Origin of the sequence: Anaeromassilibacillus sp. SJQ-1, assembly GCF_046693725.1 — a bacterium.
Lineage (GTDB): Bacteria > Bacillota > Clostridia > Oscillospirales > Acutalibacteraceae > Anaeromassilibacillus.
In genome coordinates, this window is sequence record NZ_JBKEIV010000044.1 from 171,832 (window position 1) to 256,811 (window position 84,980).

At 47.4% G+C, this 84,980-nt stretch carries 83 protein-coding genes, 3 tRNA genes, 10 pseudogenes and 1 riboswitch (1 of these 97 running past the window's edge); of the genes and pseudogenes, 52 read left to right on the forward strand and 44 right to left on the reverse strand.

Annotated features, from left to right (window positions below; all coding sequences use genetic code 11):
- Positions 1-701: the 3' portion of a hypothetical protein gene (locus tag ACGCCZ_RS12435; protein WP_411656181.1), read on the forward strand. The gene continues 25 nt to the left of window position 1, outside the view; 701 of the gene's 726 nt are visible here — the last part of the coding sequence; the start codon falls outside the window, past its left edge; it ends in the stop codon at positions 699-701.
- Between the two features lie 79 nt (positions 702-780).
- Entirely contained in the window at positions 781-1,278 is a 498-nt protein-coding gene (locus ACGCCZ_RS12440; RefSeq protein WP_411656182.1) for a DUF4253 domain-containing protein, read from the forward strand.
- Between the two features lie 178 nt (positions 1,279-1,456).
- Here ACGCCZ_RS12440 and ACGCCZ_RS12445 read toward each other — a convergent pair whose 3' ends face one another.
- The 3 genes and pseudogenes from ACGCCZ_RS12445 to ACGCCZ_RS12455 all read right to left on the reverse strand — a co-directional run bounded on the left by ACGCCZ_RS12445 (position 1,457) and on the right by ACGCCZ_RS12455 (position 3,332).
- A complete protein-coding gene (locus ACGCCZ_RS12445) occupies positions 1,457-2,038 on the reverse strand; it encodes an ABC-2 transporter permease (protein ID WP_411656184.1) in 582 nt (193 codons plus the stop codon).
- 32 nt (positions 2,039-2,070) lie between these two features.
- A pseudogene (locus ACGCCZ_RS12450) lies at positions 2,071-2,948 on the reverse strand (ABC transporter ATP-binding protein).
- A gap of 9 nt (positions 2,949-2,957) precedes the next feature.
- A complete protein-coding gene (locus ACGCCZ_RS12455) occupies positions 2,958-3,332 on the reverse strand; it encodes a GntR family transcriptional regulator (protein WP_054324298.1) in 375 nt (124 codons plus the stop codon).
- Between the two features lie 188 nt (positions 3,333-3,520).
- On the opposite strand from ACGCCZ_RS12455, the gene pyrE reads away from it, so the two are divergent.
- From pyrE to ACGCCZ_RS12490, 7 genes and pseudogenes are all read left to right on the forward strand, one after another.
- Entirely contained in the window at positions 3,521-4,102 is a 582-nt protein-coding gene (pyrE, locus tag ACGCCZ_RS12460) for an orotate phosphoribosyltransferase (protein WP_054324299.1), read from the forward strand.
- Positions 4,103-4,268: 166 nt separating this feature from the next.
- Positions 4,269-5,075, forward strand: coding sequence for a JAB domain-containing protein (locus ACGCCZ_RS12465; protein ID WP_411656187.1), 807 nt, complete (start codon positions 4,269-4,271; stop codon positions 5,073-5,075).
- 10 nt (positions 5,076-5,085) lie between these two features.
- The gene (gene uvrB, locus ACGCCZ_RS12470; RefSeq protein WP_085533086.1) at positions 5,086-7,047 is read left to right on the forward strand and encodes an excinuclease ABC subunit UvrB; all 1,962 of its coding nucleotides are present in this window, start codon (positions 5,086-5,088) and stop codon (positions 7,045-7,047) included.
- A 21-nt stretch (positions 7,048-7,068) separates the two neighbouring features.
- Positions 7,069-9,902, forward strand: a pseudogene (uvrA, locus tag ACGCCZ_RS12475) (excinuclease ABC subunit UvrA).
- Positions 9,903-10,060: 158 nt separating this feature from the next.
- Positions 10,061-10,615 carry an RNA polymerase sigma factor gene (locus ACGCCZ_RS12480; protein WP_054324302.1) on the forward strand — a complete coding sequence of 185 codons (555 nt, stop codon included), beginning with the start codon at positions 10,061-10,063 and terminating at the stop codon, positions 10,613-10,615.
- Positions 10,612-11,316 carry a DUF4367 domain-containing protein gene (locus ACGCCZ_RS12485; RefSeq protein ID WP_054324303.1) on the forward strand — a complete coding sequence of 235 codons (705 nt, stop codon included), beginning with the start codon at positions 10,612-10,614 and terminating at the stop codon, positions 11,314-11,316. Before ACGCCZ_RS12480 ends, ACGCCZ_RS12485 begins: the two co-directional genes overlap by 4 nt.
- 295 nt (positions 11,317-11,611) lie before the next feature.
- A complete protein-coding gene (locus ACGCCZ_RS12490; protein ID WP_054324304.1) occupies positions 11,612-12,457 on the forward strand; it encodes a 4Fe-4S binding protein in 846 nt (281 codons plus the stop codon).
- Here ACGCCZ_RS12490 and ACGCCZ_RS12495 read toward each other — a convergent pair.
- The gene (locus ACGCCZ_RS12495) at positions 12,452-12,880 is read right to left on the reverse strand and encodes a DUF3795 domain-containing protein (RefSeq protein WP_082402224.1); all 429 of its coding nucleotides are present in this window, start codon (positions 12,878-12,880) and stop codon (positions 12,452-12,454) included. The two genes, ACGCCZ_RS12490 and ACGCCZ_RS12495, sit on opposite strands and share 6 nt — an antisense overlap.
- Positions 12,881-12,967: 87 nt before the next feature.
- Positions 12,968-13,342, reverse strand: a complete 375-nt coding sequence (locus ACGCCZ_RS12500) for a hypothetical protein (protein ID WP_054324305.1) — start codon at positions 13,340-13,342, stop codon at positions 12,968-12,970.
- A gap of 208 nt (positions 13,343-13,550) precedes the next feature.
- On the opposite strand from ACGCCZ_RS12500, the gene ACGCCZ_RS12505 reads away from it, so the two are divergent.
- The 10 genes and pseudogenes from ACGCCZ_RS12505 to ACGCCZ_RS12550 all read left to right on the forward strand — a co-directional run bounded on the left by ACGCCZ_RS12505 (position 13,551) and on the right by ACGCCZ_RS12550 (position 25,606).
- Positions 13,551-14,975: a spore germination protein gene (locus ACGCCZ_RS12505; protein ID WP_054324306.1), complete on the forward strand. Its 1,425-nt coding sequence runs from the start codon at positions 13,551-13,553 to the stop codon at positions 14,973-14,975.
- A 596-nt stretch (positions 14,976-15,571) separates the two neighbouring features.
- Positions 15,572-15,763, forward strand: coding sequence for a hypothetical protein (locus ACGCCZ_RS12510; RefSeq protein WP_054324307.1), 192 nt, complete (start codon positions 15,572-15,574; stop codon positions 15,761-15,763).
- Between the two features lie 609 nt (positions 15,764-16,372).
- Positions 16,373-19,072 carry a DUF4118 domain-containing protein gene (locus ACGCCZ_RS12515; protein ID WP_411656189.1) on the forward strand — a complete coding sequence of 900 codons (2,700 nt, stop codon included), beginning with the start codon at positions 16,373-16,375 and terminating at the stop codon, positions 19,070-19,072.
- A pseudogene (locus ACGCCZ_RS12520) lies at positions 19,065-19,764 on the forward strand (response regulator). The gene ACGCCZ_RS12515 and the pseudogene ACGCCZ_RS12520 overlap by 8 nt, the downstream one beginning before the upstream one ends.
- 274 nt (positions 19,765-20,038) lie before the next feature.
- A complete protein-coding gene (gene kdpF / locus ACGCCZ_RS12525) occupies positions 20,039-20,116 on the forward strand; it encodes a K(+)-transporting ATPase subunit F (RefSeq protein WP_082402225.1) in 78 nt (25 codons plus the stop codon).
- Positions 20,117-20,137: 21 nt separating this feature from the next.
- On the forward strand, positions 20,138-21,598 hold the full coding sequence (locus ACGCCZ_RS12530; protein WP_411656190.1) for a potassium-transporting ATPase subunit KdpA: 1,461 nt from the start codon (positions 20,138-20,140) through the stop codon (positions 21,596-21,598).
- Positions 21,588-21,905: pseudogene (locus tag ACGCCZ_RS12535) on the forward strand (potassium-transporting ATPase subunit KdpA). Before ACGCCZ_RS12530 ends, ACGCCZ_RS12535 begins: the two are co-directional and overlap by 11 nt.
- 15 nt (positions 21,906-21,920) lie before the next feature.
- A pseudogene (gene kdpB / locus ACGCCZ_RS12540) lies at positions 21,921-23,976 on the forward strand (potassium-transporting ATPase subunit KdpB).
- A 15-nt stretch (positions 23,977-23,991) separates the two neighbouring features.
- Positions 23,992-24,660 (forward strand): potassium-transporting ATPase subunit KdpC, encoded by a 669-nt coding sequence (gene kdpC, locus ACGCCZ_RS12545; RefSeq protein WP_054324311.1) that lies wholly within the window; start codon positions 23,992-23,994, stop codon positions 24,658-24,660.
- 127 nt (positions 24,661-24,787) lie between these two features.
- Positions 24,788-25,606, forward strand: a complete 819-nt coding sequence (locus ACGCCZ_RS12550; protein ID WP_411656191.1) for a hypothetical protein — start codon at positions 24,788-24,790, stop codon at positions 25,604-25,606.
- Between the two features lie 474 nt (positions 25,607-26,080).
- Here the strand turns inward: ACGCCZ_RS12550 and ACGCCZ_RS12555 are convergent, their stop codons facing one another.
- The 7 genes from ACGCCZ_RS12555 to ACGCCZ_RS12585 form a co-directional block, all read right to left on the reverse strand.
- Positions 26,081-26,467 (reverse strand): BclA C-terminal domain-containing protein, encoded by a 387-nt coding sequence (locus ACGCCZ_RS12555; protein ID WP_143255279.1) that lies wholly within the window; start codon positions 26,465-26,467, stop codon positions 26,081-26,083.
- A 129-nt stretch (positions 26,468-26,596) separates the two neighbouring features.
- Complete coding sequence (locus tag ACGCCZ_RS12560) at positions 26,597-28,279, reverse strand: recombinase family protein (RefSeq protein WP_411656194.1); 1,683 nt, start codon at positions 28,277-28,279, stop codon at positions 26,597-26,599.
- 95 nt (positions 28,280-28,374) lie between these two features.
- The gene (locus ACGCCZ_RS12565; protein ID WP_205123935.1) at positions 28,375-29,061 is read right to left on the reverse strand and encodes a DUF6870 family protein; all 687 of its coding nucleotides are present in this window, start codon (positions 29,059-29,061) and stop codon (positions 28,375-28,377) included.
- 47 nt (positions 29,062-29,108) lie between these two features.
- Positions 29,109-29,351, reverse strand: coding sequence for a helix-turn-helix domain-containing protein (locus ACGCCZ_RS12570; protein ID WP_002604473.1), 243 nt, complete (start codon positions 29,349-29,351; stop codon positions 29,109-29,111).
- Positions 29,335-29,772, reverse strand: a complete 438-nt coding sequence (locus tag ACGCCZ_RS12575; RefSeq protein WP_002604474.1) for a sigma-70 family RNA polymerase sigma factor — start codon at positions 29,770-29,772, stop codon at positions 29,335-29,337. Before ACGCCZ_RS12575 ends, ACGCCZ_RS12570 begins: the two co-directional genes overlap by 17 nt.
- Before the next feature lie 473 nt (positions 29,773-30,245).
- Positions 30,246-31,229 (reverse strand): 23S rRNA (adenine(2503)-C(2))-methyltransferase RlmN, encoded by a 984-nt coding sequence (gene rlmN / locus ACGCCZ_RS12580; protein WP_002584956.1) that lies wholly within the window; start codon positions 31,227-31,229, stop codon positions 30,246-30,248.
- A gap of 16 nt (positions 31,230-31,245) precedes the next feature.
- Positions 31,246-31,431, reverse strand: coding sequence for a cysteine-rich KTR domain-containing protein (locus ACGCCZ_RS12585; RefSeq protein ID WP_003431289.1), 186 nt, complete (start codon positions 31,429-31,431; stop codon positions 31,246-31,248).
- Between the two features lie 398 nt (positions 31,432-31,829).
- Here ACGCCZ_RS12585 and ACGCCZ_RS12590 point away from each other — a divergent pair, with 398 nt between their 5' ends.
- The 3 genes from ACGCCZ_RS12590 to ACGCCZ_RS12600 all read left to right on the forward strand — a co-directional run bounded on the left by ACGCCZ_RS12590 (position 31,830) and on the right by ACGCCZ_RS12600 (position 34,012).
- Entirely contained in the window at positions 31,830-32,186 is a 357-nt protein-coding gene (locus tag ACGCCZ_RS12590) for a helix-turn-helix transcriptional regulator (RefSeq protein WP_002584957.1), read from the forward strand.
- Positions 32,187-32,387: 201 nt separating this feature from the next.
- On the forward strand, positions 32,388-32,717 hold the full coding sequence (locus ACGCCZ_RS12595) for a plasmid mobilization protein (RefSeq protein WP_002584958.1): 330 nt from the start codon (positions 32,388-32,390) through the stop codon (positions 32,715-32,717).
- A complete protein-coding gene (locus ACGCCZ_RS12600) occupies positions 32,678-34,012 on the forward strand; it encodes a relaxase/mobilization nuclease domain-containing protein (protein WP_007860193.1) in 1,335 nt (444 codons plus the stop codon). Before ACGCCZ_RS12595 ends, ACGCCZ_RS12600 begins: the two co-directional genes overlap by 40 nt.
- A gap of 70 nt (positions 34,013-34,082) precedes the next feature.
- Here the strand turns inward: ACGCCZ_RS12600 and ACGCCZ_RS12605 are convergent, their stop codons facing one another.
- The 16 genes and pseudogenes from ACGCCZ_RS12605 to ACGCCZ_RS12680 all read right to left on the reverse strand — a co-directional run bounded on the left by ACGCCZ_RS12605 (position 34,083) and on the right by ACGCCZ_RS12680 (position 50,209).
- A complete protein-coding gene (locus ACGCCZ_RS12605; protein WP_044962452.1) occupies positions 34,083-34,817 on the reverse strand; it encodes a hypothetical protein in 735 nt (244 codons plus the stop codon).
- A 392-nt stretch (positions 34,818-35,209) separates the two neighbouring features.
- Entirely contained in the window at positions 35,210-35,419 is a 210-nt protein-coding gene (locus tag ACGCCZ_RS12610; RefSeq protein WP_007860197.1) for a transposon-transfer assisting family protein, read from the reverse strand.
- A gap of 4 nt (positions 35,420-35,423) precedes the next feature.
- Complete coding sequence (locus ACGCCZ_RS12615; protein WP_007860198.1) at positions 35,424-38,453, reverse strand: antirestriction protein ArdA; 3,030 nt, start codon at positions 38,451-38,453, stop codon at positions 35,424-35,426.
- Between the two features lie 190 nt (positions 38,454-38,643).
- A pseudogene (locus ACGCCZ_RS12620) lies at positions 38,644-39,228 on the reverse strand (type IV secretory system conjugative DNA transfer family protein); the annotation flags it as partial.
- A 32-nt stretch (positions 39,229-39,260) separates the two neighbouring features.
- Positions 39,261-39,419, reverse strand: coding sequence for a transposon-encoded TnpW family protein (locus tag ACGCCZ_RS12625; RefSeq protein WP_006428300.1), 159 nt, complete (start codon positions 39,417-39,419; stop codon positions 39,261-39,263).
- 142 nt (positions 39,420-39,561) lie between these two features.
- Positions 39,562-41,435: pseudogene (locus ACGCCZ_RS12630) on the reverse strand (AAA family ATPase).
- Between the two features lie 11 nt (positions 41,436-41,446).
- Positions 41,447-41,749 (reverse strand): hypothetical protein, encoded by a 303-nt coding sequence (locus tag ACGCCZ_RS12635; RefSeq protein WP_024729653.1) that lies wholly within the window; start codon positions 41,747-41,749, stop codon positions 41,447-41,449.
- The gene (gene mobQ / locus ACGCCZ_RS12640) at positions 41,746-43,242 is read right to left on the reverse strand and encodes a MobQ family relaxase (protein WP_215684634.1); all 1,497 of its coding nucleotides are present in this window, start codon (positions 43,240-43,242) and stop codon (positions 41,746-41,748) included. Before mobQ ends, ACGCCZ_RS12635 begins: the two co-directional genes overlap by 4 nt.
- The gene (locus tag ACGCCZ_RS12645; protein WP_055191773.1) at positions 43,208-43,567 is read right to left on the reverse strand and encodes a DUF3847 domain-containing protein; all 360 of its coding nucleotides are present in this window, start codon (positions 43,565-43,567) and stop codon (positions 43,208-43,210) included. The genes mobQ and ACGCCZ_RS12645 overlap by 35 nt, the downstream gene beginning before the upstream one ends.
- Before the next feature lie 127 nt (positions 43,568-43,694).
- Positions 43,695-44,219 carry a hypothetical protein gene (locus ACGCCZ_RS12650; protein WP_015516227.1) on the reverse strand — a complete coding sequence of 175 codons (525 nt, stop codon included), beginning with the start codon at positions 44,217-44,219 and terminating at the stop codon, positions 43,695-43,697.
- Positions 44,220-44,519: 300 nt separating this feature from the next.
- Entirely contained in the window at positions 44,520-45,350 is an 831-nt protein-coding gene (locus ACGCCZ_RS12655; RefSeq protein ID WP_025483373.1) for a TraX family protein, read from the reverse strand.
- A 136-nt stretch (positions 45,351-45,486) separates the two neighbouring features.
- A complete protein-coding gene (locus ACGCCZ_RS12660; RefSeq protein WP_033119194.1) occupies positions 45,487-45,831 on the reverse strand; it encodes a TnpV protein in 345 nt (114 codons plus the stop codon).
- Positions 45,828-47,714, reverse strand: a complete 1,887-nt coding sequence (locus ACGCCZ_RS12665) for a recombinase family protein (protein ID WP_330378750.1) — start codon at positions 47,712-47,714, stop codon at positions 45,828-45,830. The genes ACGCCZ_RS12660 and ACGCCZ_RS12665 overlap by 4 nt, the downstream gene beginning before the upstream one ends.
- 60 nt (positions 47,715-47,774) lie before the next feature.
- Positions 47,775-48,758, reverse strand: a pseudogene (locus ACGCCZ_RS12670) (type IV secretory system conjugative DNA transfer family protein); the annotation flags it as partial.
- The gene (locus ACGCCZ_RS12675; RefSeq protein WP_007860263.1) at positions 48,755-49,228 is read right to left on the reverse strand and encodes a PcfB family protein; all 474 of its coding nucleotides are present in this window, start codon (positions 49,226-49,228) and stop codon (positions 48,755-48,757) included. The pseudogene ACGCCZ_RS12670 and the gene ACGCCZ_RS12675, both read right to left, overlap by 4 nt.
- Before the next feature lie 36 nt (positions 49,229-49,264).
- A complete protein-coding gene (locus tag ACGCCZ_RS12680; protein ID WP_007860264.1) occupies positions 49,265-50,209 on the reverse strand; it encodes a DUF6017 domain-containing protein in 945 nt (314 codons plus the stop codon).
- 290 nt (positions 50,210-50,499) lie between these two features.
- Between ACGCCZ_RS12680 and ACGCCZ_RS12685 the strand changes: the two genes are divergently transcribed.
- On the forward strand, positions 50,500-51,270 hold the full coding sequence (locus tag ACGCCZ_RS12685) for a collagen-like protein (protein ID WP_411656203.1): 771 nt from the start codon (positions 50,500-50,502) through the stop codon (positions 51,268-51,270).
- A gap of 43 nt (positions 51,271-51,313) precedes the next feature.
- Here ACGCCZ_RS12685 and ACGCCZ_RS12690 read toward each other — a convergent pair whose 3' ends face one another.
- Both ACGCCZ_RS12690 and ACGCCZ_RS12695 read right to left on the reverse strand, forming a co-directional pair.
- Positions 51,314-51,586 carry a hypothetical protein gene (locus ACGCCZ_RS12690; protein WP_411656204.1) on the reverse strand — a complete coding sequence of 91 codons (273 nt, stop codon included), beginning with the start codon at positions 51,584-51,586 and terminating at the stop codon, positions 51,314-51,316.
- 227 nt (positions 51,587-51,813) lie between these two features.
- Complete coding sequence (locus tag ACGCCZ_RS12695; protein ID WP_161803683.1) at positions 51,814-52,107, reverse strand: hypothetical protein; 294 nt, start codon at positions 52,105-52,107, stop codon at positions 51,814-51,816.
- Positions 52,108-52,150: 43 nt separating this feature from the next.
- On the opposite strand from ACGCCZ_RS12695, the gene ACGCCZ_RS12700 reads away from it, so the two are divergent.
- The 5 genes from ACGCCZ_RS12700 to ACGCCZ_RS12720 all read left to right on the forward strand — a co-directional run bounded on the left by ACGCCZ_RS12700 (position 52,151) and on the right by ACGCCZ_RS12720 (position 55,565).
- On the forward strand, positions 52,151-52,465 hold the full coding sequence (locus ACGCCZ_RS12700; protein WP_153802347.1) for a hypothetical protein: 315 nt from the start codon (positions 52,151-52,153) through the stop codon (positions 52,463-52,465).
- 319 nt (positions 52,466-52,784) lie between these two features.
- Positions 52,785-53,315, forward strand: a complete 531-nt coding sequence (locus tag ACGCCZ_RS12705) for an HD family phosphohydrolase (protein ID WP_198945607.1) — start codon at positions 52,785-52,787, stop codon at positions 53,313-53,315.
- A gap of 66 nt (positions 53,316-53,381) precedes the next feature.
- The gene (locus ACGCCZ_RS12710) at positions 53,382-53,582 is read left to right on the forward strand and encodes a hypothetical protein (protein ID WP_054324154.1); all 201 of its coding nucleotides are present in this window, start codon (positions 53,382-53,384) and stop codon (positions 53,580-53,582) included.
- 425 nt (positions 53,583-54,007) lie between these two features.
- The gene (locus ACGCCZ_RS12715) at positions 54,008-54,325 is read left to right on the forward strand and encodes a hypothetical protein (protein WP_054324156.1); all 318 of its coding nucleotides are present in this window, start codon (positions 54,008-54,010) and stop codon (positions 54,323-54,325) included.
- Between the two features lie 139 nt (positions 54,326-54,464).
- Positions 54,465-55,565, forward strand: coding sequence for a DUF362 domain-containing protein (locus tag ACGCCZ_RS12720; RefSeq protein ID WP_054324157.1), 1,101 nt, complete (start codon positions 54,465-54,467; stop codon positions 55,563-55,565).
- An 82-nt stretch (positions 55,566-55,647) separates the two neighbouring features.
- On the opposite strand, the gene ACGCCZ_RS12725 is transcribed toward ACGCCZ_RS12720, so the two are convergent.
- The 4 genes from ACGCCZ_RS12725 to ACGCCZ_RS12740 form a co-directional block, all read right to left on the reverse strand.
- Positions 55,648-55,827, reverse strand: a complete 180-nt coding sequence (locus ACGCCZ_RS12725; protein ID WP_054324158.1) for a hypothetical protein — start codon at positions 55,825-55,827, stop codon at positions 55,648-55,650.
- A 154-nt stretch (positions 55,828-55,981) separates the two neighbouring features.
- Positions 55,982-56,215 (reverse strand): hypothetical protein, encoded by a 234-nt coding sequence (locus ACGCCZ_RS12730; RefSeq protein ID WP_054324159.1) that lies wholly within the window; start codon positions 56,213-56,215, stop codon positions 55,982-55,984.
- A 68-nt stretch (positions 56,216-56,283) separates the two neighbouring features.
- Complete coding sequence (locus ACGCCZ_RS12735) at positions 56,284-56,865, reverse strand: glycosyltransferase (protein ID WP_411656205.1); 582 nt, start codon at positions 56,863-56,865, stop codon at positions 56,284-56,286.
- On the reverse strand, positions 56,844-57,455 hold the full coding sequence (locus ACGCCZ_RS12740) for a glycosyltransferase family 4 protein (RefSeq protein WP_411656206.1): 612 nt from the start codon (positions 57,453-57,455) through the stop codon (positions 56,844-56,846). The genes ACGCCZ_RS12735 and ACGCCZ_RS12740 overlap by 22 nt, the downstream gene beginning before the upstream one ends.
- A 286-nt stretch (positions 57,456-57,741) precedes the next feature.
- Between ACGCCZ_RS12740 and hprK the strand changes: the two genes are divergently transcribed.
- The 10 genes from hprK (at position 57,742) to ACGCCZ_RS12790 (ending at position 67,494) form a co-directional block, all read left to right on the forward strand.
- Entirely contained in the window at positions 57,742-58,713 is a 972-nt protein-coding gene (hprK, locus tag ACGCCZ_RS12745) for an HPr(Ser) kinase/phosphatase (protein WP_411656208.1), read from the forward strand.
- A gap of 147 nt (positions 58,714-58,860) precedes the next feature.
- A complete protein-coding gene (locus ACGCCZ_RS12750; protein WP_158088990.1) occupies positions 58,861-59,613 on the forward strand; it encodes a phosphatase in 753 nt (250 codons plus the stop codon).
- Between the two features lie 26 nt (positions 59,614-59,639).
- Positions 59,640-60,548, forward strand: a complete 909-nt coding sequence (gene murB, locus ACGCCZ_RS12755; protein WP_054324164.1) for a UDP-N-acetylmuramate dehydrogenase — start codon at positions 59,640-59,642, stop codon at positions 60,546-60,548.
- A 40-nt stretch (positions 60,549-60,588) separates the two neighbouring features.
- On the forward strand, positions 60,589-61,446 hold the full coding sequence (gene rapZ, locus ACGCCZ_RS12760; protein ID WP_054324165.1) for an RNase adapter RapZ: 858 nt from the start codon (positions 60,589-60,591) through the stop codon (positions 61,444-61,446).
- Between the two features lie 91 nt (positions 61,447-61,537).
- Positions 61,538-62,434: a DNA-binding protein WhiA gene (gene whiA, locus ACGCCZ_RS12765; protein WP_242967362.1), complete on the forward strand. Its 897-nt coding sequence runs from the start codon at positions 61,538-61,540 to the stop codon at positions 62,432-62,434.
- Positions 62,435-62,469: 35 nt separating this feature from the next.
- Complete coding sequence (locus tag ACGCCZ_RS12770) at positions 62,470-65,949, forward strand: DNA polymerase III subunit alpha (RefSeq protein WP_411656210.1); 3,480 nt, start codon at positions 62,470-62,472, stop codon at positions 65,947-65,949.
- A 162-nt stretch (positions 65,950-66,111) separates the two neighbouring features.
- Complete coding sequence (gene pfkA, locus ACGCCZ_RS12775; protein WP_085533058.1) at positions 66,112-67,080, forward strand: 6-phosphofructokinase; 969 nt, start codon at positions 66,112-66,114, stop codon at positions 67,078-67,080.
- 178 nt (positions 67,081-67,258) lie between these two features.
- A tRNA-Trp gene (locus ACGCCZ_RS12780) sits at positions 67,259-67,334 on the forward strand.
- Positions 67,335-67,337: 3 nt separating this feature from the next.
- Positions 67,338-67,414, forward strand: a tRNA-Asp gene (locus tag ACGCCZ_RS12785).
- Between the two features lie 4 nt (positions 67,415-67,418).
- A tRNA-Thr gene (locus ACGCCZ_RS12790) sits at positions 67,419-67,494 on the forward strand.
- 236 nt (positions 67,495-67,730) lie between these two features.
- On the opposite strand, the gene ACGCCZ_RS12795 is transcribed toward ACGCCZ_RS12790, so the two are convergent.
- Positions 67,731-68,123 carry a cytidine deaminase family protein gene (locus tag ACGCCZ_RS12795; protein ID WP_054324166.1) on the reverse strand — a complete coding sequence of 131 codons (393 nt, stop codon included), beginning with the start codon at positions 68,121-68,123 and terminating at the stop codon, positions 67,731-67,733.
- Positions 68,124-68,342: 219 nt separating this feature from the next.
- Between ACGCCZ_RS12795 and ACGCCZ_RS12800 the strand changes: the two genes are divergently transcribed.
- The 3 genes from ACGCCZ_RS12800 to ACGCCZ_RS12810 all read left to right on the forward strand — a co-directional run bounded on the left by ACGCCZ_RS12800 (position 68,343) and on the right by ACGCCZ_RS12810 (position 70,560).
- The gene (locus ACGCCZ_RS12800; protein ID WP_085533056.1) at positions 68,343-69,266 is read left to right on the forward strand and encodes an SIR2 family protein; all 924 of its coding nucleotides are present in this window, start codon (positions 68,343-68,345) and stop codon (positions 69,264-69,266) included.
- Between the two features lie 318 nt (positions 69,267-69,584).
- On the forward strand, positions 69,585-69,866 hold the full coding sequence (locus ACGCCZ_RS12805) for a hypothetical protein (protein WP_411656211.1): 282 nt from the start codon (positions 69,585-69,587) through the stop codon (positions 69,864-69,866).
- A gap of 439 nt (positions 69,867-70,305) precedes the next feature.
- Positions 70,306-70,560 (forward strand): hypothetical protein, encoded by a 255-nt coding sequence (locus ACGCCZ_RS12810; RefSeq protein WP_054324171.1) that lies wholly within the window; start codon positions 70,306-70,308, stop codon positions 70,558-70,560.
- A 7-nt stretch (positions 70,561-70,567) separates the two neighbouring features.
- Here the strand turns inward: ACGCCZ_RS12810 and ACGCCZ_RS12815 are convergent, their stop codons facing one another.
- On the reverse strand, positions 70,568-70,783 hold the full coding sequence (locus ACGCCZ_RS12815; RefSeq protein ID WP_054324172.1) for a hypothetical protein: 216 nt from the start codon (positions 70,781-70,783) through the stop codon (positions 70,568-70,570).
- A gap of 130 nt (positions 70,784-70,913) precedes the next feature.
- Here ACGCCZ_RS12815 and ACGCCZ_RS12820 point away from each other — a divergent pair, with 130 nt between their 5' ends.
- Together ACGCCZ_RS12820 and ACGCCZ_RS12825 are read left to right on the forward strand one after the other, a co-directional pair.
- Complete coding sequence (locus ACGCCZ_RS12820; RefSeq protein WP_411656212.1) at positions 70,914-71,306, forward strand: rhomboid family intramembrane serine protease; 393 nt, start codon at positions 70,914-70,916, stop codon at positions 71,304-71,306.
- A gap of 355 nt (positions 71,307-71,661) precedes the next feature.
- Positions 71,662-72,048, forward strand: a complete 387-nt coding sequence (locus tag ACGCCZ_RS12825) for an SH3 domain-containing protein (RefSeq protein ID WP_054324174.1) — start codon at positions 71,662-71,664, stop codon at positions 72,046-72,048.
- 39 nt (positions 72,049-72,087) lie between these two features.
- On the opposite strand, the gene ACGCCZ_RS12830 is transcribed toward ACGCCZ_RS12825, so the two are convergent.
- Positions 72,088-73,338 (reverse strand): glycosyltransferase, encoded by a 1,251-nt coding sequence (locus tag ACGCCZ_RS12830; protein WP_054324175.1) that lies wholly within the window; start codon positions 73,336-73,338, stop codon positions 72,088-72,090.
- Between the two features lie 176 nt (positions 73,339-73,514).
- On the opposite strand from ACGCCZ_RS12830, the gene ACGCCZ_RS12835 reads away from it, so the two are divergent.
- The 8 genes from ACGCCZ_RS12835 to ACGCCZ_RS12870 all read left to right on the forward strand — a co-directional run bounded on the left by ACGCCZ_RS12835 (position 73,515) and on the right by ACGCCZ_RS12870 (position 80,910).
- Complete coding sequence (locus ACGCCZ_RS12835) at positions 73,515-74,669, forward strand: glycosyltransferase (protein WP_411656213.1); 1,155 nt, start codon at positions 73,515-73,517, stop codon at positions 74,667-74,669.
- 24 nt (positions 74,670-74,693) lie between these two features.
- On the forward strand, positions 74,694-75,758 hold the full coding sequence (locus tag ACGCCZ_RS12840; RefSeq protein WP_411656214.1) for a glycosyltransferase family 2 protein: 1,065 nt from the start codon (positions 74,694-74,696) through the stop codon (positions 75,756-75,758).
- A gap of 17 nt (positions 75,759-75,775) precedes the next feature.
- On the forward strand, positions 75,776-76,972 hold the full coding sequence (locus ACGCCZ_RS12845) for a glycosyltransferase (protein ID WP_054324179.1): 1,197 nt from the start codon (positions 75,776-75,778) through the stop codon (positions 76,970-76,972).
- 70 nt (positions 76,973-77,042) lie between these two features.
- Positions 77,043-77,666, forward strand: coding sequence for a Mur ligase family protein (locus ACGCCZ_RS12850; RefSeq protein WP_411656215.1), 624 nt, complete (start codon positions 77,043-77,045; stop codon positions 77,664-77,666).
- Entirely contained in the window at positions 77,626-78,174 is a 549-nt protein-coding gene (locus ACGCCZ_RS12855) for a Mur ligase family protein (protein ID WP_411656217.1), read from the forward strand. Before ACGCCZ_RS12850 ends, ACGCCZ_RS12855 begins: the two co-directional genes overlap by 41 nt.
- The gene (locus ACGCCZ_RS12860; protein ID WP_411656218.1) at positions 78,113-78,505 is read left to right on the forward strand and encodes a glutamate ligase domain-containing protein; all 393 of its coding nucleotides are present in this window, start codon (positions 78,113-78,115) and stop codon (positions 78,503-78,505) included. The genes ACGCCZ_RS12855 and ACGCCZ_RS12860 overlap by 62 nt, the downstream gene beginning before the upstream one ends.
- A 195-nt stretch (positions 78,506-78,700) precedes the next feature.
- Positions 78,701-79,930, forward strand: coding sequence for a UDP-N-acetylmuramoyl-tripeptide--D-alanyl-D-alanine ligase (locus ACGCCZ_RS12865; protein ID WP_411656220.1), 1,230 nt, complete (start codon positions 78,701-78,703; stop codon positions 79,928-79,930).
- 302 nt (positions 79,931-80,232) lie between these two features.
- Positions 80,233-80,910 carry a hypothetical protein gene (locus ACGCCZ_RS12870; RefSeq protein ID WP_054324181.1) on the forward strand — a complete coding sequence of 226 codons (678 nt, stop codon included), beginning with the start codon at positions 80,233-80,235 and terminating at the stop codon, positions 80,908-80,910.
- 523 nt (positions 80,911-81,433) lie between these two features.
- Here ACGCCZ_RS12870 and ACGCCZ_RS12875 read toward each other — a convergent pair.
- The 5 genes and pseudogenes from ACGCCZ_RS12875 to ACGCCZ_RS12895 all read right to left on the reverse strand — a co-directional run bounded on the left by ACGCCZ_RS12875 (position 81,434) and on the right by ACGCCZ_RS12895 (position 82,782).
- A complete protein-coding gene (locus ACGCCZ_RS12875; protein ID WP_411656232.1) occupies positions 81,434-81,709 on the reverse strand; it encodes a winged helix-turn-helix domain-containing protein in 276 nt (91 codons plus the stop codon).
- A gap of 48 nt (positions 81,710-81,757) precedes the next feature.
- Positions 81,758-81,871: pseudogene (locus ACGCCZ_RS12880) on the reverse strand (riboflavin kinase); the annotation flags it as partial.
- Position 81,872: 1 nt separating this feature from the next.
- Positions 81,873-82,136, reverse strand: a pseudogene (locus ACGCCZ_RS12885) (riboflavin kinase); the annotation flags it as partial.
- A gap of 2 nt (positions 82,137-82,138) precedes the next feature.
- On the reverse strand, positions 82,139-82,441 hold the full coding sequence (locus tag ACGCCZ_RS12890; protein WP_411656222.1) for a hypothetical protein: 303 nt from the start codon (positions 82,439-82,441) through the stop codon (positions 82,139-82,141).
- 17 nt (positions 82,442-82,458) lie between these two features.
- Positions 82,459-82,782 carry an ECF transporter S component gene (locus ACGCCZ_RS12895; RefSeq protein WP_411656223.1) on the reverse strand — a complete coding sequence of 108 codons (324 nt, stop codon included), beginning with the start codon at positions 82,780-82,782 and terminating at the stop codon, positions 82,459-82,461.
- A 103-nt stretch (positions 82,783-82,885) separates the two neighbouring features.
- Positions 82,886-83,001: riboswitch (FMN riboswitch) on the reverse strand.
- Between the two features lie 375 nt (positions 83,002-83,376).
- Between ACGCCZ_RS12895 and ACGCCZ_RS12900 the strand changes: the two genes are divergently transcribed.
- Complete coding sequence (locus tag ACGCCZ_RS12900; RefSeq protein WP_054324184.1) at positions 83,377-83,796, forward strand: hypothetical protein; 420 nt, start codon at positions 83,377-83,379, stop codon at positions 83,794-83,796.
- A 300-nt stretch (positions 83,797-84,096) separates the two neighbouring features.
- Here ACGCCZ_RS12900 and ACGCCZ_RS12905 read toward each other — a convergent pair whose 3' ends face one another.
- Positions 84,097-84,333 (reverse strand): hypothetical protein, encoded by a 237-nt coding sequence (locus ACGCCZ_RS12905; RefSeq protein WP_054324185.1) that lies wholly within the window; start codon positions 84,331-84,333, stop codon positions 84,097-84,099.
- A 106-nt stretch (positions 84,334-84,439) separates the two neighbouring features.
- The gene (locus tag ACGCCZ_RS12910) at positions 84,440-84,706 is read right to left on the reverse strand and encodes a hypothetical protein (RefSeq protein WP_054324186.1); all 267 of its coding nucleotides are present in this window, start codon (positions 84,704-84,706) and stop codon (positions 84,440-84,442) included.
- Positions 84,707-84,980: the final 274 nt, after the last annotated feature.

The window sequence follows — 84,980 nt, forward strand, 5'->3', positions numbered from 1 at the left end:
TTCTGGAACAAATGATGGATGATGCAGCTTGGCACTTGGAAAGTATTCGGGAGAAGCAATTACAGGTGGATGAACGAACATCCTATAACCATTTGGCAATTTATCTGCGTTGGTGTATCGAACACAGCCGAATGAGCAAGGAATTTTTGCACCGGTATTCTGCTGTAGTGGAGAAAATCCAAAAGAGTCCCTGGGACGTAGATTTGCGAGAATTTGTGCGTGATGAGCTCCACGGCCTGTTGCTGTACCCCTACTTTGATGAGATAGGCTGTGCGTTTACACGGCATTATTATGGCGATGGCAGTAAACCGTATTTCCCATCGGATATTGATTCTTATGCGATGGAATATTTTGGAGAGAAGCGTTATCCTTCGAACGGATTTCAGGATGAGGCTTATCTGTTTGTCCCTTTTAACGAGGACTATTACCAGGCAATTTCCAAAGTCATCGAGCATCGCTGGGAAGAATGGCAGTTGGAATCCGCTAAAACAAGGAAAAGGGAATCGACCCTTCCGTCTCTTGCGGAAGGGATGATGGATTATTTGCATTGTCCTTGTTTGTATTTACCGCCCATGAAGAGTGACACCTCCATCGAACTTGCATATCAGGATGCTTGTAAGCGTGGCCAGCAAGAAGGTTTTGTGCCCATGTTGGTGGCCGTAGATCGACACCCTGTGGGAGTGTTTACTCCTAAATTCTGAGGGGTATTGTGATGGAGCAGATGATGTTTTTGATAAGGAAGAGGAGGCAAAGTACCGACAGACCGCACTTACAGACTCGATGTTGGATGGAAAGGCCGTACTGGAGCGCAAAGAAGAGGCGCAGGACGATGACTTGGACTGGAGCGGAGAGATTCTCGGGGAAATGGCGAACGGAGAGGCAAATGATGAATTTTTAGGCTATTGGGACTATCCTACAGAACGGACATTGCCGCTGCTTTTGGTTGAAATCCCGGTAAAGAATCCGTGGGAAGTATTTGCTTACCTTCCCTTTGGTGGATGGAATGAGTGTCCAGATACGCCGGAATTGATGGCAGTTACAAAATATTGGTTTGAACAGTATGGAGCAAGACCAGCAGTGATTACACACGATGCCTTGGAACTTACCGTTCCAGCTCCGGTTCCGAAAGAACGGGTCATGGAGTTGGCGCAGGAACAGTATGCCTTTTGTCCAGATGTGGTAGATCAAGGACCGCCGGATACAACCGTCGGAATGTTGGCGGGGACAGCTTACGTCAGTCTCGCGCTTGGTACTTTTGGTGGGATTGAGGACGATTGATTCTGTGACAGTATGCTTGGGGCCTTTAAAAAAGCAAGGGCTTATGGGGAATTTTGAATAGAAACAGGCTAGGAAAAATAGGTACAAAGCGAACAACCGGTAAGGTTACGATTGACACGAGTAACCTTACGATCGTTCTCGTTTTAAAACCATTTATGCTGGAATAGAGTCCATAATTTTAGAATTCTTTACGCATGTAGATTGCCTTGGAAATAAAATAGGATGGAAAGAAAAGTAGGATTCCCAGGATGGAGAGATTTACAAAGATAAGGCCGGCCTCTGTGTCGCTCATCGAAACAGTAGGGAATTGTTCTTTCATGAGAGCTGCAAAGCAGATTGGTACAAAAATTAAAATCATCAAAACGACACGGGCCCGTTCCGCGCCGAATCGATATGCCAAAGGCAATAGGAAGGCATTCATACAACAAGCAGCTCCAACCGAGGCCAACAAGGTAAAGGTAACCTCCAGGGACCAAACGTTCCCCCGTAACATCAGCGCAATTCCAGCGACAATGACTGAGAAGGTGGCCCCCATCAGGATTAAAACCATAGAGGTGCAATACTTTGATAGCACCATTCGCCGCTTGGCCATGGGAGTGCTCAAAGCGAAGGCGTCCCGTTTTGCAGAGTCATCTAGGATAAAGGTGCTGAGGATCATCATCGCAAATACAATGGGAATCATTGCCATGCCGGCGGCAATCCCCATCATGGTGCTGAAGAGAACCACAAGAAAGGCTAAGATTAAAATGGTTGAACCCATACTTCTTTTAATAAGGACCAAGTCCTTGCAGATCAACCCAGTAATTTTTCTTCTCCCTTCACATAGAATAACATGATTTCTTCCAGGGTGGCGTTGTCGATCAAGAGTTCCGGATATAACCGGCGAATCATTGCTTTGTTGTTGACCAATGCTTCACAACCAAAGGGCCCTACACGCCGCTTGACGATCCACTTGGGATCAATATGTTGAAGATCCTTAGAAGTACATTTTACGATTCCATGGCGGTCCAAAAGATCGTCCTTAATTCCGCTAAATATCAGGGTTCCCCTGTGTAAAAAGGTGATATAGTCCGCGATTTTTTCCAAATCGCCTGTTATGTGGGAAGACATGAGAATGGTGTGTTCTTCATCTTGGATGAAATCAAAAAAATGGATAGAATTTCGTCGCGCACAATGGGGTCAAGACCGCTGGTCGGCTCATCTAATAGGAGCAGTTTGGGATGGTGGGCCAGTGCCGCAGCGATCGACAGCTTGACTTTCATTCCACGGGAATAGGTTTTGACCGGTTTGTTTACAGGCAGCTGGAACTGTCTGAGATACTGCTGAAACAGATTGTCGTCCCATTTCTGATAGAGATTTCGCATGATTTTTGCAATATCCGTTGGAGTAAAAATCTCATGAAAATGATTTTCATCAAAGACCACGCCAATTTGTTGCTTTATGGCTTCCTCATCACGAATGTTATCCAGGTCAAAAAGCTTTACACTTCCCTCATCCCGGCGGATCAAATTGAGGATTAACTTGATTGCTGTTGTTTTTCCAGCTCCATTTTCTCCGATTAACCCCATGACACTTCCATATGGAAGTTGAAGATTTAAATGGTCCAGACAAAACGAGCTGTTGTCGTAACGCTTTGTCAGATTTTGAATCTCTAAACATACTTTTTCCATAGATCCGGTTCAGTCCTCTCCATATAAGATCGAAAGCGATTCTTGTAGCTCTTCCAAGGTAATACCATATGCTTTGGCGGATTCGACAGCTTTCCCGAGGGAATCCTCCACAATACGGCGCTGCTGCTCTCGGAGGAGTTCCGCATTTTTAACAGCGACAAAACTTCCTTTCCCTACCACCGTGTACAGAAATCCCTCACGTTCCAGCTCTTCGTAAGCACGCTTGGTTGTAATTACACTGATACGCAGCTCCTTTGCAAGCAGGCGCATGGAGGGAAGAGCTTCTCCATCCTGCAATACACCGTTCAAAATTAAATTTTTGATCTGTGTGACCAGTTGTTCGTAGATGGGAATGCCGCTGGAATTGCTGATATGGATGTCCACCCAATCCCTTCTTCCGTGTTATATTGTATATGTACTATATATACAATATAACACAGAACCAGCTTTGTCAATAGATTTGTGTGATTTCTCTTTTTTCCAACAGGAATGGATAAAATACTTCCCAAAATCGGTTTTTTGGTATATAATAAGAACATAATTTCTATTCATCAGGAAAAGGAGAAGTTGCTATGCTTACACAGGAAAGAGTTTTGGAGATTTTGAAAGAAGCTGGTGTTTTGCTGGAGGGCCATTTCCGCCTGACTTCTGGTCGCCACAGCAATAAGTATTTGCAGTGTGCAAAAATTTTTCGTAATACAAAATACAGTGAGGAACTCTGTGGTGCATTGGCCGAGCAGTATCAGAACGATGGGGTTGAGGTCGTGATCGGTCCGGCCATGGGAGCGGTCCAAATGGCTTATGAAGTGAGCCGTCCCCTGAAGTGTGAAAATTTCTTTACGGAGCGCGACGAAGAGGGCAAAATGACATTGCGCCGCGGTTTTGTCGTAACCCCGGGGATGAAGGTGCTGATTGTAGAAGACGTTGTGACCACTGGCGGTTCTGTGCGCGAAGTGATCGACCTGGTGAAAGAGGCTGGCGGTGTTGTCGTTGGTGTAGGATCGATTGTGGACCGCACCGGCGGAAAGATCGACTTTGGAGTGCCGTTTAAGTCGGTGATTTCTATGGAAGTGGAATCTTGGGAGCCGCAGGACTGCCCCTTGTGTAAGGCAGGAGCCGGAGAGCCGGTCAAGCCTGGTAGCCGGAAAGTTTAATGGCTTACACAGCCGGCTGGATGAACGAGCTGGCTTATAACCGATAGGGAACCCGAAAGGCACCTTTTGCATCGGCAGTCCGCGCTTGTTTACAATGGATAGCAACGGGCTTTTATGGGACAGTACCTAGGAACGTTCGAATGAGAGGCAGAAAAGAGGGCAATATATGGAAGCAGAGAAGCAGCGGAAAAGAGAATCTCAGAAAGGTGCCGGGAATATCCACGACGGGCATCGGGACCGGATGCGGAAACGGTTTCTCAAGTCGGGCTTTGACGCTTTTGCCCCTCATGAAAAGGTGGAATTTTTGCTCTTTGCTTGTAAAACGCGGGGAGATACCAATCCCTTAGCCCACGAATTAATCCGGCGATTCGGCTCTTTTTCGGGTGTGCTGGATGCGCCTTATGAAGAACTGCTCGACATCCCGGGAATGGGACCGGTTGCCGCAGCATTTTTCAAGATGTTGCCACAGGCATTCCGCTGTTATGAGATGGATCGGGAGTCCAACCGTGCCCGTATGTACGATTATCGGGAGATGGCGCGTTATCTGATGAAGCAGTATGTAGGCTTGTCCTGTGAAGTAGTCGTTTTGATGCTGTTGGACAGCTCAAACCGAATCTTGTACTGTGATATTGTCAGTGAAGGAACTGCAGTGACCGCCAACATTTATGTGCAAAAGATCGTTGGACTGGCGGCACGGTATCAGGCTGTCTATGCTGTGTTGTCACATAATCATCCGAGTGGGAGCGCTCTGCCGAGTCCTCAGGATCTCAGTATTACTTCGCGCATTTTTGATGCGTTGCGGGAGATTGACGTTCTGTTGATCGACCATATTATTGTGGCGGGAAGAAATTTCACTTCCCTAAAAGAAAGCGGACTTATGCCCCATATTTTCACAGACGAAAGACAGCCGCGTGTTTCACTTCGGGCTGCGGATAGCGCGGGACCGGAAGAACACAGCGCCAATACCAAATAGGAGCTGAAATATGGATTTTAAATTGGTTTCGAAATATCAGCCGACGGGCGATCAGCCGAAGGCGATTGACCAATTGGTGGAGGGACTTCTGCAAGGGGACAAGGAACAGACTCTGCTGGGTGTAACCGGTTCCGGGAAGACCTTTACAATGGCCAATGTAATTGAACGGGTCAATCGGCCTACGCTAGTGCTGGCACATAACAAGACGCTTGCCGCGCAGCTATGTTCGGAGTTCCGAGAGTTTTTTCCGGAGAATGCGGTTGAATATTTTGTCTCCTATTACGACTATTATCAACCGGAAGCGTATATCGCAACAACGGATACTTATATTGAAAAGGATTCGGCGATCAATGATGAGATTGACAAGTTGCGTCATTCTGCAACATCCGCTCTTTCAGAGCGCAGAGATGTCATCATTGTGGCCAGTGTATCCTGCATTTATAGCTTAGGCGACCCAATCGATTACCGTACAATGGTGATTTCTCTTCGGCCGGGAATGCAGAAGAGCCGGGATGACCTTCTTCGCAAGTTGGTGGAGATCCAATATGAGCGCAACGACATCAATTTCATTCGCAACAAGTTTCGTGTGCGGGGGGATGTCGTGGAGATTTTCCCAGCACAATCGAACGATACGGTCATTCGTGTGGAATTTTTTGGGGATGAAATCGACCGGATTAGTGAGATCAACGCGTTAACGGGGGAATTTAAAGCGGAACTTAAGCATGTCGCAATCTATCCTGCGTCGCACTACATTGTGCCGCGGGAAAAAATGCAGCGCGCGATCAAAGAAATTGAAGCGGAGATGGAGCAGCGGGTAAAGCTTTTTGAAGCGGATGGAAAACTGATTGAAGCCCAGCGTATCCGAGAGCGTACCCAGTATGATATGGAAATGCTTTCCGAGATCGGCTTCTGTAAAGGGATTGAGAACTATTCCCGTGTGTTGTCCGGGCGTGCGCCAGGAAGCCAGCCGTGTACTCTGTTGGATTACTTCCCCGAAGATTTTCTTCTTTTTGTGGATGAATCCCATGTCACTTTGCCGCAGGTGCGCTCTATGTACGCTGGAGACCGGGCAAGGAAGCAATCCTTGATCGATTTTGGATTCCGTTTACCTTCTGCCTATGACAACCGTCCCCTGAATTTTGACGAGTTTTACGCCCATGTGAACCAAGCAATTTTTGTTAGTGCTACACCGGGCGATTTTGAAAAGGAAAAGTCCGCACAGATTGTCGAGCAGGTGATTCGTCCGACGGGCCTTGTCGACCCGGAGATCATCGTGAAACCGACGGATGGACAAATTGATGATCTGATTTCAGAGATCAATCTGCGTACAGCCAACAAAGAGCGTGTGCTGATCACAACTCTGACAAAAAAGATGGCGGAGGACTTATCCGCTTATTTGGAAAATGCGGGGGTTCGTGTTCGCTATATGCATCACGACATCGATACAGTAGAGCGAATGGAGATCATCCGAGATTTGCGTCTGGGGGAATACGATGTTTTGGTTGGCATCAACCTGTTGCGCGAAGGGCTTGATATTCCGGAGGTGTCGCTCGTAGCGATTTTGGATGCAGACAAAGAAGGCTTTTTGCGTTCCGAGCGTTCTCTCATTCAGACCATTGGCCGTGCGGCACGAAATGCGAAAGGCCAGGTAATCATGTATGCAGATTCCGTGACCCCCTCCATGGAAATGGCGATTCGCGAGACAGAGCGCCGCCGAACCATTCAGATGGAGTACAATAAAGAACATGGAATTGTGCCGAAGACGATTGTTAAGAAGGTCAGCGAGGTGTTGGAGATTTCCACACATAAGGATGATCCGAAGCCTAAAAAGGGTAGACATCTGTCTGCACAGGAGCGCAAACAGCAAATTGAGCAGTTGACCCGTGAAATGAAAGCGGCAGCAAAATTATTAGAATTCGAACATGCTGCCTATTTGCGTGATAAGATCAAAGCACTGCAGTCCGGAAAATAGTGCAATTGGAAAGGAACCGCTATGATAGCAAAGAATATCTTTATCAAAGGCGCTCGGGAGCATAATCTCAAGAACATCGATATTGCAATTCCGCGCGATGAACTGATCGTATTTACAGGACTTTCCGGTTCCGGAAAGTCCTCCCTTGCGTTTGACACCATCTATGCAGAAGGACAGCGGCGGTATGTGGAGTCGTTATCCTCTTATGCAAGGCAGTTTTTAGGCCAGATGGAAAAACCAGATGTGGACTACATCGAGGGGCTTTCTCCTGCGATTTCGATCGATCAGAAGACTACCTCAAAGAACCCACGTTCAACAGTGGGCACTGTCACCGAAATCTATGATTATTTGCGGTTGCTCTATGCGCGGATTGGCGTGCCTCATTGCCCGATCTGTGGCAGGGAGATCCAACAACAGACCGTCGATCAGATTGTCGATCAGGTTCTCCGGATGGATGAAGGTACAAAAATTCAAGTGCTTGCTCCGGTGGTGCGTGCCCGTAAAGGGGAACATGTCAAGGAATTCGAAGCCGCGCGCAGAGGCGGCTTTGTTCGGGTGCGCGTGGATGGAATGATCTATGACCTTTCTGAAACCATCAAGCTGAAAAAAAACAATAAGCATACCATTGAAATTGTCGTTGACCGTTTGGTCATCAAACCGGACATCCATTCTCGTTTGGCGGATTCAATTGAAACAGCGGCCTCTTTAGCTGGTGGAATTGTCGTAATTAGTACGCCGGAAAAAGATTATACCTTCAGCCAAAACTATGCTTGTCCGGAACATGGCGCCAGTATTGAAGAACTGACGCCGCGGATGTTCTCGTTTAATAATCCCTACGGCGCATGTCCGAAGTGTACCGGCTTGGGTGTCTTTATGAAGATTGACCCGGATCTGATCTTGCCGAATAAAGACTTGTCCATCAACCAAGGCGGGCTCAAGGGCAGTGGATGGGCAATGGAAGGCAGCACCATTGCCGCCATGTACATGCACGCATTGGCAAAACACTACCATTTTTCCTTGGATACCCCGATCCGAGAACTCTCGCCAGAGATCGTGGATCTTTTACTCTATGGTACAAAAGGTGAAAAAATTAAAGTAGAGCGGAAGAACGAATATGGAAGCGGCAGTTACATGACTGAGTTTGAAGGGATTATCAACAATTTGGAGCGCCGTTTTCGTGAGACGCAGAGCAGCTGGATCAAAGAAGAAATAGAGGCGTATATGAGCGCGATTCCCTGTGACGCATGTAATGGAAAAAGGCTTTCACCCATGAGCCTGGCGGTCACAGTGGGCGGCGTAAATATCGCAGATTTTTGCGAGAAGTCGGTTTCACAGGCATTGGATTTCATCAATCATTTGGAGCTCAGTCCGCGCGACAGTATGATTGCTGCTGCGATTCTCAAGGAAATCAAAAGCCGGCTTGGTTTCTTACAGAGTGTCGGATTGGAGTATTTAACGTTGTCCCGCTCTTCGGGGACACTTTCAGGCGGTGAAAGCCAGCGTATCCGTCTGGCAACACAGATTGGGTCTTCACTGACAGGGGTTCTATATATCCTGGACGAGCCGAGCATCGGCTTGCATCAGCGCGATAACGATAAGCTTTTGGGAACATTGAAACATCTGCGCGACCTTGGCAACACCGTCATTGTCGTAGAGCATGACGAGGATACCATGCGTGCTGCGGACCACATTGTGGATATTGGGCCGGGCGCGGGCATTCATGGAGGCCAAGTGATTTTTAACGGAAAGCCTTCCGAAATCGTACATTGCTCTCAATCCATAACAGGACAATACCTCAGCGGTCAGAAACGGGTGGAGGTCCCAGAGGTTCGCCGGAAAGGAAATGGAAAAAAACTGCGAATTGTAGGGGCGGCTCAAAATAACCTAAAGAATGTAACCGTAGATATTCCCTTGGGAAAATTTGTTTGTGTGACAGGGGTATCCGGGTCCGGCAAGTCCTCTTTAATCAATGAGATTTTATATAAGTATTTGGCTTCTAATTTGAACGGCGCGAAGTGCCGTCCGGGCGCCTTTAAGCAGATTAAGGGGATAGAGGCGCTGGACAAGGTTATAGAGATCAATCAGGCTCCGATTGGACGTACACCGCGCTCCAATCCGGCGACCTATACGGGGGTATTCACCGATATAAGGGAGCTTTATGCGTCGACGCAGGATGCCAAACTGCGCGGCTTCACGTCCGGCCGTTTTTCGTTTAATGTCAAAGGCGGCCGTTGCGAAGCATGCCAGGGCGATGGTATTATTAAGATTGAAATGCATTTTCTGCCGGATGTATATGTTCCCTGTGACGTATGCAAAGGGAAACGTTATAACCGTGAGACTTTGGAGATTAAGTATAAGGGCAAAAAAGTATTTACGATGTATTGGAGATGACGGTGGAAGAAGGCTTGGAATTTTTCTCCAGTCTTCCTCGGATTGCACGAAAACTCCAAACGTTGCAAGACGTTGGCTTGGGGTACATCAAAATCGGTCAACCGGCAACAACGCTGTCGGGTGGTGAAGCACAGCGTGTCAAGCTGGCAACAGAACTGAGCAGGCGTTCCACCGGACGGACGATTTATATCCTGGACGAACCGACTACCGGCCTTCACATTGCAGATGTTCACAAACTGATTGATGTACTGCAAAAATTGGTGGATGCTGGAAATACGGTTGTTGTGATTGAACACAATCTTGATCTTATTAAGACTGCGGATCACATTATCGATTTGGGGCCTGAAGGAGGAGACAATGGAGGAACCATTGTTGCCACAGGAACACCGGAGGAAGTCGCAAAGATTGAAAGCTCTTACACGGGGCAATACCTCAAGAAAGTATTGGATAGGCGTTCGTTCTGATTGTTTTAAAAGGCATCCGGACTTTTTTCTGAGTCCGGATGCCTTTTTATACTCTTTTTAAGGGCTTTATAGAGGAAGAATGTAGAAATTTGTCTTTTTTCAAGGAGATTATGGTATAATTAGTGCAAGAAAAGAGGAACCAATGGGAGGGGGATTTTATGCTTGCGACGCTGTTGTTGCTAATTGATTCGGAGGAAGACCAACGAAAATTTGAAGAACTGTACCATCAATACAAACAGCTGATGTTTTATGTGGCCAGGGATTATTTTCACAAGGAATCTGCCATAGAAGATGCGGTTCAGGAAGCTTTTATCCGCATTATTAAAAATTTTTCGAAAATAGGAGAAATAAATTGTCCCCAAACGAAACATTTTATCGTTATAGTTATTAGAAGCACTTGTATCGACCTATTACGAACAGGAAAAAGAGAGGGGGCGGCAATTCCTTGGGAAGAGGTTCCCGAGACAGAGGAACCGGAAGATCGCAGACCGGGTGTTCAGTTAGAGGAGAAAGAAGCGTATGAACAGCTCTTGGAGACGCTTCGTTCTTTACCACAGACATATCGAGATGTTATGACTTTGCGGCATATACAGAAATTGTCGCTCGATCAAATTTCCAGCATTACGGGTTTTTCCGTTGATTATGTAAAGAAGATTTTACAAAGAGGAAAGAAAAAACTGGCTAAGGCGCTGGAGGAAAAGGAGGTTATATGACTGGTTTAAGCGACGAGCTTTTAGAACGTGCTTTGATGGACCTTGCACGTGAGGAGCTAGATCATTTGCCATCGGACAAAGAACTACAAAATCAGTACCAGATTTCGAAGCGTTTTGACAGAAAAATTGTTCACCTGATCCGTGATGAACGCCGCGCACCGTGGATGCGTAGTCTTGTGCGTTATGCAAAGCGCGCCGCTGTATTCTTCCTCGCTCTGTTGATTGCTGCGGGAACAACGATTATGACAGTAAGTGCAGCGCGTGAATGGTTCTTTAAGGTTATTTCGCAGATGTTCCCAACACATACGGAACTCCAATATGGACCAACTGAAGAATCGCAAGAGGATGAACCTTTTGTAGCATATGCACCAAGCTATATACCGGAAGGCTATGAATTAAAAGACGGACCGCGTGTGAGGGAACAGACGCGCTTAGTGCAAATTGGATACAAAGGCTCTGGCAGCAGAACGATCCGATACACGCAATCTTTTGACGGGGGATCGAGCATCGATACAGAGGGTTCTCATACAGAAACGGTCGAACTGAATGGCCGTGATGCTCTGTATATTCAGAAAGAAGATACAAAAATGCTATACGGACAAATTGACAACGCTATGTTTTGGTTATATGTCCGCGACCCCGACTTGGCAAAAGACGATGTACTGAAAATCGCAGATAGTATCGCTCCCCTGGAGGAATAGAAATGGAGATCCAGGACTCCTTTTTCTCAGAAAATTCTATCTTTCTTCAGAAAACGTTCACATTCATATCGTATACTACAATCAATCCGGTAAGGGATTTAAAAAGTTTGCAAGTTTCTTTTTTCATAAATTCTTCCTCTATAAAAACCGCCCTGCGCAAAACAGGGCGGTTTTTTCTCATGTATCGTTCTTTCAGAGGAGAGAACCCTGTGGAAAGAATAGTGAGAGAAATCCGAAAGTACTTTGGATTTTTACAGCAAAAGTAGATTTATATGTGTGCAATAGGAAAGAACAGATGGATGCTTTTCAGTTTTACACAGATAAAAAAGAGCCGGTAGGTTTAGGAAAGGAAGTAGAAATGATGGGAAAAATATGGTGTGTATTTTTTAGTCCATCTGGAACCACAGAGAAAGTGATGGAACGGATAGCGACAAACCTAAGTGGAAGTTATGACAGTGGCGTAAAGGTTTGGGACCTTTTGCGAACGCCGGAAGGACGGCCTGGCGTGATGCGGCCGGATGACATATTGGTTATCGGAATTCCAGTCTTTTCAGGGCGGGTTCCTACACCATGTCTTACACAAATCAAATCCTTACAGGGATCGCATACGCCAGCGATTGCAGTTGCCGTTTATGGAAATCGTGACTATGATGACGCGCTGTTGGAATTGCAAGATCTTTTGGAACAACAGGGATTCTGCACAATCGGTGCAGCAGCGTTCGTTGCTCAGCATTCCATCTTTACAAAGGTTGCGGCAGGGCGGCCGGATGCAGCGGACTTTGAAAAAATTGACCAATTTTCAGCACTTTGTGCAGAGCGATTAAAAGCTCGCCAGGATACTTGGAAACCGATACAAATCAAGGGAAATCGACCATATCGAGAGATTCTAAGTGTCCCAATCAAACCTTCGGCGAATACAAGATGTACCGCTTGTGGAGTTTGTGTACGAATCTGTCCAGTACATGCAATCGATAGCGCCAATCCGAGAAAGACCGATCGCTCCCTTTGCATTTCCTGTACAGCGTGTATGACTGCTTGTCCACAAAACGCCAGAAGTTTCCCACATCTTATGTTGTCTGTAGCGAGCAAAGGGTTTGAAAAGAAATGTGCACAGCGTCGAGAACCGGAATGGTTTTTATAACGAAGAAGGTTTGATCGGGAGATGACAGTCGCTACAGACTCCATCATGTAGAGAAAAGCTCCCCCCACATTGAGGACATATCCAGCGCTTTTCCTCCTCTAAGAGAAAGGCTTCCAAGCCGAGACTTGCCGCAGCTCGTCCATTTGCAATCAGACTGATACCATAATGTGTTTGATAAGTTTTATCTTTTGTCTTGAGCCATTTGCATGGAAACGAAGGACAGGAACTGCATATACGCAGCTCTTTCTGCGCGATACATGAGCGTATTCGGCAACTACGACAGTGTGCCGGTTTCTTGTTGTCCGAAACTAGACAGCCCGTGCAAGCTTTTTGAGCCGGTACACCACAGTGCTTATAACAAATAAGGCAGTTCATGCCGCAAGGTGCCAAAAGGCGTGGATCGATTGGATGAGGCATCTGCATAATAAACTCCTTTGCAAAGTGATTCTCCAAAGAATGAAAATGCCCTCGTAGGACCAGCAAGGTCCGCCGAGGGCCATTCGAATGTGTTTATTCTACTTTTGAAATCAGTTGACAGTACACATAAATATTCTGAATCTTTTTTGCTTCATTGCCTTTATCTGTTCGAATGATGGGCTGTGTTTCAGAAGGCGTGGCATAGAGCTTGAATACGATACCTTCCTGCCCAAGATGCATATCCCGAATGCGTTTATAGGCAAAGTCACGCTTCTTGATTCCTAAATAATCAAAGATAATCTCTTCAATATCTAAATTTGAGAAGCATTTTACAATATCTTCCTGCGGATGCAATTCAATGATTGCCTTAGCTTCGTCAAAGGTAACATCGGTACATTTAAACGTACCGTGGTTGACAACCGTCATCATGGTATTGTTATCCAGCAACAAAAGCGGATTGGACGACATATAGCAACACTCCTTTTTCGATTCGTTAAAATCAGTATACGTGTTTTCAAGAATATTGTCAATAAAAGTTGAAAAGATAGCAGTATGAATTATATGGATAATTTATAGTGGAATTTGTGGGGAAAAAATGGCCACATCGTAGGAATGATACATAAATTTTTCCTTTTTCCGCATACTATACCGATCAAAAAATCGGGAGGCGGGATAATTGAAAAAGGAGACTCTTTCCTCTATCTATGAGGAGAATCGGGCCGTTCTGGATGACCGGCTCCGGCTGTCGGAGAGCTTTGACCTGATTGGAAGAGAAATTCGTATAGCAGATAAAAAAGCTGTGCTCTATTTTATCGATGGCTTTGCCAAAGATGATATTCTAGAAAAATTGATGGAATATCTTATGTCCTTGAAACCAGAGGATTTAAAGGATATTCAAACAACACAGGATTTCGCGGATACGTTTATCCCGTATGTAGAGGTTGATTGTGAAGATCAATGCGACAAAATAGCAACAGGGGTACTCTCCGGGACAATTTGCCTTTTGGTACAGGGGTTTGACCGGGCGATGATGATTGACGCTCGAACGTATCCAACGAGAGGGGTGAGCGAACCCGACGACGACCGCGTTTTACGGGGCTCTCGGGATGGTTTTGTAGAGACGTTGGTCCATAATACCGCTTTGATTCGCCGCCGGATCCGAGACCCAGATCTGACAATGGAGATTTTGCAGCTTGGCGCAAAATCAAAAACTGATATTGTTGTTTGCTACATGGCAAGCGCTGTCGAACCGAAAATGCTGGATGTGGTGCGTAAGAAGCTGGAGAAGGTTCGAATCCATGCGTTGACAATGAACCAGGAGAGTTTGGCAGAATGCTTAATCAAGCCGAAATGGTATAATCCATTTCCAAAGGTCCGCTATTCGGAACGTCCCGATGCAGTGGCAGCAAGTGTATTGGAGGGAAGTATTGCAATTCTGGTAGATAATTCTCCCTCGGTAATGATTCTGCCAACCTCGATTTTTGACTTTGTACAGGATACCAACGACTATTATTTTCCGCCATTAATCGGGACGTATTTACGAACGGTACGGATGTTGGTATTCCTATTGACTTTAATTCTGACACCGACGTGGTATTTATTGATGATAAATCCACAGTGGATTCCATCTTGGTTGGAATTTATTCAAATTGAGGAGCCCAATCAGGTGCCGATTCTCGCACAACTGTTGTTGATTGAATTCATTATTGACGGGTTAAAACTGGCGTCACTGAATACCCCCAGTGTGTTGAGCAATTCTTTCAGCGTTGTGGGGGCGCTCATATTGGGAGATTTTGCAGTACAGGCCAAGTGGTTTGTGCCAGAGGTTGTACTCTTTATGGCATTTGTTGCAATTGCAAACTTTACCCAACCGAGCTTTGAACTGGGGTATGCCTTTAAGCTGTTTCGCGTAGTGATTTTGGTATTGACTGCGCTGTTCAACATTTGGGGATATATTGCAGGTTTACTTTTGATGCTGCTCATTTTGATTTGTAGCAAAACGATATCGGGCAGGGGGTATTTATACCCGTTGCTTCCATTTAATGCCCAGGCGTTTTCCCGCTTACTTGTCCGCAGGAGAATCAACAATCGTAATACGTGAATAAAGCAGAAAAAGCGCGGCCGAATGGCCGCGCTTAAAAGAAAGGAGGGCATGAAGTAAAATGGTTTTGAATCCTACTATATAGAAACCTCTGAGAAATTCCAGTCACCTGTCGCGCATATGACGGATTTCAGAAGAGGAATAGCAATTGGTCTGCCGAGTCTATGGGCCGGTATTCCGTCCTTTTCCATAGACTGTAACAGCTTTTTTCAATGTCTATAGTATACGGGTTGATTGTGTACGGCGTTTGAATGAAGTGCGAAACCTACGTTAAGAATCATGGACGAACTGTGAATAAATGGAGAAATATCGCAATTGTTGTTCTGTTTTTTTCCATCGATTGCGAAATAAAGGACAAAAAAGTAGCCGCCCCAGCTGGTTTAGCTGGAACGGCTATGCCCGCAAAGAGAAAGGGCACTCTCATTATAACCGTCTTATGGACCGCTCTGCAATGGTAATTTTTGGGAGATGACAGACAAGCATTATCATGAGAGGCACCCTGTTGGGGTTCTTGCGGTTACGGTGTGTCACCCAAACGAATAACTGTTAAGGCGCTGTCAGTAAAAGTGAAGCCGGCATTCTCAGGAACCATCTGTATGGTTGTTGGAGCATTCGTCACCCGGGATGGTACATTGAAGGAAATCGTGGAGACCTCTCTGGAGGTAGTAAAGGTGTGGCTGGCAATCGCGCCTGCAACCGGCGCGCCTCCTTGGAACAAATGGACTGCAACAGACGCTGGAATGAATCCCCTGCGTTGGCAAGAAACTGTGGAATGGAATGACGCTTGATAGATACCGGGTTGATGGCTCCCACATCTGTAGAACCTGCTGTACGCGTAATGGCATTGCCGGTGACAAGTGGAGTCGCATTGAACGTAAAGGCACTCCCAGCTGTAGTAGTTTGGTTGGTGTTATCGACAGTGGCGAGGACGTCCCGAGTCCCACGCATTCCAGATTCTCCGCGTGGGATTACAAAATCAAATACAGCATTTTCGAGGGTTACAGAGTTGGTTACCGAAACGTTTGTTCTGGAATTGCCGGTAGTTACGGAGCCAATATTAATAGTTGCCGCTGTACCGGTTGGGCCGGTTGCTCCTGTTGCTCTGTATATTTATGCCAAATACGATTTTAGATCCCACTTTCTCATAGAAAGAGACAGACGATTATCGTTAAAATATAAATCTTAATAACCATTTTTAATTATGTAAAAGCTACTCGCATTTTGCGAGTGGCTTTTTTGCAGCAAACAGGGAAATAGCCGTCGTAGAGAGGAGGCCGCTTTTTCCATCTTAATAGAACCTTAATGTCCATACGCCGTTCTTTACGCCATGAAAAGGCGATGTGTGCTATGATAAGATCGTAATATGGAACATTAGGATCTGAAATAAGGTGATGTAAATGGAAGAACAACGCCGGAATCCACAACAGTTTTTACGTACAATTCACGCGCAAGAGGATCGGAAGAAGCGTGGAAGATTGAAAATCTTTTTTGGCTATGCGGCCGGCGTAGGAAAGACCTATGCGATGTTAAAAGAAGCACGCAAGGCAAAAAAAGAGGGAAAGGATGTAGTGGTGGGATATGTAGAGCGCCACATAAGGCCGGATACGCTGGCTTTGTTGGATGGCTTAGAGCAGATCCCATGTAAAGAGATCGTTTATAAGGGCGTTGCTTTAAAAGAATTCGATTTGGATGCCGCTCTGGTGCGGAAGCCTCAGTTGATTTTAGTCGATGAGTTAGCTCATAGTAACGCAGCAGGATGCCGGCATGCCAAGCGTTATCAGGACGTGGAGGAACTTTTGCGGGCGGGGATTGACGTTTATACAACCGTCAATGTTCAGCATTTGGAGTCCCTAAATGACCTGGTTGCTTCTATTACGGGAATTGCTGTGGCAGAGCGTATCCCAGACCGTATTTTTGATTCGGCCGATCAAGTCAAATTGGTGGACATCGAACCAGCCGATTTGATCGTTCGCTTGCAAGCAGGAAAGGTCTATCGGGAAGGGCAGGCGCAGCGCGCACTCAATAATTTTTTTACCGAAGAAAATTTGACAGCGTTGCGCGAAATTGCCCTTCGCCGCACGGCGGATCGTTTGAATCGAACAGCCCAAAAGACGGGCAATGAAGCAGCAGCAAGAGCAGGAGAACATATTTTGATCTGCCTTTCCAGTGCTCCTTCGAATGCAAAGGTGATTCGAACTGCTGCTCGTATGGCGGAGGCATTTCACAGTGGTTTTACCGCATTATTTGTAGAGACTCCAGAAACAAAGGAACTAAAGGGCGACAACTTGAAACGGTTGCGTGACAATCTTCGTCTTGCAGAACAGATGGGAGCGCAAATTGCAACCGTTTACGGAGACGATCCGGCGGTTCAAATAGCAGAATATGCCAAAGTAAGCGGTGTTACCAAAATTGTTTTGGGGCGCACCAGCCGTCCCCGCGCCTTTTTACTTCGTGGAAGCAGCCTGGCCGACAAGCTAACAAATTTGGCAGGTGGCAACATCGATATTTATATTATTCCGGATACCCAGTCGATCTATAAACGAAAATTGTCTTTTCATCGCAGTACGGAACCTTGGTTCAGTTGGAAGGATTTTTTAAAAACCCTGATGGTTGTCGTATTGGCTACAGGAATCAGTTTTGCGTTTTTTGCTGCAGGTTTACGGGATGCCAACATCATTATTATTTACCTATTGGGAGTCCTTATCACTGCGATCTGGACACGCGGGCATTTTTATGGAGCATTGGCCTCTTTGCTGAGTGTGGTTGCGTTCAACTACTTTTTTACAATACCGCGCTTTACCTTACAAGCGACAGACCCGGATTATCCGATCACATTTCTTATTATGCTAATTGCCAGCGTCATTTCCAGCACCTTGGCCACTCGTGTCAAAAAGCAGGCTAGGCAGTCCGCACAAAAAGCGTATTATACCGAACTACTGATGAGTTGTAGCCAAAAGTTGCAGCAGGGGAAGGATGAGCAGGAGATTATCAAATTGGCAGCACAACAGTTAAGTATCCTGTTGGAACGCCCTATTTTATACGCGCTGAACAAAGGGGAAGATGCACTGCAATTTGAAGTGACGCCGATTGAACAAGCAAAGGAGCTTATGACTTCTATGACTGCGGAGGAACGCGCGGTTGCCGATTGGGTAGTTAAGAACAATAAACGTGCTGGCGCGACGACCTCAACCCTGTCGCAAGCGCAAAACCTCTATCTGGCAGTTCGTGGTATTCAAGGCGTCATGGGCGTGGTAGGGATTCCTTCCAAGTATTATCCAACGTTAGAAATGTTTGAAAAGAATCTTATTATCGCCATTTTGAACGAATGTGGGTTAATCTTGGAGCGCAGACGTTTCCGAGAGGAAAAGCAGACCATCGAGATGGAAACACAGCAGGAACGTTTGCGCTCGAATTTACTCCGGGCAATTTCGCATGATCTGCGAACTCCTTTGACCAGCATCAGTGGAAATGCCGGTGTTCTCATGGAAAAAAGCATCGTCCTGGAGGAAGAGAAAAAACAGGAGCTTTACCGCTCCATTTACGACGATTCCATGTGGTTAGTGAATCTTACGGAGAACTTGCTCTCGATCACCCGCATTGAAAATGGTACCATGCATCTGCAAATGAACGCTGAACTTTTGGATGATGTTTTCCGAGAAGCGCTCTCTCACCTCGACCGTCAAGCAAAAGATCATCAGATTTCGGTGGAGCTTCCCGACGATCTGCTTATGGCTAAGATGGATGTACGTCTCATAATACAGGTGATTATCAATATCGTAAACAATGCGATCAAATATACGCCGGTTGGCTCGCACATTGTGCTGCGGGCAGAAAAGCAGGAATCCATGGTGGCCGTTAGCATTTCGGACGATGGGCCGGGTATCTCAGATAAAGCAAAGGTTCATCTGTTTGATATGTTCTACACGGCAAGCCAGGGAAAATCGGACAGCCGGCGTGGCCTGGGATTGGGCCTGAATTTATGCCGTTCAATTGTCACTGCGCATGGGGGAACGATTTCTGTTCGAGACAATATGCCGCATGGCGCAGTGTTTACCTTTACATTACCCTTGGAAGAGGTGGAGATGCACAATGTATAAACCGAAAATTTTGGTGGTTGAGGATGATCCTGCAATCAATAATTTGATACGTACCACATTAGAAACGCAGGAGTACCAGTACCATACTGCACAGAATGGGTCTGGGGCACTGATGGAGGTACTCTCCTACAAACCGGATGTAGTAATTTTAGACTTGGGGCTTCCAGATATGGATGGTGTAGAGCATCATAGAGAAGATTCGCAGTTGGAGCAGTATTCCGATTATTGTGGTGAGTGCACGCACAGAGGATCAGGACAAGGTGGAGGCCCTGGATGCTGGGGCGGATGACTACCTCACAAAGCCATTTAGCATTGACGAATTCCTTGCGCGGCTTCGGGCCGCGCTGCGCCGTAGCCATGCAGAACGGACAAAAACCGAAGAGGAAAATAGTGTGTATATCAATGGAGACCTGAAAATTGATTTTACTGCGGGCTGTGTCTATATGAACGATGCAGAAATTCATTTGACTCCCATTGAATACAAATTGTTGTGCCTGTTGGCGCATAACACTGGCAAGGTGCTTACGCACAATTATATCCTTCAAGAAGTTTGGGGGAATACATTGGCGTCAGATGTTCCGTCTCTGCGGGTGTTCATGGCGACGCTTCGCAAAAAGGTCGAAAAGAACCCTTCGGCTCCGAAATATATTCAGACTCATATCGGCGTCGGGTATCGAATGATCCGGCAATAGTAAAAAAGATCTTCTGTTTCTCCAAACAGAAGATTTTTTATGTACATGTTTTTATTTTCTTAATGGATTCTTAACATCAAATACAAAACGTTAAGAGCATATTCACAGGAAATCTGCTAAAATGAAGTCCGTAAAAGAGATGAAAAAAGGGGGAAATTGAGAATGCTTGATTTAGCAATGTTGGCGATACTAGCTGTTAGCTTTGGACTAGTCGGCCTATTAATCCATTGGTGTCATAAACAGGTAGATACGCTCGAATGAAGGAGGAAGTATTATGATAATACTTGGAGCTATTGTGTTGCTAATGGGTGTCTATCTGGTCTATGCATTGGTACACCCGGAAAAATTCTAAAGCTTACAGGAGGACATCATTATGCTGCAGCTCGCATTGACGATTCTCATTTATTTGATAATCGTCATTCCGGTGGGTATTTATGTTTACCACATTGCGGCCGGAAAACATACATTTGCTGATCCTGTATTTAACCGCATTGACGGTGCAATCTACAAGGTCAGCGGAATCAATCCGCAAAAAGGCATGAATTGGAAAGTCTATGCGATCGCTCTGCTTGGGACGAACGCAGTGATGGTTCTGATTGGGTATATTATCTTACGAATTCAGAGCATTGGCTTTTTCAACCCGAATGGAATCGGGAACATGGAAGAAACCCTTTCGTTCAATACGATCATCAGCTTTATGACGAACACCAACCTCCAACACTATTCGGGTGAGTCGGGGCTTTCCTATCTCTCTCAGATGTTGGTCATCACATTTATGATGTTCGTTTCGGCTGCAACCGGTTATGCTGCTTGTATCGCGTTTATCCGCGGCCTTGCAGGAAAGACCAAGGACAATGTCGGCAATTTCTTTGTAGACCTTGTTCGCATTACTACCCGTGTGTTGCTTCCGTTTTCAATTGTTGGCGGCCTTCTGTTGGTCTGGCAGGGTGTTCCGCAGAACTTCAGCGGCAATGTAGTGGTAGATACCATTGAAGGAGCGAAGCAGGTCATCGCAATGGGACCGGTTGCCGCTCTGGAAATCATTAAACACCTTGGTACAAATGGTGGTGGATTCATCGGTGCAAACTCGACCACCCCAATTGAGAACCCGACGATCATCTCCAACTTGATCGAACTTTACTCCATGATGTTGTTGCCGGGCGCATGCGTTATCACCTTTGGCAAGATGGTCAGAGACCGCAAGCGTGTGCTGGCACAGGAAAATGGAGAGGCTTTGGAAGCTCAAAAAGGAAAGTCCCGCAAGAGCTTTACCGTATGGATGTATGGCCGCGAAGGAAGAACCATCTTTGCTGCGATGGGCATTATCTTCCTGATTGGTTTGAGTGTTTGCTTCTGGGCAGAAACACAGGGAAACCCGGCGCTTGCGGATGTCGGCTTAAGCCAGTCCATGGGTAGCATGGAAGGTAAGGAAGTTCGGTTTGGTATTGCACAATCTGCAATGTTTACGACAACAACGACTTCCTTTACAACTGGTACAGTCAACAACATGCATGATACCTTGACTCCATTGGGTGGTATGATCCCTCTACTCCACATGATGTTGAACGTCGTGTTTGGCGGCAAAGGCGTCGGCCTGATGAATATGATTATGTACGCCATCCTCGCTGTGTTTATCTGCGGCTTGATGATTGGACGTACACCAGAATACCTCGGTAAAAAGATCGAAGGGCGTGAGATGAAACTCACAGCACTGTGCATCATCATCCACCCGTTCCTAATCCTCATGTTCTCTGCAATTGCCGTTGGAACACCTGCCGGCTTGGAGGGGCTTACCAATCCTGAGCTTCCACGGTTTGTCTCAGGTGCTGTATGAATACGCATCCTCTGCGGCGAACAATGGTTCCGGTTTTGAAGGCTTGGCAGATAACACTGCATTCTGGAATATCACCGCTGGACTTGCCATGTTCTTTGGCCGTTATCTGTCCATTGTGATTCAGTTGGCGATTGCCGGTTCTCTGATGAAGAAGCGTTTTGTCAATGAATGAGTCGGTACATTACACACCGATACTCTTTCGTTTGCTGTGATCCTTGTTGCGGTGGTTTACATTTTCGCTGCATTGACCTTCTTCCCGGTACTGGCTCTCAGCCCATTGCAGGAACATCTCACCCTCTGGGCGTAAGGAGGAACTACTGAAATGAGTAAAAAACATAATCAAAAGCTGATTACACCCGAAATTGTGCGTCAGGCTGTGATTGGTTCCTTTGTAAAACTGAATCCGCGCTATATGATGAAGAATCCTGTGATGTTCGTCGTAGAAGTCGGCTTCTTTATTACATTGATCCTTTCCATTTTTCCGAGCCTGTTTGGCGATCAGGCGGCAAGTAATCTGCGTACTTATAATATCATTGTTTCAATCATTCTCTTCATCACGGTTCTGTTTGCAAACTTTGCAGAGTCTGTGGCGGAAGGCCGTGGTAAGGCGCAGGCAGCTAGCTTGAAGAAAACCCAGAAAGAAACACAGGCTCGCCTGTTAAAAGAGGACGGTTCGGAACAGATCGTTCTTTCCAATGAACTGAAAAAGGGCGATATCGTTATGGTCTCCGCAGGAGAAATTATCCCCGGCGATGGCGAGGTCATCGAGGGAATTGCTTCTGTAGATGAGTCTGCAATTACTGGCGAATCCGCTCCTGTGGTACGTGAATCCGGCGGCGACTTCTGCTCGGTTACAGGTGGTACGACCATTGTTTCAGACTGGCTGAAAATCCGCATCACTTCGGAACCAGGCAACAGCTTCCTGGATCGTATGATTGCACTTGTAGAAGGCGCTTCTCGTAAGAAAACGCCGAACGAGATTGCATTGAATACCTTGTTGGTTTCCCTGACCATTATTTTCATGATCGTAATTGTCACGTTGTATCCGATCGGCATCTACTCCGGGGTACAGTTGCAGACCTCTACACTGATTGCCTGGCTGTTTGCTTGATTCCGACCACCATCGGCGGTCTGCTGTCCGCCATTGGCATCGCTGGTATGGACCGTGTGACTCGTTTCAACGTCATCGCTATGTCCGGTAAGGCAGTTGAAGCCTGCGGCGACGTAGACACGATGATTCTGGATAAGACTGGTACGATCACCTACTGGCAACCGTCTGGCTGCTGACTTCTTCCCGGTGGGCGGCGCCAACCGCAGCGATCTGGTTCGTTGTGCAGCTTTGACCAGCTTGCATGACACAACGCCGGAAGGAAAATCGACTCTGAACTTGCCCGCCGGATGGGGGACAACAGTACAGAGACAGAGGGCTCCGATTTCATCGAATTTACGGCACAGACCCGTATGAGCGGTGTGGATCTTCCGAATGGAACAAGAATCCGCAAAGGTGCGGCAGAAGCGATTGAAGAGTATGTAAAAGCCCAAGGAGGGCAAGATCCCAGGCAGATCTTCATGAGCAGGTCGACAAGATTTCCAGTTTGGGCGGTACGCCTTTGACGGTGTGTGAAAATGATCGTATCCTGGGCGTGATCTACCTCAAGGATACTGTAAAGCCCGGTATGGTAGAGCGTTTTGAACGCCTGCGTGCCATTGGTATTAAGACCATTATGTGTACGGGCGATAACCCATTGACAGCAGCCACCATTGCAAAAGAGGCTGGCGTAGATGGTTTTATTGCAGAGTGCAAGCCAGAAGATAAGATCGATGTGATTAAGAAGGAACAGGCAGAGGGCAAGATTGTGGCTATGACCGGTGACGGTACGAACGATGCCCCGGCTCTGGCACAGGCAAATGTGGGCCTGGCAATGAACAGTGGTACAACTGCTGCAAAGGAAGCGGCAAACATGGTCGATTTGGACTCTGACCCGACGAAGATCCTCGAGGTTGTCGAAATTGGCAAGCAGCTCTTGATTACCCGCGGTAGCCTGACGACCTTCTCTATTGCAAACGACATTGCAAAATATTTTGCAATTATCCCGGCAATGTTCATGCTTGCCATCCCGCAAATGAATGTCCTGAATATCATGGATCTGGCAACACCCTACAGTGCAATTTTGTCGGCTTTGATTTTTAACGCAATCATTATTCCTTGCCTCATTCCTCTTGCCATGAAGGGTGTCAAATACCGCCCGATGTCATCTGGAAAGCTGTTGGCAAGAAATATGATGATCTACGGCGTAGGCGGTGTGATTACTCCGTTCATTGGCATCAAGATTATCGATATGCTCATCCATCCGCTGCTTACCCTCATTGGACTGTAAGGAGGACGTTACGATATGAAAGACTCTGTAAAAGATTTTCTACACGGTACCAAGCAGGCTGTTCTTGTGACGATCGTCCTGTTACTGCTTTGCGGATTTTTGTTCCCGGTGGTTCTGTCCGGTCTTTCTTCGGTATTCTTCCCACATCAGGCGGGCGGTAGCATGATCACAGTCAATGGTCAGGCAGTTGGCGCTGAAAATGTTGGGCAAGAGTTTACCCAGGATTATTATTTGTGGAGCCGTCCTTCGGCATATCACTACAATGTGTATGTAGAGGACGAAGATGGGAATCAATACTATAATGATGGAACAGAGTTCCCCGGAATTGGTTCTGGTTCAAACAACTATGCTCCTTCCAATCCGGCTTTGGCAGAAAGAGTGGAGGCAGACATCGCAACATTCTTGGAAAAGAATCCGGATGTGAAGCGCGAAGACATTCCGACCGATCTTCTAACGGCTTCTGGTTCTGGCTTGGACCCGCATATCTCGCCGGAATCAGCCGAAATTCAGATTCCGAGAATTGTTGAAGCCTCCGGCTTAAGTGAAGAGCAGATTCGTGAAATCATCGCAAACCACACAAGTGGAAAGGTATTGGGCATCTTTGGAGAGAACACCGTGAATGTTTTGAAGGTGAATCTCGACATTGCCCAGGCCATGGGACTTTTGACTGTGGATGCGGAATAATTGAGACGGTTGAGGTGATTGATCTTGCTGCACCCATATCAAGAGGCATCCCGTATACAAATATCGCTTCCAAGAGTTCCCCAAGGAAATACACCGGGGTCAGGAACTTCTCTCCTTGTTCAGCAGTGTGAATAGTTGGCTGGGAGAGGTTCCTGTGGTCCACGGTTCCCTGCAAGGAAAAACCATCTATGTGCTTTATCAAAACGTTGTATTTTACATCGAGGATTTTTGGGAGTCATTTGGTTTGAATATGGCCGCAATTCATCGAGCTTGGCCAGTCTGTGTCTTTGGAACGGCTAAAAATCAGGAAACGGTTCGGCTATCGACCGAAGTGGAGGATGGTTCTGTTCAATTTATACAACAGAGTATTTCGGGAAGAAGTACAGATAGCCTAGTGACACTTTGTTTCCAAATTGAGTGCCCAGAGGAAGAGACAACAAAAAGTTTGTGCCATCTTTTGACAGCGATGAATTGGCATACGGATATTGCAGCAATGGCTTGGACGGATGTCGACTTCCTGAGAGCCCAAGATCTGATTTTAGATCCAAATGCTCGAGGACTATTCTGTTATGTAGGAGCAGACCCGGATGCCACCCACAGCGATTGCCTGTTATCTCTGAGCTTTGCCCAGAGAATCGCTGTGTGGAATGCTTTTCTGCGGGATGGATTTGAGCCGATTGAGTTCGATTGGCTCGCGGATGAAATCTCCGAGAACTCTATTAGCGATCGTATGGAATGGGAGTTGGCTCTTCGTGAGGCCATGGAGCAATTGCATTTTCGGGTTGTCAATCAGGAAAAGTCCTTTGAGCTGTTTGATGGAGCGGGGCGCAGGCTTTATTTTGGAGCCGATTGCCGCCGAGCTGCAGAACGTGCATTGATCAGAGATCCTATTTCCTCTCAATTACCAGTAAAATTTGATTTCTTCCTATTTCACGCTTTGCCTTGAAATAGATCGATCGAAAGCCTAGCATCTGCTAGGCTTTTTGTTTTTTTAGATACTGTTGAAAAGTGCAAGGAGGTGTTGCAACTGCTCTTTTGGCGTTTCTCTGTCATTTGCCAAGACAACATAACACACAAATTGAAAGGGTACTAGATGCTTACAATTGCTTATCGTGAGTTCGGAAAATTCCATAAGAATTATTATAACGATCAATTCAAAGTTTGATGGGACTTTGACGTTTCAAAGAACCTGGTTCAGTTTGGCTCTTTTTGAAAGGGATATGTAGGAAATCTGGCAACAATCATTCCAGGACAAACGCCGCCCAAGTAGAGGACAAGGACGGCGTCTTCCATTCAGAAACGAAAAAGAAAAAATCTTTTCGGTTCCTCAGTTACCTTTATATTTTATTGGAATTTGAAACTATCATAAAAAGCGAAGCGAATGATTTCTCACTTGCGACCGTTGCTTTTGTTTTCCATACTATGACAATTGGACAACGACAAGGCTTGCACCCGTACCGCCCTGTAAAACAGCTGCACCCAAAAGTCCGAATAATTGTAGCTGTAAGGTATCCCCTGCATTCAGGTTTGCAACCTGTGAGTTTGCAAAGCCGCTTACAGCAACTGCTGGTGCAACAGTACTTCCCGGCAGGGCTGTACCATTACGCAGAATCCGTGAAGAGAGCAATAGGGAGGCTGTGGTTTTAACTGAATAGGATATAAGGTAGTTTCCTGTTGCGGGTACGGTAAAGGTAGTATTTGCGGCATTGGCAGTAAAGGTATTTAAAACCTGTTCGTTGGGAAGGGGAACCGGTGTACCAGCCAGTACAACGGCAATGGTGGATCCAGTCGTATTAAGGGTGCTCATGTTATTAGCTGTGACAGTTGTTCCGGTAGGTCCGGTCGCACCCGTGGCACCTGTGGCGCCGGAAGGTCCAGTAGAGCCGTGTATTTATGCACAACATTAGATTTTCCTTTGTGTTGAGTAGGCAAGCCGTTAGATTGCCTTGTTCTCAATCACTCGGATAACGTTGTGGTTATTCTCAATGTAATCAATAATTCGCTGGTACTCGTCGGCAAAATTGAAGTCAACCGTTATTTCCCCGTTCTCATGCACCCAAACCGCTTTTACGAGTTCAACCATAATCCCGCGGTTAAGGCTCTGAATGTTTTTGTATTTCAGAAAGGCGGTTAGATACGGGTCGTCGGTTCCGATACCATCAGCCATTACCTGCATTTCCTCTTTCAGATAGGAGATGTTCGCTTCAAGCTGTTGTATCTGTTCTGCAATCTTGCCTTTCAAGCGGCGATATTCCTCTTTGGTAATCTCACCGCTTTTCCAATCAAGGTACAAGCTGTCGGAAGCGTCATTGTACTGTTTTAGCTGCTTTTCTGCCTGTTTCAAGGAATGGGATAATCTCTTGCTTTCCCGGTTGATAACAGGCGCGTTGTTAATCCGTTCAATTTCTTCTGCAAGCCGATCTACAAGGGCAATTTGCATTTGCAACGCTGCCAATACCGCGTTTTCCAACTTGTCTTGCCGGATAGAATGTTTGCTGCAAATCTTCTTATCGGTGTAGCTACGGCAAGAGTAGTAGGCAATATCACGGGCGGTTTTGCGCCGCATGGCCTTTTTGCAATCCGCGCAACGGACAAAGCCGGACATGAGATAGACTTCCTGTTTGCCGGGGGCTGTCCTTGTGTCGCGCTTATGTAGGGCTTGCGCTTTCTCGAATGTTTCCCTGTCAATAATCGCTTCGTGTGTGTTGGGGACGACAAACCATTCTTCTTCGGGGACGTTGATCTGCTTGTGTACTTTGTAGCTTATTACGCGGTTACGGCCTTGCACCATTACGCCCGTATAAACTTCATTTTGCAATATCCTTGCAATCGTGCTGGCAGACCACAAACCATCGTTTTTGTCGGAATTAGGGTTGTTATACTTAAAGCCTTTTTTCTTCTTATAGGCTTCGGGGTTCGGCTCTCCCATTTGGTTAAGCCGCTTTGCAATCCCCATTCTACTGTACCCCTCATTGACAAACCAATGGTAAATGCTTTTGACAACTTCCGCTGCTTCTTCATCTACAATCAAGCTGTTTTTGTCGTTTGGGTCTTTCTTGTAGCCATAAGGGGCAAACGCGCCTATGAACTCGCCGCGCTCCCGTTTCATCTTGAATGTTTTGCGGATTTCTTCGGAAGTGGTCGCGGCAAACTGCTCATTGAACATTCCCCTAATAGGTACTTCAAGACCGCTTGCAGAATGGGGGTTAGCGTAAGTGTCAATAAATGGCGTGCCTGTGCAAATAAACCTTGCGCCGTGAATGGGTATGAACTCCTCCAAAAACTTTTGTTGATCGGCAAGGTTGCGGAAACCGCGTGCAAGGGATTTGATAATCATGCAGTTTACTTCTTTGCGGACAATGCAGCCCTCAAGCCGTTTGAAGTTTGGTCGCGCTGTGTCGGTGCCTGTCAATCCGTCGTCGGCAAACACGTCTACAATCACATAGGTTCCCGGCTCAAAATAGCTGTCTACAAAGTCGCGGAGTATCTTTTCTTGGTTGATAACACTCTCGCTTTCGTCCTCGTTGTCGTCCTCTCTGGATAGTCGAATGTATAGCCCAATTTTCCAAAACGGCTCTGCATAACTGCGTGCCATTTTGTCTTTGCGTATGCGGGGCATTATACCTCCTTTCCCCCTATAATTACGAGTTAATTATACCATTTTCGCCCCGTAATCACAAGGTCTTTACCCGTAGAGTTAGGGAAAGTCGGCGGTTATTTCAGACTTAAAAAGTAATCACACAATGATTGCTTTAGCGTTCTATCCTCTGCGACAAACCGTATTCTTACGGGTGTATCACCACAAAGAAAACAGTATGGATTTACAATCTGCTCAAAGTAGCTTTGCATTTTCTTTGCTGCTGGCAAAGAACTGTCAATATGGATATTACGAATATCAACCAAAGTGCTGCGGTCAACCTGTGTAATATCAACATTTCTCATTTGTTGAAGTTGTAACTTGGTAATCATCTTCTTTCCCTCCCGGTTAGCGGCATAGTACAGAATATGCGCTCCGGCTTGTACGATATGAGAAATAAGGCTGAAACGGGCGGTTGTTAGCTGCAACCTCACGGGAGTTTCACCCCGGCCCATGCTTATGGGTGCGCCGCGCAATACTTTGAGGGTGTTCAACGCGGGAGTATCATTGTGCCGCCTTGTATGTCGTCGCCCACAAGCTGCTAAACCTGTTTTACGGCGCGGTAGTTGTCGCTCGACTTTTCCCCGTAGGGGAAAAGCTGTCATGGCGTACCCGCCGACTGGCTCGATACAGACGGAATGTACCCGTTGCCTGTTATGCTGCGCACCAAAGGTCGCTTTCTTTGTCAAGTTACAATAGGCTTTGTCGGCCTGCAAAAGCACATCAACAGCGGATATGCTTTTGCGGAACGACAAATAGCCCATAACGGGAATCGTGGAAAGGGGACACGCTCCCCGCATGGGCTAAAAGATTATCCTACATGAAAAGCAAGGGTGCGGGTAATAAGGCGCACTTGCAGCCTGTTACGCATTTCCTCGTCCACATAGGAATAGGTATTGCCCGCGTCGTCTTTCAGCGTGCGGGTACAAAGTTTCGCTATGTAACCCTCGTAATGCTTCAAGATCGCGCACATGGCGGTTGTGTCGCCGTTTGCCGCTGCGGAAATGACAGGGAACGGCAACAGATTTTCAGATTTCCTAACGGTATTCATCATCTGCTTTTCCCTCCAAATACTGTTTGATTTTCGCAAGCGCGGATTTCCTGTGCCGGAAAACCGTCGTGCGTACAACATTCAGCAGTTCGCCAATTTCCGCGTCGCTCATATCCAAGAAGTAGGACAAAAGGATAATGTCGCGTTTCCTTTCGGGCAAAGCGTTAAGGGCTTCGGCAAGCAGTTCATTTTTGACGAGTACATCAAAGCCGGACACTTGAAAACGGAAATAATCGCTTTCGTATTCGTCCGTTGTGAAAAGCTGCGCGAGTTCGCTTTCGCTCAAATCCGAAAAAGTAACTTCGCGTGCTGCGCGTTTCGCAAGAGTGCGGCGGTGGCTTTTCGCTTCGCCGACCAAAGTTTTCTTTGCTAATGCGTCGTACTGATGTTGTATTCTTTCCTTGTCGGAAGAAGATAGCTCCATAGAGTTCACCTCCTTCCCGCGTGGAGTAGAGGACGGGAGTTAAGGGCTTGTCCTCTCTGCCCCTTTCGCTCCGTACCCGTTCGGGAGATGGCTCTTGAGTGCGCTTTTCAGAAAAAAGTTGAAAAAAGCAAAATGCGCCCGTCCGCAAGACGCGGACGGGCGCAAAGGAAATGTAAGCAGTAGCTAAATGTATTGACAGTTCACATTCATAGCCGGAATATCCCGCTTGCGGAGCATAGCTTTTTTTGACCGCAAAGCATTAGGCGGGTTACAGTAAATAAAAATGGACACGGCGATACCTCCCCGATACCGCCGTATCCTTAAAAAAGGGCGACTTTAATACACTACCCGCAATCCATTCTATAATAGGGAACAGCGGCTTTTGCGCAATATTAAATAAAAAAGCCGATAACACATAGGTTTTTTGACCTAATGCGTTATCGGCTCTGCGTCTATGCGTCTGGCACTTTTAATCATTTTTTTTTGAATTTATTATATGTGTTAGCTAACTGTCCACAAGCCGCGTTAATCTCTCTGCCATGAGAAACTCTCATAGTAACTTCAAGTCCTGCTTGCTCTAATTGATGTTTGAATGCAACTATTTCCCGTTTCTGTGGTGCTTTAATTCTTGAATTGCTTGTTGGGTTGTATTGTAACACGTTAATCATAACTTTTTTGCCCCGAAACCATTTTGCAAGTTGTCTTACATCTGAGGGCCGGTCATTTATACCCGGTAAAAGCAAATACGCAAAGACAATTTTGCGATTATGCCTTTCAGAATAGGATAAGGCTTGCTTAACAACATCTTCAATAGCATATATGCGCATGTGAGGAATAATACGATTTCTTGCAGATTGTGTTGCTGCGTGTAAAGATATTGTCAACTGAATTTTAAGATGTTCCTCGCGCAATTTTTTTAATTGATCGACCGGACCAACTGTTGATATGGTAATGCCGTCGGTTGGAAAGTTGAGCCCATATCTATCTCGGAGAATATGGATTGCTTTTATCAAGTTGTCATAATTGAATAAAGGCTCTCCCATACCCATAAAAACGATACGGTTTACTTTTCGACGCAACAATATAATCTGTTGTACGATTTCTGACGATGTTAGATTACGAACAAAGCCATTTCGCCCGGACTCACAAAAAATACAACCAACAGGACAACCGACTTGTGTGCTCACGCAAACAGTTCCACCATCTCGCCGCTTGATAAAAACCGTTTCAATGTATTTGTTGTCTTTCAGTTCGTAAACATACTTTTCAGTATCACTGCTTTTGCAAATATTTTTTACCAACATTGATAGATTTTTTTTGCGTGGTAATTGCTTATATAATTCTTCATATAAGGCTTTTGCTTCATTCTCGCCAATAACTTCCGACATTTCTTTGTAAGTAAATCCGTATGGATCATTCCGTACTTCCGCAGGCGTATATTTAGGTAAACGTTTCATTTTTATATCCTTTCTTCTAAATAATAAAAGTTTGTTTTTCTGTATTTTTGATTACAATCTCTAATTTTTCTACATCAATGATATGCGTCAATTTGCATTTAGGGCAGAAAAGAGGAAAATCTTTTAATACAGTATTATGAAATACTTGAACTCTCGTCTTTCCGTTACAAATCGGACATTTTATCCAATATTTTTTAAGCATTATATTTCACTCGTCCTTTTTACACAAAAAAATGCAGGTCAATCCTCAACATGAGCATTGACCTGCATTTATAATGCACAGAGCAGTACAACAAAACTAAGGCATAGCTTGCACTATGTCTATACTATATCTATACGTCGTTAGTTTTTTGTATAGCATCCGCAAAATAAGCATGACAAAAAAGCCCATGTTGAAAATGGGAAAATCCTTTTTTTCAATGCTTATCTAATACGCATGCTATGCAACATAAACGCCGCCTCCTTTTACATAAATTTTATTTTATCAGAAAATCAGTCTACTGTCAATACACAACAGGAAGTATTTAACCTAATGATATGAATTGTGTGGACATATCCAAAAAGAAAGGTGAACTGTAAAATGTAACAGGGTGAATGAAAATGGCAAAAAGACCCGTACCATTGTACGACTTTAAGGCTTTCGGGGCAGCTATAAAAGCCGCGAGAAATGAATACGGCGAGAGCCGCAAAAAGGTAAGCGACGAGTTATATATTTCCCCGCGCTACCTTGCGAATATCGAGAACAAGGGACAACAGCCGAGTTTACAGGTATTCTATGACCTTGTAACCCGGTATCATATTTCGGTAGATCAATTTTTCTTCCCGAACAGCAATGCGGAGAAATCCACCGGGCGGCGGCAGCTTGACGCGCTGCTGGACGGTATGAGCGATAAAGGCATACGGATTGTAACCGCAACAGCAAGGGAGATAACGGAAGTCGAAAAAGCAGAGGATTAACCTCACAATATGAGAAATCGGGAGATTGCAGCGCATGGCGGCTGCAATCTTTTTTTGCGTCCAAAATCAAAGGAACGCGCAACAAATACCGCCTTTCGGTGGGGGTATGGAGTAGATAGCAAGCACAGCAAACGAGTACCCGTTTGCGGAAAATGCTTGTTGGGATAATCCCAAACCCTTATACCGAAAGGCGGTGCGGAAATGGAAAACCGAAAGAGAAATATACAGATGAAGTTTTACGTTACGGAAGAAGAAAAGCGGCTGATCGACGAGAAGATGAAGCAGCTTCCCATAAAGCAGTATGGGGCATACTTCCGTAAAATGGCGATAGACGGGTATATTCTTGTCGTTGACCGAAGCGACACAAAAGCATATATCCGGGAACTGCAAGCGGTGAGCCGGAACATCAACCAAATTGCAAAACGCGCCAATGCGACGGGGACGGTTTACAGGCAGGATATAGAGGACATTAAAAAGGCGGTGGACGAGATATGGCGGTTACAAAGACGCACCCTATTAAATCAACCTTAAAGGCTGCGATAGACTATATCTTAAATCCCGAAAAGACAGACGGGAAGCTGCTTGCGTCCTCTTTCGGCTGCGGGCTGGAAACCGCCGATATTGAGTTTGCATGGACGCGGGAAGCTGCCGGAGATCGCGGCACACATTTAGGGCGGCACTTGATACAATCCTTTGCGGTGGGAGAAACCACACCGGAAGAAGCGCACAAAATCGGCATGGAACTTGCCGGGGCGGTATTAGGCGGCAAGTATGAGTTTGTTTTGACAACTCACGTCGATAAAGACCATCTGCATAATCACTTGATTTTCAACGCGGTTAGCTTCGTTGACTACAAAAAGTACCATTCCAACAAGCAAAGCTATCACTTTATCCGGCGCACCAGCGACAGGATATGTAAAGAGCATGGGCTATCCGTCGTCGTACCGGGACAGGACAAGGGAAAAAGCTATGCAGAATACACCGCCGAAAAGCAAGGGACAAGCTACAAAGCAAAGCTGAAAACGGCGATAGATACTCTCATTCCCCAAGTGAAAGATTTTGACGAACTGCTGCGCCGCTTGCAGGAAATGGGGTATGAAATCAAACAGGGCAAATACATTTCCTTTCGCGCTGCCGGACAGGAACGGTTTACCCGCACAAAGACGCTCGGCGCGGCCTATACGGAAGAAGCGATAAAGGAGCGTATCAAGGGCGTGTATGTTGCCAAAACAAAAACGCTGCGGGAAGATAAGAAAATCCGGCTTGTCGTCGATCTTGAAAACAGTATCAAAGCCCAACAGTCGGCGGGCTATGAACGGTGGGCGAAAATCCATAATCTGAAACAGGCTGCTAAAAGCATGAACTTCCTAACCGAAAACAAGATTGAGTATTACAGCGACCTTGAAAGCAAAATTGCGGATATTATGACCGCCCATGACGCGGCGGCAAGGGCGGTTAAAGAGGTAGAACAGCGTATGTCTGATTTGTCGCTGCTTATCAAGCACACCACCACATACCGACAGTTAAAACCGATTTACGAGGAATACAAGAAGTCGCGGGACAAGGAAAAGTATCTGCGGGGGCATGAAAGCGAAATTATCCTGTTTGAAGCTGCGGCAAAGGCACTCCGGGAAATGCAGATAAAGAAGCTGCCCGATCTCGCCGCGCTGCGCAAGGAGTATAGCAGCTTAAACGACAGGAAAAGCAAATTGTATGAGGATTACCGCCAAGCGAAAAAGCAAATGCAGGAGTACGGCATTGTCAAAAAGAACGTCGATAGTATTCTTTACCCGTCCCAAAGCAAGGCGCGGGAGCAGGAGCGATAAACCAAACATAAATAAAAAGGACAGTCGATTTACTCGGCTGTCCTTACTGGTACTGCTTGATAACTCAAGATTACTTTTCCCAAGTAAAGCGGAGATACCGGCTGGCAAGAATCTGCCCTCCATCATCAAAACAAATCACCGTACTGGGATTATCCGGAGTAATTGTCATTGTTTCTAATTCTGAACCATTAGCGTCATAACAAATGATTTCCACCGAACCAACTTCACTCCCTAATTCAAAGGTTTGATAGTCAGTAACTTCCTCTGGGGTGTAATCTGTTTTGGAGATTTCCGAATGGTTTTCATCATAATATATCATGGAAAAAGATGTTGTCGGTTGTTGAATTTCAAATGTAACTTGGCAGGAATAATCAATTCCTGTCATGGCACATTGATCAGTGATTTCCATGCGGTCAAAATAAGTTTCTGTATCAAAATATACCCCTTCTTCATCATGATACAGATAGTAAGCTGTAACAGAGTTTTCGGATTCCTCTTGCGGAAGATATGCTATCGCGCCTTCAGCACCCACGGAATCATTGTCCAAGTTTGCCCCAAACGTCATACTGGTAAAGTTCTGATCTCCAGCATAAGCAACATCTGCACTGGCAGAGAAATAATATACGCAAGCAGCGTCCAAATCAAATGAGTAGCTATTATCTGCAAAATCCGCATAGACCTTTGTATTTTCCGGCAACTCTTGCTCATTGTTTATAAAAATTGCCCCTATCGCCGATTCATAATCAGGCGTAAAATTATCCTGCGATGAATTGCAGGCCGTCATACTTACCAATAAAGCTGCCATCGAAATGGCACATAGAAGTTTCCTCATTCCTTTGCACCTCATTTATTGAATTTAGAGTTCTAAAAAGCACAATGTGCTTTTTTATTATACCATATCCAACTGTTTCATTCTACCAAGAAATATGAAAAGACATGGATTAAAGAAAATAGGTTTTACTATCACCCATGCAAATTCAAAATTGTTGCTCGGTTAATTTAGAAAAGCAAGGGTAACAAGTGGAATGTTAAGGGCTGAAAACGCCTGTATTTCTGCGGCTTCCAGCGCGGGGAAACGGCGTAGACGATACTTTATATTAAAACCCGCAAAAACGGCTTTCTAATTGTCCACGCAAGGACAAAAAAGAACAGGGGCGCGGCGCCGGAAATCGGCAACCGCGCCCCTGTTTCTATGGACTATTCCTCGTCGGTCAAGATAAACTCCCGTTCAGAAAACTCGCTGTCCGTCATGGCTTGCAGCTTGTTTACCGTTGCGGCGGCAAGCTGACGCATATCCTCGTCCATGTAGGGCATGGCGGCAAGGATATTTTCAAGCGTTGTTTCTCGGCTGTCCTCGGCGTAGATCGCAACAATGTTTTCTTCCTCTATGGTAAAGCAGATATTCATGCTATCAAACCTCCAAATCCTTTTTATGCTCTTTCTGTTTATCTTTCGGCTGCTGCGCCGCCTGTTTCTTATACTCGTCCAGCTTTTTCAGAATAGAGGGCTTTTTCTGCGGCTGCTCCCGTTTCTCGGCTTTTACCGCTTTCGCAAGGTCGGTAACGGAAATTGCTTCGCCCGCCTTTGCCCGCTGCTCCAAATCTGCGACGGTGGGCGTTTGCGGCGTGTTATTGATAATCCCGTCAAAATTGTTGTCGTTCTGCTCTATGGTGTCCTCGACGTGCTTTAAGGGATTATCCCGCTGCGGCTGCTCGGCGGCTATGGCGTAAGCCTGTGTGCCGTTCCCCATAATGAGATACTTCCCGTCCTCCGACGCATGGTGAAAACCAAAGCCCGACGCTTCGATCTGTTCCCGGCTCATATCGGTAATATGAAAATTGCCCCTCGGCGTTCTAACGGTTTCACCCGTCAAAAGGCTTTCGGGGGTCGCTTCCGGCTGCTGCTTTTCAAGCTGCCCGTCCTTGTAGGAATATCCTTGCGCCGCGATTGCTTCAAGGGTCTTGCCTGTAACGTCGCCATAAATCCGCTTATCTGCGTCAACCAGCATTTGCAAGGTGTTTTTTACGGTGTCGGACAAGGCTTGCTGCTGTTCGGGCGGCAGCTTGTCAAATACGGGGGTTTGCTGTTCCTGCTCGGCTTGCCGTTGCTGCTGCAACTCGGTAAAATGCCCCTCAATCTCGGTAATGAGTTCCTTTGCGGTGGCCTGTATCGTTTCAAGGGACGCTTTTAACTCGGTCATTTCCTTGCCGCTGCTCCAACCCGCCACATAGCCGAAAGAATAATCGGACGTATCAAGCCCAAAGTGCTGGCAGACGGTGTAAGCGACGCTTTCCGCTTCTACCTCGCGGGTATGGCGGTCAACGCGGTTTTGTTCTTCCGGCGGGGCGTTCAAGTCCACGTCGTGCAGCTTCGCATGGGCGATTTCGTGAATGGCGGTCTTTACCGCCTGTAATTCACTCACGCCCTCTTTGATTGCAATGCGCTTGTCGGTTAGACTGAAATACCCGTTTGCGCCGTTTGTAATCTGTTCAAAAGTAATCGGGACGGGGGACGCTTTTTCAAGGGCGGCGAAAAAATCCTCGTACTGCTCCACATCGGCAAGCAGCGGTTTAACGGAAAGGTCGGGAAACTCCTTGCCCTCGGTCTGCGAAATATCAAAGACGGTTATAACCTTAAAGGCGGGGACGGTGATTTCCGTTTCTTCCTTTACCACTTTTCCCTCGCGGTCAAGCATGGGCTTTCTCGTTTCGGGGTCGATTTTATCAACCAGCTTTTTCACCTTGTAGGGTGCGGGGGCAAAGATTTTAATGCCTTTCTCGCCTTTCTTTACATGGCGGTCAAACTCCTTTTCCCATTGACGGAAGCCCATTACTAAATTGCCGCCCTGCATAGCAATTAGGATAGTGTTATTCAAACTATAATCATGGAACTTCGACATAGCGGTTAGAAACTCTTTGTAGCGGTCGCTGTCAAAAATCGCTTGTACGCCCTGTTCCAAACGGGCGGTGATCTCCTTTACCTTTTCGGCGGGCTTTTCGGAAGTAAGGATAATGGGGACGACGGGGCGGGGCTGCTGCGGCTCTGCGGCCTGTACGGCTGCTTGCTGCGTTTCGGCTGCGTCCATATAGGCTTTGTCCTGTTCGCCGCGCGACCGCTGCGGGTAACTCATAATGCGGTATTCCTCCGGCACTTCGCGCCCCTCAAACTGCCGTTCCCACTCGTCGCCGCTTTCCACGATATAGCCGTATTCGGTAAACGCGCCTTTTTCCTGCGCGGCGGCGTTCCTGCCGAAAGTAGTAAGGTCAATGCCGCCTTTCCATTCTTCGGGCATTTGTACCATGCCGGATTGATATAAGTAATAGTCGCCCAAATCGCGGTAGGTATGTACTTCGGGGATATGGACGTAAAAATCCACGTTGTAGGTGAAGTCAATTACCTGTCCGATATTTGCAAGCCCGTTTTTCTGCTGCAAAGCTGCGTTCAGCTTGCCAACCTCGGCGGGGTCAAGCTGTTCGAGCTGCGCCGCAAGAAAATTGAGTTCGTCCACGTCGGCGGCGCATACCATTTCATAAGGCAAAGCAATATGTTTCTCCGGGTCGTCGGAATAGCCGCGAATGGAAAAATCCTGCGGGTTGTCTGCGGTAATGCCTACGTTCCGCATAGCTTCGTGTAACTGCTCCTTTGTGGCAGGCATATCCAGCCAATAGCCGCTTGGGTCGCCCGCTTCAAAGCGGCTGCGGTTGCCTATCATAATAGAAAACTGTTCGCTCATGTGTTCACGCTCCTTTTCCTGCCCGGTATTTTCGGGGATAGCTGCCGCCTGTTGCTGCTGCGGGGGTTCTTCGCCCTCTATGGTGTAGTCCGGCATGAGCATACCGTTTACTTTGAAATAGTCGGCGTACTCCTGCGGGATAGGCGGGGAGATTTCCGTAAACAAGCGGTCATACGCTTTGATACGCCCATTCAGATACTTTTCCATAGCCGCCTTATCGGTGAAAACCTTTCTATCTTGTCCGGCAATCTTCGCTTGGGTTCTGCTTGGGCTGTTGGTGCGCACGCTCCATGTAAGCGTCCATGAATACGGGATAGATTTCTGCGCTTCTTTGTCATAGCGGGTATTCTCGTAAATGTAGTAATTCATCTGATATACCCGGTTGCTGCGGGTATATCGGTCATATTCATTTTTCTGCCACTCATTAGCGGTGTGCTGGACGTGCGGCGTTCTCACATATTCAAGTGCTTTATCCAGCAAAAGCGTTTTCCCCGCCTGTTCTTCCCATGCGGCGGCTTGCTCCTTTAAGCTGTCAAAAATCGCCTGTTCTGCCGCCGCGCTTTCGCTGCGCATGGAAAGTAGCTGCGCAATCGGCAAGGAAGCATAAGGGGCAATATCTCCGTCCTTTGCTTCAAAATATATCCGGCGTTCTATCCGCATGGTTTCGGCGGCTTCTAATTTGTCATGGTCGTATGAGGTGTACGGCATATTGTTTCATCACGTCCTTTCTCGGTCATATAAGGGTTTGGGACTATCCCAACAAGCAAAATGCCCGCGCCGTTCCAAGAGCAGCGCGGGCATTTCTCGCAAACGGGTACTCGTTTGCTGTGCTTGCTATGTAGTTGTTTTTATCCGTAAACGCCTGTTTCTCTCACTTTCCGCTTTCTGCCTGCGGCGTATCCTTTCCTAATTTTTGATAAGTAAGTCCATGAGAAACCTGCGTGCCGCGATTTTCGGAAGTATTGAAACTGTCGATTGTTTCCCGTCCCAAGTTATCCGAAATATCCTTTGCATTTTTCCCACGTCCTCCCAAAAACAAGGTGCTGTCGGCATTATCAAGTATGATTTCTGCCGCGTCCTTGTAAATGGCTTTTAGTTGGCTCTGCGATTGCAGAATGATAGAAGCGGACATTTCCCTGCTGCGAATGGTCGCAATTAACTTATCAAAGCGGGGTATCTGCCCGATGTTGGCAAATTCATCAAGCAAAAACCGGACATGAATAGGCAATTTGCCGTTGTATTCGTTGTCCGCTTTATCACAAAGCAAATTGAAAAGCTGCGATTGCAGAATAGCGATAACAAAATTAAAGGTGTCGTCGGTATCGCTCATTATGAGGAAAAGCGCGGTTTTCCTGTCGCCCAATGTATCAAGTTCCAATTCATCATAGGACATGAGTTCCCGGAGTTCCTCTATATCAAAAGGGGCAAGACGCGCACCGCAAGAAATAAGGATTGATTTTGCCGTTTTGCCAGAGACGAAAAGTCAAGGACTTTTTCATCAAATTCAAAAAGAAGTCACATTTTGCGGACTTCCTCACGGAGCAGACGCTTGATTTTGTCCTCCATCGTCTCTTTTGCGGTCTGGCTGAAATGGACACGGACGATATAGGTTGTCTTGCCGATCTGCTTTCTGACAGTCGGGCAAGTGGCGGTGTTGGTTGCGGTATTGTTCATTCAAAATCCTCCTGTAAATGAAAAATGCCCGGTGACTGTTCATCATCGAGCGGTGTCGGTATGAGGGAACAAGGCAAGGCGGCAACATTAAGGTATCTATAAAAACCTTGCCGTCTTTGCCATGCTTGCCGTGTTCCTGTTGTCAGTCTCGGAGATAGCAGACCCATGCTGTGCCGTCTTTCTCGGTCACAAGTCTGTCCCCGATACGGCTCTTTGCCGTCCTCATGGTGCGTGAGGAAATCCCACGCTCATTGACTGCCTTTTCCAGTTCTGCGCTCGGCATACGCTTTCCGTCCGCAAGCAGTTCCAGAATGAGCATTTGCGCCTGTGCGGTCTTGCTCTCGGTCTTGGCGGTGTCCGTCCCGGCAAGAAGCTCGTCAGCGGTAATGTCATAAGCTTCCTATCCACGCAAACCCTTTCTCGTCTCCCAGAGAAAAGGCAATGGACTGTCCGGGCGGCGCAAGGAGCTTTTCTCATGGATCAGCACCCTCGTTGTGGGGCTGTCCTTCAGCTTGCCGATAAAGAGCAGACTGCGGACTGCCGCCGTAATGTCGATAGACCCTAATCCCCGGTAGGTGCTTTGCGTTCCTGCGGCTTTGTTGAGGTGTCCGATCAGCACGATAGCGCACCCGGTAGCCTGTGCAATGTCTCCCAGACTGCGGAATATCGGGCGCACCTCGTTTGCTCTGTTCATGTCCACATCTGCACCCAGAAAAGCCTGTACCGGGTCAATGATAACCAGCCTTGCGCTGTTTTCCCGGATTGCCCTTGCTATGCGTTCATCGGCAAGGGTCAGCGGTGTGTCTCTATCGTCAATGACAAGCACTCGTTCAAGGTCTGCGTCTGCTTCTATCAGTCGGGGCTTGACGGTATCACCCAGACCGTCCTCGGCGGTCTGATAGATGATATTGAAAGGCTCAAGTGTCTCCATACCGGGCAAAGGCTTTCGATTGGTGCAAGCCGCCGCAAGGCGCATGGCAAAGTAGGTCTTGCCCTCGCCGGGATTGCCCTGGATAATTGTCAGCTTTTCCAAAGGGGATATACGGAAACCATAGCCAATCCACGCTCGTCAGCTCCACATCTGCCATGCGGAGCATGGGGACAGGCTGGGCGGTGGGCAGCTCTCGCAGCGTGATTGTCTCGGCTATGAATTTGCGGCTGGGAATGTCCCCTTGCTGACGGAGAACATCGTTCCAGTCTTTCCTTACCGGGACAAGGCGAATGACGGCGATCTCGCCGGGAATGTCCTGTGCCAGCCGGGTGCAGGCTTCACTTCCTGCGGTGTCGCTGTCAAGGCAGAGGAACACTTTTCGGATGTCCTTGCGTTCAGAAAGAAAACGGTCAAGGGCTTTGCCTGAAACGCCGCCCAGGGCAAGGTAGCTCCTTGTCTGCCAGTCCTGCGGATAAAGGCAGATAAAGGACAAAAGGTCAATCGGTGCTTCAAAGACAAAGAGCTGGTTGCCGTTTCCCTCATAGTGGAACGGATAGGGATTTGTCAGACCCGGCAATGTCCTGTCTGAATGGGTCTGCCGTTCCTCGCACATGGGCGTATCTCGGCGTACCGCTTCGGTCTCTGCCGACAAACACAACATTGTGCCGCTTTGCGTCCTCGTAAATATCCCCGGAAAGAAGAAAAGCCTCAACAAGCGTTTTGTTGAGACCTCGGCTTTCTGTGAGATATTGGATTGCTCTGTCGGCTGTCCTGTTGTGCAAGGGCAAGTGAAACGCTGTGGGCGGTGCTGTGCTGGCTTCGCTCTGTCCCTCGGCGCTTTCGCCGGTTAAGAGCTGGACTGCTTCGGGAAAGGACTTGCCGTAAAACTCCATGACAAAATCAATAGGATAGCCGCCCTTGCTCTGGCTGTGGCGAAACCATTTGTTTCCCCGGACGGTCAGGCTGTCATGTTCTTTCCAGCGGTATTCCCGTCCGCTTTTGATAAGTGTCTCTCCCTGTGTGCGGAGAAAATCTTCCAGACTGACGGCGTTTGCCCGGTCGATCTGTGCTTGGGTGTACTGCATGGGCGTCCTCCTTACTTCTTGAAAACAGCGCATCGTCTGCAAATGCCATGCTCACGCTCGTCCAGCGTGTAGGGGCAGTTCGCACATTCCTCGCCGTACTGTCTCATGATAACAGGCAGATAGCCCAGCTCCTGCAACATATCAATCTGGCGGTCGGTGAGGGTGGCTTCAAAGGCAAGGCATTTCCGGGTGTGTTCGTCCAGCTCGATCAGGTCGGAAAGCGGTCTGCCATCGGTCAAAGCTTCTCCGCTCAAAAGGCGTTTTGCCGTTCTGCGGATGGGGTTGTACTCGTTCTTCCAGTCGTATTTTTTCATCGTGTCATATCCTCCTTTTTCTGTCGTGTTTGGGGTCGATTTTGGAGCTTTTGTTCCTCTGTACGCTCGTTAAATCGGGCGGCAGTATCTACACATGACTTGACCTTCCAAAGGCGGTGTAAATCGTCTCTGACGGTCTTAAACTCGCCATAGGTGGTGTTGTGCGCCTGTTCCAGCTCGTCATACTCGTCGGACAGCTTTTTCATATCCACCTTGCCGTCTGGGAACTCCCCGGTCAGCTTTCGTCTGGCGGCGTAGAACTGTATCAGTTCCGCTTCATGCTCTGCCTTGTACTTGGCTCTGGGCTTCTCAAGCTTGATTTTCTGCAAGCCGTCATAGACAGGCTTCAAGTTCTGGAAAGCGGCGGAGCTGTCATAGAGCCGCTTAATCGCTTTCATTCGTGCCGTCTGCTCATCCAGCGTTTTCTTCAAGCTCTCTGTGGCAGCACTGTGTTCGCTGACACGGCTTTCCAAATCTTCAAGGGAGTAAATGCCATTCCTCCGAAGATAATTGAAAGTCTCGTTCATCTCCTTTAGATTGCTGATTTTACCTTTCTGGGAATACGCCCCGGCTCTGCGCTGGGTGTAATAGGCGTTCAGCAGAGAAACAAGGTCGGGTGCCTGCGGCTTGGCAAGCTCCACCTTTGCTTCGGCAATCCAATCAAACAGGTGAGCGATTTTCTTCTTAATGTCCCGGATAACGGCATTGGTGGCTTTGATCCAGCGGTTGAACTCGCCTTTCTCGGTGCGTATGCCCTTCTTCTCCATTGCCCGGACGGTTGCGCCCTCATGGACGGTGGGAAGAAGCTCCACGCCCTGACGCTCATAGCTTCGGTGGTCGATACTAACGTCAAGCCCCTTTTCAGCAAACTTGGCGTTGCATAGCTCCGCCCATGTCTGCCGCCAGTATTCCAGCGTTTCGGGACTGCCCCAGTCGGTAGTGGGAACGGCGTTAAACACAAAGTTTCCATCTGCGTCCCGGATACGGTTGCCGTCCTCGTCCAGCTCGTAAACTCGGTGCTGCTTACAGCCCCATTTGCCGTTCTGCTCGATGGGACGGATGGGGCAAAGCACATGAAAATGGGGATTGGGTATGCCGCCGTCCTCTCTGTCTGGCTGGTGTACAGCGAAGTCAACCACCATGCCACGGCTCACAAACTGCTCCAATAAAAATTGCCTTGCAAGAGCGATGTTTTCCTCAAGGGAAAATTCATTCTGCAAAGCAATGTCAAAGCTGTATGCAAGCTGTGCCGTCTTTCCACGCTCGGCTTTTTCCACGGCGTTCCATAGGGTCTGACGGTCTGCGTATTCTTTCGGTGCATGGGACGGCAGGAGAATGTCGGAGCATATCACGCCGCCCTTGCGGGTGTAGTCGCTGTATTCGCCATAATACTCGCTATACAATCGCTCCCCGGCACGGTAGGCGGCAGAAGCAATAGCGGACTGTCCTGCGCTTCGCTTAGTCTGCGTGACGCTCAGATGAAATAGTGCCATCGGCTTTCTGCTCCTTTCCTCTGCTCGCTTGGTTGATGTGGGTAATCGCCATGTGACGGACGGCTCGCTGGACTTCGGGCAGAGAAAAGATGTACTCCATCAGCTCCGTCATTTCGGTGCGTGTGAGATCTTTGAACTCCGGGGCAAGGCTCTCAATCGTGCCGCCCAGATTGCAAAGACGGTGGGTGCGCTTTTGTCTCTCGCCTTTCTCCAGATACTTCTTTCTGTTCTCCAGACGCTCCAGCTTGTGCTGTTCCTGTGCAAGCTGTGTCTCGACCTGTTCCTTTTCGGCTCGGAGCTGTTCAAGGTTTTTCGGTTTTGCCATTTTTCGTGACCTCCTTTTTTGAAAATGGGGATAAAAAAAGACCGTCAACTTTTCGCAGATTGCGACCAGTCAACGGTCAGTTTTTCGGTATTCAGTTGTTGTGTTCAGTTCGGTAAATTGAAGTTGGTCAAAGTTGTTGGCGAAGATATTCCACAACATTTCCATTCGTATCATAGAAACAGATGTTTCCTACATTGAGGGGCAGGACAATGGCGAAAGGCTTGCCACTATCAATATCAATCACCTGAATGCCGTTGCCATCATCTACTTCAAGTCGAACAATATTTTGGGTATTCATTGAGATAAATGCCCTTTCGTTATTTCCCTCAACAACAAACTCTGCAATGTAATCATCAACCTCAACTATATCTCCACCACCACGGAAGAAATATCCAAAAGACAAGCCAGGGCGATTTACATAGACAGAAAAAGTGTGGTCTGTCTTGTCCTGTGGGTAAGAAATAAATGCAGCCATTGTGTCGGAAATGCTTCCATCAACAATCCAATCATCCAAAATTTTTTGAGATTGGCGAATGTCTGCTTCTAAACTGTTTGCGGTTTTACCAATGTCATTGTTTGCATAAAGGAAACCGAAAACCAACACACAAGCCAAAATAACACCCAAGAGGATTATGGGTAATTTCTTTTTCATAGAATCACACTCCTTTATCAAATTAAGATTCTTGATTTTCAAACTTGCTGGCGGCGAACGGTTTGTCAAAACCGTTTGCGGACGGCAAGTCCACAGGGGATAGCCGCTTTAGCGGCGCAAGGGGGTGTAGCCACCTTGACGGAACGAAGTGACGCAACATTCTCGGTCATGCAGTTTTCTTCTGCTGACGGAGAATGAAGCTCCGCAGGGCGCACTACTCTCGACAGAGAGTATAGAAGTGCGCCCTTTAGTTCCTAAAGGGGTTTGCTCCGGCTTAATTTCTCGACAAACTGCAATTAGTCATTTCAGTAAGTATTTTCCGAGTCCTATCTGAATCAAATATAGGACAAGGATATGTGCTGGATAAAAAACATAGAAGAAGTATTTTAGCTTCAGTTTACCACGCTTTCCGTTGTATAGCAGAATAAGCAAGCAGGCAAGAAGCGTACATAAAGGCGGTTGATTCCCCGTTGTCCCCATGTAAGCCAAAAGGAACAGCAACACTTGATAGATTCGGTGATTACGGCAAATATAAAATGCTGATATGAATAAGATCCCCTGCATACCGTAGTCACAATGGATTCCTTCCGCAATGCCGGAAAAAAGCACTACACTGAGAACTTGCAGGACTGCTGATTTTATTCTATCCACCGGTAGGTCTGATTTACACGAAAATCTTTCAAGGCATACCAATGTCAATAAGCCTAAAAACAAGGTGAAAAATACATTTTGATACTTCAAGTAAAACGGAAATGTATCTTCCATTCGTGAATACGCACTAAAGAAACCTATGTCAAATGGAACTTCCGAAATAAGGGCAAATGCAAGCATCAACCCAATATAGCGTTTTTTACTTCTTGTGTGTTGGAATCCTTCTGCCAGCAAAAAACAGAATAGCGGAAAAGCAATCGTCCCAATGCTTTGCAAATCAAACCGTATGAAATAATCTATCTCTCGGAATCTCTCCCACGACATTTGCCCGTTATCTGCCATAGCCCCCCAGTAGTTTGATAGCAGCCATTGCAGCACAATTTTACATAGATGGTCAATAAGCATTGTCAGTACAGCAATAACCTTTAGCGAATTTCCTGAGAGAAATTGAATGCGATTTATTTTCCTATCAAGGCTCATAAAGCAACCTCCTACCAACTTCCAATTCTACGATTTTTCGCATTCAAATTATACCATAAAACTCGTGAACAATTCTATCGCAACTTTGGAATATATGAGAAAAGTCCGAACAGTTTTCTGCCCGGCACTTCCTCACTCAATCATAAATCAATTCTGCTTTCACAATCTCCTCTGCCTGTGCCTTGCAAGCGTTCATCTGCCGCACCCATTCCATTTGATTATCGGCTTTCAGTTGCTCAGTCACACCGTTTTGCTCTGCCAGTGACCGCACGATCAGCTCCATGCGGTTTCGTGCCGCTTCGTCAATCTCGGCACAATGTTCAAAGAGCTTGTCGGATAGCACCAGTTCATTGAACAGTATCGGGCGGTGCATTTCCAGATACGCCTTGCGAAGTCTGCCGTAGTGTCCGATGGGCTTGGTCTTGCGGATAACGATGTTCGGGATAAGATAATCGCCGTTCTGTGTGTAAGTGATATTCATGCTGATTGTACTCCTTTCATTGGCTCTCTCTGCGGTAAGCTGCTGACAGGGACGAACACGCCCTTTGCAATGTCCTCTGCACGAATGGCGGCTTTCTTGGCTTCGATTTCTGCCTTTTTCCGCTCCTTGATTTTATCCTCGTATCGCTTCTGCGCTCCGCTGGCTTTACGCTTCAAGTAGTTCTGATGAAGTCTGTCCTTGCGTTCCTCTCGCTTGCGGATTTCTTCTAATTCCTCCGGGGTCAGCTCCACTTCTCCAAACGCCGGGGGAACGAAACGCCCAACAAAATTGAAGTAAATCTCAACCTCCTGTGTGGTCTGTATACTTCCTTTGCGGTCACGCTCATGCACAAGAATTTTCTCGATAAACTCGTTGAGCATGGCAATGGTCAGCTTGTCGAAGTTCTCATACTTACCAATCAGAGCGATAAAACGGTCAGCGTCCTTTTCGTGCTTCTCATAGCTCTTGACAGCCTTTTCCAGAACAGAGATTTCAGCGGTAAGCTCGGACTGTTCCTTTTCGTATTGAGCGTCCAGAGTGGCGTATCTGCTGTCGGACAGCTTGCCTAAAATGTTGTCCTCATAGATTTTGCAGAGCAGGACTTCCAGCTCGGAAACTCTCTGCTTTGCTGTGGCAAGGCGTGTCCGCTGTTTCCTGACCTCTGCCGTCTGCTGGCTGGACTGTGCTTCCTGCACCACACGGACAAACTCGGCTCTGTCATGCTTGGCATATTCGGCAATAGCTTTGAGCATTTCGGAAACAAGGGACAGTACCACATCTTCATTGATACGGTGCTGTGTCGTGCAGAGCTTTCCAACTGGGACTTTGCTGTATTGGGAACAGGTATATTGAGAAATACGCTTGCCGTTGTTGGTACGGTGGACATACATCTTGCCGCCGCAATCGGCACAATAAAGCAAGCCTGTGAGGGGAGCTGCTTCGCCCCAGCCGTCCGGGTAGCGTCTGACATTCCCACGGATTTTCTGCACAAGGTCAAAGGTCTGCTGGTCAATAATGGCTTCGTGCGTATTCTCAAAAATCGTCCATTCGTCCTCCGGGACATAATGGCTTTTCTTGTCCTTGAAGTGCTTTCGGGTCTTGAAATTGATGGTGTGTCCCAGATATTCACGCTTTTCAAGAAGGTTGCAGATGGTGGAAGAACCCCAGCCGTACACATCTTTGAAAGTCTTATTCTTGTTCACGCCCTCGCCGTGCTGGGCAAGGTAAGCGGACGGAATGAGAATTTTTTCTTCTTTCAGCTTGCTGGCGATCTGATACGGACCGTAGCCCTCAATCGTCATGGCAAAGATACGCTTGACCACCTCTGCGGCTTCGGGGTCAACCAACCATTGGTCTCTGGCTTCGTTCCAGAGATAGCCGTAAATGACTGTGCCTGTGAGGTGCTTGCCGGACTTGCCTTTGGACTGGAAAGTGGAACGGATTTTACGGCTGGTGTCTCTGGCGTAATACTCGTTCATAATGTTGCGGAAAGGGGTAAAATCATCGTCCCCTCTGGCACTGTCCACGCCGTCATTGATGGCGATAAGGCGAACGCCACGCTGACGCAGGATTTCCATAATCTGACCGACTTTCAGATAGTCACGACCCATGCGACTCATGTCCTTGATGCACAGATACTCCACATTCCCGGCTTCAACCTCTTTCATCATTGCCAAAAATCCGGGACGGTCAAAGCAAGTACCACTAATGCCATCGTCCGTGAAATGGACAATGTTCGTAAAGCCCTGCCGTGCGGCGAACTCCTCCAACATAGCCTTTTGATTGGAAATGGAATTGCTCTCACGCTGTTGGTCATCATCTTTGCCAAAGTCATCACGGCTCAGTCGTTCGTACAGAGCTGTGATTTTCTCGTTTTTTCTCATAACTTGCGCTCCTTTCTTCGGTTTTAGGTTGTGTGTTCTAAGAGACTTCCCAACCGCTTGATTAAGAAGTCTTTTAGAGCATACAACACCCGCCGCCAATTTGTATTTTTTATATTGCTTCACCGCGAAATGGTCGGGGCTGCGTTCTTCTAAATCGGCAAAGAGCAGATCAACGGGGCTTTGGTATTCCTCGTCGTCCTCGCGTGCTTCGCTTGCATTGATAAGTTCAAGCAGCGTTGTAAAGTTCATTTCCTCGGCGGGGGCTTCATACCAAATGTAGCCGATCAACGCGCAATATAATAATCTCTCGGCTTTCACCCAAAAATCTTCCGCGCTTTTTTCTCCCTCGCCTTTGGTATTGACAATAAGGGTATTGACAACCTTTAACACGTCCTTTTCGCTGCGGATATAGACAAAGGGGTTATAGTGCATACTTTTCCGAAAGTTTATCGTGTTCAGTACCTTAATGCGGTAGCCTGCCCGTTGCAGCAGCTTTCCGCACTCGATTAGGACGGTGCCTTTTGGGTCGGTCAAGACGTAGGAAGAATGAAGCTGCATTAAATTAGGCTTTACGAAAAACCTTGTCTTGCCGCTGCCGCTGCCGCCGATCACCACGACGTTTTTATTTCTCGCATATTTCGGCTGCTTCGGGCGGCTGTTCATGGTAAGGCGTTCGGTCTGCGTCAAAATGATGTTGTTCTGAAAATCCGGGTCAATGTAGGGCTTTATATCTTCGGCGTTGCCCCATCGGGCAGAGCCGTACTCCGCGCCCTTGCGGTATTTCTTTGCGTTTTTCCCTTTGACATAGACAATCAAGCGGATAACCACCGCGCCTACAATGCCAACAAGCAAATCCAGCGGGTACACGCTCGGCAAGGCGTTTTCAAATGCTGCGGAAAATCCTTTTGTGATATTCAGTATCTTTGCGGATATATCCGCGCCGGGGGCAAGTCGCACCGCCTGTCCGACTTTATCAAAGAGATAGACAAAGAACACATAGGGGATATTCGGAAGTATCAGCTTTTTGTAGTTTATTTGCTTCATATCTCGCGCCCCCTGTCTATTTTCTTTACCTTGTCGCGGGCGGCGTTAAGCTGCTTCGCCTTGTCCTTTGCAGCGGCAAGGGCTTTGCGGATAGAGGGCTTTTTATCCCGGTTCAGCTTCTTTGCGGAAAACTCTTGAAATGCTGCGGTCATAACGTCCGCGTCCCGGCCTTTGAAAAACACAAGGTAACGGGTCTGCTCGCCCTTAACCTTTTTCAGCGAAAAATCTATGTTGTATTTCTTCGCCGTACTCTCAAAGGCTTTAATATTGCTGTCGGTGATCTCGATGTTGGAAACGCCCGCGTTCTGCTTCATAAGCTGGCGCATGGTCTGTTTCCCATGCGCGGGCTTGCTTTTCTGCTCCAAAAACTTTCGGATTGCTTTCTGCAACGCCTGTTCGGTAAGCCGCGCCGCGCCTTTTCCCACTTTGACGTATAGGGCAATCGTTTTTTGGGTTACTTCCTCCTGCAAGGTATCAACTCCTTTCCCGGTAAAGTGTGGCTATGCTCATTCGCCGCCGTAAAAATCGTGATTGACAAGGGCGGTATAGTAGCTGTCAATGGTACTCGGCGCGTTGAACAGCACCGCTTTTAGATACTGCTTGATATTGCGCACTTTGGTTGTGTTTTCCCTCATGCAGTCCAAAACAAATTCAATATGGCTGCTGTTCAGCTTCAAAAACTTGGATTTGACAAGTTCGGCGGGGTAGTCGTCCCCGGCAATACGGATTGTCTTTCGGGCTGTGCAGACGGTTTCCAGCATAAGGTCAACAATCTCATTTAGGCGGTCTGCGTCGATTTTACAGTTTTGAATGAGATGGTCGTATTCGATATTGTCCTTGATAATCTCCCTGTAAATCTCTACTGCGCTATTGCTTTTCGCTTCCGTTCTTTTCCTTTCCGGCGGCGTAGCCGCTTCGTCCTGTGCAAAGGGCAAGGGGTTTGGGGAATGGAAAGGAATGGAATGGGTACTTGATAAATCAGTAATTGATTGTTCTTTACTTGATATATCTTTATTTAATTGCGTTGGATTTTCCAACGTAGGTTTTTCCAACGTTGGATTATCCAATGTTGGATTTTCCAATGTTGGATTTTCCAATGTAGGGTAATCCGATATAGACGGCTGTTCGCCGCTGGTAGCTGCTTCCGGCTCTCGCGGCTGCGGCTGCTCGTATATGACATAATCCGCGCCCCGCAAGCGTCCTTTCTCGTCGCGCTCCCGGCTGCGCACGATATATCCGGCTTTTTCGAGTTCTTTTACCGCTTCGCGGATTGCGTCGATCTTCTCGCGGTTGATGTGAGATAAGCCCGCAAGGGTATAATCCCAATCTTCGGGCAAAGACAGCATTTGCGAAAGCAAGCCTTTTGCCTTTAAGGTGAGTTCCTTATTGCGCAAGTGGTGGTTGCTCATAACGGTATATCCCGTATTGCGTTCCACTCTGAAAACTGCCATGTTTCATCACTTCCTCTCTTGGTCTGCGTGGAATATTAGAAAGCCGTTTTCGGCGGTTTTGGTATTGCAGTATGCCTTTGCCGTTTTTGTGTCTGAAAAGCCTTGTATTGCAAGGGCTTTTTCGCGCCTAACGTTCCACGTTACCGCCTGTTTTCGGGCATAAAAAAACCGCAACTCTTTTCAAGCTGCGGCGACATATCCTACTCACTTAAAAACGCCATATCAAGGCTTGTCCAACCTTGCTACGGCGTTTTAGGTGTAATTATAGGGGTTGTTTAATTGTCTTTAATGTGCTGAAAGCCGCATGGTTACGGCATTTTCCTTGTTGTGCATATATTGACGGGGCAGTTGGTCCAGTCGGCCCCGTAGCGCCAGTTACGCCGGTCGCGCCGGAAGGCCCGGTTGGCCCAGTCGGTCCGGTAGCGCCAGTTATGCCGGTCGCGCCGGAAGGCCCGGTTGGCCCAGTCGGTCCGGTAGCGCCAGTTATGCCGGTCGCGCCGGAAGGCCCGGTTGGCCCAGTCGGTCCGGTAGCGCCAGTTACACCGGTCGTGCCGGAAGGTCCAGTTGGTCCAGTCGGCCCCGTAGCGCCAGTTACGCCGGTCGCGCCGGAAGGCCCGGTGGGTCCGGTCGGCCCCGTAGCGCCAGTTACGCCGGTCGCGCCGGAAGGCCCGGTGGGTCCAGTCGGTCCAGTAGCACCAGTTACGCCGGTCGCGCCGGAAGGCCCGGTGGGTCCGGTCGGCCCCGTAGCGCCAGTTACGCCGGTCGCGCCGGAAGGTCCGGTAGGTCCGGTTGGCCCCGTAGCACCTGTGACACCGGGTAATCCCTGTGGTCCGGCTGCTCCTGTGGCACCAGTTGGTCCGGCTGCTCCTGTGGCACCAGTTGGTCCGGTGAGTCCGGTTGGCCCCGTAGCACCTGTGACACCGGGCAATCCCTGTGGTCCGGTTGCTCCTGTGGCACCAGTTGGTCCGGTGAGTCCGGTTGGCCCCGTAACGCCCGTGGCACCTGGTAATCCCTGTGGCCCAGTAGCACCGGTCGCGCCCGGTAATCCAGCAAAACCTTGAGGGCCAGTTGCACCAGTAGCTCCAGTGGCCCCTCGCGGCCCCTCTACGCCCTGCATTCCTTGTATGCCCTGTGGCCCAGTCGGCCCTGTAAGGCCGCGGGGACCTTCAACGCCTTGAATGCCCTGAATTCCTTGTGGTCCTGTCGGTCCGATGGGACCACGTTCGCCGGTTGGCCCGGTCGCTCCAGTCGCGCCTGTTGGCCCAGGTTCCGGACATGGAACAGGTACACAACAGGGTGGAGGCGGCAGCAAGGCGGTGGACAACAGGAGGAATTGTAGCATGCGTTATTGAGCTCTTCATTCGGATAAATTTTCATGCTCTTTACCTCCGAGCAAAGATTTGGAATATTCCAAATACAGTTTATGCTTGGGAGGAGCAAATGGACACAAAAAGAGGGTGTCCTAGAAGCCATGAAATGACGGAAGGATACCCTCTTTTTTAGAAACTGAGATATTTTCCAGACAGAAAGAGGACGCCCCTTTTCCTATGAATCGAAAAATTCATAGTTTTGGGACACCCTCTTTTAATAGGAAGTATAGCGATTTAAGAGTTTACTTTTGCCTTTGCCACCTGCTTGTCAATATACTCCTGGAGCGGACGTTCTTTCAGATTAATGGTCATTTTAGAGGAATCCGGCTTGTGCAGGGATAGGATGGTGGCCATGCGGTCGTCCGATTTCTTGGACGTAATGTCAAAGGTTCCGTCGGCATTATCCGGCTTTACAAAGCAGACCGTACAGTAATATTTGTCCTTATAATACTGGCCGGCAGTTGCCTCAGCAAGCTCTTTGAGTTCCTTATTCGACAGGGACTCCGGGTCTTTCGTTACAACAAACATTGCGCGGTTCCCGTAGATACGCTTGTACACGCCATCCTGAAAGGTGAAATTTTCATCTGTTTCTGTATACTTCTTAGAATTTGTTCCAGTACCAGTTGCAGCGTTTCCAGTAGAAGTAGCAGAGGACATCGTATTGGAAGAAGTAGCCCCCTCGCCGGATTCATTGGTAGAGACAGTTGATTCGGTTTCAGAGGAAGAAGACTCTGCCTCCGAAGACGAAGCCATTGAAGAAGAGGACGACTCTGTCTCAGAAGAGGAGGTGCTCTCTTCTGAGGGAGTGCAGGCGAATAGCGTACATGTAAGAGCTGCAATCATCATGGCAGCGATTATTTTTTCAGCATATTTCCAACTCCTTTAAAAATTTTTACTCATGATAGCACGCGCTAAATTTCAAGTCAACCGGGGGTTGCTGGCTTTGGGCGGATTGCGGGACATTCGTTTCTGAAAGTTTGCCCGGTTTTCCTAAGAAAATTCAAGAATTGTAAAAAAAGTGAAAACAAGAAGAAAAGTTTCCTTTAACAAGGGTTTATATTCTTTAAAATTAAAAATGAATCTTACGGTTTTCTTACAATTGCCTTAAAAGACTTTTAAAAAGCAACTTTTTGTCTTTTTTCGTGTTATACTCCATAGTGTACTTGAAGCGGTAAGTCCAATTTTGATGAGGAGTTAAAAACTTTATGTGGAGTATAGAGAACCGTACGGCGTTTTTTGAATGTGTAGCGGACCTATTAAAGGAACCCAAGGTACAAAAAATGCAGGAAATTCGCCAACATGTAGAGGACGCCAATTGCCTGCAGCATTGTCTGTTTGTAGCCTATTTAAGCTTTTTGTTTTGCCGGAAATTTCATTTGGATGCCGTTTCTGCGGCGCGGGGAGGGTTACTGCACGACCTGTATTTGTACGATTGGCGCACCCACAAAGGAAACCACATGACCATGCACCCGATCACAGCGCTCGCAAATGCGACGCGCCTGTTCGAGCTGAATGAAAAAGAGAAGGATATTATCGTCAAGCATATGTGGCCGTTGACACCTGCATTTCCGAAATATGCAGAAAGCTTTGTGGTGAGCACAGCGGACAAGCTGTGCGCGCTTGCTGAAATTTTTCACGTATATCGTCGGCTGCGAGTAAGGGAAAACCTGGATTTTCTTCCTAAGAAATCATTGGAACAATCGCCGGATTCCTCGCAAAAGCGTGCTTCTGCATGATCGCTGGAAGAGTGGTGTGGTTTGTGTTATAATTTCACTAAACACCATAGATTCGGAGGATGAAATATGCAGGAAATTGAGCGAAAGTTTCTACTATCGGAGTTTCCAGATTTGCCGCTGTTGGAAAAGGCGGAGACGTTTCAAGGGTATCTGTCCGTGGAGCCGGTTGTTCGAATCCGAAAAAAGGTAAAAAAGATCATACGAGCTATGTGCTGTGCATCAAGGGGAAAGGGAGGCTTTGCCGGAAAGAGATTGAATGGAACCTGACAGAGGATGTCTTTCAGGAGTTGGAAGAGCTCCTGGAAATCCCTATGGTGCGTAAAGAATATCGGGTTTATGCGCTGGAAGATGGACATCGCTTGGAATGTAGTTGGGTGGATTGAGGGGAACCAACAGAATTTCTCTATGCGGAGGTAGAGTTTCCCTCCATAGAAGATGCTTTAGCGTTTCAGCCGCCAGCATGGCTGGACAATGAGGTGACGGAGGATTCCTATTACAGCATGAGCCAGTATTGGCAGAGAAAACGGGACGTACTTCGAAAAAAGTAAATATGCAATTTGATGCAGCGGGGACCAAGGAGGAAACCCGCTGCTTTTCACTGCATGATGCACTGTACAGAAATTTCCGCATAGTTTGGTGATATGAGAAATCCGGGGTGAGACACCACCGGACGGTGAAAGGGGAACATCCACATGATCGACGGTAAGTATAGCATTGTTATGCAGACACCTATGGGCCCTGTAAATGGGACACTGCTCTTAAAGACAGAAGGAGAAACACTGAGCGGCGTATTGGAGGCGATGGGAGGGCGGCATCCGTTTTCTGGCGGGACCGTACAGGGCGAGGATTGTGCATTTTCCAGTGTTTTTCAAACGCCGCTGGGCAGGTTGCAGCTTTCCGTCAAAGGGAGTGTCCATGGAGATGTGTTCCGCGCCACCGCCCGGACACAGATGGGAGTAATCAATGCCATGGGAAAACGTACACATTCCAGCGGGCAAAGGAACCCATAATTTACGAAAATACCGAAAGGGATGCCATTGTAAAGCAAACATGAGTTTGCTATAATAAAAATGACTTGTCGATGGAGTACGTGGCTATAGAGTGGCCATCCATGATTTGTATGGATGTAAAGACGAAGGAGGAAACAAGATGGAAAAAGCAAAGGTCTATTTTACTGATTTTCGAGCTGGCCTGAATCAAAATCTGCTGCAAAAGCTGGAAAAATTGGTGGTAAAGGCGGGCATTGAACAGCTGGATTTCCAGAATAAATTTGCAGCGATCAAAATCCATTTCGGGGAGCCGGGCAACCTGGCATACCTGCGCCCGAACTACGCGAAGGTTATTGTCGACTTGGTGCGGCGCAACGGAGGCCGCCCCTTTCTGACTGACTGTAATACGCTTTATGTAGGGCGCCGCAAGAATGCACTGGATCATCTGGATGCCGCCTATGAAAATGGCTACAATCCCTTTGCTACGGGCTGTCATGTCATTATTGCAGATGGCTTGAAGGGAACGGATGAGGCGCTTGTGTCCGTTCCGGATGGACAGTATGTCAAAGAGGCGAAAATTGGCCGCGCCATTATGGATGCAGATATTTTTATCACATTGACCCATTTCAAAGGCCATGAAGCGACTGGGTTTGGCGGTACATTTAAGAATATCGGCATGGGTTGCGGGTCCCGTGCAGGTAAGATGGAGATGCACAGCAGCGGTAAGCCGTTTGTCGATCAGGCGCTTTGCGTGGGATGCGGTTCGTGCCAGAAAAACTGTGCACATTCTGCGATCACCATCACAGATCGAAAGGCGGACATTGACCACAACAAGTGCGTAGGATGTGGACGTTGCATCGGCGCTTGCCCGATGGATGCGGTAAAATCCCCGGATGATGAGGCAAACGATATACTGAATAAAAAGATTGTGGAATACTCTGCGGCCATTCTCCGCGAGAAGCCGAATTTCCATATCAGCTTGATTTGTGATGTTTCTCCATTCTGTGATTGCCACGCAGAGAACGACGTTCCGATTATTCCGGATGTCGGTATGTTGGCTTCGTATGATCCAGTAGCTTTGGACATGGCGTGTGCAGATCTCTGCAACCAACAGCCTGCAATGGCGGGAAGTATCATCGATGGGAAACCCGTACATGACCACTTTGATGCGACGCATCCAACCACCAATTGGCGCGTCACCATCGATTACGCAGAGGAAATGGGACTGGGAACACGTGATTACGAGTTGATCCGTATTTAGTCTTTTATTTCTTGCATGAAATGTTGCGCCCGGACATAACCTTTTTGGCTATGTCCGGGCGCATTATTTGCATTCGGTGATTTTACGATTCCAGTTTGTTCTCCAGATAGGTGGCGAGTACCTCGAGGTCGGAAATCGAATGAATATCCGCTGCCCGACGATTGATTTCTTCTTTAACCTCCAGTGGAAGGGAATCGAAGTAACCTGCCGCAGACATATCCCCGTTGTATCCCTTGTTGAAGCCGCCATATCGGTTGTCCATGAAAACACCTCCGCAAAGGAGCCTATACGAGATACATATAGATTCCTGTAGATCACCGAGGTTAAAAGCATAAACTTGTGTATATGCGTGTAACTTCGGTGGACTACTAGTATATGCAGAAGGGTTCACAGATTCACAAGGAAACGGATGGAAGTCAACCTGCATGTTCGGTTGGCGTAGGACAGAGCAAGGACAGGACATCGTCGACGGTTTTGCCAGAACGCAGCATGGCGTCGTAAAGCGTGTTGATTTCTGCTTCCCGTTTTGCGTTTAAAAGCTCTTTTCGCTTTTCTTCCAATTCGATAATCGTCTTTTTCCAGCGGGTGATTTGAGCCTCAACCTTCATAATTTCCGTATCATAGTCGATTCCCCTGCGGGTACGGGCCATGAAAAACATCTCCTTCATCGGTTTTCCATAGTATGGTCCTTAAAAAGGAAATCTATGCAGAAAGGATTTCAGTTTTGCACATGGCGCCCGAGTGCCATTTCATAGCAGGAGACAAGCGCCTTGGCCTGGTTGAGATCGGTCAAACTGGCGGCGGTTTTGCTGACCAATTTGCGCATGAGTTGTTCCCCGTCTGCATCGAGCTGCGCGAGTTTTTTGACAATGTCTCCCAGTTCATCCGGCGTTTCATAGGAAAACCCATTTACACCTCTGATAATCAAGTCGGCATTGGCACAAGATGGATTCAAGACGACGGGCAACCCGCTCGCAATAGCCTCAATCGGGGCAGCTTCCATCGTGATGGAATCCGACGCACTGACAAAAGCCTTACAGACGGAAAAGCATAGACTGAGATCGTCGCGAGTAAGGCCTCCTGCAAAAAACACCTTATCGCCAACGCCAAGTACCCGTGCACGTTCGTGTAACTCTGCAGCATCCGGACCACTGCCCACCAGAATGAGCCGCAAGTCGTCTCTTGTGGCTACCGCTTTTCCCCAACAGGCGAGAAGTTCCTCCACCCGTGTTTCTGCACAGAGACGCCCGGAAAAAACAAACCCAATTTTTCCATCGGTCAAATGCATGCGTGTACGCATCTCCTCCTTGGCGGGATCGTCCAGCGAGCGGGGCAAAAACGCTCGGTATCCACACAATAGGGGATTCTATGAATTTGACAGGGAAACAGCACCTGAGCCGCCTCTGCACATTTCTGGGAGGCGGTGGTAACCACGTCTGAACCAGAGAGGATTTTTTTGAAGAGCATCTGGCACTGCCTTTTATTGAGAAGAACTGCTGGCCGGTTAGAACCGAATCCTTCCTGAACATCCTGAAGGTCGTGCAAGGTGCAAACAACCGGCAGCTGATGCTTTTGGGCGTATTTCAGACCGAGTCCGCCGACCTCAGTGATCGTTTGGATGTGCACCAGTTCCGGGGAGAAAGCCTCAATGAAAGGAACCAAGCCGGGCAGCTTTGATACCCGGGCGCTCTGTCCAAAAAGATTGGAGCTTGGTTTGGCAGGACAATAGAGAATCCCGTCTTGCTCGTAGCACTCGTCGGTCTCTGGGTCGGTTGTAACAATCAAAACCTCATGCCCCAGTTTGACAAGACCTTCGGCTAAAAGAGACACGTGTGTAGCCGATGCGTTTGCCTGGGAGAGGTAGGCTTCTAAAAAAAGTGCAATTTTCATTTTTCACCCGTCCCTATATTCATTGCTCTTACGAAAATACAACGGAAAAAGAGCATTTTCACAAAAATGCCGTAGAGGTAGAATGATGCGTCACCATTATAGCATATTCTCCCGCATCTGTAACATAAAATCCTCCATATTATTTTAGGCAATTCCCTTTAAACTTCTCCGTTATTGATATATAATAACAACAAGATGTTTTCCGGATGGTCTAGTCCACCGGGCCGATGGCAGCTTCGCGGGGAGGTTGTCGATTGGAAAAGTAACAAAGAAAGCAGGTGTATCCATGATGCCAACCAGTCAATTTCGAGTATCCCTTTCCAAAGTCATGCAGGAGCTCTCTTTGGATGTCATCAATATGTGCGGCGACCCGGATAAAATTATGATCTCTTCCATGGACGTCAACCGTCCAGGTTTGGAACTCAATCGGTTCTTTGATTATTACGACACCAGCCGAATCGTAATTTTTGGCAATGCGGAGACCGCATTCCTCGATTCCTTGGAACCGGCGGAACGCGCCAAGGTTTTGGACGAGCTGTTCTCGCAGAAACCGCCGGCTGCCATCATAGCGCGGGGCTTGAAGCCTGCACCAGAGCTGCTGGAGGCGACAAAACAGAACGGTGTACCGCTGCTGAGTACCCAAGAGACCACTTCCAGCTTGGTAGCAGCGCTGGTACAGTTCATGAATGTAGAGCTGGCGCCGCGTATTACGCGCCATGGTGTGCTGGTTGAAGTTTACGGCGAAGGAATTCTGCTGGTAGGGGACAGCGGTGTCGGCAAGAGTGAAACGGCAATCGAGCTTATCAAGCGAGGGCATCGTTTGATCGCAGACGATGCGGTGGAGATCCGGCGTGTTTCCGCAAAGTCTCTCGTTGGTTCTGCGCCGAAAAATATCCGCCATTTTATCGAGCTGCGTGGTATCGGAATCATCAATGCCCGCCGTATCTTTGGTATGGGTGCGGTTAAGGTGACGGAGAAGATTGATATTGTAATCAATCTGGAAATTTGGGACAACAAAAAGGTATACGATCGTATGGGAATCGACAGCGAGTACACCGAGATCCTGGGAATCAAGGTTCCGGTATTGACGATTCCGGTCAAGCCCGGACGAAATCTTGCGATTATCATTGAGGTTGCAGCAATGAACAATCGCCAGAAGAAGATGGGCTATAATGCTGCCACAGAGCTTTTGGCCAGCTTAGGAATGGATGTGTCCACGTTGCGAGAGGATGAAAAGAAGCTGGAACTGGACCTGTAAATTGTTCGGGCATGTTTATTATTTGAACGATCAGCCGTGTGCCCTAAGGGGAAAACTTCCTTTTGCGGCATGCGGGAATCTCTTGCGGCGGCGGTTCTATCCATTGGAACCGCCCCGTACATTTTATTGCATACGGAGCAGAGAACGATGAAAATTATAGCGGATACTCATTGTCATACCATCGCGTCCACGCATGCGTATTCTACCCTCAACGAAATGGTGCACGCGGCGGCAGTAAAAGGGCTGTACGCCATTGCCATCACCGACCATGGTGTCGCCATGCCGGATGCCCCGGGAAAATGGTATTTCCAGAATTTAGTAGTGGTGCCGCACAAGTTGGAAGGCGTATTGGTCTTGCGCGGGGAAGAGTGTGATGTGATAGACTACGAAGGGAACACAGATCTTTTGGAGAGCGACTTGAACAGTTTGGATTGGATTGTTGCTTCGATGCATGATCCGGCTATGCCCAAAGGGCCGCATTCTGTAGAAGCGATCACCAATGCATGGTTGAACATTTCCAAAAATCCGCACATCCAGGTGATTGGGCACAGCGGTTCCGAACAATTCAAGTATGATTATGAGCGGGTCATCCCAGAATTTGGGCGGAATGGGAAACTGGTTGAACTGAACGAGGCGACGTTCAGCAACCGCCGGAAATCGGTCCAGAACTGTGTACAGATTATGAAGCTCTGCAAACAGTATGGGGTTCCCATTGTGGTCAATACGGATTCCCATTTTTCGGCACGTGTGGGATGCTTTGAGAATTCTTTGCGCTTGTTAGAGGAACTGGATTTCCCAGAGGAACTGGTGGTCAATTCCAGCGTAGAGCGTTTTAATGCCTACTTGAGGCAATACACCAAGGTATATCAAGACCCTCTGTTGGAATTGGATTTGCTTTAAAGAATAAATGGCGAGGGAGGAACACGATGAACCGGATTGAAATGCTTGGGAGAAAGGCATTGGCTTTCGGATGTGGCGTGGCTTATGAGGAGCCGATGAACCGCCATACGACCTTTAAAATTGGCGGTCCCGCCGAGCTTTTTGTGACGGCGCACAATGCGGCAATGTTGTCTGACTTTTTGCGGGAAGCGAAGGAACTGGACGTGCACGTCATGATGGTTGGAAACGGTTCCAACCTGCTGGTGAGCGACGAAGGAATTCGCGGCGCGGTGATCCTGTTGGACGGCGAATTTTGTGATGTTCATCAACGCAGTGAAAAGGAGATTGTGTGTGGCGCAGGTATTTCCTTGGCAGGCCTGTGTAATTTTGCAAAGGGGCGGTCCCTTGCTGGCTTGGAATTTGCTTGGGGCATCCCCGGATCGGCAGGCGGAGCAGTTTATATGAATGCGGGGGCTTATAATTACGATATGAGCAGTGTTGTCACCTCAGTCAGCCATGTTGCGCCGGATGGGACGTTTGGCATTTTGTCCGGGGATTCTTTGCAGTTTGGTTACCGGCACAGCGCCTATATGGAAAACGGTTGTACCATCGTTTCCATGACGCTGGAATTGCAGCGGGGCGATGCAGGGCAGATTGCACTGCTGATGGAGGAACACTATAATAGCCGCAAGGCAAAGCAGCCTTTGAATAAGCCCAGTGCAGGCAGCGTGTTTAAACGGCCGGCTGGCCATTATGCGGGGGCGTTAATTGAGCAGTGTGGACTCAAAGGACGCCGTGTGGGCGGAGCCGCAGTCAGCGAAAAACACGCTGGATTTATAGTGAATTTGGGAGATGCGACCTGTAAGGACGTCTTGGAGCTGATTTCCATCATCCAGGAGACGGTTCTCCGGGAAACAGGGGTCTCTCTGGAATGCGAGGTGCGGCTGGTGTCTTGACCGGCCGCCCGGATGTTTACAGGAAAGGATGCGAGTTTTCATGGAATTTTTAATCGTCACAGGCCTCTCTGGGGCAGGAAAATCCCGAGCGGTGGATGCTTTGGAGGACATAGGGTTCTATTGTGTGGACAACATCCCACCCAAGCTGATTCCTACGTTTTACGATCTGTGTGCCAAGGCGGGGAACACTTTTTCTCGCGTCGCTGTGGTGACGGATATCCGCGGGGGCGATATGTTCAGCAGTCTGTTTGAGACATTGGACGATTTAAGAAATGAGGATAAACGCTATCGCATTTTATTCCTGGATGCAAACGACTTTGTGCTCATCAACCGTTTTAAGGAGACGCGCCGGAAACATCCTTTGGCAGAGAACAACCTGGGTTCTCTGGAACAAGCGGTTAAGCTGGAACGTGAGATTTTGCGCCCCGTCCGAGAAAAAGCGGATTATATCATTGATACCTCCTTTCTTTCTCCGGCACAGCTCAAAGAGCGCATCTCCAACCTGTTTTTGGGAGATGCTTCCCAGGCTCTGATGATTCATTGTGTCTCCTTTGGTTTTAAGTATGGCATCCCAACGGAAGCCGATTTGGTCTTTGATGTGCGCTGTCTGCCGAATCCATTTTATATCGAGGAACTCAAACCTCTCACAGGCTTGGATGAACCGGTATACTCCTACGTGATGAAGTGGGAACAGACAAAGGGCTTTGTGCAGAGGCTTATCAGTTTGATCGACTACATGATTCCGCTCTATTGTGATGAAGGGAAGAGTCAGTTGGTGATTGCGATCGGTTGTACCGGAGGAAAACACCGTTCCGTCGCGTTGGCTCAGCTGCTTTACGATCATCTTCTGGAAAAAGGGCATCGGACAAGTGTCAATCATCGGGATATTCGAAAATAAACGGTTTTTAAAAGCCTGCGCTTGGCAGAAGACCGGAATTGGACAGTAAGGCGGTGAAATCGTGTCGTTTGCGGCAGATACCAAAAATGAAATGTGTAAATCAGTACCGCAGCGCTCCTGCTGCAGAAGGGCGGAGTGCTACGGTTTACTTTTATTTGGCAGGGGTTTTTCAAGATCGTCGGTCTGTATGGTAACAGAAAATGCCTCTGTCGCCCATCAGGTGGCTCAATTGGCGGCACAGGTGGCCGGGGTCATCGTCGATCTACGCAGTTCTTTTTCCCGTAAGAAGGAGAATCATAATACCTTCTCCGTCTTTGTAGAGGGGGACGACCAGAGAGAACGCCTGTTGAGCGTCTTTGGACATGAAGCGGGGGAGATGAACCTGCGTATTCATAAGCAGAACTTCCTCTGCCCGGATTGCCTAGCGGCATTTTTGCGCGGTGCATTTTTGTGTTGCGGCACGGTAACCGATCCAAACAAGGAGTATCATCTGGAGTTTGTTGTGCCTTATAGCAATTTGGCAAAGGATCTTTTATGTATCCTACAGACCTGTGGTGTTGAAAATTTACAGCCGGGTTTGAGCAACCGGCGGGGGGCGTTTGTGGTTTATAGCAAGGGAATGGAGCAGGTTACGGATGTGCTGACATACTTGGGCGCTCAATCGGCCGCTATGGAGCTCATGCAGGTCAAGATGCTCAAAGAGGTTCGCAATCAGGTCAATCGCCGGACCAACTTTGAGACAGCAAATCTTGGAAAAACGGCAACAGCTGCAGCCCGACAGTTGTTGGCAATCCAGAAGATTGTTGCCTCTACGGGATTGGGAGAATTGCCGGAAGACCTGCGCGAACTGGCAGAACTGCGCCTGCAAAATCCGGATATGTCCCTGCGGGAATTGGGGGAGACGCTTTCGCCTCCGTTGAGCCGATCCGGAGTCAATCATCGTTTACAACGCCTTGTGGAATTGGCAGAAAGTCGATCCGAGCGATAAGAACCTGTTACATTTATGGAAAAGGGGGAAGCGACATGTTTGCGCACCTGCATTTGCATACGGAATACAGCCTTTTAGACGGCGCATGCCGCATCAACCGTCTTTTGGATACTGCGGCGGAACGTGGGGATAAAGCGGTGGCGATCACAGACCACGGCGTGATGTATGGCGCGGTGGAGTTTTATAAGGCGGCAAAGGCGCGCGGCATTAACCCGATCATTGGCTGCGAGGTGTACGTGGCACAGCGTTCCCGGTTTGATAAGACCCGTGAACTTGATTCTGAGCATCGCCATTTGGTTCTGCTTTGTGAAAATAACACTGGTTACCAAAATTTAGCCGCTATGGTATCAAAAAGTTGGATCGAAGGGTTTTACAGTAAGCCGCGGGTGGACTATGAGCTTCTGGAGCAATACCATGAAGGGCTCATTGCGCTGTCTGCTTGCCTGGCAGGAGAGATTCCACGGGCACTTACAGCAAATGATTACGAGCGGGCAAAGGAAGCGGCCTTGCGCTATCGGGATATTTTTGGAGACGGGAATTTCTTTTTGGAACTACAGGATCACGGAATTCGGGAACAAAAATTGATCAATCCGTCGTTGATTCGTCTGTCTAAGGATACCGGAATTCCATTGGTGGTTACGAACGATTGCCACTATATTCAACGTGCAGACAGCAAGATGCACCATATTCTTTTGTGCATTCAAACGAACCATACCGTCGAAGATAAGGACGGCATGGAATTCGCCTCGGATGAATTTTACTATAAGACGGAGGAAGAGATGCGCGCGTTGTTTCCAGATCATCCGGAGGCTGCCGACAACACTTGGAAAATTGCAGAGCGCTGTCGTGTAGAGTTTGAATTTGGAAAGACGAAGTTACCACATTTTGATACGCCGAACGGGCAGGAAAACACAGCTTATTTTCGCGAGAAATGTTATGAAGGGTTGTACAAATACTACGGAGAGCATCCGGATTCTGCCATTGTTGAGCGATTGGAGTACGAACTTTCCACCATTGAAAAGATGGGGTATGTCAATTACTATCTGATTGTATACGATTTTGTCCGGTATGCGAAAAGTGTCGGGATTCCGGTGGGACCTGGGCGTGGTTCCGGGGCGGGCAGCTTAGCTGCATACTGCATCGGCATTACAGGTGTGGACCCATTGCGGTATCATCTGCTGTTTGAACGTTTTTTGAATCCGGAACGGATCAGTATGCCCGATTTTGACATTGATTTTAGCGATGAGCGCCGGCAAGAGATGATCGATTATGTGGTGCGTAAATACGGCAGCGATCATGTGGCGCAGATTGTCACTTTTGGCACGATGGCGGCACGCGGATCGATTCGTGATGTGGGACGCGCTATGGCGATTCCCTACGCGACTGTGGATAGCATTGCAAAGCTGGTTCCAATGGAGCTGAATATTACACTGGAAAAGGCGCTGAAGGCTTCCCAAGAGTTGCGGCAGCGATATGATACGGACCCGCAGGTTCATGAGCTGATCGATATGGCCCGCCAGCTGGAAGGAATGCCCAGGAACGCTTCTACACATGCGGCCGGAGTCGTAATTACAGACCGCCCGGTAAGCGAATATGTCCCGTTGGCAAAGAATAATGATTCGATCGTCACACAATATACCATGACGACATTGGAAGAACTGGGCCTGCTGAAAATGGACTTTCTGGGCTTGCGGAACCTATCGGTCATACACGATGCGCAGGGGATGATTCGGGAAAAGGACCCGGATTTTCAGATTGAGAAGATTCCGTTGGACGATCAAAAAGTCTTTGACATGCTTTCCGCCGGCTCGACGGATGGGGTCTTTCAATTTGAATCCGGTGGAATGCGCAGTGTCATTATGCAGCTGAAGCCGGAGCACCTGGAAGATCTGATTGCGGTGATTTCTCTGTACCGTCCCGGGCCGATGGATTCCATCCCACGCTACATTGAGTGCCGCCATCATCCAGAGAAAGTGCGGTTCCGCCATCCGCTGTTGCGGGACATTCTGGACGTCACCTATGGGTGTATTGTCTATCAGGAACAGGTTATGCAGATTTTTCGAAGCTTGGCGGGGTATTCCCTCGGACGTGCTGATATTGTTCGCCGCGCCATGAGCAAGAAAAAAGCGGCTGTAATGGAAAAGGAACGGCAGATTTTTATTTATGGTTTGGTCAATGAGGACGGCACGGTGGAAGTCGAGGGATGTATCCGCCGTGGAGTGGATGAAGAAACCGCCAAAGCGATCTTCGGCGAGATGGAGAGTTTTGCCTCCTATGCATTCAACAAATCGCATGCAACTGCTTATGCAACCCTGTCCTATCAGACGGCTTGGCTGAAATGTTATTACCCGCGAGAGTACCTGGCGGCGCTGCTCACCAGTGTTTTGGACAATACAAACAAGTTGGCGCGCTACATTGCAGAGTGTGTTCGTTTGGGAATCCGCGTATTGCCTCCCCATGTCAACCTCAGCCGCAACGGCTTTACCGTTGACGGCCAAGACATTCGTTTTGGGCTTTTGGCAATCCGGAATCTGGGAAAGGGATTCATCAGCAGTCTCCTACAGGAACGCGATGAAAATGGTTCGTATACCTCGTTTTATAATTTCTGTAAGCGGATGTATGGAAAAGATTTAAACCGCCGTGCATTGGAAAGTTTGGTAAAATGTGGTGCGTTGGACCAGTTAGGTTATAACCGTAGGCAAATGTTGGAGAGCGTTGCTTCTGTCCTAGAGTCGTTGGATGCGGACAAACGACGCAATGTTGAGGGACAGCTGGGTTTCTTTGACAGCTTAACTCCAAAGGCGGCGGAGGAAGAATTTACGGTCGGACCTATGCAGGACTTGAGCATTGCGGATAAGTTGGCCATGGAAAAAGAAGTGACGGGAATGTATCTTTCCGGACACCCAATGGCAGAGTATTTAGAAGAATATGACCGATTGCATGCAGCAAAGACGGGAGATTTATTGGATGAAGAGCTGGACCGTTACCATGACGGCGACAACGTAACACTGTTGGGAATTCTTACCAAGGTTCGTTTGAAGGTGACAAAAAACAATAGCACAATGGCTTTTGTCACCGTGGAAGATATGTTTGGCTCCATTGAAGCCCTGGTATTCCCAAATACTTTGACGCAGTATGCGCCCCTCATTGCAGAGGGAAATATTGTGCAGATGCGCGGACGTGTCAGTATGCGCGAGGATGAGGAGACCAAACTGGTCTGTGAACAGGTACTTCCTGCTCCAGAAAAAGGACATCACGTGGAGGGGGCGCCCAAAAGAAAAACAAAGCGGCCCGGTTTATATCTAAAAGTTCCAGGAAAAGAGAGCCCTTTATATGAGAAGGCCAAGAAATACCTGTTGATCTTTGATGGACCAACTCCCTTATATGTTTATTTTGAAGATACGAAAAAGTTGATGCTTGCTCCTACCGCTATGCGTGTGGATGTAAATGATGTGTTATTGCGCGAACTTCGTAAGGTTTTGGGGAATGCAAATGTTGCTTTTGTGAAAGAATGAGTGAATTTTCCATATAGCGGGTTCATTTATCCATATTTATGTCTTGATTAGTTCTTACAAAATACGCTATAATAGGGATAATTAGACAAAGAATCCAGTATCAGCGCCATACGGGCGCGGCTTTATAAAATCAAATAGATTTTGTTTTAGGAGGATACGGTTATGAGTATGAAAAAAATTGGCGTGCTGACAAGCGGCGGTGATGCACCGGGTATGAATGCAGCGGTGCGTGCAGTGGCGCGTACAGCGTTGACTTCTGGAATGGAAGTTCTTGGTATTCACAGAGGGTATCACGGCTTGTTGAACGGCGACGTGTTTGCGATGGATCTCCGCAGTGTATCGGATATCATTCATCACGGCGGTACAATGCTGTATACAGCGCGCAGTAAGGAATATAATACGCCGGAAGGAGTTCAGAAGGCGGCTGATATGTGCCACCAGTTGGGCATCGAAGGCGTTGTGGTGATCGGTGGCGACGGTTCTTTCCGTGGTGCGCGCGACCTGACTGGAGCAGGCATCCCCTGTGTCTGTATTCCTGGTACCATCGACAACGATGTATCCAGCAGCGAGTACACGGTCGGTTTTGATACGGCCATGAATACAGCGGTGGAAATGGTGGACCGTTTGCGTGATACGACAGAGTCCCACGATCGTTGCAGCGTTGTAGAGGTAATGGGCCGCCGCTGTGGCGACTTGGCGTTGCAGGTAGGAATTGCAGTGGGCGCAACCGTGATTCTGGTTCCGGAAGTTCCGTTTGACTTCCAGAAGGACATTATCGACCGCATGCGGTTTACCCAGAAAACTGGCAAGAAACACTTCATTATTGTGGTGGCTGAAGGCGTCGGCGGTGTGACAGAGTTGGCAAAGAAGATTGAAGAGAGCACGGGAATTGAGACGCGTGCAACCGTTCTGGGCCATGTACAGCGCGGTGGTTCGCCGACGTTGCGCGATCGTGTAGTAGCCAGTGAGATGGGTTATAAAGCGGTAAAGCTGCTTGAGAGCGGCCGCAGCAATCGTGTCATTGTGGTTCGCGAAGGTAAGGTTGTCGATTTGGACATTACCGAGGCGTTGGCGATGAAGCGTCCTTTCAACAAAGAACTCTATGATATTGCATTGAAGATTTCCATCTGATTTGGAGGGGAATCTACATAGAATTGGTTAAAAACGGGCGAAAACGTGGTTCGAATTCGCCCGTTTTTTCTTCCTTTTCTTTGGAAATAATTTTTAAAAAAAGTTTGGGAAAAGCTATTGACAGATTGTGTAGAAAATGCTAAAATTAATCTCGCGCTTGAGGGTACCGCAAAGAAATAGGGGTATAGCTCAGTTGGTAGAGCAGCGGTCTCCAAAACCGCGTGCCGAGGGTTCAAGTCCTTCTGCCCCTGCCATATGGCTCGGTAGTTCAGCTGGTTAGAACGCTAGCCTGTCACGCTAGAGGTCGACGGTTCGATCCCGTTCCGAGTCGCCATTTTGCTGCTATGGCTCAGTCGGTAGAGCACATCCTTGGTAAGGATGAGGTCACCAGTTCGATTCTGGTTAGCAGCTCCACAAAAAGTCCAGGAACCATTTGGGGTCCTGGACTTTTTGTTATCTGTATTTTTTTGATTGTCGCTATTTAGGCATGGTTACAAAAAACGGATCTGTTATACTTTGGGATATGTACTGAGGGAAAATGAAAAATGAGATTTCAAAAAATGGATAATGCTTCATGCTTGTTCATGGCTAAAGAGATAGGATGTCCTTATCGTGCCTAACTTCACTCTACTCCATGGAATCGCTTAAATCTATATCCACCATTCTGGCGTCAGTTCACTGAGAGTCAAGATCTGATTGGTATCATAATCCATCATGATTTGTACTTGATTGCATTTGCCCGGCATGAGTTGAGCCATAAATTCACGACATGCGCCACAGGGGGCTCCCGTTTTTCCGTTTGGCATTAACGCTACGACGCGCCTCAGCTCATTTTCCCCATTGGTTATCATGTTGAATATGGCGTTTCTTTCTGCACAGATACCAAGGGAACACGCTGTATCTACACAGACGCCAACATAGATTTTCCCGGAGTTTGACTCAACGGCCGCAGCTACACATCCTGCACGGATTTGTTCTGAAAGGACCCGGTCATTTTGAACTGCTTTTGCAGCGTTATATAAATCCATCCATATTTGGTCCATTTTTACCTCCTTTGTTTTCCGTTGGTTCAGCTGTTTTCACTTCGAAATAGCTTGTTGAACCCATTTCATTTTTATTTGCTCCGAATGTTAACGATACAATTATCCCGTGTTTCTTTCAATGTCGAGCTGTAACTGGGGAGATCCGCATTTTTATTCACATACTCACCAAATCCGCTTTTTGAAAGAGGGGGCCAAAAGACTTAGAAAGAGGATGAATAAATGCCGAATGCACTTTTTGTTGGCAATGGCTTGAACCGCTGTTATCCGACTCTACATTCCTGGGGCGGTATGTTAGAAAGTTTGGCGGAAAGACTAGGTGTGTCAGGAAACAAAAATGCTTCCTTTACCATGGAGTTTGAACGCATTGCCAATATTGCTTTGAAAAAAGGGCGCTTTTCTGGGGATCAGGCATTCCGGCGGATCAAAACCTGTGTTGTTTCGTCCATGTTGAATCCAAAAAGTCAGCCGCAAGTGCTCCATAGGTGTTTGATGGAACTGCCGGTGAAAGAAATTTTGACGACCAATTATGATTATATGTTGGAGTATGCATGGGACCCAGGTTTTTTTCAGCGTGGGATAAGGGCGGGGAGCGATGAAATTCGTTATAGCTTATACCGCAAGCAGATCGTAGGAGGGAAGATAGTCCGGCATATTCATGGAGAGGCGAAGGCCCCTTCCTCGGTTTGCTTAGGTTTTGAACATTATGCAGGGGCTTTGGCAAAACTGAGAGGGATGCTGCTCGCCCACGAACCGGGCGTACGTGATGTGGTACTATTTAATCTGCTAAGAGGAGAACGGAAGAGCACCGGAAGTTTTGCAGACCTGTTTTTTACGCACGACCTTTTTTTCGTTGGCTATGGGTTGGATCGGGTGGAGGTGGACGTCTGGTGGCTGCTGACGTATCGGGCTTTCCTGATGAATGCGAATTACCGCGGGATGGCTTCCTTTATAAAGAATCGCATTGTATTTTACCATGTGGGAGAAGAAAGGGAAAGCTTTTTACAGCTGCACTCTTTGCTTGAAAGTTTAAATGTTGAGGTGGTTTTTCAACAGGTGCCGGCAGGAAGTTATGAGCGAGGATATTTGAATGTGTTGGAGAAGATTCGGCAACATCTGCGGGGAAATGAATCTTTCGTCAAATGAGCATTTCAGTGGCTATAGAACCATCGGTTGTAGAGGACGTTTCTGTTTAAACGATCCATTGTTTCCTGTTTTTTTGGAAAATGCTTGCAGATTTCGATTGATTCCTGTATAATGATTTCTCGCACGACTTTAAGTTAGGAAAGGAATGTTATTGTGGACGAAATCGAGCAAATTTATTCCGGGGAGATCTATCGGCCGTTTCTTCTTTATTGTGAGCGGCACCATTACAAAACGATGACGGATTTGGCTCGGTGCAGATTTGATCAACTTGCAGCATCAGAGGGTCTTCAACCGCGCTTGGTAAGTCGAATCAAGACCATGTTTCTTATGTATGTCAAACAGCATACAGAGGCTTTCTTAATCGACCGGCGTGTTTCTAGACCAGCGACAACGCCGCAGAAGGCACAGGGTTCCTCCAATTTGGAAGGACAGTTGGAAGCATTTTTTAAACAGAATCCAGACCGCCTGATTCGTATGCCTGAGGTGACGAAAGCCCTGGGCGGAAAAGTAAAGCGCAGCGAGGTTCTGGATATTTTGGAGCGATCCGATTGGTGTAAGGTTGTGGATGGTACGACCTTTTTCTATTCCTCGGGGACTTGACCCCATCCTGTAGAGAGCTGTTTTGGCTCTCTTTTTCTTTATCATGCCAGAGTTTTAAATCTCAAAAGTTCGAACAAAAGGACATTTTGTGCGGCCATAAGCGTCCAAAACGGATGAGTCCTCTGAAAGCCTTCTTTCCCTTTTTCGGAAAGAAGGCTTTCAGAGCTGGCGCTTATGTTTCGGAATCGGGCTTTGTGGGTGGATAAAAAGAAGGGAAAAAGGAGTCCGGCGACTCTTTAAACCGTTTGACTAGATCCTCTTGGGGATCGCCCGCATTTTGGGGCGCCTCATCCACTGAGGTTCAGGGTTCTCTTTGGGGTTCATACAGTGGTAGACGTTCATTTTTACAACCATGATTCACACCTCCACCAATATTTTATTCGATAGAAGAGGATTGGTGTCCGAAAAGAATCAAAGGATAGAAAGGAAGCAAAAGCGGATGAAACGATACTTTTTTAGGACTCACAAGTGGGATGCAATCAATCGACTATTCGGCGGACAAAAAGAGTTCGATCCACATCGATATGAGAAGTATACGGAATTAGAAGTTGTCCGTCAGGACGATGGGCGTTTCTCGGTATGGGGGAATGATAAAGAGGATACAGATCTATTGCGCGATACTCATAAGGACCCACAGGCATTATTTGCTGCAATTGCAGACCTTGCGGATGAGGTCGTGTTAGACGAAGATTGAGGAACGATCAATGCTGGTCGGAATTTCCGAAAAGTTTTATTTTTTCCATAGTTGTGTGGCATCGTTGCAGCTGATTCCGCAACAAGCTCAGTTCCACTTGAGAATTTGCATCTGTTGAAATGAGCTGTGCATCTTCAATCAGATGAATGTTTCTGATACAACGAAACTCCATTTGGTGTAGAGCTTCACAGATGTTTTCCAGATCGGACGAATCAAATTGCATAGCGATACCTCCTTCAAATAATTTGTTGTTAGTATACCCGATTTTAGCCCGAATCTGAGGGGATAGAGGGGTTGGTTGTATGAATCCAATCATTTTGACCGAGACTTGAAAGATAAGGAAGGTGTTATCCATGAAATGGCTGAATCATCTTGACTACAAATTTGGCCGCTATGCGATTCCTCATTTGATGTATTATCTCTCTGGTATAATGCTGGCGATTTTTTTAATCGATCTGTTTCTTCCAGGGGCGCCAGTTCAATCGCTACTGGCACTTGATATGGGGTTAGTCGCACAGGGACAAATTTGGCGTTTGATCACATTTATCTTTTTGCCCCCCTCCAGTTCTCCGTTTTGGATTTTATTCAATCTCTATTTTTATTGTCTACTGGGCAACGCTTTGGAAAGCGAATGGGGAGCCTTTCGGTTCAATGTTTATTATCTTTGCGGCGTACTAGGGTCAATTTTGGCCGCATGGGTCACCGGCTATGGAGTCAATCATTTTTTGAATTTGTCCCTTTTTTAGCCTTTGCTGCACTTTATCCCGATTTTGAATTGTTGCTATTCTTTATTTTGCCAATCAAGGTGAAATATTTGGCGTTAATTAATCTAATTTACTATGTTGGTGCGTTCCTCTTTGGTACCTGGGCTTCTAGGGCGGCAATTCTGATGTCCCTATTGAATGTCTTGCTCTTTTTTGGCGGAGACTTCTTCCGTTGGGCAAAACAAAAGATGCGTTATTGGAATACAAGGCGCAATTTTCGGAAATATAATCGATAGGCAGTATTTTTTGGAATTTTTGTATTGGAGCGGTTGCACAATTCTGCCAATTGGTGGTATAATTTGTTTAAATGTCATTGAAATATGTGGGGAGGCGTTCTATGAAACGGTTTTTCTGTCTATTGTTGGTAGTAAGTCTGTTCCTGCTTACCGGCTGTTTTGGAAATAGTGAGGAGGGAGAGACGTCTTCAGAGAATTCCGCTCCGGCGTCCTCCTCCCCAGCAGAAGAGGAGCCTTCTCTCATCCCAGCGGCATTGCCCGCCTTACCAGATGTGCATCTGACCATTGGGAGAATTGTCAATATCATCGAAGGAAGTTATGCGAATGTTCGTAGTGCGCCTGACCAGACCAGCCAGGCAATCGGTAGAGCCTACTTGGGGGATACTTTTTTAGTGGATACAGACGGTAGTTCTGGCGATTGGGTTAAGATTACCTACGAAGGACAGGATGGTTTTATTTTTAAGGCATATATTGAAGTTCAAGCATAAAGAAAAGACAGCCTCGGAGGTCCGAGGCTGTCTTTTCTATCAGGGTTGGATTGCAGCGGCAAAGCGGGTGAAATTGTGTTCTCCAAAGAAGTGTTCTTCCCAGATACGGCGGCAATTGGCCCGCAGTGCCTGGCGTTCCGCAGGGGAAAGTTGCGCAAAGGCAGTGATATGATGAGCAAGAACAGAGGGCTCGAATTCCATGGGGAGCAAATAGCCGGTTTTTCCCTCACAGACGATTTCAGAGGTACCACCTACGTCCGTAGCAATAGCGGGAATTCCAAAGGAACAGGCCTCCATGATACTGACTGGAAGACCTTCAGAACTGCTGGTGTTGATAAAGATATCCACTGGATGTTGCCGGTAATAGGCCATCAAATCTTCATTCCGAATGGGCCCTGCAAGCTGACAATCCATAAACGAAAGATGTTCCTTTGCATAGGCTTGCAATGCTTCCAGCCCATCCCCTCCGCCAAAATGAGTCCATCGAAGCTTCAGGCCACTTTTCTCCAAAAGAGAGAGTGCCTGTGCTAGAAGCTCTACACGTTTGACTGGAGAGATATGGCAACAACTGACGATTTGTAATTGGTTTTCCTGCGGTTTTGGAGAGAGGCCAAAGTCACGGGTGCCCAGATAAGCAGTCTCTACCTTGTCGCGGTAGGCTGGATAACTTTTTTGCAGCAGCTGGCTTCCATTGGCTGAACAGGGGTAAACGCGGTCGATGTGCTTCAAAAGATAAGGGCGAAGAGGCAGATAACCGGTCGCATTGCGGTCTGCATAGAGGTCGTAGCGATGCGCGCGGCTAACTGCACGTGTTGCTTTTGCTTTACAACAATCCCGCAAACGGACGGCTACAAGCGCAGTATCGTAAAACCAATAGCTATAAAAGGTGACTCCATCCCAATGCTCCAAATCACACCCCTCTAACTTTTTAGAGACCGCACGGTAAACAGCATCGGCCTTTGCCAGAAAGTAGGTTAGGAATCCCCGGCGCTTCAAAGAACCTCGGACAGCTGCACGTTCTTCCGGGCCAGCATATCCATTGCACTGAGTGAAGGGAAGATAGGAGAACGCGGTTCTCAACAGGGCCCGTTTGACATGGCTTGCGGGAATATGAAAAACCGTTGCATTTGCTGGGACCGAACGGGTTTGTTCTGGGGTATCGGAGGTGCTGGTGGCAACAATAAACAGCCGGTCAAATGCCTTAGCCAGCACAGGAACCTCATCTTCGATGAACTCTTCTCCCTTGTCAAAAGGATACGTTTTTGTGAGGAGAACCAGACAGGTCTTCATGAAAATGCCTCCAATCAAGATGTGTGCAAGTTTAGGATAACATACCGCCCCATGCATTTCAACCGCCAGTGCGGTTAGATTCTACTTGCCCTCTCTGGGGGAGGATGGTATAATTTGTACAATTAAAAAGGAAAATAGAGAGGGGACTGTCCCCTAGAAAGGAGGCTTTGCCATCGATGAACTTACTGTATCTCACATTTCAGGAAGATGCACCGCTTTATCTGGGCGTTACCCGAAAAATTCGCGGGCAGGCGTCTGCATTTCAAAAGTTAGGTTATCATGTGACCTACACATTGTGGAATGGAAGAACGTTTTGTTTTTATGGCGCAGACAGCTGCGAGGTACAGATTGGGCAAGGCCGTGTGATGAAACAGTTTTTCCAGATTGCAACCGACTATGTGGCTTCGCATCGCTTTGATGTGCTATATATTCGTTTGGACCGAATCAGTTTTGATGCGATTCGTTTATGCCGAGCAGCCAAACGAGCGGGAACGCGACATATTGGAATAGAAATACCCAATTACCCTTATTTAAAGGATTACGCACGAAACCTCCAATACGCAGAGGGGCTAAAGGCCCGAGCAGTAACTGCAGCAAAGATTGCTGCCAACATCAGCGGGGACCGCCTATCAGGGGGATCTTTGAAGGGATTGGTCAATGGCGTTGTGCTCTATGGAAATCATGCGGACTACTTTTTCGGTGTAAAAGCGATCAATGCGGACAATGGTATTGATACGGATACGATACCGGTTGTTCCCCCAAAGCAGGAAGGGGAACCTATCACCATGTTGGGGGTGGCAGGCACCCTGTGGTGGCAAGGGTATGACCGTATTTTACGGGGAATGCAGGCGTACCGGCAGGCAGGCGGGCGGCATCCATTGCGCTTTGTTCTGGTGGGGGGAGACCGCACGGAAATGCCGGATTTTTTGGCGCAGGTAAAGTCCCTGGGCTTGGAGAAAGAGGTGCTTTGTCCGGGTTTTCAAACAGGTGATGCGCTCAACCGCACGTACCGCACAGCGGATGTGGGAATTTCTACGCTGGGATGTTTTCGGCGAGGTCTGACACGTTGTTCCTCCTTGAAAGCGCGTGAATATGCGGCTGCAGGCCTGCCGTTTCTCTATGCATACGACGATGACAGTCTTACTGGAAAGGAACCTTTCGCTCTCCGAGTGCCCAATGACGATACTCCTGTAGATATGGAACGGTTGATCGCATTTGTTGAGCGCTGCCGTAGACAGCCGGATTGTAGCGTACAAGAGCGTACGTTTGCAGAAGAACAATACGATTGGAAGGCAATGATGCAGCGCATCCTTGTATTTCTTGGTGTTTAAGAAGGCGGAAAGGAGGGCTTTTATTTGCCGAAAGTCAGTGTGATTGTACCGGTTTATAATGTAGAAGCATACTTGGACCAGTGTGTAAAGAGTATTTTGTCCCAAACATTGGAGGATATAGAAGTATTGTTGATAAACGATGCATCTACGGATGGATCGTTGGAAATCGCCCGTTCCTATGAGAATGATGCACGGGTACGGGTGCTGGATAAACCTCACGGCGGGTTGGGAGATACCCGCAACTACGGGGTAGCCCGTGCGACGGGAGAATACCTTGCTTTTGTAGATTCGGACGATTGGGTGGACCCGGAAATGCTGGAAACCGTCTATGCGGCAGCAAAGGAGCATTCGGCGGACTTGGTAGTCTTTAATTACATGCGTGAGAACTTAATTGACGGGGAAAGCCGTGCTTGCAGTGTTCCGCTACAGGCTTCTGGATCGGACGAAGAGCGCAATCGAGCGCTGCTGGAAGAATTGATCGGTCCTTCGGTGAGTGGGAGCCCTTGGCGCACAACAGAGATGTTAGGATGTGCTTGGCGTCGATTGTACCGGCGAGAGTGGTTTGTCGAGAACCATCTGTTGTATCCCAATGAGCAGGAGGTCATGTTGGAGGACTTGCCCGTATCGATTATGGCGCATGCGTTGGCTGAGAAGATTGTGTTTGCGAAGGGCGCCTATTATCATTATCGCTATAATCCGGTATCGCTCAGCACCCGCTATCGCCCTCATAAGATGGAAATGTTGACCAAGTGTTTTCAGCTGGTACAGAAGTTCCTGAAAAAGCAAAAGTTGTATGAGCAATATCGAGAGCGCCACTTGGCCTGGTTGCTTCGGAATGCAGCACACTCGGCACTGGTAAATTGTTTTAGTCCGCATAACCCTGCGGATTCCAAGCAGCGTAAGGCAGAGGTCCAAGAGATATTGAATACACCGCTGCTCAAGGAGGCGGCGGCTTCCAATTATCTCGCGGAAGGGAACCGGTCAGACCGGTTGCTCCTGCGGGTGATTCGTACGGGGAATCCAGCCGTTGTCTATGCCTTTTATCGGTTTTATACCCATATGCTGTTCCGTGATACGCAAAAAAAATAACCGAAGGAGGGAACGACATGTCCCGGAAAAAGCAGGTGCTTTTTATCAACTACAGTCTGCACAGCGGCGGGATTGAAAAAAGCTTGGTGACTTTGCTCTCCCTGTTCGATTTTGCAAAGTACGAGGTTGATTTGCAGCTTTTCGCCAACGAGGGCCTTTTTCTGGAGCGTGTGCCTTCTCAGGTGCATTTATTGCCGCCCTTGTTCCCTGCGGAATATAAGTTGAATATCCGCCAAGCGCTGACCGCCCTTTTGAGAAAGGGCCATCCGCTTGTAGCAATCTGCCGGCTGTTGGTGACCTTCGCGGGGAAAACTCCCGGAGGAATGGGAGACCGTCTGGTGCGCATGTGGAAGATTGAGAAGCACTTTGTACATTCCGCTCAGAAGGAATACGATGCAGTTGTTGCCTTTATGGAGGGACAGCCGATCTATTATGCCGTTACAAAAGTTAAGGCAAAGAGGAAGATCGGGTTTATTCATGGGGATTACAATGCGATGGGCTTAAATCAGGATTTTGACCGTCCCTATGTAAAGCAACTGGACGCTCTTTGCACGGTGTCAGAGGGATGTAAGGCCGCTTTAGAGGACAATTTTCCAGAATTTCAGGAAAAGTTTCATGTGATCTATAATATTATTTCGGCGCGTTTTTTGCGGAAAATGGCGGAGGAGCCAGCGAATTTCAAGGACGGCTTCCAAGGAAGCCGGGTGTTGACGATTGCGCGGCTTTCTACGCAGAAAGGGTTGGACCTGGCCCTGCCTGCGATAGCGGCTCTTCGAGAAAAAGGATTGAAGTTCCGCTGGTATATCATTGGTGTCGGTCCAGAGGAGGAATCTTTGAAAGAGCAGGCGCGTTCACTGGGAATCGAACAGAATGTTTGTTTTTTGGGAGAACAGGCCAATCCATATCCCTTTTTGCGCGCGTGTGAGGTATACTTACAGCCGTCGCGCTTTGAAGGAAAATCGATCGCAGTGGATGAAGCCATGGTGCTTTGTAAACCCATTTTATTAACAGACTTCTCCACAGCAGCGGATCAAGTGACCTCCGGAAAGAATGGATTGATTGTCCCTATGACGCCGGAAGGGATTGCAGAGGGGCTTGAAAAGCTCTTAACGGATTCCGCGTTGCGAAAAGAATTCCACAATGCCCTTGCAGCGGAGGACTTCACGAATGAAAATGAAATAGAAAAGGTATATTCCTTATTGAGTATAGAATAAACATAACTGTTTTGAATCGAAGCAATTTTGTGCAGAAAGGAGCGCCTGGTTGGCGCATCGGAGAAACGATATGCTGTTAAAAGATTTGCTGGAAGGACTGGAGTATCAAGCGACCGGGAGTACTGAAAAGGAAATCGCGGATTTGGTCTATGATTCACGCAAGGTCAAGCCCGGCTGTGCGTTTGTCTGTTTGTGTGGAGCCAACGTAGATGGACACCTTTATGCCAAACAGGCTGTAGAAGCGGGCGCAGTGGCGGTCATCGCCCAGCATGCGGTCGAGGTTGAGGGAGTGACCGTCGTGTTGGTAGCGGATACCCGTTATGCACTTGCTGTCCTCTCAGCAGCGTATTTTGGACATCCCGCCAAGGATTTACGTGTGGTAGGCCTTACAGGCACCAAAGGGAAAACCACGACTTCTTACATGATTCGCTCTATTTTGGAGGATGCAGGGATTAAAACGGGCTTGATCGGTACAATCGGCACGGTAATTGGTGAGAAGATCATCAAAACAGAAAATACAACTCCGGAATCGTATGAGGTACAGCGATCACTGCGGGAAATGGCAGACGAGGGCTGCCAGGCGGCGGTGATCGAGGCTTGCCTCCATTGGGTTGCGCGACCATCGTGTTTCAGGTTTTACATTTGCGATTGGATTGTTTACCAATCTTTCTCCGGATCATATCGGAGGAAATGAGCACAAATCGTTGGAAGAGTATCGTGCATGCAAGGCTCTCCTGTTTCGGCAGTGCGAATTGGGAATTGTAAACATGGACGATGAAAATTGGCAGGCAATCACGGAGGGACATACCTGCCAGTTAGAGACCTATGGGTTCCATGAAGAAGCACAATTGCGCGCAAAAGAGGAACGTCTGCTCTCCCGACCGGGGTATCTGGGCGTGCATTTTGAATTGGAGGGGCCTTATTCGTTTGGCGTAGACGTTGATATTCCCGGACATTTTAGTGTCTACAATGCCTTGGCGGCCATTGCGGTTTGCCGCCACTTTGGCGTGACCGAGGAAAATATCCGGCGCGGTTTGAATGCAGTGAGGGTCAAGGGACGTGTGGAGCCGGTAAAAGTGCCGGGGAACTATACGCTGTTGATCGACTATGCGCACAATGCAGTCAGGCATGGAGAATATTTTGGAGACGCTGCGAGAATACCACCCGAACCGTTTAATTTGCCTGTTTGGCGCTGGTGGTAACCGGGCGCGTTCCCGGCGCTATGAGATGGGGGAGGTCAGTGGAAGGTTGGCGGATCTTTCCGTTGTGACGGCCGACAATTCCCGCTTTGAAGATGTGATGGATATTATCGCAGACATCGAGGTGGGATTGCATCGAACAAACGGTAAATATATTGTCATCCCAGATCGGAAGCAGGCCATTCAATATCGTATGGATCATGCGCAGGAAGGAGATATCATTGTCCTGGCTGGCAAAGGGCATGAGGATTACCAGGAGATCAAGGGCGTGAAGTACCATCTAGACGAACGCGAGGTTGTCGCGGATATTTTAAAAGAAGAGGGGTTAGCTTAAAAGCCAACAGTCTCTCAAATATGGAACAGAAAAGGAGGCAGAGAAATATGAAGATGACAGTAGGGGAGATTCGAAGGGCCTGTGGAGGAAAGCTCCTGTGCGGAGACCCAGAGGCAGTGGTCACTTCTGTGAGTACAGACAGCCGGAAAATCGAGCCGGGTGCACTATTCGTTCCCATCAAGGGGGAACGGACAGATGTCGCATGCGTACATCACTGCTACCTTTGCTGCAGGCGCAGTGGCAACGTTGACAGAAGAACATACGGAGATGAAGGATTCCAATGCGTGGATTCGTGTGCCGAGCACCCTTTCCGCTTTGCAGTTGATTGCTACAGCACATCGCGCGCGATTTTCGATTCCCGTGGTGGGGGTGACAGGAAGCGTCGGTAAGACAACAACCAAGGAAATGATCGCGTTAGCACTTTCCGCGGAGAAGAATGTCATGCGGACCGAGGGGAATCACAACAGTCAAGTAGGATTGCCATTGACGATTTTCCGACTTGGACCCGAACACGAAGCAGCCGTGGTGGAAATGGGAATGAGCGACTTTGGCGAGATGAGCCGTTTGGCGGAAATTGCCGCACCCGATTATGCGGTTATCACCAACATCGGAATCTCTCATATTCAACAGCTGAAAACACAACAGAATATTTTGGGAGAAAAGCTGCATATCATCGATCGTTTTCGGGAGGACTCCATCCTATTTTTGAATGGCGATGATCCATTGTTGGCAAATCTCCGCGGAAAGCTTCGGGTAAGAACACAATATTTTGGTATGCAGCCGTGGTGCGATTATCGGGCCGAGAAAATCGCATTTCATCCGAACGGAATTCATTTTGTTTTCCGCGCAAAAGGAGTTGAGCAGGAGGTAGAACTCCCTGTTCTGGGACTTCACAATGTAACAAATGCATTAGCCAGCCTCGCGGTTTCCCATTCACTTGGAGTTGATCTTGGGAAAGCTGCAAAGGCACTCCAGGAATACCAGCCTTTGGCTATGAGGCAACAATTGCACCGCCATAATGGGATTACTGTGGTCGATGATTCCTACAATGCCAGCCCGGATGCAATTAAAAGCAGCTTGGATATGTTGGAATCCCTTCGAGAGCAGGATGGACGCTGTTTAGCGGTTTTGGCGGATATGCTGGAACTGGGGGAGTTGGAACACCGTGCGCATTTCGAAGTGGGCGCATACGCTGCCAAAACCGGTTTGGATGTCCTTGTGACCGTTGGAGAGCGTGCAGCGGCGATCGCAGAGGGAGCGCGTTCCGTCAGGCCGGAGATTCCTTGCCATGTGTGTCATGCCAATGAGGAGGCCGCTGAGGTGCTAAAGAGCATTCTCCGCAGGGGGGATATTGTGTTGGTAAAGGGGTCCCGCGGCATGCATACGGATGAAATTGTCAAAAAAATTCTCGGGCACATCGGTTAAGTCCTTTTGCGAGAGGGAACATAAAAATTACAAACTTGTTATAATTTTAAAAAACCGTGCGCAAACAGCTGGGGTTTTTCTCTGTTTGCGCACGGTTTTTGTGCGATTATTTTGATTTTATAAGCTTCACTGGTTACAATTTGTAATTTTTTTCGTAAAAAGGGTTGCTATGTAATGCTATGTGTGCTATACTGTAACCAATTTGTTACAGATTGTAATTTGTATGTAAAGATTGTTACATATTTGAATAAAAAGGACAAGCTGTTTCCACGGGAGACAGTAAAAAATTGGAGGGGTTTCCATTGAATCGGAAATTTTTGCTTTTCTTTACCCTGCTGTTTGCAGCTTTGACCATTACAGTGTCTTTTGGTCATAGCGTTGCAGCAAAAGCTGCGGAGGAAAAGACCGGTGTAGGGTTGGCAGATCATGTGCTGCTGGCGTACAAGAATGGTTGGAAGTACCGCAGTGGCTGCTACGGACAGTTTGTGGGGAATAAACGAGCAAGTGATTGTTCCGGTTTGATCAAATCCTATCTTTGGTGGCAGGGAGAGGGAAAGAATCCGAATCCAGGTTCCATGTCAGTCGCAGGAAGCTCCGGTGCTATGTTGCAGAGTGCAGAAGTTTCTGGAAACATTGACTATAACGACCCATCGTCCCTTCCACGAATTCATGGTTTGATTCTCTATCAGCCAGGCCATGTGGGCGTTTATGTTGGCAACAACATGGCGATTGACAATCGGAGTTCTGGCGAGGATATGAAGTACGAAGAAGTATTTGGACGAAAGAATATCAAATGGACGAAATGGTTTAAATTGCCCCAGATTACATATCCGACGACTGGTTGGGCTACATATGACGGGGACAAGTACTATTACGAAGACGGTCAGTATGTTATCAATACCATTCGAATTATTGATGGCATTTCCTATACATTTGGCGCGGATGGTAAGATTGTGGAACAAAAGCCATATACTGCTTGAATGTAAAAGGACATCATTCCCCTGCAAGGAGAGCTTTTCTCTTTGCAGGGGATTCTATTTGTATAACGGGGTAAGAGGAAGTAGTTAATAACCATTTTACTAGAATTGTTTTTGGTGGTTCGGTTTTATTCTGTGAAAAACCTGCCGAAATCTGGTAGAAATTTTGTTCTCTTATGCATTGGGAATCGTCAAACGATTGAATGGGAATCGGGCCCTATCGGTTGCAGCAGGGAAAAGATTCCTAGTTTTTTGATTCTTTAGAAGTGTTTGAAGCAAAGAAAGACGATAAAAGAACAGTATTTTTGCCTACCAATGTCGAATCGTACACATAAAGAAAAGATCCAATGTTGAAAAGAAACGATGCCGTGCAATGAAAAGAAAAGCACAGCACCGTTGCATAAAATCTAAGCCGATACGATTCCCAAATTTTAATACCTATAAAATTAGAATTCGCAAGGCTTGGCGCGTTTAAGGACAAGGAACATGTTTGCTCATGTGAAATACATGGTGTGGGATAATCTTTTTAGGATTCGTGGTATCGGTATCCAAATCCGACAACTGTTTTTATAAAGTCGTGCCCTTTTGCATATGGTTGGAGGCGTTTCCTAATTTGAAACACCGTGTTTTCTACAGCATGGCAGCGATAATTGCCCGGTTCATGCCAAACAGATTCATAAATCTGGGCTTTTGTAAATGCGGCTTTCGGATGGGAATACAGGAGATATAAGACATCGAATTCCTTTACAGATAAATAAATGCTCTGGTTGTCGATGATTACATCATGAGTTTTGGCGTCCATAGTAAACGAAATAGCGTCTTGCTGAATTTCCCAGAAACTCTGTGCGAAAAGACAATCCTGTTTGATTTGTTCAGATAACCTTGAAAAATCATCGAACTTTTGTATTCTGCGAAGTCGCTGGTATAATTGAACATCTATCTTTTGGCCGTATAGAATCCCCATCGAAATTTAAGATGTGTGTTTCGATGGAAATATCCGTTTGGTTGTCCACCGTGGGGCGTTTCCCAATATGAGTAATCCCGTAGTATCGTTTGGCGTTCCATAGAATTTGTGCTATATATACCCCGGATTCTGGCAAGTCACATCTATTTTCCAGTTTTAAATTTGCAGTAGGGGCTCCTATCCATTTCCCAATTCCTCGTCCATGAATGACCGTGCCTGATATGGTACAAATAGGTTTAGGTTCCTTTTTTCGTTGTTCTTCCATCCTTATATCACCCCGTTCATGGATAGGATAAACAGAATACAAGTGATGATGACCACAACAGCCAACAGGATTAGGCCGGTAGGTTTGCCCTGACTTTGCTTTTCCGACATGGAGATATACCCACCTTTTCGCAAGGCAGTGATGACCGGCTTATACAGTAAAAATGTAATTCCAGCATTGAGTCCGGATTTTAACAAATTGAAAGGGAGAAACGCCGGAATTAATAATTCGACGACGGCTTCCCTAGGGTACCCCATATAAAGAGGAGTGACCAGATAATTCCAAACCATCATCACTGTAACCATGGTTACACATCCCGCTGCTAACCCAAGGACCGCACCGGAAACGTATGCTTTTTCTTATAGATTGCCGCGGCAGTACAAGCAAAAGCGCATGAAGATAAAACATTCATGACACACCCCAGGAGGCCTGTGTCGCTGACTGTAATCATCTCCATAAGAGAAACAATTATGGTAACGATACAAGAGGTCAATGGTCCCCAAATTAAGCCTCCCAGTGCGATGATGGCGTCTTTAGGATCATACTTGAGAAACAATACGACTGGTACACGCCCAACGGCCATGGCCACGTAGGAAATCGCGCATAGCATTGCAATTGTTGTAATTCTTTTTGTTTTGCTTTCCATCTGTTGTTCCCTCCGCAAAAAAATTAGCACCGAAAAGAGATGCCTTTCAGGTGCTAATAAGCGCAGCAAACCGCAAAACGTCACAACGTGTTGCTACAGCTGATGGAATCTTCTTTCATCCAGACTATACTGTTGGTTTTGGAATCACACCAAATCATGCGTTTTACGCTCGCGGACTTTACCGCCAATCGGGAATTTCACCCTGCCCCGAAGACATTTTCGATTCAGTTGTCTAGATTAGCATACTACGAAACACCTTGTTTGACAATGACCAAAGTGAATTTCGGAAACATTTCGGAAATCTGAAGCTTTTGTAATTGTAGATTGTCAACAGATCGGTCCCATATTTGTTGTAGACAAAAAGGGATGCAGTTTTGTTTTATAGACATACGAAATATTTTGTTTTGAATTTCATGGAGAAACTGACGGTCTGAGAGCTGCATCGGCAAGCCACTCTGTATAGTCTTTTTGAAAACAGTACATCTGTATTATAAAAATTTCAATAAAATTTGAAAAAAAGTGAAAGTTATTGTCCACTTTGGGGTTTTCCTGTCGTTGTTAATAGATGTATCAATATTAAAGGAGGAATTCCCCATGTTTAAGAAATTCGCAGCTGTCCTTTGTGCATTTTGTATGATGTTTGGCGTAGGCGCCAACGCAATGGCCGCAACAGAAGTTCCGGCAAATCAGGTTAGTGCGATTGAGATTCAGCCGCGCTATACTTATGCGGACCGTGTAGAGGCATTTTTGTCCATCAGCGGCAAAACCGCCTATGTAGATGCAGAAGCACAGGGAAAATCCAATGTGTCCAAGATTAAGCTGACAGTTACTCTTCAGAAGAAGAGCGGCAGCAGCTGGTCCACTGTAAAGACTTGGACCGACACCGAATCCAGCGATTATATCTATATCTCGGAGGAAAAATCGGTTTCTTCGGGAACCTATCGCGTGAAGGTAACTGCAGTCTTCAACGGATCTGAGACGGTGACTACTTATAGCGAGACAGAGACGGTTTAATAACGCGTTCTTTTGTCGCTACAGTTTGGACCCAATCATCCAATTACAATTTCCGCGCAATTGATGGATGGATTTTGTCTTTCTGGCCGCTGTTCGGTAAGAATTGGCGGCCGGAAAGCGGGTTTTACTTTTCGACGGAAGCAATTCCGTATCATTTGCCTACATGAGTTTTTTACCAATACAACCAACGATGGGACCGTCCTTCCCCGGACGGTCCTTGGTTGTCTCTAGAGGGTCAAAAAAGTGCCGCTGCAACTTTAAAAGTTGCAGCGGCACGAATCATTTTTGGGTGAAAGCTTGTTAGTTGCCAATCATATAGTTCAGGAACATGGATTCGTCTTCCGGATTTTCTACTTTCAACTCAGCCGAAACCTTAGAGCTTTTTGCGCCATCCAGAAGAGCGCGTACACCGTATAGCTGGCACAGCTTACTCTTAAGATTGAGGGTATTGCCATCCTCTGTTACCAGATAGACATTTCCCTGTGCTTTATCAAGAAGATCAAGAAGTTTCTGAATATCGATGTCATATAATTTCATAATTATTCCCTCCAATTAATTTTTTAGGATTTAGGTATATTATACCATGTAAACTACTGAAATACAATGTAAATGATAGACAAGAATCCTTAGGGCTCCTCTGCTATTATTTCGATGTCCAGCCGCTTACTCTGGCGCACCGGGACATCCAATAGCGAAGAAACATCTCCTGGTCCTCCTTGTCTTCTACGATAATCTCTGGAGAAACCTTGTTGTCATTTGAGTCTTCGAGCAGCATCTTAATACCATAAAGCTGTGCCAGCTTGCTGTTCAACCCAAAGGAAACACCCTCTTCCGTAACCAAATAAATGTTCCCTTTTGCATGTTCAAGCAGGTTCACAAATTCACCCACGCTAATGTCGTATAGTTTCATGTTTCCCTCCTTGTAGTTTACATAAAGGATTATATCATACATGTTGCATAATTGCAAGCCTAATTCTTTGTGCAATATTTAAAATCCTGTAAAAAATTGGTAAAGGAATTGTGTAGTATGAAGGGATATGCTTACAAAAGAGCTCTTTCAATCCATTTGCATAAAATATGCGTAAGCGTTCAAACGTGCCACTTTTTGTGTATTTGCTGTAGGAAAATGAAAAGGAAAAGGAGGGAAGGATGCACTTCTTGTCCGTATGGTACATAAGATGGAT

What these genes read in the sequence shown, in the direction of transcription:
- ACGCCZ_RS12515 (WP_411656189.1), top strand. Translation starts at nt 16,373, where the DNA reads ATGGAAGAACAACGCCGGAATCCACAACAGTTTTTACGTACAATTCAC.
- ACGCCZ_RS12865 (WP_411656220.1), top strand. Translation starts at nt 78,701, where the DNA reads ATGTCGCATGCGTACATCACTGCTACCTTTGCTGCAGGCGCAGTGGCA.
- ACGCCZ_RS12650 (WP_015516227.1), bottom strand. Translation starts at nt 44,219, where the DNA reads ATGAAAAAGAAATTACCCATAATCCTCTTGGGTGTTATTTTGGCTTGT.
- ACGCCZ_RS12720 (WP_054324157.1), top strand. Translation starts at nt 54,465, where the DNA reads ATGGAAAAAGCAAAGGTCTATTTTACTGATTTTCGAGCTGGCCTGAAT.
- hprK (WP_411656208.1), top strand. Translation starts at nt 57,742, where the DNA reads ATGATGCCAACCAGTCAATTTCGAGTATCCCTTTCCAAAGTCATGCAG.
- ACGCCZ_RS12635 (WP_024729653.1), bottom strand. Translation starts at nt 41,749, where the DNA reads ATGAAAAAATACGACTGGAAGAACGAGTACAACCCCATCCGCAGAACG.
- ACGCCZ_RS12810 (WP_054324171.1), top strand. Translation starts at nt 70,306, where the DNA reads ATGAAACGATACTTTTTTAGGACTCACAAGTGGGATGCAATCAATCGA.
- ACGCCZ_RS12565 (WP_205123935.1), bottom strand. Translation starts at nt 29,061, where the DNA reads ATGGGCTATTTGTCGTTCCGCAAAAGCATATCCGCTGTTGATGTGCTT.
- ACGCCZ_RS12695 (WP_161803683.1), bottom strand. Translation starts at nt 52,107, where the DNA reads ATGTTTGTTGTAACGAAAGACCCGGAGTCCCTGTCGAATAAGGAACTC.
- whiA (WP_242967362.1), top strand. Translation starts at nt 61,538, where the DNA reads ATGTGTAAATCAGTACCGCAGCGCTCCTGCTGCAGAAGGGCGGAGTGC.
- ACGCCZ_RS12530 (WP_411656190.1), top strand. Translation starts at nt 20,138, where the DNA reads ATGCTGCAGCTCGCATTGACGATTCTCATTTATTTGATAATCGTCATT.
- ACGCCZ_RS12800 (WP_085533056.1), top strand. Translation starts at nt 68,343, where the DNA reads ATGCCGAATGCACTTTTTGTTGGCAATGGCTTGAACCGCTGTTATCCG.
- ACGCCZ_RS12610 (WP_007860197.1), bottom strand. Translation starts at nt 35,419, where the DNA reads ATGAATATCTGCTTTACCATAGAGGAAGAAAACATTGTTGCGATCTAC.
- ACGCCZ_RS12465 (WP_411656187.1), top strand. Translation starts at nt 4,269, where the DNA reads ATGGAAGCAGAGAAGCAGCGGAAAAGAGAATCTCAGAAAGGTGCCGGG.
- ACGCCZ_RS12680 (WP_007860264.1), bottom strand. Translation starts at nt 50,209, where the DNA reads ATGGCAGTTTTCAGAGTGGAACGCAATACGGGATATACCGTTATGAGC.
- ACGCCZ_RS12895 (WP_411656223.1), bottom strand. Translation starts at nt 82,782, where the DNA reads ATGGAAAGCAAAACAAAAAGAATTACAACAATTGCAATGCTATGCGCG.
- ACGCCZ_RS12570 (WP_002604473.1), bottom strand. Translation starts at nt 29,351, where the DNA reads ATGATGAATACCGTTAGGAAATCTGAAAATCTGTTGCCGTTCCCTGTC.
- pyrE (WP_054324299.1), top strand. Translation starts at nt 3,521, where the DNA reads ATGCTTACACAGGAAAGAGTTTTGGAGATTTTGAAAGAAGCTGGTGTT.
- ACGCCZ_RS12725 (WP_054324158.1), bottom strand. Translation starts at nt 55,827, where the DNA reads ATGGACAACCGATATGGCGGCTTCAACAAGGGATACAACGGGGATATG.
- ACGCCZ_RS12910 (WP_054324186.1), bottom strand. Translation starts at nt 84,706, where the DNA reads ATGAAACTATACGACATTAGCGTGGGTGAATTTGTGAACCTGCTTGAA.
- rlmN (WP_002584956.1), bottom strand. Translation starts at nt 31,229, where the DNA reads ATGAAACGTTTACCTAAATATACGCCTGCGGAAGTACGGAATGATCCA.
- ACGCCZ_RS12445 (WP_411656184.1), bottom strand. Translation starts at nt 2,038, where the DNA reads ATGGGTTCAACCATTTTAATCTTAGCCTTTCTTGTGGTTCTCTTCAGC.
- ACGCCZ_RS12835 (WP_411656213.1), top strand. Translation starts at nt 73,515, where the DNA reads ATGAACTTACTGTATCTCACATTTCAGGAAGATGCACCGCTTTATCTG.
- ACGCCZ_RS12875 (WP_411656232.1), bottom strand. Translation starts at nt 81,709, where the DNA reads ATGGACGCCAAAACTCATGATGTAATCATCGACAACCAGAGCATTTAT.
- ACGCCZ_RS12585 (WP_003431289.1), bottom strand. Translation starts at nt 31,431, where the DNA reads ATGCTTAAAAAATATTGGATAAAATGTCCGATTTGTAACGGAAAGACG.
- ACGCCZ_RS12495 (WP_082402224.1), bottom strand. Translation starts at nt 12,880, where the DNA reads ATGCAGATGCCTCATCCAATCGATCCACGCCTTTTGGCACCTTGCGGC.
- ACGCCZ_RS12830 (WP_054324175.1), bottom strand. Translation starts at nt 73,338, where the DNA reads ATGAAGACCTGTCTGGTTCTCCTCACAAAAACGTATCCTTTTGACAAG.
- ACGCCZ_RS12730 (WP_054324159.1), bottom strand. Translation starts at nt 56,215, where the DNA reads ATGGCCCGTACCCGCAGGGGAATCGACTATGATACGGAAATTATGAAG.
- ACGCCZ_RS12595 (WP_002584958.1), top strand. Translation starts at nt 32,388, where the DNA reads ATGGAAAACCGAAAGAGAAATATACAGATGAAGTTTTACGTTACGGAA.
- ACGCCZ_RS12615 (WP_007860198.1), bottom strand. Translation starts at nt 38,453, where the DNA reads ATGCCGTACACCTCATACGACCATGACAAATTAGAAGCCGCCGAAACC.
- ACGCCZ_RS12665 (WP_330378750.1), bottom strand. Translation starts at nt 47,714, where the DNA reads ATGAGAAAAAACGAGAAAATCACAGCTCTGTACGAACGACTGAGCCGT.
- murB (WP_054324164.1), top strand. Translation starts at nt 59,640, where the DNA reads ATGAACCGGATTGAAATGCTTGGGAGAAAGGCATTGGCTTTCGGATGT.
- ACGCCZ_RS12740 (WP_411656206.1), bottom strand. Translation starts at nt 57,455, where the DNA reads ATGAAAATTGCACTTTTTTTAGAAGCCTACCTCTCCCAGGCAAACGCA.
- ACGCCZ_RS12605 (WP_044962452.1), bottom strand. Translation starts at nt 34,817, where the DNA reads ATGGCAGCTTTATTGGTAAGTATGACGGCCTGCAATTCATCGCAGGAT.
- ACGCCZ_RS12500 (WP_054324305.1), bottom strand. Translation starts at nt 13,342, where the DNA reads ATGTCGTCCAATCCGCTTTTGTTGCTGGATAACAATACCATGATGACG.
- uvrB (WP_085533086.1), top strand. Translation starts at nt 5,086, where the DNA reads ATGGATTTTAAATTGGTTTCGAAATATCAGCCGACGGGCGATCAGCCG.
- ACGCCZ_RS12645 (WP_055191773.1), bottom strand. Translation starts at nt 43,567, where the DNA reads ATGGCAAAACCGAAAAACCTTGAACAGCTCCGAGCCGAAAAGGAACAG.
- ACGCCZ_RS12490 (WP_054324304.1), top strand. Translation starts at nt 11,612, where the DNA reads ATGGATGCTTTTCAGTTTTACACAGATAAAAAAGAGCCGGTAGGTTTA.
- ACGCCZ_RS12710 (WP_054324154.1), top strand. Translation starts at nt 53,382, where the DNA reads ATGCAGGAAATTGAGCGAAAGTTTCTACTATCGGAGTTTCCAGATTTG.
- ACGCCZ_RS12820 (WP_411656212.1), top strand. Translation starts at nt 70,914, where the DNA reads ATGAAATGGCTGAATCATCTTGACTACAAATTTGGCCGCTATGCGATT.
- ACGCCZ_RS12750 (WP_158088990.1), top strand. Translation starts at nt 58,861, where the DNA reads ATGAAAATTATAGCGGATACTCATTGTCATACCATCGCGTCCACGCAT.
- ACGCCZ_RS12770 (WP_411656210.1), top strand. Translation starts at nt 62,470, where the DNA reads ATGTTTGCGCACCTGCATTTGCATACGGAATACAGCCTTTTAGACGGC.
- ACGCCZ_RS12660 (WP_033119194.1), bottom strand. Translation starts at nt 45,831, where the DNA reads ATGAATATCACTTACACACAGAACGGCGATTATCTTATCCCGAACATC.
- ACGCCZ_RS12890 (WP_411656222.1), bottom strand. Translation starts at nt 82,441, where the DNA reads ATGGTTACAGTGATGATGGTTTGGAATTATCTGGTCACTCCTCTTTAT.
- ACGCCZ_RS12560 (WP_411656194.1), bottom strand. Translation starts at nt 28,279, where the DNA reads ATGCCCCGCATACGCAAAGACAAAATGGCACGCAGTTATGCAGAGCCG.
- ACGCCZ_RS12845 (WP_054324179.1), top strand. Translation starts at nt 75,776, where the DNA reads ATGTCCCGGAAAAAGCAGGTGCTTTTTATCAACTACAGTCTGCACAGC.
- pfkA (WP_085533058.1), top strand. Translation starts at nt 66,112, where the DNA reads ATGAGTATGAAAAAAATTGGCGTGCTGACAAGCGGCGGTGATGCACCG.
- ACGCCZ_RS12735 (WP_411656205.1), bottom strand. Translation starts at nt 56,865, where the DNA reads ATGCGTACACGCATGCATTTGACCGATGGAAAAATTGGGTTTGTTTTT.
- ACGCCZ_RS12510 (WP_054324307.1), top strand. Translation starts at nt 15,572, where the DNA reads ATGGTTGTTGGAGCATTCGTCACCCGGGATGGTACATTGAAGGAAATC.
- ACGCCZ_RS12795 (WP_054324166.1), bottom strand. Translation starts at nt 68,123, where the DNA reads ATGGACCAAATATGGATGGATTTATATAACGCTGCAAAAGCAGTTCAA.
- ACGCCZ_RS12705 (WP_198945607.1), top strand. Translation starts at nt 52,785, where the DNA reads ATGTGGAGTATAGAGAACCGTACGGCGTTTTTTGAATGTGTAGCGGAC.
- kdpF (WP_082402225.1), top strand. Translation starts at nt 20,039, where the DNA reads ATGATAATACTTGGAGCTATTGTGTTGCTAATGGGTGTCTATCTGGTC.
- ACGCCZ_RS12690 (WP_411656204.1), bottom strand. Translation starts at nt 51,586, where the DNA reads ATGAAAATTTATCCGAATGAAGAGCTCAATAACGCATGCTACAATTCC.
- ACGCCZ_RS12815 (WP_054324172.1), bottom strand. Translation starts at nt 70,783, where the DNA reads ATGCAATTTGATTCGTCCGATCTGGAAAACATCTGTGAAGCTCTACAC.
- ACGCCZ_RS12440 (WP_411656182.1), top strand. Translation starts at nt 781, where the DNA reads ATGTTGGATGGAAAGGCCGTACTGGAGCGCAAAGAAGAGGCGCAGGAC.
- ACGCCZ_RS12900 (WP_054324184.1), top strand. Translation starts at nt 83,377, where the DNA reads ATGTTTAAGAAATTCGCAGCTGTCCTTTGTGCATTTTGTATGATGTTT.
- ACGCCZ_RS12625 (WP_006428300.1), bottom strand. Translation starts at nt 39,419, where the DNA reads ATGAACAATACCGCAACCAACACCGCCACTTGCCCGACTGTCAGAAAG.
- ACGCCZ_RS12655 (WP_025483373.1), bottom strand. Translation starts at nt 45,350, where the DNA reads ATGAGCCTTGATAGGAAAATAAATCGCATTCAATTTCTCTCAGGAAAT.
- ACGCCZ_RS12850 (WP_411656215.1), top strand. Translation starts at nt 77,043, where the DNA reads ATGCTGTTAAAAGATTTGCTGGAAGGACTGGAGTATCAAGCGACCGGG.
- ACGCCZ_RS12485 (WP_054324303.1), top strand. Translation starts at nt 10,612, where the DNA reads ATGACTGGTTTAAGCGACGAGCTTTTAGAACGTGCTTTGATGGACCTT.
- ACGCCZ_RS12590 (WP_002584957.1), top strand. Translation starts at nt 31,830, where the DNA reads ATGGCAAAAAGACCCGTACCATTGTACGACTTTAAGGCTTTCGGGGCA.
- ACGCCZ_RS12480 (WP_054324302.1), top strand. Translation starts at nt 10,061, where the DNA reads ATGCTTGCGACGCTGTTGTTGCTAATTGATTCGGAGGAAGACCAACGA.
- ACGCCZ_RS12805 (WP_411656211.1), top strand. Translation starts at nt 69,585, where the DNA reads ATGTTTCTTATGTATGTCAAACAGCATACAGAGGCTTTCTTAATCGAC.
- rapZ (WP_054324165.1), top strand. Translation starts at nt 60,589, where the DNA reads ATGGAATTTTTAATCGTCACAGGCCTCTCTGGGGCAGGAAAATCCCGA.
- ACGCCZ_RS12600 (WP_007860193.1), top strand. Translation starts at nt 32,678, where the DNA reads ATGGCGGTTACAAAGACGCACCCTATTAAATCAACCTTAAAGGCTGCG.
- ACGCCZ_RS12715 (WP_054324156.1), top strand. Translation starts at nt 54,008, where the DNA reads ATGATCGACGGTAAGTATAGCATTGTTATGCAGACACCTATGGGCCCT.
- kdpC (WP_054324311.1), top strand. Translation starts at nt 23,992, where the DNA reads ATGAAAGACTCTGTAAAAGATTTTCTACACGGTACCAAGCAGGCTGTT.
- ACGCCZ_RS12575 (WP_002604474.1), bottom strand. Translation starts at nt 29,772, where the DNA reads ATGGAGCTATCTTCTTCCGACAAGGAAAGAATACAACATCAGTACGAC.
- ACGCCZ_RS12905 (WP_054324185.1), bottom strand. Translation starts at nt 84,333, where the DNA reads ATGAAATTATATGACATCGATATTCAGAAACTTCTTGATCTTCTTGAT.
- mobQ (WP_215684634.1), bottom strand. Translation starts at nt 43,242, where the DNA reads ATGGCACTATTTCATCTGAGCGTCACGCAGACTAAGCGAAGCGCAGGA.
- ACGCCZ_RS12555 (WP_143255279.1), bottom strand. Translation starts at nt 26,467, where the DNA reads ATGAGCACCCTTAATACGACTGGATCCACCATTGCCGTTGTACTGGCT.
- ACGCCZ_RS12825 (WP_054324174.1), top strand. Translation starts at nt 71,662, where the DNA reads ATGAAACGGTTTTTCTGTCTATTGTTGGTAGTAAGTCTGTTCCTGCTT.